An 86,887-nucleotide genomic window follows, 5' to 3' on the forward strand; every position below is an offset into this window, starting at 1 on the left:
CGCGAGGCTCGGCGGACGCGTCGCGGTCTACCTGGTAGACAGAACCGGGAGACAGTGGAGCAAGGCAGGCGAAAGAGCCTTTATAACGACGCCAACGTAACCACACCGATACAATTCATCCACGTCGCAAATATGCAGCCGTCCCAGAATTTTGGTACTATCCCTGTGCAACAACATGGGCGAGCAAACTCGGATCCGGTCTTCTATCTGCCCAGGCAGAGCCTTGAGCTAGCCGGATGTTACCCCTCATTCCGCAAATCCAGCTTCGAAATTCCGCCTTGACCGGCTTCCCCATCTTCCGAAGGTGGACCGTCTGTACACCCGGAGCGCGACCGGTGCGTCCAGGGCATTTCCTATAAATCTGTTGTAGCGCAAGCTAATTGGCTTGATTTCGATCACGCACGATCGAACGCGCAACCGCCGAGATCCAACGCCGTTCAACAACCTTCAGCAATTGGGCCCAGCGCAGCCGATCATCCTGGACACGGAGAAGTTTTTAAGTCGCCCAGGCCGGCATCGGTTAAAGCCCAACCACGCTCGGCAAATCAGCAAACTAATGACCCCTTCAGCGGATCATCCACTTTCGACGCCTACGTACTCCGACACGTCAAACAGGTCTGTACAGCCCCTTTACACGAGGTCACTTTTCTATAACGATCGCCAGGCGGTGTCTATGTCTGTCAATTTGTGCGGCATGCTGCCATTCCAGACTGGTGCCAGGAGAGCTCGATCACACCCAGGTCCAGGGCGGTCGTTCGGGTCGACCGCCTGGCCTGTGTGAACTGGTTTGCATAGCACCTGAGAAAGGTTGGAGTAATGAACTTTTCGGTGCTACCACCCGAAATCAACTCAGCGCGACTGTTCATGGGCGCCGGCCCGGGGTCGATGCTGGCCGCGGCTGCGGCATGGGACGGCTTAGCCGCTGAGTTGGGTTCGGCGGCCGAGTCCTTTGGGTCCGTCACCGCCGGATTGGCGGCCGCGTCCTGGCAGGGCCCGGCTTCAATTGCTATGGCTGGTGCGGCCTCCCCGTACGTCGTCTGGTTGGCAGAAGCGGGATCTCAGGCGCTGCTGACCGCAGGCCAAGCGCGCTACGCTGCCGGCGCGTTCGAGGCGACTCTGGCAGCGACGGTCCATCCGTCGCTCGTCGCCGCGAACCGGGCCGAGGTCGTGTCGCTGGTGATGTCGAACATCTTCGGTCTGAACGCCCCCGCGATCGCGGCAACCGAGGCTCAGTACGAGCAGATGTGGGCCCAGGACGTGGCCGCGATGTTCGGCTACCACGCCGAGGTTTCGGCAGTCGTGTCGCAACTGACAAACTTCAACCTCTCCCTGCAGGGCCTTGCCGGCCTGGGGACAAACGCTGCGGCCACCGCGGAGTCGACCAAGACAAGCCTCATCAACATTGGCGGCGCCAACGTGGGTAGCCTCAATCTCGGTTTTGCAAACATCGGTGATAACAACATCGGTGCGGGCAACCTGGGTGGCGGCAACTTCGGCATCGGCAACCTGGGTAGTTCCAACTTCGGCTTCGCCAACATCGGCAATTCAAACTTTGGTTTCGGCAACGCCGGCATTGACTCGCTGGTCGGCATCGGCAACCAGGGATTCGCCAACACGGGTAATTACAACAACGGCATCGCCAACTTCGGTAACTCGAACATCGGCTTCGGGAACACCGGTAACGGCAATATCGGCATCGGCCTCACCGGCAACAACCAGTTCGGTATCGGCGGGCTCAACACCGGCAACGGCAACTTCGGCTTGTTTAACTCCGGCACCGGAAACTTCGGTATCGGCAACTCGGGTAGCTACAACACCGGCTTGTTCAACGCGGGCACGGCCAACACCGGCATCTTCAACGCCGGACTTGCCAGCACTGGCCTGGCGAACGCCGGGAATTACTCCACCGGCCTCTTCAACGTCGGGAACGTCAACACCGGCGCGATCAACGTCGGTGACATCAACACGGGCCTGTTCAACACCGGCAACCTCAACACCGGCTTATTCGCTACCGGAAACGGCATCAACCAGCTGTTCGGTGCCGGCGGGCCGGGTGGCCCGCTTCTCCTCTCGATCGACGCGTTCCCGATCACACTGGGTGGCACCCTCGGCCCACTCGTGCTCGGGCCCATCGACATTCTCCCGTTCCCGATCAACCTCGGCGGCACGATCGGCCCGCTGATCATTCCGCCGTTCACCGTCGACGCGTTCCCGCTGAACCTTGCCGGCACCGTCGGCCCCATCACCATCCCGCCGATCACCATCGGCCAGTTCCCGTTGAACATCGCCGGCACCATCGGCCCTATCGTCGTACCGCCGATCGAGATCCTGCCGTTCCCGTTGGCCCTCGGCGGCGACATCGGGCCGATCACCATCGACCCGATCAACATTCTCCCGTTCCCGCTGGCACTCGGCGGCACCGTGGGACCGATCACCACTCCGCCGATCACCATCGGCTCGATCCCGCTGGCTCTCGATGGCCTGGTCGGCCCGATCCGTATCGCGCCCCTGACGATCGAGCCGTTCCCGCTGAACCTCGACGGCCTGGTCGGCCCGATCACGATCAACCCGATCGAGATCATGCCGTTCCCGCTGAACCTCGACGGCCTGGTCGGCCCGATCACCATCAACCCCATCGAGATCCTGCCGTTCCCACTGGACCTCACCGGCACCGTCGGCGGAATCAACATTGCGCCGATCACGATCATGCCGTTCCCGCTGGACATCGGCGGCACGGTGGGCGGCTTCACCGTGCCTCCTATCACCATCACCGAGTTCCCCATCGGTCCCATCGTCGGCACTGTCGGGCCGTTCACGGTCCCGTCGATCACCGTCAACCCATTCGTCGTCGCTGCCAATGCACTGGGCTTCCCCGGCGGCATCCACGGCACTGTCGGACCCATCACCATTCCGGGGATCCACATCCAGCAATTCAGCACCGGGCCGATCACCGGCACGGTTGGTGGCATCACGATCAACCCGATCGGCTTAGGGATTAATGTCACAGGCGGTATCGGTCGGATCAATGTCGGCGGCCAGATTCCCGAGTTCGACTTGAACATCGGTCTGATCGGGTTGGGTGACGGCAGTGGCGGACCGATTGACCTATCGCAGATTTACATCTATCAAGCCGACCCGATAGAGCTTCACATTTCCGGTGGCACCTTGCCGATCTTTATTCAGCCATTCGACATCAACCTGAACCCGATCACCATCGGCCCCATCGATATCGATTCATTCACAATCAATGCCTTCGAATTGAACATCGATCCATTCGCCATCGGGGCTATCACCACCCAGCCGATCAACCTGCCGGAGATTCCGCTCAACATCGTCGGCACCATCGGCCCGATCAGTACACCGCCGATCCCGATCCCGGTCATTCCGCTGGGCCTGCAAGGTCAAATCGGCCCGATCATCACCCCGACGATCCACATCGACCCGATCCCGCTGTCCATTCTCGGCAACATCGGACCCATCGTCACCCCGGCGATCACCCTCGACCCGATCCCGCTGGGGATCCTCGGCACTGTCGGACCGATCGTCACCCCGGCGATCACCCTCGACCCGATCCCGCTGGGCATTCTCGGCACCGTCGGACCGATCGTCACACCGGAGATCCTCATCGACCCGATCCCGCTGAGCATCCTGGGCGACGTCGGACCGATCAAGATCGACCCGATCACGATCAACCCGATCCCACTGGGCATCAACGGCACAATCGGCCCGATCTCCACGCCGCCGATCACGCTCGGCAGGTTCCCGCTGAGCATCGCCGGCACCGTCGGGCCGATCGTCACGCCGGAGATCGACATCCTGACGTTCCCGCTGACCCTCGGCGGAACAATCGGACCCATCGTCACGCCGGAGATCAACGTGCTGGCGTTCCCGCTGGGAATCCTCGGCTCGATTGGACCGATCACCACGCCGACAATCCAGATTCTCGCGTTCCCACTAGAGATCGGCGGCACGATCGGACCCATCCAGGTCCCGCAGATCACCATCACCGGCCCGATCGACCTGGGAGGCGTGATCGGTCCGCTGCAGCTCCGACTGCTTGGCTCGTTGCCGACTCAGCTGACAAGCATTGGCACGACGAGCGTGACTGCCTTCGATTCCTCGGGGTTGTTCAACAGCGGCAGCGGCAACTCGGGCTTCTTCAATACGTCAACCGGAAGCCAGGGGAGCTCGGGCATCGGCAACTCCGGCGCGCTGATCTCGGGCATCAACAATGTGGGCAACACGCTCTCGGGCTTCGGCAACATCAGCTCGCTGGACGCCGTCACTGCCGCCTTCACCTCCGGTATCGGCAACATCGGCTCCAAGCTGTCCGGCCTTCTGTTCCAAGGTGTCGGACCGTAATGGGCCGGGTCGTGCCGGGCGACCGGATGGGACCTGCGGCGAGCGTGAACACCACGCCGCAGGGCTTCTCCGGCGCCGCCACCTTCCGATGCCGAGCGGGCCCAGAGCGCCCGGCCGAAGTAGGCGATGCCCGAGTTCGAAAAAAGCGAATTGCATGCGCTTGACGGGCAGACACCGAAACCCGTTGTGCCTCAGCAATACATCTTGAATAGCTATCGAGTCTGCCACCCCCTCAACGCGCTGCAGGAGCGTCATGAGACTCGCTTTGCACGGATCTAAGACGGTTTGGTCTTGGCATTTCCGCATCCCTTTCTTGTTCCACACATGCCCAATAACCACTGATCAGCTCGCCCACCAGGCTTAACTTCTAGGGAATCCGAGGTGCCATGTCCTACTTGGTCGCGGTAAACGACGCACTCGTCTTAGCAACTACTGACCTCTCCGAACTCTCTGCGGCGCTTAACAATGCGTACGCCGCGGCGGCCTCGCCCACCACAAACGTGGCCGCCGCAGCCGCCGACGAGGTGTCTGTTGCCATTGCGAAGCTGTTCGGCACACAGGGCCAGGAGTACCAGGCCATCGCAGCCCAAGCCGCACGGTTCCACGAGCAGTTCGTGAGCACCCTGGGTGCTGGCGCGGGGACCTACGCCACCGCTGAAGCGTTCAACATCGACCAGCTGTTCGGCAGCCTGAACGCCGGCGTGCGCACCTTCGTCAACGCCGAAGCCGCAGCCGTCGGGCAGATGACAACGGCCATCGGTGCTACCGCGGCGAGCATCGCCACCATCGGCGGATTCGACATCGAGGCGTTCCTCGCCAACCTGATCAACTCGATCCGGAACGCGTTCAACAACATCGCCGGCGCCCTCAACATCGACCAATTCGTTGCGTCCGTCAGCGCCAGCGCCCGTAACGCTCTGAGCGCCGTCGGCAACGTCGGCGCCTTCAATATCGACGGGTTCATCTCGTCGATCACCAACACCGCGCGCAACCTCTTCAGCAGCGGTCCCGCATTCCAACTCGATCAGTTCATCGCATCCGTCACCGCGACCGCGCGAGCCTTCGCGACCGCCGACGCGTTTGCCCTCACTCAGCTTTTCCAGCGCCTGGCATCCCTCAACCCGATCACCGGCCTGCAGAGCCTCACCGGCAACCAGGGCTTCACCGGATTCAGCTCCTTCACCGGCACCAACGCCGGGGAGATCGTGCTCGAAGTGATCAACGCGCCCACCGAAGCGCTGTTCGGGCGCGCGCTGATCGGTAACGGCATCGACGGCGCCGCGGGCACCGGTGCAGCCGGCGGGCCTGGCGGTTTCTTGCTCGGCAACGGCGGTAACGGCGGATCCGGCGGCACCACCAACATCAACGGCGGCGCCGGCGGCGCGGCGGGTCTGGTCGGCAACGGCGGTATCGGCGGGGCCGGCGCGACCGGTGGCGCGGGCGGCATCGGCGGGGCCGGCGGTTGGCTCCTGGGTAACGGCGGCGCCGGCGGTTTGGGCAATCTCAATGTCGGCGGCAACGGCGGTTCGGCGTACCTGTTCGGTGCCGGCGGGGCGGGCGGCGGCAGCATCGGCAGCGCCGGCGGCGTCGGCGGTGTCGGCGGCTTCCTCTATGGCGACGGCGGTAGCGGCGGCAGTGGTCTGGCCGGCGCGGCCGGTGGTCAGGCCTTCCTTCTCGGCAACGGCGGTAACGGTGGCAGTGGCGCCGCCGGCGGTGGCGCCGGCGGAAACGCGGGCTTACTGGCCGGATTCGGCGGTGCGGGTGGCTCTGGCGGAACGACCGGAATCGGTGGCAACGGCGGCAACGCCGGCTACATCTTCGGCAGTGCCGGTACCGGCGGCGACGGCACCATCGGCGGCAACGGCGGCAACGCGGGCCTGATCCTCAACGGTGGGGCAGGCGGCAACGGAACGACCGGCGTCGGCGGTGCGGGTGGTCAGGGCGGTTGGCTCATCGGTAACGGCGGTCCCGGTGGCGCCGGTGTCGCCGGCGGTGGCGCCGGCGGTAACGCCGTCTTGTTCGGCTTCGGCGGTGACGGCGGCTCCGGCGGGCTCACCGGTGTCGGCGGCAACGGTGGTAACGGTGGCTTCTTCATCGGCGACGGTGGTGTCGGCGGTACCGGCAACGGCGGCGGACACGGCGGTGACGGCGGGTACCTCGGTTACGGCAATGGCGGCGCTGGCGGTGTCGGCATCGGCGGCGGCCACGGCGGTGTCGGCGGTCGCGGTGCACGGCTGATCGGTAACGGCGGCGTGGGCGGTGCCGGTGACGGCGGCGGTGGCCGCGGTGGCAACGCCGGATACATCGGTGACGGTGGCGCAGGTGGAACCGGCGTGGGCCTCACCAGCGCGGGCGGCTTCGGTGGCGTCGGTGGCGACATCTTCGGCAACGGCGGTAACGGCGGCAACGGCTTCGTCGGTGGCCGCGGCGGCGACTCTGGCTTCATCGGCAACGGCGGTCACGGCGGTAACGGCTGGGCTGGCGGCGATGGTGGTAACGGCGGCAACGCCGTGTTCCTCGGCTCCGGCGGTGCGGGCGGTTACGGCAGCAACGGCTTCGGGCCTGGCGGCGCAGGCGGTGCCGGTGGCAACGGCGGCACGGGCGGATTGCTGGCCGGTTCCGGCGGCTTCGGTGGCGCCGGTGGTAACGGCGCTGCCGGTGAACTTGGCACCCAAGGCACCGCAGCTGTCGGTCCCAGCCAGGCCGGTGGTAACGGCGGCGACGGCGGCTTCGGTGGAGCAGGTGGCCGTGGCGGCGTCGGTGGCGCTGCCGGGCCATTGTTCGGCAACGGCGGTAACGGCGGCGCTGGTGGTATCGGTGGCATCGGCGGCAATGGTGGTGCCGGCGCCGACGGCAGCGCAGGTATCACCGACCCCTTGACCGGGAAAGGCACCGTGGGTGGCGCAGGCGGCAACGGTGGCATCGGTGGTGGCGGCGGCAACGGCGGTACCGGCGGACAAGCCGGCGGCGGCGGCAGCCTGATCGGCGCCAATGGTCTGGTCGGTAACGGCGGCAACGCCGGCGGCGGCGGCGACGGCGGAACGCCGGGCAACGGCGGGGCCGGCGGTCTGGGCGGCGTCTTCGGCGGGAATGCACAAGCAGGTGGGGCCGGCGGCGCCGGCGGCAACCCGGGTGCCGCAGGTCTCGGCGGCCTGGGCGGCGCGGCTGGCGGTCCGACGGGTATCAACGGCGCGGACGGCCTCGAAGGCGGCAAGGCGACCAGTGGCGGTAACGGTGGTGCCGGCGGTAACGGCGCCGACGCCACTACTCCTGGCGACAACGGCGGTGACGGCGGTGCCGGTGGTGCCGCGGGAGAGTACGGCAACGGTGGCGCCGGCGGTCGCGGCGGCAACGGCTTGGCCGGAGCGGACGGTGCCAACGGAACAACACCCCTCACGCCCGGTGCAGACGGCGGTGATGGCGACAACGGCCAGGCCGGTGGCGCAGGCGGTAAGGGTGGCGCCGGTGGCGCCGGCGGATCCGTCAAGGGCGACGGTGGCGCCGGTGGTGTCGGCGGTCTCGGCTCCAACGGCGGCAACGGCGGCAACGGTTCGAGCGGCAACGCGGGCATCACTCTGCCCTCCGGTGCCGGCCTGGCCGGCGGCAACGGCGGCAGCGGCGGTAACGGTGGCGCAGGCGGTAACGGCGGTGCCGGCGGTCTCGGAGGTAGCTCTTCCTTCGGTAAGGCAGGCGCCAACGCCGACGGCGGCGCTGCCGGCAGTGGCGGCAACGGCGGCATACCCGGCAATGGCGGCGACGGCGGCAGTGGCGCCGAAGTCGGCGGTGTCGTCGGTAACGGCGCACAGGGCGGCAACGGTGGCAACCCGGGCGTTGGGGGTGCCGCGGGGATCGGTGGCGCGGCCGGCGGGCTCGGAGCCAATGACGGTGCCGACGGTACGAAGGGCATCTCGCCGATGGCCGGAGGCAACGGCGGCAACGGCGGCAACGGCGGCAACGCGGTCACACCCGGCCTCAGCGGCGGGAACGCCGGCGCCGGCGGCAACGGCGGCACGTACGGCAACGGCGGGAACGGTGGTGCCGGCGGTAACGGCGCCCAAGGCACTGACGGCATCGACGGCATCACGCCGCCCGGTGCGGGTCAGAACGGCGGTAATGGCACGGTCGGCCAGGCCGGTGGTTCCGGTGGTTCCGGTGGCGCAGGTGGCGCCGGCGGTGTGCAAGCCGGCAATGGCGGTAACGGTGGCGTCGGTGGTCTCGGCGCCAACGGCGGCGTCGGCGGATCCGGCTCCAATGGCAACGCGGGCAACACCGGAATTGACGGCAACGGCATCGCCGGCGGCAGCGGCGGTAATGGCGCAAACGGTGGCGCAGGTGGCGCAGGTGGCGCCGGCGGTGCTGCCGGTGTCGCCACCGGTAAAGGCACCAGCGGTACCGCTGGGAACGGCGGGGACGCCGGCAGCGGCGGCAACGGCGGTACCCCGGGTGACGGTGGCGCAGGTGGCAACGGCGGCATCGACGTCCTGGGCAATGCCGGCAACGGTGCCGACGGCGGTAAGGGCGGCAACCAAGGTCTGGGTGGCGCCGCCGGAACGGGCGGTCTGGCCGGTGGCCTCGGTGCGAGCAACGGCAACAACGGCGCGGTCGGCCTCACGCCGACCAGCGGCGGCAACGGCGGTACCGGCGGCAACGGCGCCAGCGCCGTCACGCCCGGTGGTGCAGGCGGCAACGCCGGTAACGGTGGCGCCGGCGGCAACGTCGGCAACGGCGGCAACGGCGGCACTGGCGGTAACGGCGCAACCGGCTCGAACGGTGCGGTGGGCAACCAACCCACACTTCCTGGCCAGGCTGGCGGCAACGGCGGCGACGGCAAGGACGGCGGCATCGGTGGTACGGGCGGTCGAGGCGGTGCCGGTGGAGCCCAGGCCGGTAACGGTGGCAATGGCGGCGTAGGCGGCATCGGCGGCAGCGGCGGCAACGGCGGAGCGGGCGCGAACGGCGCCTTGGGCGCCACTGACCCCGGTACCGGAATCGGCGGCGACGGCGGAGCCGGTGGTAACGGCGGCATCGGCGGTAATGGTGCCAATGGCGGCGCTGGCGGAGCCGGCGGTGACTCGGCCTTCGGCAGCAAGGGCACTGACGCAAACGGCGGGAACGCCGGTAGCGGCGGTACCGGCGGCGCGGCCGGCGCTGGTGGCGACGGATCCGACGGCGCCGTCTTCGGCGGTGTCGCCCAGAACGGCGGCAACGGTGGCGAGGGTGGCGACCGTGGCGTCGGAGGCAACGCAGGCAGTGGCGGTGCGGCCGGCGGCCCGGGCGCTGTTAACGGCGCCGACGGCACCAAGGGCGGCAACGGCGCCGGCGCTAACGGCGGTAACGGTGGTGCGGGCGCGAACGCGACCACCCCGGGTGGTGCCGGCGGCAACGGCGGTGCGGGCGGCGACGCCGGCATCGTCGGCAACGGCGGCCATGGTGGCGCCGGTGGCAGCGGCGCCAACGGCACAGACGGCACCGATGGCGCTCTGGCGGTCGGATTCGGCGGCGACGGCGGCAGCGCCACTTCCGGCATCGCCGGGGGTAACGGCGGTAGCGGTGGCGCCGGTGGTATCGGCGGATCCGAATCAGGCAACGGTGGCGAGGGCGGCGTCGGCGGCGCCGGCGGCAACGGCGGCAACGGCGGTGTCGGCGCCAACGGCAACGCGGGCAACACCGACGTCAACGGCAACGGTGTCGACGGGGGCAACGGCGGCAACGGCGGCAACGGCGCGGTCGGCGGCAACGGCGGCACCGGCGGTCTGGGCGGAAACGCCGCAGCCGGCAACGCAGGTGCTTCCGGCAACGGCGGGGCCGCGGGTAACGGCGGTAACGGTGGCGCGTCGGGCTACGGCGGCAACGGCGGTAACGGCGCGGTCGTCGCCGGAGTCGCGGGCGACGGCGGCGACGGCGGCAACGGCGGTATCCAGGGCACCGGTGCCAGCGCCGGAAACGTCGGCCAAGCCGGCGGCCCGGGCGCGCAGAACGGTGCCGCTGGGATCAACGGCCTCGACTCCAAGGCCGGCGGCGCGGGTGGCCTCGGCGGCGACGGCGCCGACGCGACGGTGGCCGGTGGCAACGGCGGCGACGCAGGCGCCGGCGGTAACGCCGGTACCTACGGCAACGGCGGCGCGGGCGGTTCCGGCGGCGATGGCTTCGCCGGCGCCAATGGCAGCAAGGGCACGCCGAACGGCGGCACCGGCGGTGACGGTCTTGCCGGCGGCAGCGGTGGTGCCGGTGGCGCCGGCGGCGACGCGGTCAACGGCACCAGTGGCGCCGGCGGCCAGGGCGGCATTGGCGCCAAGGGCGGCACCGGCGGTGACGGCGCCAACGGCTTTGCCGGCCAGACGCCCGGTGCGAACGGCAACGCCGGCGGTAGCGGCGGCAACGGTGGTGTCGGCGGCAACGGCGGCAAGGGCGGCGCGGGCGGCGACTCGCAGTTCGGTCCCCAGGGCGTCGACGGTAACGGCGGCGCCGCGGGCAACGGCGGCAACGGCGGCGCACCCGGTAACGGTGGCGCTGGCGCAGCCGGGGCGGCCGACGGCGGTAACGGCGGTAACGGCGGCAACGGCGGCAACCCGGGAACGGCTGGCAAGGGCGGAACCGGCGGGGACGCGGGTGGCACCACGGGCACCATCGGCGCCAACGGTGTTGCCGGAACGGCGCCCACCAGCGGCGGTAACGGCGGCGCCGGCGGCAGCGGCACCAACGCCACCACTCCGGGCAATTCCGGTGGTGCGGGCGGCACCGGTGGTGCGGGCGGTCTGTACGGCAACGGCGGTGACGGCGGCAACGGCGGCAACGGCGCTGCGGGCAACAACGGCACCAACGGCAACGCGGGCGGACTCGGCATCAACGGTGGCAACGGCTCCGCCGGCCAAACTGGCGGCGCAGGCGGCGCGGCCGGTGCGGGTGGCGCCGGCGGCGCGAAGGCCGGTAACGGTGGTGCCGGTGGCATCGGCGGTAACGGCGCGAATGGCGGCACCGGCGGATTCGGTGGTGCCGGCGGTGCCGGTGTCCTCGGCGGCGGGTCCGGCGGCGCGGGCGGCAACGGTGCTGTAGGCGGTGACGGCGGCGGCGGTGGCGCCGGCGGGGCCGGCGGCGCGTCAGCGTTCGGTAAGGCCGGTAACGGCGGCAAGGGCGGCAACGCCGGCAACGGTGGCCTCGCCGGAGACGGCGGCGTCGGCGGCGCAGGCAGCACCGGTGGTAACGGCGCAGGGTCCGGTGGGGCCGGCGGCAACGGTGCCAACCCGGGTACCGGCGGTAACGGTGGCGCCGGAGGCGCTGCAGGCGGTGCCGGTGCGACGGGCGGAACCGCTGGTACGAACGGCACCACGCCGACGACCGGTGGTAACGGCGGCAACGGCGGTGCCGGGGCAAGCGCGGTCACCGCTGGCGGCAACGGCGGCAACGGCGGCAACGGCGGTCTGGCCGGTAGCCGTGGTAACGGCGGATCCGGCGGCAACGGCGGTAACGGCCTGGCCGGCGCTAACGGGCCTGATGGCGGCGTGAGCACGAACGGCACCGCAGGCGGCAAGGGCGGCTCTGGTGGTGTCGGTGGCAATGGCGCCGCCGGCGGCTCGATCTCCGGTAACGGCGGCAACGGCGGATCCGGCGGCATCGGCATGAACGGCGGCACCGGCGGCAACGGCGGCAACGGCAACCCAGGCGCTCTGGGCGTCGTCGGCGGCAATGGCGGCAACGGCGCTGACGGCGGCGGCGGCGGCAACGGCGGCAACGGCGGTTCTGCGGGCACGGCCACTAACGGCACCCAAGGCAAGGCCGGCAACGGCGGTGCCTCCGGCAGCGGCGGTAACGGTGGCGTCGGCGGCAACGGTGGCCGCGGCGGCGACGGTGCGGCCGCTGGTGCCAACGGTGCAAACGGCGGCAACGGTGGCGACCGTGGCAACGGCGGCGCAGCCGGGACAGCGGGCTTTGCAGGAGCCGGATCCGGCGGTACGAACGGCGTTGCCGGCAAGGCCGGCTTCACGCCCGTCAGTGGCGGTAACGGCGGCAACGGTGGCAACGGTCAAGACGCGACCGCTCCGGGCGGCAAGGGCGGCAGCGGCGGGGCCGGCGGTAACGCAGGCAACGTCGGCAACGGCGGCAGCGGCGGCAAGGGCGGTAACGGCGCTGACGGCCTGGTCGGTACCAACCCCGGCGGCAACATCACCCAGCCTCAGGCAGGTACGGGTAGCACCGGAGCCCCCAACCCCAATGGCAACGGCGGCAACGGCGGCACCGGCACCTCGGGTATCGCCGGCCAGACCGGTGGCCTGGGTGGTGGTGGCGGTAACGGCGCCACCACCGCCAACAACGCTCCGGTTTCCGGCGGCAACGGCGGCGGCGGCGGGTTCGGCGGCAGCGGCGCACCCGGCGGCGGCGGCGGCAATGGCGGTGCAGGCAACTCGAGCGGCACCAACAGCCCCGCGACCGGCGGCGACGGCGGTGACGGCGGCGTCGGTGGCGCAGGAGCGGTCGGCGGCGTCGGCGGCAAGGGTGGCACCGGCACGGCCAACGCAACCTCGAGCAACGCGTTCGGCGGTAAGGGCGGTGCAGGCGGCAGCGGCGGTACCGGTCAGGCCGGCGGTAACGGCGGCGATGGCGGTGCCGCCACTGCCCAAACCGGAACCGGCACAGTCGCCCAGGGCGGCAATGGCGGTGCCGGTGGCACTGGTGGCACAGGTGCCATTGGTGGTACTGGCGGCGCCGGCGGCAACGGCGGCGCGGCCGGTAACGGCGGATCGCTGCTCGGCAACGCGGGCACCGGCGGTATCGGCGGTAACGGCGGTAAGGGTGGCGTCGGCGCAACCGGCGCTGTCGGAGGTAACGGCGGCAACGGCGCCACCGCTTCGGGCGCCAGCAACAACCTGCAAGGGTTCGGCGGTGTCGGTGGTACCGGTGGCGCCGGCGGTGTCGGTGGTACCGGTGGCGCTGGTGGTAACGGTGGCGCGGCCGGTCTCAACAGCAACGGCACCTTGGGCGCGGGCGGCGGCGGCGGCTCGGGCGGACTGGGCGGCACCGGCGGCGGCGGCGGTGCGGGCGGTACCGGCGGTCTTGGGCAAGCTCCCTCGGTCAACGGTGCCGACGGCAGCCAAGGCAAGGGCGGCACAATCGGCGCGGCTGGCCAACCAGGCTGAGCCGGAGTGCTCGGCAACCCCGGTTCACCGGGGTTGCCGAGCACCGGTAACCCTCCCCCACAACCTGTACCGTTCGGAATATGTCAGAGGTCGTTACCGGGGACGCCGTAGTACTCGACGTCCAGATCGCTCAGCTACCGGTACGTGCCCTCAGCGCGATCATCGATCTCACGGTGGTCTTTGCCGTCTACATCCTCGGCTTGATGATGTGGGCGGCTTCGCTGTCTCAATTCGATGAAGCTCTGACCGTCGCCTTCCTGATCATCTTCACCGTGCTGGCAATGGTCGGTTACCCCGTCATGGTCGAGACGGCTACCAGGGGGCGCTCGGTGGGCAAGATGGTGATGGGCTTGCGCGTCGTCTCCGACGACGGCGGCCCGGAACGCTTCCGCCAGGCGTTGTTCCGCGCGCTCGCAGCGGTGATCGAGATCTGGATGCTGGTGGGCAGCCCGGCAGTCATCTGCAGCGTGCTGTCGCCGAAGGCCAAGCGCGTCGGCGACATGTTCGCCGGCACCGTCGTCGTCAGTGAGCGCGGTCCACGACTCGGACCGCCACCGATGATGCCGCCGGCGCTGGCAGGTTGGGCCGCGTCGTTACAGCTGTCCGGGCTGGCCCCCGGCCAGGCCGAGGTGGCCCGCCAATTCCTCTCTCGTGCGACGCAACTTGATCCCGCATTACGAGACCAGATGGCATACCGGATCGCCGGTGACGTGGTCTCCCGCATCGCGCCACCGCCGCCACCGGGCGTGCCGCCGCAACTGATCCTCGCCGCGGTGCTGGCCGAACGGCACCGGCGCGAACTCGCTCGATTGCGTCCGCAACCCGTTGCGGGTGGGCCGCCGGCTCCTGGCTGGCCGCCACCCCAGGGCTGGGCCCAACCGCAGGGTTGGCCATCACCGCCGCAAGGATGGGCGTCCGGGCCGCCTAGTGCACCACAATCTGGGCCGGTCCACAGTCCTAGCGCCACTCAGAGTTCTGACGCGGGCGGATTTTCGCTTCCGACCTAGTACTGCGCCACGCTGACCGCCAATAGGGCAACGTCGACAACCAGCAGTCCCAATCCGCACACCGGAACCGCGATGCCGTTGCGTCGCTTGGCGGTGAAGACCGATGCCACGATCACCAACAGCGCCACCACCGGCGGTCCGTAGAAGAGGGCGTCAAAGCTAATCCCCGCGCCCAGCCGGGGACATTGACCGCCGGTGCACGAATCAGTGCTCATCACCGCCCCGAGGGCGAACAGCATGGCGATCGCCGCGCCCGGCACCGTCAAGAGTGCCAACACCCAGTTGACCCCGGAACGAGCCTTGCCGTCGTCACTCTTGCCTCGTGCGCGATCGGCAGCGCTGTCGTGTCCACTCGCCGCCGTCATGTTGCTGCTATCGCCGTTCATCTGTCAGGTGCTACCCCCATCGACCCGGGACAAACGATCGGGAATGAAGCCGACGTTGCATCACGTTAGTTTACGATATATCGTGATAGTCGGAAACAGATCGGAGAGTGCCATACCGGCACCTCCCCAAGACATCAGAAGGACAACACACATGAACACCCCATTCACTCCTCCCAGCGGGCCTTTCGGCCCGCGTCCGGGATTCGGATTCGGCCTGCCGGGTTTCGCCGGAGCCGGCCCCGCACAACGGCGCGCACTGCATGGCGCCAGGCGGCACGCTCGTCGGGAATTCTTCGAAAACCTCCGCGACCAAGCGGGCGACCATGACGGCCCGATGGGCTTTGGTCCGGGCTTCGGCCCAGGATTCGGTCCAGGCTTCGGCCCCGGTTTCGGGTTCGGGCCGGGCGGCCGAGGCGGCGGACGTCGCGGCGGCCGTGGCCGGCGAGGCGACGTGCGGGCAGCCATCCTGGTGCTGCTCAGCGATCGGCCGATGCACGGCTACGAGATGATCCAGCAGATCGCCGAGCGCAGCAATGGCATCTGGAAGCCGAGCCCCGGTTCGGTCTACCCGACCCTGCAGTTGCTCACCGACGAGGGCCTGATCACGGCCAACGAAACCGACGGCAACAAGAAGCTTTTCGAGTTGACCGACGACGGCCGTGCCGCCGCGGAGAAGGTCGAGACCCCGCCGTGGGACGAGATCGCTGAGGGCGTGGCTCCCGGACACATCAACCTCCGGACCGCGACGCGTCAGCTGTTTGGCGCGGTTGCGCAGTCGACCCACGCTGCTACCGCTGAGCAACAGCAACGCATTGTCGACGTGCTCAACAATGCACGGCGCGAGGTCTACGGCATCCTCGGCGAGGACTGAGCACCAGACGGCAGCGCACCCTGGGTCAGGAGACGTCGACCCAATCCAGGGTGCGCTGCACTGCTTTGCGCCAGCCTGCGTACCCTTCGGCCCGCTGGTCGTCGTCCCAGTTCGGCGACCAGCGTTTGTCCTCCTGCCAGTTGGCACGAAGGTCGGACGGGTCGGCCCAATACCCCACTGACAGCCCCGCCGCGTAGGCGACGCCAAGCGCGGTCGTCTCGGCGACCACCGGACGAACCACGTCCACACCCAGCACGTCAGCCTGTATCTGCATGCACAGATCGTTGGCCGTAATACCGCCGTCCACCTTCAATACTTCGAGATGGACGCCGGAATCGGCCTTCATAGCGTCCACCACGTCGCGGCTCTGATAGCAGATCGCCTCGAGGGTGGCGCGGGCGACGTGCGCATTGGTGTTGAACCGCGACAACCCGACGATGGCGCCCCGGGCGTCGGAGCGCCAGTACGGCGCAAATAGTCCCGAGAACGCCGGCACGAAGTAGACGCCGCCGTTGTCGTCGACCTGCCGGGCCAGTGACTCGCTTTGCGCGGCGCCACTGATGATGCCCAGTTGATCGCGCAGCCACTGCACGGCCGATCCGGTGACCGCGATCGAACCCTCCAATGCATAAACGGGTTTGGCGTCGCCAAACTGGTAGCAGACCGTGGTCAGCAGGCCATTCTCCGAACGCACGATCGACTCGCCGGTGTTGAGCAGCAGGAAATTGCCGGTGCCGTACGTGTTCTTGGCCTCGCCTGCCTCCAGACACACCTGGCCGACCATCGCGGCGTGCTGGTCGCCGAGCACGCCGGTGATCGGCACCTCGCCGCCCACGGGACCGGCTTCAGACGTCACGCCGTAGGGCTGCAGCGGTGACGACGGCTCGATCTTCGGCAGCATCGCCCGCGGAATCGAGAAGAACGACAGCAGTTCATCGTCCCAATCCAGCGTTTCCAGGTTCATCAGCATGGTCCTGCTGGCGTTGGTGACGTCGGTGATGTGCACGCCCCCGCGCGGGCCGCCGGTCAGATTCCACAGGACCCAGGTGTCAGCGGTCCCGAACAGTGCGTCGCCGCGCTCCGCGTCCGCACGCACGCCGTCGACGTTCTCCAATATCCACTGCAGCTTGCCGCCGGAGAAGTAGGTCGCCGGCGGTAGACCCGCCTTTCGTCGGATCACGTCGCCACGACCGTCCCGGTCCAGCGCCGTCGCTATCCGGTCGGTGCGGGTGTCTTGCCAGACGATTGCGTTGTAGTACGGACGCCCGGTCTTGCGGTTCCACACCAGCGTCGTCTCACGCTGATTGGTGATACCCAGTGCCGCAATATCTTTCGCCGCGATGTTGCTCGAGTTCAGCACCGACATCAGCACCGAGGCGGTGCGCTCCCAGATCTCGACCGGATTGTGCTCCACCCAGCCGGCACGCGGCAGGATCTGGTCGTGCTCGAGTTGGTGACGGGCGACCTCGGCACCGTCGTGATCAAAGATCATGCAGCGCGTGCTGGTGGTGCCCTGATCGATGGCCGCAACGAATTCAGCCAACTGAACTCTCCTAGGGTGCCGTTGGAAATCGTCAGTGATTGCCTAATCGTCCATGATTGCCTACGTGCCCATAGACATCGAGAGCATGCCGCGCGGCGGGCCCGACGCGTCGTGGCTCGACCGGCGGTTGGAGACCGACCGCCCGGAATATATCGACCGCGACGACGTCGATCACAAGAAGCGCGCGGTCATCCGCTCCCTGGACCGGGTGGGTCGACTCTTCGGACTGCACAGCACCGTCGCCCGCATGGTGCTCGACGAAGTCGGCGATCTCCACGAACCCAGAATCCTGGAGCTCGGATCCGGCCACGGCGGATTGTCTCGGACGCTGCTGAACATGCATCCCGGCGCGCACCTCACCGTCACCGACGTCGACCCACAGTTGGTGGCCGCAATAATCGCCGGTGACCTGGCCAAACATCCGCGCGCCGACATCCGGCAAATGGATGCCACCGCTATCGACGCACCCGACGGCGCCTTTGATCTGGCGGTGTTCGCGTTGTCGTTTCACCACTTGCCACCGACGCTCGCGTGCCGGGTATTCGCCGAAGGCACCCGGGTCGCCGACAAGCTGGTGATCATCGATCTGCCGCGACCGCGCTCTGTCGTACACCTGATGCGGTTGGCGCAGATGCTGCCGTTCAGCGCAATCCCGATGGTGCACGACGGCGTGATCAGTTCGCTGCGCGCCTACAGCCCGTCGGCGTTGCTGGCGCTGGCCAGATATGCCGATCCTGCGATGGACGTCACCTTGCGCGGCGGCACCATCTTCAACAGGTCGTTGCGGCCGTTGCCACAAGTCGCGGTGGCCACGAAAAGTCGCCACCATCAGGCAAACTTGCGTGACGCCCAGTAACCCTGTTGCATCGGGTTGTGGGCGAAGAGGTCAAGCGCACCGCGTATGACCGAGCACATAGGCGGGATTACCGGCGCAAGGTGCGGCTGTGTCTAGATGTTTTCGAGACGATGCTCAACCGGACCAGCTTCGATTTCGAACGACCGCTCACCGGCATGGAGATCGAATGCAACCTGGTCGACGCCGACTACCAACCCGCGATGTCGAATCGATTCGTGCTGGATGCCATCGCCGATCCGGCCTACCAGACCGAATTGGGCGCCTACAACATCGAATTCAATGTGCCGCCCCGTCCGTTGCCCGGACACACCGGCTTCGACCTGGAGAGAGAGGTGCGCGCCAGCCTCAATGATGCGGAACTCAAAGCCAATTCAAGCGGCTCGCACATCGTGATGATCGGCATCCTGCCCACCCTGATGCCCGAGCATCTCTCCGAGGGCTGGATGAGTGAGTCAAGGCGGTACACGGCGCTCAATGATTCGATCTTCAACGCCCGAGGCGAGGATATCCCGATCAATATCGCCGGGCCCGAGCCACTGAGCTGGCAGGCCGCGTCGATCGCACCCGAATCCGCTTGTACCAGCATGCAATTGCACCTGCAGCTGGCTCCCGACGATTTCGCCGCGAACTGGAACGCCGCGCAAGTACTGGCCGGGCCACAGTTGGCGTTGGGAGCGAATTCGCCGTACTTCTTCGGCCACCAACTGTGGTCGGAGACCCGCATCGAACTATTCTCCCAATCCACCGACACCAGGCCTGAGGAGCTCAAAACCCAAGGCGTGCGGCCCCGGGTCTGGTTCGGCGAGCAGTGGATCGCCTCGATCGTCGACCTGTTCAAGGAGAACATCCGCTATTTCCCGTCGTTGCTGCCCGAGCTGTCCGATGAGGATCCGGTCGCCGAACTGACCGCGGGCCGCGCCCCACAGTTGGCCGAATTGCGTCTGCACAACGGCACGGTCTACCGGTGGAACCGCCCCGTGTACGACGTTGTGGAAACAAACGGGGTCGGACGTCCGCACCTCCGCCTGGAGAACCGGGTCCTGCCGGCCGGGCCGAGTGTCATTGACATGCTTGCGAATTCGGCCTTCTACTACGGGATGCTGCGCACCTTGTCCGAAGCCGACCAACCGGTGTGGTCGCAGATGAGATTTTCGGTGGCACACCGCAATTTCCTCGATGCGGCCCAGCAAGGCATCGGGGCTCGGTTGCACTGGCCCGGCCTGGGTGAGGTGAGTGCCCCCGAACTGGTCCTGGACACCCTGCTGCCGATGGCCCACGAGGGCCTGCAGCGCTGGGGGGTGGACGTCGCGGTGCGGGACCGCTTCCTCGGGGTCATCGAGGGTCGCGCCAAGGCGAAGCGCAACGGTGCAAGCTGGCAGGTATCCACCGTCGCTGCTTTGGAGGACTCCGGAATGACCCGGCCGCGGGCGCTGGCCGAGATGGTGCGCCGGTACTGCGAGCACATGCATGCCAATGAGCCGGTCCACACGTGGGATCATTAGGAGCGATCGTAAGGTCCGGCGCAAGCCGGGGTGCCGCGGGTCGCGACCATCGAACTAGCCGCGGGTACGTTGGGATTCATGGCACCTGAAGTGATGGATTGGGACCACGCGTACCAGGAAGGCGTTTTCCAGGGGCCACCACCGTGGAACATCGGCGAACCGCAGCCCGAGTTGGCCGCGTTGCTCGACGCAGGCAAGATCCGCAGTGACGTGCTAGATGCCGGTTGCGGCTACGCGGAGCTGTCACTGGAACTGGCCGCCCAGGGCTATACCGTTCATGGCGTCGACCTGACCCCCACCGCCATCGCGGCAGCCACCAAGGCCGCTGCCGAGCGTGGGCTGACGACGGCCACGTTCGAGCAGGCCGACATCACGGAGTTCGCCGGTCATGACGGCCGCTTCGCCACCGTCATCGACAGCACGCTGTTCCACTCGCTGCCGGTCGAGGGCCGGGACGGTTACCTGAAATCGGTCCACCGGGCAGCCGCGCCGGGTGCCAGTTATTACGTGCTGGTGTTCGCCAAGGGCGCTTTCCCGGCGGGTATCGACACCAAACCCAACGAAGTCGACGAGGACGAATTGCGTTCCGCCGTCAGCAAATACTGGGAGATCGACGAGATCCGGCCGGCGTTCATCCACGCGAAAGGCCCGACGATTCCGCCGGGGGTACCCGTCCCGCCGATCGAGTTTCCGTCGCACGAGCAGGACGAGAAGGGCCGGATGAAGATGCCCGCCTTTCTGCTGACGGCGCACAAAGCCGACTGACAGCCTCAGGCCGAGGTCGCGGCGGTCGCGGCTATCAACGCCTCGGCGAACAACTCCAGCTCAGCGGCCGTGGCGTCGACGTGCGGCGAGATGCGCAGCACCGGGCCCGTCAACTCCATCGGCGCTCGGGGAACTCCGGCGAAAGTGGTCAGGATCCGTCGCTCGGTGAGCAACCACGCGCGCACCTCTTCAGGGTCGGCACCATCGACTGGCGCCAAAGTTGTTATCGCGCTGGGCTCGTCGACTTCCTCGACCACCACCCAGCCGTCTACGTCGGCCAGCAAACCGCGCGCGATCGCACCCAATTCGGCCAACCGAGCACGGACCACCTGCGGGCCGCATGCCAGATACTCCCCCAATGCGACCGAAAACCCTACTCGCGCAGCGATATTGGCCTCACCAAAACCGAGCTGCTCGACGACGGATGCACTTGCGGCCCACTGCGGCGCCGCCAGCCGCGGGGTCAGCCGCTCCGCCAAGTCCGGCCGCAACGCCAGCGCCCCGACGCCCCGCGGGCCGGCAACCCACTTGCGCGACGACGTATAGGTGGCGTCGGCACCTACCGCGCAATCGATCTGCCCAAGCGCCTGAGCGGCATCGACAATCAGGGGCACACCCAGTTCGCGGCACAGCTGTGCCACCATCGCCAGCGGTTGCACGGTGCCGCGGTGGCTGGCAACCGGCGTCAGGTGCACTAAGTCGGGCGGGTTTTCCTCGAGCTCAAACGCCGCGTCATCAATGGCCAGCCGACCGTCATCCAACGTCGGCAGCTGCCGTACCTCGAATCCGTGCGCGGCCATCACAGCCAGATTCGGCCCGTACTCACCGGGCAGGCACGCCAACGTGCGACGGTCGCGCGGCCAACTGCCCAGCAACAAGTCCAGCGAATGCAGCGAACCGGTCGTGAACACCACGTCGAGATCCGCAGCCTCAGGCCCTCCGCACAATGTCGCCACAGCAGCGCGTCCGGCGTCCAGCGCCGGCGCGGCCGCCTCGGCCGCAAGGTACCCGCCGACCTCGGATTCGTGCAGTGCGTGCTTGGCCGCGGCATCCAGCGCCGCAAAGCTCTGCCGGGAGCACGCCGCGTTGTCGAGGTGTAGCCCGGCGGCCGGCGGCCGCGCGGCTCGCCATTGCTCGGCCAGCGTCATTTGGCGGCGAGAGACAAACCGAAGTCGCCGGCGTCGTCGGTCCACCACCTGGTTCGTTGCAACCCCACGGCCGCCAGTTCGGCGCGCACCGCGTCCGGTCGAAACTTGCAGGAGACCTCGGTCAGCATCTCTTCGCCTTCGTCGAAGTCAACGGTCAGTTGCAGCCCGCCGACCCGGACCTGCTGTCGGCGTGCGGACCGAAGCCACATCTCAATCCGTTTCTCCTCGACGTTCCAGCGGGCGACGTGCTGATAGGCGTCGATGTCGAAATCCGCGTCGAGTTGCCGGTTGACGACCGCGAGCACGTTGCGATTGAACCGGGCGGTGACGCCGGCGGCGTCGTCGTATGCCCGCACCAGTCGATCGGTGTCCTTGACCAGGTCGGTACCCAGCAGCAGGCTGTCCCCCGGCCGCATCACACCGGACAGGCTCGCAAGGAAATCGGAACGAGGTCCCGGCGTGAGGTTGCCGATCGTAGAGCCCAAGAACACGAACAGCCGCCGTCCACCACCCGGGATCTCGGTCAGATGTTCCTCGAAATCACCACAGACAGCATTGATTTCGATGCCGCCGTACTCGCTTTGGATGGCGGCGGCGGCCGCCTCCAGCACGCTGGCGTCGACGTCGAAGGGTACGAAGCGGCGCAGCGAACCGCGGTCGCGCAGCGCGTTCAACAGCATCCGGGTCTTTTCCGAAGTGCCACTACCCAGTTCGACCAACGTATCGGCCTGGCTGGCCGATGCGATCTCGGCTGACCTGGCCCGCAGAATGGCGGCCTCGGCGCGCGTCGGATAGTACTCCGGCAGCCGGGTGATCTGATCGAATAGATCGCTGCCTACCTCGTCGTAGAACCATTTGGGCGGCAACGACTTCGGTGTCTGCTGCAGCCCGACGAAGACATCGCGGCGCAACGCATGCAAGGCAGAGTCCTCGGCAAGGTGGTTGGACAGCGACAGCGTCATCAGAATCCTTTCGAACGGTTCAGTGCGGTGATGGCGATGTCGACGGCACCGGCGCCGCCGACCACCTCCACCAGATGTTGGTCCGGCACGTCTTCCCAGGCTGGGTCGTCGTCATAGGGTTCGCTGGCCAGCACCACGCCGTCCGGGCGGCGCAGGATGGACAGCGTGTCACCCCACGTGGTCGCAACCAGCCGAGAACCGTTGGCGGCCATGATGTTCAGCCTGGCCAGTGGATCGGCGGTGCCGACCTCGACGATGGTGTCGCCCAATGCATCCAGTCCTCGAGTGAAGATTTCCGCCGCGAGAACGGCACTGTCACAGACTGATTCGGCAGCCGCACTGAGCGGCAGGACCGCGCGGTCGACGACGCCGTTATGCGACAGCAGCCACTGCCCGTCGGTGAACGGAGCGGTGGCGGTGGCCTCGATGGGCATGCCTACCGTGGCCGAGCGCACCGCTGCCACCAAACAGTGGCTGCGCAGCGCCGGCGCCACCGATTGAAACGAAGCTTCGCCCCACAACGGCGCGGGGCTGCGCCAGCGGCGCGGCGTGCCACCCTCCGACAAGTCATCGAAAAAGCCGACGCCCCAACCATCCGCGTTCATGAGTCCGTGCTTTTGCCGGCGCGGCGCGTAGGACTGGGTCTGCAGCCCGTGCGGTGGGTCGAGCACCAGCGAGGAAACGCTGACCGGTTCACCGAGCCATCCCAGATGACGACACATCAGACGTCCCAGGCCAATCGGACACCGGAGAAGATCTGACGGCGATACGGGTGGTCCCAGTTGCGGAAGCTGGGTCGCACGATCGACGACTCCACCGCCCACGACCCACCGCGCAGCACCCGGTAGTCGCCGTCGAAGAAGGGCTGGGAGTAGCGCTCGTAGATCATCGGCACGAAGCCAGGCCATGGACGTAACGGCGAACTGGTCCATTCCCAGACATCGCCGAGCATCTGTTCGACTCCGTACGCGGAAGCGCCTGCGGGGTAGGCGCCGACGGGCGCCGGGCGCAGAGCGCCGCCCCCCAGGTTGGCCACGTCACCAGAGGGAAAACGGTCACCCCACGGATAGCGCCGGCGCGAGTCCGTCGAGGGATCCCAGCAGCAGGCCTTTTCCCATTCCATCTCGGTAGGCAGTCGGGCGCCGGCCCACGCTGCGTAGGCCTCGGCTTCGAAGTAGCTGATGTGCTGTACCGGTTCATCGGCAGGCACGTCCTCGACGTAGCCGAACCGGGTGCGGTTTCGCGCGTCGGGGCTCCAAAATTGCGGCGCCGTCAGGCCCGCTTGCTGGCGATGCTGCCAACCGCGAGTCGACCACCACCGCGGTTGCGCGTAACCGCCGTCCTCGATGAATTGGCGCCATTCGCCGTTGGTCACCGGAACACGTCCGATCCGGAATGACGGCAGATCGACCAGGTGTGCGGGACGCTCATTGTCCAGCGAGTAAGGCTCACTCGCCGCATCCACGCCAAGCGTGAACGACCCGCCCGGCACCAGCACCGACGTTCCCGCCAGACCGGGACGCCCCGCGGGAACAGGGGCGATCTCCCCCAGCAGGGGCGCGCCGGTCCGCAGGTTCAGCGCCTGCAACATGGTTTCGCCGTGCTGATTCTCGTGGCTGACGACCAGCCCGAAATGGAAGTCGCTCGCGTCGTCCGAGAGGGTGTCCAGCGCATCGAGCGCGGCGTCACGAACTGTGCGGCAATACGTCCGGGCCTGCACCGGCGAGAGCAGCGGAAGCTCCACCCGACTGGCCCGCGAATGCACAAAGGCGTCGTAAAGCCCTTCGACCTCGTGCGGCAGCATTCCCGGGCGATCGGGATTTCCGTTCCGCAGCAGCCACAACTCTTCCTGCTGGCCGATATGGGCCAAGTCCCACACCAGAGGGCTCATCAAGGGGTCGTACTGGCGCCGAAGTTCGGCATCATCGAAGTCGACCAGGCGCAACGTGCGGGTGCGCGCGCGCTCCAAATCGCCGGCAAGCCGTTCCCGCGCCGCCGTCACGATTCCCCTAGGGACCCGCCCGCGGCCCGCGAAACCTCGGCTGCGATGCCGTGTTCGATCACCCGGTCGGAGAAGTCGTCGGCCGGGCTGCGCCCCGTCTCGACGTTCAGCATCAACTGTTGCATCGGGTCGACGAGTTCCGGCGGGACCTGCTCGGCGGCGATCGCCAGACATCGGTTGGCGGCGGTATAGAGGCGCCGATCGCGAAGCCCGAGGCGGGCCGCGGTATCCCAGGCAGTGGCCACTGGTTCGACCGCCTCGGCTGCCAGTTGGGCGGCCGCCGCGTCGTCGAGCAGCTTCGTCAAGGTGAATACCAACGCCGGCCAGATGGTGTCCGGGACACTGTCCAGATAGCGGATTTCCAGCCACTGCCGTGGCCGGACCGGAGGGAAAAGCGTGGTCAGGTGATATTCCAAGTCGGCGACTGTGGGTCGGCGATCACCCAACAGCACCCGACCGTCCACCCAGTCGGTGAATGGCACGTAATAGGTGACTGCGATGGCGTCTTGGGTGTCCGGGTGTCGCACCATCATCACCGGCGCCTTCAGTGCGTACCGGGCCCAGTCGGTGCCGGGGTCGTCTCCGCTGACACCGAGGACGGGACCACACCGCGCGGAATCCATCTGACCCCACACCCACTGCCGGGTGGACTGCCAACCAGAGAATTCACCCCCCAGCATCGGAGAGTTGGCCGCGATCGCGATCATCGTGGGCCCCAGCGCGTGGGCCAAGCGCACCCGGTCAGCCCAGCCCGCCTGCGGTCCGGCGTCCAGGTTGACCTGGATCGATGCCGTCGACGTCATCATGGACGCACCTGCCGCCCCACTGTGGCTGGCGGCAAAGAACTGTTCCATCGCGCGGTAACGGGCGCCCGGGTTGATGCGCATCGGTTCCCGCAACGGGTCCGTACCAAGGAACACCAGCCCCAACCCAGAGTCGGCGAAAGACGATCGCAGCACCGCCTGATCGCGGATCATCGCCTCGATCGCAGGCAGCACTCCGTCCGCGGGCGGCCCCGAAAGTTCAACGGCGCCACCGGGTTCCAAAGTTATCGCGCTGCCGCTCGGTAACGGACCGATCCACTTGAGGACCTCGGAGATCTCCTCCCAGCCCGGCCTGCGGAGTGGATCGGCCGGGTCGAAGCAATGCGCCTCGAGTTCCAGGCCGACCGTACCCAACGGGCCGTCGGCGAGGCAGCTGCCGGCGATCTGTTCCGCCACAGCCGCCGAACTGGTCAACTCGGTGTCAGTCGGGTGCCCGCCGTCGAGCTGCGGAGCCGGCGCGGTGGTAGCGATGCGTGTCATATCACGATCCCTCCGGGCCGCATTCCTCTGAACCATCTTGCTCTGGGCCAGCACTCTTCGCAGCTATCGGAACGATAGCCACCAACACTTCATCTACCAGAGGGCCCCGACATATTCCCGTCCACCCGGATTGCACGAGGTAGACAAGTACCCAAATTCTGGCCGACTATTGCTCCGGGGTCGGTTGGACCCTGGCGCGCCGGCGCAAGGTCAGACCTTGGCCGAGACGTCCACGTCGACGTTGCCGCGAGTGGCCTTGGAGTACGGGCACACGCCGTGCGCCTGCTTCACCAAGTCATCCGCGGCGCTCTGCTCGAGACCCGGCAGGTAACCAATGATCTTGCCGGTCAACCCGAACCCGCCCTCGGAGTCCTTACCGAACCCGATCTCGACGGTGACATCGGTGGCGTCGTCGAGCTTGACCTTCGCCTTGCCCGCGACCAACCGGAGCGCACCGAGGAAACACGCCGCGTACCCCGCGGAGAACAGCTGCTCGGGGTTGGTTCCCTCGCCGCTGCCACCCAGCGTCTTGGGCGGGCGGGTGTCCAGGTCGATGCGGCCGTCATCGGACTTCACGTGGCCGTCACGGCCGCCGCCCGTCGCGGTAGATGCAGTGGTGTAAACGACTTCGATGCTCATGGGCTCGATCATGCCAGCCCGTGAATGTCACCCCAGGTTCGCCCGGACTCCCTCTTCGACCTTCTTGCCGAGGTCGGGGTCGACGTTGCTCCAGTATTCGAACACCCGCGACAGCACCGGCTCTTTCACGCCCTTCGAGACGTGCCCAATGATGTTGGTGGCCAAGCGTTCCCGAGCGTCGTCGTCGAGGACCTCCCGAACCAACGTGCCGGCCTGGCCCCAGTCGTCGTCCTCTTCTCGCAAGGTATAGGCCGACCGAACCATTTCACCGTCGGCGAACCAGCGCACCTCGGCCGCGCGCTTCGGGTCCGCGTGCGGTCCGCCGAACGAGTTGGGCGCGTACACCGGATCCGACACGTTCTTGATCCGCATCGCACCGTCTTTGGAGTAGCTGTTGACCTCCACTTGCGGGGAGTTGACGGGGATCTGCTTGTAGTTCGTCCCGAGGCGCGCCCGGTGTGCGTCGGCGTAGGAGAAGCCGCGGGCGAGCAGCATCTTGTCCGGGCTCAGTCCGGTGCCGGGCACAATATTGTTCGGTTCGAAGGCGGCCTGTTCCATTTCGGTGTGGTAGTCGGTGACGTTGCGGTCCAATGTCAGCTTGCCTACGTCGATCAGCGGGTAGTCGCTGTGCGGCCACACCTTGGTGAGGTCGAAGGGATTGAACCGGTAGGTCTTAGCCTCCTCGAAAGGCATGATCTGCATCTTCAGCGTCCAACTCGGGAAGTCGCCGCCCTCGATCGATTCGTAGAGGTCGCGCTGGTGGTAGTCGCCATCTTCCCCGGCCAACCGGTCGGCGTCCTGCTGCGACAAGTAGTCGATGCCCTGGTCGCTGATGAAGTGGTACTTCACCCAGAACATCTCGTCTGCGGCGTTGAGCCAGCTGTAGGTGTGGCTGCTGTAGCCGTTCATGTGCCGCCAGTTTTTGGGTATGCCGCGGTCGCCCATCAACCAGGTCACCTGGTGCGCCGACTCCGGCGTGAGGGTCCAGAAGTCCCACTGCATGGTGTGATCGCGAACGTTGCTCGCCTGCAAGCGCTTCTGGGAGCGGATGAAGTGCTGGAACTTCATTGGGTCGCGGATGAAGAAGACCGGCGTGTTATTGCCGACCATGTCGAAGTTCCCCTCCGACGTGTAGAACTTCAGCGAGAATCCACGCGGATCCCGCCAGGTGTCTGGGCTGCCGCGCTCGCCCGCGACGGTGGAGAACCTGATCAGCGTGTCGGTCTTGGTACCTGGCTGAAATACCGCCGCGCGAGTGAACTTGCTGACGTCGTTGGTGACCTCGAAATGGCCGAAGGCGCCGCCACCTTTGGCATGCGGTTGGCGTTCCGGGATGCGTTCCCGGTTGAACTGCGCCATCTGCTCGATCAGGTAGTGGTCCTGCAGCAGGATTGGTCCGTCGGGACCAATGGTCAACGACTCTTTGTCACTGGGAGCGGGGCTGCCGCCGTCAGTGGTGGTGTAGCGCTCCGTCATTTCGCAATCTCCTTGAACTGGGCTGTCGAACGGAAATCAAGGGCGACACGGCGGGCACCATGCCGCCAAGTCCGGCGCACGCCGCCGAACACGAATGGGCTGTGCCTTCTGTGTTACCCCGGTAGCAGACGGCAAAACCGTCAGCGCTCCGGTGAATCCGGCAGGCCCCACGGTCGCGACCCGACGAAGCTAACGGCCGGGCGGGCTGCTGGGCGTGCTCGGGCCCGAAGTCGGCGGCTGCGCGGGACTGGCCCCAGGCGGGCCGCCGGCCGGGCCACCGGGGAACCCTGGTCCCATGCCGGGGAACCCGGGCCCCATACCGGGAGGCGGCGGGCCGGGGAATTGGAACTGCCACGGGCTGCCGGCGCCGGGACCTCCGCCTCCGGGCCCTCCGGGTCCACCGGGTCCTCCGGGGTGGAACATGCCGTGGTGATGACGGTGGTGGTGGTGACACCCGCCGAAAACCATGGCCCCGGCGAAGAACAGCGTCGAGGCGATGAACGTGATCCCGGCGATGATCACCACCCAAGCCGCGACCCGGTAGAGGCGCGGAGGCTTTTCCTGCGGCGGCGGTGGGGGCGGCGCCGTGGCAGTCGCGCCGGGGGCTGAGGGTCCGGGTGTATCACTCATGTCTTTGAATATCGCTCAGGCGCACAGCACCGTAAAGGGGCATCACGACAAAGTTGTCCTGAATAAAGATGTAGCTGTTGAATAAAGATGTAGCCCGGCGCTCGTGCGAGCGCCGGGCTATCGGTTACAGGTCTTAGCGGCCGGGTGTCGGAGTCGGCGTCGGCGATGGCGCGACTGAGGACGGCACCTGTCCCGGCCCGCCGGGGCTATTGCCCGGACCCACCTGCGGTGACCCTCCCTGGGGGAAGCCCGAATGGTGATACATCGCCGGGTGGTGCTTGTGGTGACCATGGTGTCCGCCGCCATGGTGGCCACTCATCAGGCCTAGCCGGAATCCGGTGAAGAAGATGACCGAGACGATGAAAACGATCCCAGCAACGATGGCCACCCACGCCGCGGCCTTGAAGACCTTGGGCGTGCGGTGTTCGGGCGGTGGTGCGACCGCAGTAGAGGTCCGCGTGGTTGGCGTGTCAGCAATTTGGCTCATGAGACGGATGATGCCCGGGCAACCAGTAGTAATGGCTATGCGCTACTTAGGTGCCAGCTATGAGAGCAAGCACCCGACCTGAGCTGGTAAAGCTCACCGCCCGATGGGTTGCGGGTACGATCTGCCCGTGTCTGGCTCCGTAACCACGCGCCCCACGATCTGCCTCAACATGATCGTCCGAAACGAGGCGCATATCGTCACCGAAACCCTTGATTCGGTTGCGCCTTATATCAGTTCGTGGGTCATCGTCGACACTGGTTCGGACGACGGGACCCAGGACGTGATCCGCAACCACATGACCCGCCTCGGCATCGCCGGTGATCTGCACGAGCGCCCCTGGCGCGACTTCGGACATAACCGGTCCGAGGCTTTGAACCTCGCCCAAGGTCGTGGCGACTACGTCTGGGTCGTCGATGCCGACGACGTGGTCAAAGGGACGCCTGACTTCGGCGACCTCACGGCCGAGATCTACATGCTTCGCGTCAAAAGCAATGAATCAGTCGTATGGAAGCCGCAGTTGTTCCGCGACGGGTTGCCCATTCGCTATAAGGGCGTAGTCCACGAGTCCATCGAATGCGACCGCGCCTGCGATGTTGCGCGCCTCGAAGGCGACTATCACATTGAATACCGTCACCTCGGTGCCCGCAGCCAGGATCCGCAGACCTTTGCCCGTGATCGCGACCTGCTGCTAGCCGAGGTCGAAAAGGCTCCAGAGGACGCGGCTAAGGTCATTCACCTGGCCCAGAGTTATTTCTTTCTGCGCGACTACGAGAACGCGCGCAAATGGTATGCGCGGCGGGCCGATCTCGGTGGTAACGAAGAGGAAGTCTTTCACGCTAAGTACCGGATTGCGGAGTCCCTGGCACAAGGCGGTGGCTCCTGGCCCGATATTCAAGACGCGTACCTGTCAGCATGGGAATATCGCCCGACCCGCGCCGAGCCCCTCTACGCCCTCGCGACTTACTACCGCGCCAACGAGCGATATCAACTCGGTTACCAATTCGCCAAGCTCGCCGCCGAAATCCCATTTCCGGAAGGCGACACGCTACTTACTCAGGAGGAAGTTCACACCTTCCGCGCAGCCGAAGAGCAAGCGGTGTGTGCGGGCATGCTCGGCCGGCAGGACGAGGCATTCAGCATTTTCCGCCAGATAGTCGCCAACCCCGAAGTGTCCGACGAGGAGCGGACGAGGACCGCACGGAACCGCGACATTTGCGCGCCAATGATCATCAATCAGGCATGCGCATACCCTGAGCAATTGGTACAGCGGCTTGCTACCGATCCGCGTGTCGGAGACGTCACCGTCAGCCTAATTGTCGGCCCGGAACGCGATCCCGTCATCTACACGATGAACTCATTCCTGAACTGCTGCACCGACGTATCGCGCATCGGCCGATTCCTGGCAGTAGATGCAGGCTTGTCAGTCGGGGATCGGGCAACGCTCGAAGACATGTACCCGTTCCTGGAGTTCAGCTCTCCCGATGGGTCGGGCACACCCTGGGCACAGATCCGCAGTCAGATCGACGGAAGGTTGTGGATGCACCTGGGCCGCGGCTGGACATTCTTCGCGCCCGAAAGCTACGCGGGCCGCCTGGCTGCGGTGCTCGACGCTGAACCAACTGTGCTACAAGTCGGGGTCAACTTCGCCGACGCGACAAACATCAGCGGTGCCTGCGCAGTTGGGAGCGAGGTTCGCCGAGACGACGTCGCGGGCCGCTACGTGGTCGGCAACGCGTTGACGAACGGTCCGGCCATGTTCGACATCACCCGCCTGGACGGGGTCGGCGGGATCGACGGCAATGCCCTGGACCCGATCATCGACCTCAGGCGGCGTGCGGTCAGCGCGGGGCTGCAGTCGGCCACCCTCGACGAGGTGCTGTGCGTATGCGTCACTGCCGGCACCCCGACACTCTGATCAGACACTAAGCCGCTGGCGGATATAGGAGGATTTGCCGTGTCCGACTCGGCGTCCGTCCGCCCTACGATCTGCCTCAACATGATCGTGCGGAACGAGGCACACATCGTTCGGGAGGTGCTCGACGCGGTCGCGCCCCACATCACGTGGTGGGTGATCGTGGACACCGGCTCCGACGACGGGACTCAAGCCCTGATCCGCGACCACATGGCCGAGCTCGGCATCCCCGGTCAGCTCCACGAAAGGCCGTGGCGCAACTTCGGCCACAATCGGTCGGAAGCGCTGAGACTCGCGCAGGGCCATGGCGACTACATCTGGGTGATGGACGCCGACGACACGCTCGCGGGAACGCCCGATTTCAGCGGGCTGACCGCGGACATCTATCTCATGCGCGTCGATACTCACGATGTCGCCCTATGGCGACCGCACTTGTTCCGCAACGGACTGCCCGTGCGCTACCAGGGCGTCCTCCACGAGGCTCTGGTCTGCGACGAACCCTGCAGTACCGTGCGCCTCGAGGGCGACTACCACATCGATGCGCGGAGTCTCGGCGCCCGCAGCCAGAACCCACAGACCTTCCAGCGCGATCGCGATCTGTTGCTGGCCGAGGTCCAGCACAACCCCGAGGATTCGCGGTCGGTGTTCTATCTGGCCCAGTCCTACTTCTTCCTGCACGACTTCACCAATGCGCGCAGGTGGTATGCGCGGCGAGCCGAAATGGGTGGCTGGGACGAAGAGGTCTACTTCGCCATGTCCCAGATCCCGGCGATGATGGAGCTACTTGGTGAACCGTGGGCTGACGTCAAGGACGCCTACCTCAAAGCGTGGAATTTTCGTCCTGTCCGGGCCGAACCGCTGTACGCCATCGCAGTTCATTACCGCACCGAGGGGCAGTATCAGCTCGGCTACAAGTTCGCCAAGCTCGCCGCCGAGATTCCTTTCCCCGAAGAGGACGAACTTTTCACCCGTCCGGACATCTATACCTGGCGGGCGCAGCAGGAGCAGGCCATCTGCGCTGCCATGCTCGGCAATCCCGCGGAGTCGTTCGCGCTGTTCCGCCAGCTGCTGGTCCGGCCTGGCATCCCTGAGGAAGAGCGGCAACGAATCTCCGGCAACCGCGATGTCTGCGTGCCGTCGATGGTCGACGCGGCCTCATCGTATTCGGCAGCGCTCGCGCGGCGACTGGTCGCTGGGACACGCGGAGGCGAGGTGGTTATCAGCCTGTTCGCCGGTCCCGATCGCATGAGCACTGAGCATTCGCTGAACTCGTTCCTGCACTGTTGCACCGACCTACCGCGGGCGGGGCGCTTCCTGGCAATCGACGCCGGCCTATCTGCCGCAGATCGCGCACTACTCCTGCAGCGGTACGGGTTCCTCGAATTTGTCCGTGCCGACCCCGCGGACGCGCCCGGCACCCCGTTCGCTGCAATCCGTAGTCAGATCGACGGACGGTTCTGGCTTCATCTGGGCCAGGGCTGGCGATTCTTCGCGCCCGAGAACCTCATCAGCCGGCTAGTCGGGGTACTCGAGGCCGAACCACAGGTGTTTCAGGTGGCGGTCAATTTCGCAGACGCAATCAAGCCGACCGGTTCGTGCGCGGCCAACGATGCCGTGCGCCGCACCCCGACTGCCGGCCGGTACACACTCACCGACGTGATCGCTCGCGGGCCGGCGATGTTCGATGTCGCCCGTCTGGATCGGGCCGGCGGTGTGGACAGCACCAATATTGCGCCGCTGGTCGATCTCGGTCGGCGAGCGACGTCCGCAGGCTTGCGGACCGCCAGCCTTGACGAGGTACTCTGCCTCGCCACGGACCCGCCCCAGCGGGCAACTCCGCCACCGCGCAACTCAAACCCGCGAAACCGCGATTTAGTCCTCTGATTCCGGCGTGTCCGCGCCGCGGCTACAGCTGGGCGGCGAGCAGTTCAGCGATCTGAATAGTGTTGAGCGCAGCGCCTTTTCGTAGATTATCGCCGGAGACGAACAGCGCCAGACCACGGCCGTCGGGCACCCCCGGATCTTGGCGGATGCGGCCGACCAGAGATTCGTCGACACCCGCGGCGGCCAGCGGTGTGGGCACCTGGACCAGCTTGACGCCGGGAGCACCGCTGAGAATCTCGCGAGCCCGCTCGGGCGAGATGGGCCGGGCGAATTCCGCATTGATCGACAGCGAGTGGCCGGTGAAGACCGGAACTCGCACACAAGTGCCGCTCACCAGCAAATCCGGGATGCCCAGAATCTTGCGGCTCTCGGAACGCAGCTTCTGGTCTTCGTCGGTCTCGCCGGAACCGTCGTCCACCAGCGATCCGGCCAAGGCCACCACATTGAACGCAATCGGCGCGACATACTTGTTGGGCGCCGGGAAGGTCACCGCATTTCCGCTGTGCACCAGGCCTTCAGCGCCGTCGATGACCGCCCGCGCCTGGGTCGCCAGTTCCTCGACGCCGGCGAGACCGCTGCCGGACACCGCTTGGTAGGTCGAGGCGATGAAGCGGACCAGTTGGGCTTCGTCGTGCAGCACCTTGAGCACCGGCATCGCGGCCATGGTGGTGCAGTTGGGGTTGGCGATGATGCCTTTCTTGAGGGGCTGGGTCCGGTTGGCGACATCTCTCTCGAAGTTCACCTCGGAGACCACGAGTGGCACGTCGGGGTCTTTGCGCCATGCCGACGAGTTGTCGATCACCGTCACGCCGGCGGCCGCGAAGCGCGGCGCCTGCACCTTGGACATGGCCCCGCCGGCGGAGAACAACGCGATGTCCAGTCCGCTGGGATCAGCGGTCTCGGCGTCCTCGACCTCAATCTCCTGGCCACGGAAGGCCAGCTTGCGCCCCTGCGAGCGGGCGGAGGCGAAAAACCGCACGGACTTCGCCGGGAAGTCACGCTCTTCCAGCAGGGTCCGCATCACCTGGCCCACCTGGCCGGTGGCCCCCACTACCCCGATTGATAACTCGGCCATTATCGACCTGTCCCCGCATACACCGTCGCGTCCTCCTCGCCACCAAGCCCGAATGCTTCGTGTAACGCAACGACGGCCTTATCTAGTTCGGTGTCGCGGCACAGAACCGAGATCCGGATCTCGGAGGTGGAGATGAGCTCGATGTTGACCCCGACGGCGGCCAGCGCCTCACAGAAGGTCGCGGTGACGCCGGGGTGGCTGCGCATACCGGCGCCGATCAGCGAAACCTTGCCGATGTGGTCGTCGTAAAGCAGTTGGGTGAAGCCGATCTCGTCTTTGAGCGAGTCCAGCTTGGCCACCGCGGTGGGACCGCTGTCCCGGGAGCAGGTGAACGTGATGTCGGTCTTGCCGTCCTCGACCTTGGAGACGTTCTGCAACACCATGTCGATGTTCACGTCGGCTTCGGCGACGGCACGGAAGACCTTCGCCGCGTACCCGGGGATGTCGGGCAGCCCCACAACGGTCACTTTGGCCTCGCTGCGGTCGTGCGCGACTCCGGTCAGGATGGGGTCTTCCATTGGTGTGTCCTTGATCGATCCGACAACGACAGTGCCTTTTTTGTCCGAGTACGAAGACCGGACGTGTACCGGAAGGTTGTACCTCCGGGCGTATTCGACGCAGCGCAACATCAGTACCTTGGCGCCGCAGGCCGCCATCTCGAGCATCTCCTCGAAGGTGACTTTGTCGAGTTTGCGGGCGTTGGGCACGATGCGCGGGTCGGCGCTGAAGATGCCGTCCACATCGGTGTAGATCTCGCAGACATCGGCGCCCAGCGCGGAAGCCAGCGCTACGGCCGTGGTGTCCGAGCCGCCGCGGCCCAGCGTGGTGACATCGCGGGTGTCCTGGCTGACACCCTGGAACCCGGCCACCAGCACGATGCAACCCTCGTCGAGCGCGGCCTGCAGCCGAGTTGGCGTGACGTCGATGATCTTGGCGTTGCCGTGGGTTCCGGTAGTCACCACGCCTGCTTGGGAACCGGTGAACGAGCGAGCGTGCGCACCCAGCGATTCGATCGCCATGGCCACCAGCGCGTTGGAGATGCGCTCTCCGGCGGTGAGCAACATGTCGAGTTCGCGCGGCGGCGGTACCGGGCAGACCTGCTGAGCCAACTCCAGCAGGTCGTCGGTCGTGTCACCCATGGCAGAGACGACGACCACCACGTCGTTGCCCTGCTTTTTGGTCTCCACGATCCGCTCGGCTACGCGGCGAATCCGGTCGGCGTCGGACACTGAGGATCCGCCGTACTTCTGGACGACGAGCGCCACTGATCTTTTCCTGTCTGGCGATTCCTGGTTCTGGCTTAAGTCCACAACAGAATACGTGGCGGCGCATCTCGATTTTCGTGGCTGCCGCGCCATCGAGTGTGAGCCCTGCGTAGCTAAACCGTGCCGCATCCCGCATTAGGCCACACTCTCGGCGGCTCAACAGTAGGTTTTGGTGACGCGGCAGTTAGCGGTAGAGTCCAATCCGTGCAGCGGGTGCTCCTTCTCGGACGCCGCGACGGGGTCTGATCCAGACTGGCCTCCCGTCGCGGGTCTTCGCGATGCGCCGGTCTGAGATTCCTTCTGACTAACCCGGAGCAACTATCGTGACCATCTCTGATTCGCCCGACGCCTACGTCTCGGCGCGCACCATCGTCAAACCCGCCGGCCCACCTCGGCCCGGCCAGCCCGCGTGGAATCCACAACGCGGCACGTCAATGCCGGTCAACCGGTACCGCCCCTTCGCCGACGAGGTCGAGCCCATCCGGGTCGCCGACCGCACCTGGCCTGACCGGGTCATCACTGACGCGCCGATGTGGTGCGCGGTTGACCTGCGGGACGGCAACCAGGCACTGATCGACCCGATGAGCCCGGCGCGCAAGCGCCGCATGTTCGACCTGCTGGTCCGGATGGGCTACAAGGAGATCGAGGTCGGGTTCCCGTCGGCCAGCCAGACCGACTTCGATTTCGTCCGCGACATCATCACCGACGGCGCGATCCCTGACGACGTCACAATCCAGGTGCTGACCCAGTGCCGGCCCGAACTGATCGAGCGCACCTTCCTGGCGTGTGAAGGCGCCGCGAACGTGATCGTGCACTTCTACAACTCCACGTCGATCCTGCAGCGCCGGGTGGTCTTCCGCGCCGACAAGGACGCGGTGCAGGCCATCGCGACCGACGGCGCACGCAAGTGCATCGAGGAAGCGGTGAAGTACCCGGGCACCAGGTGGCGCTATCAGTACTCGCCGGAGTCCTACACGGGAACCGAGCTGGAATACGCCCGCGACGTGTGCGACGCGGTCGGCGACGTCATCCAGCCAACCCCGGACAACCCGATCATCTTCAACCTGCCGGCAACCGTGGAGATGGCCACGCCCAACGTCTACGCCGACTCGATCGAATGGATGAGCCGCAATCTCGCCAACCGTGAATCGGTCATCCTGAGCCTGCACCCGCACAACGACCGCGGAACCGCGGTCGCCGCAGCCGAATTGGGTTATCAGGCCGGGGCCGACCGGATCGAGGGCTGCCTGTTCGGCAATGGCGAGCGCACCGGGAACGTCTGCCTGGTCACGCTGGGACTCAACTTGTTCTCGCGCGGAGTCGACCCGCAGATCGACTTCTCCAACATCGATGAGATCCGCCGCACGGTCGAGTACTGCAACCAACTGCCGGTCCACGAGCGCCACCCCTACGGCGGCGACCTGGTGTACACCGCCTTCTCCGGCAGCCACCAGGACGCGATCAACAAGGGCCTGGACGCAATGAAGTTCGACGCCGACGCGGCCGACACCGATGTCGACGAGTTGCTGTGGCAGGTCCCGTATCTGCCGATCGACCCCAAGGACGTCGGTCGCACCTACGAGGCGGTGATCCGGGTCAACTCCCAGTCCGGCAAGGGTGGGGTGGCCTACATCATGAAGGCCGACCATGGCCTGGCGCTGCCGCGACGGCTGCAGATCGAGTTCTCGCAGGTCATCCAAAAAATGGCCGACGGCGATGGCGGCGAGGTCTCGCCCAAAGAGATGTGGGAGGCGTTCTCCGAGGAGTACATCGCCCCGATCCTGCCGCTGGAGCGCATCAAGCAGCGCGTGGATGCCTCAGAGGAAGACAGCGGAACCACCAGCATCGCCGCTACCGTCAAGATCGACGGGGTGGAGACCGAGATCAGCGGCGCCGGCAACGGCCCGCTGGCCGCGTTCGTCGACGCGCTGGGAACTGTCGGGTTCGACGTCGCAGTCCTTGATTACTCCGAGCATGCGATGAGCGCCGGGGACGACGCTCAAGCCGCCGCCTACGTTGAAGCGTCGGTGGCCGGAAAAACGGTGTGGGGCGTCGGCATTGCGCCGTCGATCACCACCGCCTCGCTGCGGGCCGTGGTCTCGGCGGTCAACCGGGCTTCTCGCTAGATCCCGAAGAACGCGCTGAGCAGTCGGTCGACGAGGCCCGCCGGGTTGTCTTGGTGCGGAATCGTGAGCTTGGAGAACATGTAGCCGTTGAGCAGTCGGCTCAGCTCTTCCATCTGGTCGGGGGTGGGGTCAAGCCCGGCCGCCTCGAAGATCAGGGTGGCGGACTTGACCGCGGCGGCCTGTAGCTGCGCCAGAAACGGCTGCAGCTCGGGTCGCCGCGTGCCCTCCATGAACAGTTCGAACCGCGCCAGCGTGTAGCGCCGCATCTGCTCGTCGGGCTCGGCGAGCATCTGGGTCATCAGCGCTCGTAGGCCGTCGGTGGTGAGGGGTCCGACCACCGTTTGCAAGAACTCCACTCGCTGCCAGTGCAGTTCGACGGTGCGGGCGGCGGTGGCCTCGAGCAGGGTCTGGCGGGTGCGGAAATAGTTGGACGTGGTGCCGGAAGGCAGTTGGGCCAGGTCGTCGACATGGCGATGCGTCAGACCCCCGACGCCCTCGTCGGCAAGTACGCCGATTGCGGTGTCGAGGATCTGAACGCGACGTTCGCGGTTAGGGGGCATCAGTTGTCTTTGTAGCGCAGTCGCCACAACATTGTCAGGAAGGCTGGGTAGACCGCGATCAACAACAGGTAGCTGAACCACATCGGGAACCAAGTGACGAATGAGACGTCGTTGATCACCCAGTCGAGGTAGATGTGCAGCGGCACGCTGATCGAGATGTAGACAATCGATCCCGTCACCAGCGCCCGGTGCCGCTTGCCGGTGAACTGCACGTGCCGCCACGCCAGAATTCCGGCGATGGCCGCGTACGTCATCGGGATCAGGAAGACCCGGTCGGTGGTCACCGTCACGACGTGTTGCAGGGTCAGCGCGTCGCCGAAGATCACCCGGTAAAGGTGCATGCCGACGCCGATCGAAATGGTCAGCAGGGCGACTTCCCGGAAGAAGTAGCCGTGCCGACGGTAGGAGCTCCAAAGAGAGCGGACTTCTTGATGTTCTACTACACCTGTAGTGGTTGTCATGAGCTGACCGTACCACTACAGGTGTAGTGCAACAAGAGTTCTTCTGAACTCAGACCGCAAGCAACCGCTGGAAGAACTCCCGGTAGTGCATCAGCGCGACGCGCAGGTCTTCGGTCGACGCTTCCTCGCCGCGAGCCCACTGCTCTTCCAGTCGCGTCCGCGCCCGGGAGAAGCCCGTCGTGAGCTGATCAACCAGATCAGAGACCAAGCCGTCGGCCTTCTGCACGCAGTCCTTCGGGTCATCGACGAAGGCCGCCTGGACCGAGGCCCACCGTCCCCGCAGATCGGCGAGTTCGTCGTCGGCGAACAGGTCCTCTGCTTGCCGCGCCGATGATTCGGTTGTGGGCGCCGCGATACGCGCGTCCGCGGCCTCTATCGTCGCTTCGCGCTGTGGCTCTTCGGGGGCCTCCTGCGAAACACTCAGCGGCTCAATCGGTTCCCGCTGTTCCTCGAATTGCTGAGGTTGCTGCTCGAATTCCCGCTGTTCCTCGACGGTGTTGTCGTCAATCGGCGCTCGGTGTTCTTGCGTGGTCATGCGCTTGCCTCCTCTGATTTGGTTTCGAGCAACTTCTCGAACAGCGCCCGGTAGTGGACGAATGCCTCTCGCTGTTGCTCGGTGTTGACATCGCCATGCTGCGCGGACAGGTGAATGCCATGCGCGACACGGTAATTCTCGACGACCTGCGGATGATCGACAGATATGTCGGCCGCCCGTTGATCGAAATCGTCTACGGGATAACCACGTTCACGCATAACCTCGGTCACCAACCGATCGGCGACGCCGACGGCAGTTGCCGGATTGTCGACGAATCCGGTCTGCAACTGATGCCAGCGAGTGGTGAAATCAGATCTCGCCGAAGGCTTTAGCGGAACAATCTCCAGCTTTTCTCGCTTACGTTCACGCGCGGTCAGTTCTTGCTCCGCCGCCTTCTGGTCTCCGGTCTCGGACACCAGTCGCTCGTACTCGCTGCCGTAATGCTGCTGAAGACGTTGGGTCTTCCTGCGACTACTCGCGAAACTGGCCGCAACAACCACCACTGCGACCACTATGACGACGGAGGCAACGATCAAAATCCATTCCCAGGTAGGCATTTCACGCTCCTCTCATACTCATGTTGAATAACCGGGGTACGAGAGACGCAAACGGATTTTTGTGATGCACAACACTCAAGCCGGAAACTGAGGTCCCGCAGATCGCGGTGAATCAGCCGTACAACTGCGAAAATCGCAGCGAGTCAGCGCGCCTGGCCTTGGGTAGCCAGGAAGCCCGCGACACCGCGGACCAGCGCTTCGGCGTACTTCTGCCGCCCCTCTGCTGATTCCATCAGCGCCGAGTCGGCGGGATTCTTCATGTTGCCCAGTTCGACCAGGATCGACGGGTACTGGGCCAGATTCAGGCCGGCCAGATCTGAGCGCCCATACAGGCCGCCCTGGCCGATGTAGTTCGCCGGCGGAATGCCCGACGCCTGCAGTTGGTCGCGCATGACCCGCGCGAACTGCACCGACGGGCCCGACTGCGCCGCGTTGAGCGGCGGGGCCGAGTAGTTGACGTGGAAACCCCGTCCAGACGCGGGGCCGCCGTCGCCATGCAGGCTGAGGACGGCGTTGGGGTGCATTGCATTCGCCATGTTGGCCCGCTCGTCGACGCACGGTCCCAAGGCATTGTCATTGCCGCGCGACATAGCGGTCCGTACCCCGAGCGCGTTCAGCGCGGCACGCACCCGCAGTGCGGTGTCCCAGGTGAAGGTGTGCTCCGGATATCCGCTATTGGTCGACGTGCCGCTGGCCTGACAGTCTTTGGTGCCGCCCCGACCGGTGGGCACCTGCCGTCCGATGGATCCGTCGTTGGCGCCGTTGTGGCCAGGGTCGATGAACACCACCATGCCGGCCAGGCTGCCGGGGGCTGCGGCTGCATTGGGTATGAGCGGCAGTGGAACGACGCACAGCACCCCCACGACCCCTCCGACCAGGGAGGCGATCCCGACACGCAGTCTCAGTCGTACGTCCACTGCGTCAAGGTAACGCGGTGCGGACTACGCTGAAGGTTTCAAATCGCCCGACAACCGCAGGCGAAACCAACTCGAGACCAATATGCGAGGGGACTGTCATGCAACCCGGAGGCGACATGTCGCAACTGCTGGCTCAGGCGCAGCAGATGCAGCAGAAACTACTTGAAGCCCAGCAGCAATTGGCCAACTCCGAGGTGCACGGTCAGGCTGGCGGGGGCCTCGTCAAGGTCGTCGTCAAAGGCAGCGGCGAGGTCGTCGGAGTGACGATCGACCCGAAGGTCGTCGACCCCAGCGACATCGAGACTTTGCAGGACCTGATCGTCGGCGCGATGCGCGACGCTTCCCAGCAAGTCACCCGGATGGCCCAGGAACGGCTTGGAGCGCTGGCCGGCGGCATGCGCCCGCCTGCCCCGCCGGCCCCGCCCGCCGCACCCGGCGGTCCCCGTATTTCCGGTCTTCCGGGGGTCTGAGCTACACCAACATGTTTGAAGGACCGGTTCAGGACCTGATAGACGAGCTCGGCAAGCTGCCGGGCATCGGCCCCAAGAGCGCGCAGCGCATCGCTTTTCACCTCTTATCTGTGGAACCGCCGGACATCGATCGGTTGACAGCTGTGCTCGGCAAGGTTCGCGACGGTGTCCGGTTCTGCGCGGTCTGCGGCAACGTGTCCGATGACGAGCGTTGCCGGATCTGCGGCGACCCGCGCCGGGACGGCTCGCTGGTGTGTGTAGTCGAGGAACCGAAGGATATTCAGGCGGTCGAGCGCACCCGTGAATTCCGCGGTCGCTATCACGTGTTGGGCGGGGCCCTGGACCCCCTGTCCGGGGTCGGCCCCGAACAGCTCCGAATCCGGGAGCTGCTGACTCGGATAGGCGAGCGCGTTGACGGCGTCGACATCGCCGAGGTCATCATCGCGACCGACCCCAATACCGAGGGTGAGGCGACGGCCACCTACCTGGTACGGATGCTGCGTGACATTCCCGGTCTCACTGTCACGCGGATCGCGTCGGGACTGCCGATGGGTGGCGATCTGGAGTTCGCCGACGAGCTGACTTTAGGTCGCGCGTTGACCGGTCGCCGCGCTATGGTCTAAGCCCTTTAAGCCATTGATAACGATTCGGAGTCGTTAAGCGAAGGACTTATCGGGCCACCAAGCGCTGGCCGCTGGGCGTCGCCTGGGTCCGAATTATCACGACAGAAGGGACTGCGATGTCGTATGTGAAGGCCGCGCCGGAGTTGCTTGAAGCGGCATCGGCGGATCTGGCGGGCATCGGGTCCACCCTCTCGACCACGAACGCCGAAGCGGCGGCGCCGACGATCATCGTGCCCCCACCGGGCGCAGACGGGGTCTCTGCGACGCTCTCGGCGTTGTTCGGAAGTCATGGCCAGGCGTATCAGCAGCTGAGTGCGCAGGCGAAGACCTATCACGACCAGTTTGTGCAGCTGCTGCAGGCGGGTGCACGCTCTTATTCGACCGTCGACGCGGCAAACCAAGCCTCGTTGCAGGTCGAGTTGTCCTTGAGCACGGCGGGTTCGGCGGCGGCGCCGGCAGCAGCGCAGGCCGCGACTTCGTGGACGGCCGGCGGCCAGGCACTCACCGCCAGTCTGGCACCGGCAGCAGCAAGCGTGGCGCCGGCGCCCGAGACACCCATCTATGCGTTGTTGGCCAACAGCCCGGCCTTCGAGGGCCTGAGCGACTGGCTTGCTTGACCTTGCACAGCCCGTAAAGGGTCAGCGCGCGTTGAGGCGCTCGCGGCGCAGCAAGTCGACTTCAGCAAGATCCAGCGGCGCCAGTTCCCCGACCACACTGCTCAACAGATGATCGGCCAACTCCGGATTGCGCGCCAAACACGGCCCGTGCATGTAGGTCGCCACCACGCTGCCCTGCACCACGCCGTCGAAACCGTCGCCGGCCCGGTTGCCCGCGCCTTTGGCGACCTCCGCTAACGGCGACGCCGCAGATCCCAGCACGGTGCCGCCACGGTGGTTCTCGAATCCCGTCAGCCGTTGGGTCAACCCGCCCAGCAAGGGTTTGGAAACCAGCTCGCCGATGGTCCGCGCATTCTGTGGAGAGGTCGTCGCGTCCAGCATCCCGACGCCGTCGACCCGTTCTCCGGACGACGTCTCGTACCAGTGCCCGAGCACCTGCACCGCCGCGCAGATCGCCAGCACCGGAGCGCCGCGTTCGGCCGCGCGTTGCAATCCCGGGTAGCGAATGAGGTGCCGGGTGGCCAACCGCTGGGCGTAATCTTCCGCGCCGCCCAGCGTGTAGAGGTCCAGCGAGTCAGGCACCGGATCGTCCAGCGTGATCTCGACGATCTCGGCTGGGATGCCACGTAGCAGCAGCCGTTGCCGCAGCACGACGGCGTTGCCACCGTCACCGTAGGTGCCCATCACATCCGGCAGCACCAGCCCGATCCGGACCCGAGATTCAGCCATTGCGGGCCAACCGTCGGTTCAACTGCAGGAACGCGGTGTAGTTGGCGACGACCTCCACCCGGCCAGGCGGGCAGGATGCGATGGCTTCCAGGGTGTCGTGCACCAGAGTGTGCTCGACGCCGGCGTACCCCAACCGCACCGCGAGGTCGGTGCCTCGTTCACCGGCGGCAACCACTGCCGTTTCCTCGAAGTGCTCGAATCGCACATCCCACAGCCAGGACAGGTCCTCGCCATCGGGGATCTGGCCGTTGACCGCGATCACCACGCCGTCAGCGTGCTTGTCCACCATCGAGAGCGCTTCCTGCCAGCCGGCCGGGTTCTTGGCCAGCAGAATCCGTGCGTCATGCGCGCCGATCCGGACGGTCCGGTACCGCCCGGCGACCTCGTCGACGCCAGACACGGCCGCGACGGCCTTGGCCGGGTCCGCGCCGAGAGCGACGGCGGCCGCCACGGCTTGGGCGGCGTTGCCCCGGTTCACCGCGCCGGGCAGCGCCAGGTGCATCGGCAATGCCAGTCCATCGGGCCCGTAGAGGGTCTCGTCGTCGAACCACCATTGCGGGCTGGGCCGCTTGAAGTCGGCGCCGGTGGAATACCAGTGGCCTTGATCGCGGACGATCACCTCGCCGCTGCGCGGGCAACTGACCGAGTCGTTGGCCCACGAACCGCCGGCTGCTACCCACACCACGTTCGGGCTGTCGTAGGCCGCCGAGGTCATCAGAACGTCGTCGCAGTTGGCCACCACAGTGGTCTTCGGATGCCCGGCGAGACCGCCACGCAGGGTGCGTTCGATGACATTGATCTCGCCCACCCGGTCCAGCTGGTCGCGGGACAGGTTGAGCAGCACGATGGCCGTCGGTTCGACCGCGTCCGATACGTGCGGCACGTGCATCTCGTCGACTTCCAGTGCCGCCAGCCCGGCGCGGCGATCTGCGGCCAGCGCGGCCACCAGGCCGGCGTCCATGTTGGCGCCCTCGGCGTTGGTGGCCACCGGGCCGATGGTGCCGAGGGCGGCGGCGGTCATCCTGGTGGTGGTGGACTTGCCATTGGTCCCGGTCACGACGACGGTGCGACGGCCCGCGCCGAGCTGCCGGAGCACTGAGCGATCCAGCTTCATCGCCACCAGGCCGCCGATCATGGCACCGGCGCCGCGCCCGGTGACGCGGGACGCCCAGCGCGCGCTCGCCCCAGCGGCGAGCGCCAGGCGTGCGCGGGTGGTGATCACTCGCGCAGTTTAAAGGGCGATCGCAAGCGCGGCGCTTCTGCCGGGCGCAGCGGGTCGCCCTCAGACGGCAGGGCGATCGCAAGCGCGGCGCTTCTGCCGGGCGCAGCGGGTCGCCCTGATCTAGATAGCCGACACGTGGCGTCAGCGAACCGTGATGTCGGTCCGACATGCCATTCTCGAAATCATGAACCGGATGTTCTGGGGCCGGCCTGCACGGGAGCCGGACGGCGGATGGGCCGTGATCGACGTCGAGACCACCGGCTTTCGCCCGGGACAGGCGCGCGTCATCAGCATCGCGGCGCTGGGGCTTGACGGCTCCGGACGCGTCGAGCAATCGGTGGTCAGCTTGCTCAATCCCGGTGTGGATCCGGGACCGACGCACGTACACGGCCTGACTACCGCCATGCTCGAAGATCAGCCGCAATTCGCCGACATCGTCGACGACGTGATCAAGGTGCTGAACGGCCGAACGCTGGTCGCCCACAACGTGGCATTCGACTACTCGTTCCTGGTCGCCGAAGCCGAGGTCGCCGAGGCCGAGCTGCCGATCGACTCTGTCATGTGCACCGTCGAGTTGGCCCGCCGACTGGAACTCGGCGTCGACAATCTGCGCCTGGAAACGCTCGCCGCGCACTGGGGCGTGACCCAGGAACGGCCACATGACGCTTTCGACGACGCCATGGTGTTAACCGGGGTGCTGGAAGCCTCACTCGAGCGGGCCCGCGACCGCGACATCTGGTTGCCCATCCATCCGGTGACCCGTCGTCGCTGGCCGAACGGCCGGGTGACCCACGACGAGCTGCGGCCGTTGAAGGCTCTGGCCGCGCGCATGCCGTGCCCCTACCTCAATCCCGGCCGCTACGTCCGCGGCCGACCTCTGGTGCAAGGTATGCGGGTGGCGCTGGCGGCCGAAGTCGGCAGGACCCACGACGAACTCGTCGAGCGGATCCTGCACGCCGGGCTGGCATACAGCGACGACGTCGACCGCGAAACCTCGCTGGTGGTCTGCAACGACGACACTCCCGAGCAGGGCAAGGGCTATCACGCCCGGCAGTTGGGTGTCCCAGTGCTTTCCGACGCGCTGTTCATGGACAGCGTCGGTTCCGTGGTGGGCGGCAGAAGCATGGAGGAATTCGCCGATACCACCACGGCCGACGGCCAGTTCGCGTTGTTCTAGCTAGCTTTCCAACTCGTTCTTCAGGTTGGTCAACACCTCGGTTTGGATCTTCTTGAGTCCGAGCGGTGCGAACGTCTTCTCGAAGAAACCCTTGACGCCGCCGGCGCCTGTCCAGGTGGTAGTGACGGTGACACTCGATCCGGGGCCCGCCGGAGCGACGGTCCAGTTGGTGACCATCGACGAGTTCGAGTCCTTCTCGATGACGGTGTGACCTGCGACGTCGACGTTCACCTGCACATTGCGAACCCGTGATTCAGTGGCCTGCAGTCGCCACTTGGCAACGGTGCCCTTTCCCTGGCCGCCTTCGAGCACCTCGTACTCGCTGTACTGCGACGAAAGAATTTTGGGGCGAACATTGCGGTAATCGCCCACTGCATCGAGCACGGCCGACGGTTCGGCGCTGATCAAGATCGTGCTGGCTGCCCTCACCTGTCCCATCAGGTGCACTCCTCTGCTGTATGGCCGTGCCGGCGGCGCTGGCTGTCTCGCACCACTGCACGGTCTGCTATTGGAGACTACGATATATGTGGTGCCTGTCCCCGGAACCGCGCTGTCCACCCATAGCTCCGGCGTTCAGCGGCTGTTGGCCAGCTATCACTCGATCCCCACCAGCGCGCCCGTCCGACTCGCCAAGCCCACCACAAATCTTTTCCGCGCACGCGCCAAAAGCGATGTGCCAGGCCTTGATACATCGGGACTGACCAACGTCATCGATATCGATCCCGACAGTCAGACCGCCGATGTAGCCGGAATGTGCACCTACGAAAAGCTCGTCGCTGAGACTTTGCGTTACGGACTTGCCCCACTGGTGATTCCACAGTTGAAGACCATGACCTTGGGTGGCGCGGTCACCGGCTTGGGCATCGAATCCGCCGCGTTCCGAAACGGGCTGCCACACGAATCGGTGCTGGAAATGGATATCCTCACCGGCGCAGGCGAATTGGTCACCGCCTCGCCCAGCGAGCATTGCGATCTATTTCGATCATTCCCGAATTCATATGGCACTTTGGGGTATTCGACCCGACTAAGAATCAAACTCGAGCCGGTCACCCCTTTTGTCACGGTGCGACACATCCGGTTCCACTCGTTGTCCGCAATGCTCGCCACAATGGAACGCATCATCGACACCCGCGGACTCGACGGCGTCGCGGTCGATTATCTCGACGGCGTGATATTCGGCGCCGACGAAATGTATCTGTCCCTGGGCAAACGGACGACAACACCGGGTCCGGTCAGCGATTACACCCGCAAAAACGTTTACCACCAGTCGATTCAGCATGACGCCGGGATCAAGGACGACCGACTCAACATCAACGACTACTTCTGGCGCTGGGATACCGATTGGTTCTGGTGTTCGCGCTCGTTCGGCGTGCAAGACACGCGGATTCGGCGATGGTGGCCGCGCCGATACCGACGCAGCAACACTTACTGGAAGTTGTTGGCCCTCAATCACGGTTTCGCCGTGGCGAATCGCTCCGACGGCGGCGGGCGCCGTCCGGCACTTGAGCGGGTTGTTCAAGACGTCGAGGTACCGATCGAACGGTCGGGCGAATTCCTGGACTGGTTCCTGCAGAAGGTACCCATCTCACCAATATGGTTGTGCCCGTTGAGGTTGCGCGATCGACACGGCTGGCCGCTGCATCCGATGCGGCCGGACCGCAATTACCTCAACATCGGATTCTGGTCGTCGGTGCCGGTGGGAACAACCGAGCACGCGACGAACCGGGCGATCGAGGAGAGGGTGGCCGATCTCGACGGTCACAAATCGCTGTACTCAGACTCCTTCTACAGCCGCGAAGAGTTCGATTCGCTCTACGGCGGGGAGTCCTACGACAGCGCAAAGAAAACGTACGATCCCGATTCGCGCCTGCTCGATTTGTACGCAAAGGCGGTGCAGCGGCGCTGATTCAGTCGGGAGGCGCCAGTGCAAGAACCCCGAGTTGGACCAGTTGGCCGGTCACTGTTCTGGCCGCGCCATCCGACAAGTCGGGGAACAATTGTCGGCCTGTTGCCGGCTTGCCGGCAGCGCGAGCCCGTGCAACGGCATCCAGAATCGAATTCGGAATTGTCGCGGTGTGCTGGCCGACACGCACTTGCGCCGTGTCTTTGACGTTCCCGAGGACCTGGATCTCGACGCTCGTACAGGTGAACAGGGGGTCGGGATACAGGGTTGCGCGGCGCAGACTTCGGAAATCGCGGAGTGAGGCTTCGATGTCGAGGGACTCGATCGTCTCCAAAAGTAGGTCGAGGCGCTGCGCGAGCTGAGACGCGATGGCAGACACGTTGCCGTCGGTGAGGGCGACGACATCTTTCGACGACAGGCCCGCGGAGGCCGATTCCAGCACTGATCGCAGGATGTCATCGGTAGTGGGCAATTGATGCGTTATCGAAAAGTGCACGCTCGGCTGATCTTTCGTTGCCGCGGCATGCGGCGTGCCGTGCGGGAGGTACAGCACGTCGCCGGGCCGCAGCGTGACCTCCAGCAACGGGGGGCCGATTCGCTCTACGTCGATGAATTTGAAACCGTCTCGACCGTCCGCCGGGGTTGGCCAGACCCGCCAATTTTTGGCGCCTTCGGCCTGGACAACCACGACATCGAGCTTGTCGGCGTGCGGGCGGATGCCCCGCTGCCCAGCAGCGGTCGCAACGACGAGCACGTTCGTCCGCGCGGACAGGGCCCAGGACAAGGGCCGCATAACTGCCGACGCCGCCGGAAACACCTCTTCCATTTGGCCGAGGACGAGACTTTTGCCCGCTGCGTACAGCTGCCACACCTTGTCGACATCGATCTGCTCTGCGCCGCCGTTGACCGCCGGCTTGTAATAGGCCGACTTCGGCTCGATGGAATCTCGCTCTAACTGCACGTACGGCAGGTCAACGGTTCGCAGCAGTTCGTCGAGATCAGTCAGTTTGGGCAGCAAATGCAACTGGCCGGCCATCGCCGCAGGGAAGACCGCTGGTGCGCGGTCGAAATTGTGGCGCACGAACGAACTCAGGTCGGGGATGAGGTCGGCTACCTCGACTCCGCCCTGCACGCTGTCCCCTCGCGTCTGTTCCATCAGGTTGTTCCCTCCTGGCCGTCCACCAGCCACGCAGGGCATGTTGACCAGGCGATGCTAATGCAAATTGACGGTGGCAGCCGAAGCGTTCAGCCGTCAAATATTGTCAATGCGCCGGGCGCCGAGTTCGTTCTGCAGCAATTCGAGCGCAACCTCTTCGGGGTCGCGACGCGGTTCCGCCGGATCGCTGCGGTTGGCCTCGGCGAGCATGCTCTCTTCTTCGTCACGCTGCGCGAAATCTTCCTGCGGGGCCGGCTCCTGGGCCCTGGGCGGTGCCGCGGCGATATTGGCTGCCGCCGGCGGACCGGTCTCACAACGCACTCGCCAATTCACGCCGAGAACGTCCTTGAGCGCTTCGACAATGACGTCGGCGTTGCGTTGTTCGGAAAGCCTTTTGGCAAGCGGTGCCGCTTCGTGTGTCAGCACTAGGGTGTTGTCCTCGACCGCACGGACGGTGGCGCCTGACAGCATCACCGCGGTTGTGCGGCTACGTTCGCGGACCTTCTCGCGCACCGTGGGCCACATGCTGCGGACTGCGGCCGCGTTGAGCTCACCCGGTCCACCTGCAGCCGCCGGCTCCGCGGGGCGGGCCGATTCGGCGGCGCGGGCCGGCTCCGGGACGCGAGCCGGCTCCGGGGTACGAGCGGGTTCAGGGGTCCGAGCAGGCTCCGGGGTACGAGCGGGTTCAGGAGTGCGGGCGGGCTCGGTAGCATGCACCGGTTCGGGCGGACGCGCTGGCGCGGCGCGCCTTGTCGGCTCGGGTGGGCGTGTCGGCTCTGACGCTGCTGGGCGAGGCGGTTCTGCCGCAGCTGGCGCGGCCGGCGCGGCAGTAGACCGGCGAACAATCGGCGGCCGGGCCGGAGGTGCGGCGGCGGCCACGCTCTGCGCCGCCTCGGCGGCCGGTATCGACATTGCCAGCCTGGTCTCGATGCGCTCGACCCGTTGCAGCAGTGCCGACTCGGCGTCGCTGGCTGAAGGCAGCAGCAGTCGGGCACACACCACTTCCAGCAACAGCCGCGGTGCGGTCGCACCCCGCATCTCACCCAGACCGGCCTGCACCACCTCGGCATATCGGGTGAGGGTCGCGGGCCCAATTCGGTCCGCCTGCTCGCGCATCCGTTCCAGCACGTCTTCGGGGGCGTCGACCACGCCGCGGGCCGCGGCGTCAGGAACTGCCTGCAGGACGATGAGGTCGCGGAATCGCTCCAGCAGATCGGTGGCGAATCGCCGCGGGTCGTGACCGGCGTCGATCACCGATTCGACAGCACCGAACATTGCCGCCGCATCGCCGGCTGCCAGCGCGTCCACAGCGTCGTCGATCAATGCGACATCGGTGGCGCCCAATAATCCCAAAGCACTTTGATAGGTCACCCGCCCGCCATCGGAGCCTGCCACCAGTTGATCAAGCACCGAGAGGGTGTCACGAGGCGAACCTCCACCCGCCCGGATGACCAGGGGGTACACCGCCTCGTCGACGACGACGCCTTCCTGTTCACAGATCCGGCTGATCAGCGACCGCATCGTGCGCGGCGGCAGCAACCGGAACGGGTAGTGATGGGTGCGCGACCGAATCGTCGGCAGCACCTTCTCGGGTTCAGTGGTGGCGAAGATGAAGATGAGGTGTTCGGGCGGTTCCTCGACGATTTTGAGCAGCGCGTTGAAGCCCGCTGTCGTGACCATGTGCGCCTCGTCGACGATGAACACCCGATAACGCGACTGGGCCGGCGCGTAGAACGCGCGGTCGCGCAACTCGCGGGTGTCGTCGACACCACCGTGGCTGGCCGCGTCAAGCTCGACGACATCGATGCTGCCGGGTGCGTTGGGCGCCAGCCCCTGGCAGGAATCACAGACTCCACACGGCGTGGGCGTCGGACCTTCCACGCAGTTGAGCGACCTCGCCAGGATGCGCGCCGACGACGTTTTCCCACAGCCACGCGGACCGGAGAACAAGTAGGCGTGGTTGATCCGGCCGGCCTGCAGCGCGATGGACAGCGGTTCGGTGACGTGCTCCTGCCCAACCACCTCGGCGAAGGTTGCCGGCCGATATTTGCGGTAGAGAGCCACGCGAGCAGGCTACCTACGCCCGGTGACCGATGCCGACCCAGAGGGTCGGCTGAGGAACCGGGCAATGTGGGCACGCCCGGTGACCGATGCCGACCCAGAGGGCGCTCTCCGGCGTTGACTCTGCGTTGAGGGCGCGGGGCACTCGCACTTCTGCGCCCTGAGCGCAGAGTCAACTAGTACCGAGTAGCGATTCCGTCGCGGATAGCAGGGCACAGGTCGACAGCCCGTCGACCGCGTTGCGAAGATCCGGCAGCGACGGGAACGACGGCGCGATCCGGATGTTCTTGTCCTCCGGGTCCTTGCGGTATGGGAACGACGCGCCCGCTTCGGTTACTGCGATCCCGGCGTCCTTGGCCAGCGCGACAGTCCGACGGGCGGTGCCGGGCAAGACGTCGAGGCTGATGAAGTAGCCGCCCTTGGGCTCGCTCCACGAGGCGATCTTTGATTCAGCCAGCCGTTGCTCGAGGATCTCCGACGCCAGCGCGAACTTCGGCGCCAGGATTTCCTGGTGGCGCTGCATGTGCAGGCGCACCCCGTCGGCATCGCCGAAGAACTTCAGGTGCCGAAGCTGGTTGACCTTATCCGGCCCGATCGACCGCTTGGCCGCGTACTGCAGATACCAGGCGATGTTGCCCAGTGATCCGCCGAAGAAGGCAACGCCGGCGCCGGCGAAAGTGATCTTCGAGGTGGACGCGAAGATGTAGGGCCGGTTGGGATTCCCAGCCTTGGTGGCCAGCCCGAGGATGTCGACCTGCCGGATGAAGTCGTGGGTCAGGGTGTGCACCGCGTACGCGTTGTCCCAGAACAACCGGAAGTCCGGAGCCGCCGTCTGCATCTGAACCAACCGGCGAACGGTCTCCCAGGAGTAGGTGATCCCGGTGGGGTTGCCGAACACCGGCACCGACCACATGCCCTTGATTGCCGGGTCGGCCGCCACCAATTCTTCGATCAGGTCGACATCGGGGCCGTCCTCGAGCATCGGGACCGGAATCATCTCGATGCCCAGCGTCTCGGTGATCGCGAAGTGCCGGTCATAGCCGGGGACAGGGCACAGGAACTTGACTGCTGGCTCGTCTTTCCAGGCGCGCGGCGAATCGACGCCACCGTGCAACATCGAGAAGACGACGACATCGTGCATGAATTCCAGGCTGGCGTTGTTACCCGCGATCAGGTTCTGTACCGGAAGTCCGAGCAACTCGGCGAAGATCGCACGCAAGCCCGGCAGGCCGTGCAGACCGCCATAGTTGCGGGTGTCGGTGCCTTCGGGGTCCCGAAACTCAGCCCCGGGCAAGCCCAACAGCTGATTGGACAGGTCGAGTTGCTCGGGCGACGGTTTCCCGCGAGTCAGGTCCAGGGAAAGTTTCTTGGCTTGCAGCGCCTCATATTCCTGCTGGTGGCGCGCGTGCACCGCGGACAACTCATCAGGACTGAGGGAATCGAACGACACCATGCGGCCTTTCGCCGTCGCATCTGGGGCATTTCGCGCCGGTTGGGCAGCGCCCCCGAACAAAGGGGACCCCGCGCACCCGACAGAGCCCGTTGACCCTTGCTGCCTTCCGGCCCTGGGGGAGTTCACAGGATAGACGCCGCGCGGGGTCCAACGGCGAGTGTAGTACCTGGCTCAGAAGCTGCCTCGGCCGAGTCGAGCGACGGCTTCCGCGCGCCGTCGCCCGAAGGCCAAGGGACAAGCCACTCGATTCAGCAGCTACCATGACCACGGAGGATTCGCCTAGTGGCCTATGGCGCTCGCCTGGAACGCGGGTTGGGTTAATAGCCCTCGCGGGTTCAAATCCCGCATCCTCCGCTGTACGGTCTGCCGTGTGACCAGGGACAATGTCGGACCTGAATGTCGGACCTGGTCGCCTTTCGGTGGCTTGTGTTGATCAGCTTGAGGAGGGGTATGGGCCGCAAGGTCGCCACGCTGTGGCACGCGTCGTTTTCGATCGGCGCCGGCGTCCTCTTCTTCTACTTCGTGTTGCCCCGGTGGCCCGAACTGGTCGGTGACATATCGAAGGGTTGGGGCACCACACTCCGGATCGTGACCGGCGCATTGATCGGCCTGGCTGCGTTGCCGGTGGTCTTCACCCTGCAGCGGACCCGCAAGCCTGAGCTCGGCGTTCCGCAACTGGCGTTGACGATCAGGACCTCGTCGATCGTGGCCCACGTTCTTGCGGCGGTGCTGATCATCGGCACGGCCATCACCGAGAACTGGATCAGCCTCGATAAGGCCGGCCAATGGCTGTTCGCGGTCTACGCCGCCGCCGCGGCGATCGCGGTGCTCGGGTTCTTCGCGTTCTATCTGTCGTTCGTCGCAGAACTACCCCCACCGCCGCCGAAGCCGATCAAGCCCAAGAAGGTCAAAGAGCGGCGCGGTCGCGGAGAGAAGCGCGGCAAAGGCGTTGAAACCGACTCCGATGACGGCGACTCCGAAACCGACGAAGAAGACGAAGACGACGAGTCGGAAGACACCGACGAGGCCGACGAAACCGCGGACGCCCAGGCCGAAACCGTTGAAGCCGAGACCGCCGGGGTCAGCCTGAAGAAGGACGAGAGCCCCGAGCCCGAGTCGGCACCTGAGCCTGAGTCGACGACCGATGACGAAACCGAAGACGAGGATGAGCTTGCTTCGGCGGATACCACCGACGCATCCGCACCGGCGCGATTACGCAATCGCCGCCCAACCGGCAAGACCTCACATCGACGCCGGCGCACCCGAGGCGGGGTCGCGGTCGACGAATAGCGCTCAACGGCGCCGTAGTCGCTCGACGTAATCTGCAATGCCCTGCTGAGTCTCGGCTGAGCCCCACACCTGACGTACTTCACGATCGATATCGGCGCCAGCGTGGATGCGCTCGAGTGCAGGAGCCCGCAACTGTGCTTTGGTGTGGCTGTACGCGCGCGCCGGGATGCCACTGAGGTCCGTCGCCTCCGCGACCGCAGCCTCGAGAAGATCGTCAGTGACGATGCGGTGCGCCAATCCCCTGGCAAGGGCTTCTTCACCTCGGTAACTGCGACCGCCTAGCAGGACTTCCTCGGCACGTTCACCGCATGCGTAGCGCATGACCTCGAGCGCAGCGACGGGGAACGCCACCCCGACGCGCACCTCGGCTGCCCCGATCTGCGCGTCCGGAGTGGCCAGCCGCCAGTCGCAGGCACCGGCCAGCACGCAGCCACCGGCGATCGCCGCGCCGTTAATGGCAGCCACGGTGGGTCCCGGGTAACTGAACACCGCATCGAATAACTCGGACAGCGCCCCCACCAGCACGTCGGTGTAAGCGGAACCGCCTTCGACCACCCGATTGAGGTCCACCCCGGCGGAGAACACCCGGCCCGCACCCGTGATGACCACGGCGCCGCCGCCGGATCGCTCCTGCTCGCGCACCGCCTCCGTCAGCTCACCGAGGAACGCGACATCGAGGGCATTCACCCGCCCCGACGAGAAGGTCAACACGCTTACCGGTCCCAGAGTTTGGATCTCGATCACCCTGACACTTCACCACTGACGGCAGACGCCATCGCTGCCGGGAGGGAAGTTAGGCCAGAACGACCGGGATATCGGTGTTCTCGTCGGTGTGGTAGCTGGCGCACACCCGGTGGTAGCCGTCGGCGATCTGCAACGGAACACCCGTGGCGTAATCGCCGCGGACCAACAGAATCGGCGACAGTGGCTGGCCCTTCTTGATTTTGACCAGATCCGCCGAGACGTGCGGATTATCCGCGGGCAGCAACCCGAGTTGCGCCGCGCGCAGAATGTCTTTCGCCTTCTTGCGCACGATCACGCCCGCCCGCAGCTTCACTGTCAGCTGCTCGACGGTCGGCTTGTCCGCGAGCAGCGCAAGGTAGTCGGCCGCGGCCGGGAAGTCGTGGTCCTCTGGCTCATCCAGCCACTTCACGCTCGCCATGCCGCCACAATAATTGGGATCGGTAGCGACTGCCGCGGTCTGTACTTGCCGCATGACGACGCCAACAGGGCGCCGCATGACGGAAGGAACTCCCGTGAAGCGTGTTATCGCGGTTGCAATTGGAACCCTTGGTTGCGCGACGGCACTGGTCGGCTGCTCGAGCGGCGGCCACACCGCCAGCCCGGCGGCCAACGCGCCGGCGAGCGTCGCCACCGGCGGCGGTGGAGCCGAGGTCAAGGTGGGCGGCACCGACCTGGCGGGCGTGAACCCCTCATCGGTGACCTGCGTCAAGCAGGCCGGGACGATCAACATCGGCAGTGGCACGACGGGCGGCCCGCAGCAGGCACTGGCGGTAGTGATGACCGACGCCAACCCGCCTACTGTCCAGTCGCTGGCCCTGGTCGTCGACGGTAACGCCCTGTCGGTCGCCGACAACATGGGCGCGAAGGTGGGCTCCGCCAAGGTCGCGGTAGACGGAAAGACCTACACCATCACTGGGGAGGCCCAGGGTGCCGACCTGAAGAACCCGATGGCGGGAATGATCACGAAGGACTTCAGCATCAAGGTGACTTGCGGCTGATGAGGGGTGGTTCGGGGCGGCGGGCATGCAACGCATGTCCGCCGCTCCGGATTGGGGCCAGGACGGGCAATCGGATTTATGATGCAGCCGTGTCGATCTCCGACGACCTCGAACGGGCGCGTCAGCTGACATTCGCCGCCGACGAGGTCGCGGCGCGAGATCTGCTGCTGTCCCTTCTCCCTAGAATCGAGCAAGCGGATCGCGACGATCTGGCACTGGAGGTCTTTGCGCAACTCGGCGAGATCTACCTGGCCAGGGGCGCGAACGACGGAGTGCCGGAATGTATCCAGCGCATTCGCGAGCCCTTGAACATCTACCAGGGCATCCTCGCCGGCACGATGCCGGAGGCGGCCCGCCAGGTGCACATCTCCGAGGCGGAGATCGCGCACATGGTTCGACGCTATTCCCGGCGAGCCCAGTTCTTACAAACCGGATTGGCTGCGGCCCAGGGTGATCATGAAGGCGCCGAGGCAGCGCTGGGTGCACTGGCCGACACCGATGTCACCTTCCCTGACCTCGCCGACGAGCACCGACACCTGCTCAGCAACGCCCGGATGCTCTGTGCGTCGGCATTGTGTGACGACGACCTTCACGTGCGCTCGATGCCGCTGTGGGAGTCGGTGCTCGACGCACTGAATCAACCCGACGGCGGCGACTACGCAGACCACCTGTGGGTCTCGGCGGCCACCGCATACGGCAGATTCTGCATCGAAACCGGGCGACTCTCCGAAGCGGAGCCATGGCTGCGGCGCGCCGGTGCGCGAGCACAGGCCAAAGGTTGGGAATTAGCAAACGCCAGATCACAATTGGAACGCGCGGCGGCATCTTGGGCGGTTGGCGACCACGTCACGACCGAGCAACTGGTGTCGGAGGCATACTCGGTGATCGCCCGCTACGAACGAGCTCACGAAGTAGCTCGCTGCTGGCTTTACCTGGGCCTCATCCGGCTGGGCAGCGGGGCGTTGGAAGCCGCCGACCAATGCTGGGAGCAGGCCGAACAGCACTGGCGCGAATTGGGCAAGCCGCTCTATTTGCATCGCATCCTGTTGCAGCGCAGCTGGATTGCCATCTTCTGGGGCCGCTTCGCGGACGCCGTCGAACTGATCGCCCAGGCCCGCGAGTTGCTCGACTCGTCGCCGCGCAGTAGTTGGCTGCAATACGCCTTGCTGGACAACCACCTGGGGACAGTATGGCGGGCAGATGCTCTGGCGGACCTAGGTTTTGACGGCTCAGGCGACCCGGACGAGTCGCTACAGGAGAACGAAGCGATACACGCCGAGTCGCTCGGCATCTTGCGCGGCGAGGTCGGAACTCCGGAGTATTGGCGCGCAATGACCAAGCTCGAGCGGGCCGCTGAGCTGAAGCTGCCGGCGGCGCTGGCCGTCGACTCCGTCCGCTACTCGATCGCCGACGCCGACGCAAGATCACGCTGGGCGGCGCGTGTTTCGGCGCCGATTCTGGCCAGCGCATTCGCCGTCGCCTGGGAGTGGGAGAACACCGGTTTGATCAGTGAACTTGTTGAATATCACAGTGCACGAGGCACTTTCAACAGTGAGCAGCAAGAGCGGCAAGTCGGCGAGTGGGAATCGACCGCCGCGGCCCCCGCCTTCATCGACACCGGCGATGAACTCGAACCGGCGACAGCCGCCGCCGGGCCGTCGGTACAGGGCGGCAGTTCACTGACCCGGCTCGGCCCGTTGCCGCCGCTACGGATGCAACCGGATGCTGCGCCGATCATGAGTCACTACCGCGCACTGGCACTGCAGCGATACGGCCGCGATGTCACCGCCGCCGAGCCGGCCTGGTCGACTTGGCCATGAGCGACCCGGACTCGCTGACGTTGGTGCTCCGCTACGCCGACGTCGGGGTCGCCACCTACGCGAGTCTGCGGATTGTGGGTCAACCGGCACGAACGGTCAATTGGGTGATCGAGGAGCCAATTCTGTTGGCGGCCTTGGCCGAACTGGCCGACGCACTCCCCGAGCCGTCCGGGGCCGAGAGCCGGCGAGACGCTATCGAGCGAGCACTTGCCCGCGGTGCGTTCGCGACGCCGGACGCCGAACTGACAGTTGCCTACATTCTCGGCGTGCTGCTGATCAACGCCGCCGGATGGCAACTCCTGACCGAGTGTGTGGCCGAGTCTGTGGAATCGCGCCCCATGCTGTTCGTCTCCCCCAGCGCCCGCCTGGCACGAATTCCCTGGGGGCTGCTGGCGATGCCGAAGTCGGGCCCGAGCAAAGAAGAATTGGTGCATGCGCGCTGCGACGCGATCACCGCCAGCGGTTCTGTCGCCGCCCGAATCCCTTGGCAATTAGCCGATGTCAACGAACACACGGATGGTGTGCGGCTGATGGAGTTGACCGAGGTGCTGCTGGCGGTGCCGCAGAACATCGTGCACGCACCGCGCGCATCCACGAGGTTCACTGACCGGGAGGGCAGCCCGCCGCTGCTGATCCTGGATCCCCGGGTGCCCGGGCAGCGGCCGGACTCCGCGCTCGGATCGGTACTGGGCAGGCCATCGGATGAGACACCGTTGGCGCAGCATTTCGCCGAGCTGATGCGGCGACGCACCGTGCTGCCGGATGTCGAGAAGGCGGTGGAACTTTTCCGACGTCAGGACGCCGACCGCAGGTGGCTGGCGGAGTTGCTGGCGCAGCACCCGAGCCGCCTGGTGTACGTCGGGCACGCCAGCTCGGCGGATGGCCAGGTGAGCCATGCCGCCCGAGCTTCGCTGCATCTCGCCTGCACCGCAGCGGTATCCGGAGATGCCGCGGCCATCGGCAATCACCGACCGTTGACCGCGTCGGACCTGATGTCGTTGCGCCTGCAGATGCCACCGCGGGTGGCCCTGTTGGCCTGCGCTTCCGGCGGGGACTATCAGTTCGACGAGGCGACCGGCTTGGTGGCGGCGATGATCCTGGGTGGCGCGCAACTGGTGACCGCGACGTTGTGGTCGCTGCCGACTACGGCGGCCTACCGGCAATTCGGCACCACCGGTGGTGAATTGACCGACCCGATGGCCGAAGTCGTTGTCGCGGTGGACCGCGCGCATGAAGACACCAACGCCGGGCTCGCGGTGAACCGCTGGCAGCGCGCACAGATGCGGCGCTGGCGGGACGGCGCAGTCGCGGCGAGCCCGCTGTTCTGGGGCGCGCTGGTCACCTTCGCCGTCGACGGCGCGCGGTGATCAGCGCGCCAGAGGACCGCTGTCAAGCCAGCGCCGACGCCCGCACGGCCAATACATCGTCCGGAAGCGAAAGCTCCTCTCGGGCAGCGGGATCGAATGCCACCAGCATGACCAGGCCCGGACGCAACGCGGACAGGTCCGCGTCGGACTCGACGTCCATCAGCCGACCGATGAAGGTATCGCCGCGCACGCTGGACACTTCGATCCAGATCTGGCGGTCGTCGGCAACGGCCCGCACGGTGCCCAATCCCATGGTCGCGACCCGCTGCCCGCGGCACCGCCGCGCTTGCGATCGCGACGGTCCCATGGTCGCGACCCGCTGCCCGCGGCACCGCCGCGCTTGCGATCGCGACGGTCCCATGGCAAGACCGTCGTCCGCGGCATGGCGGGCACTGCAGGCGACCCGGCCGACGAGAAGGACGGAGACAGCAGCAACGGCCAGACTGGCCGCGGGGATCCACAATTCGCGGACGGAAAGATACAGGATGGTGGTTGCAATCAAGGCGATCTGGGCGCCGACAGCCAACCTCGTCGACTTTCTCATACGACCAGCTTGGAGCGGCCAAACGGCTACCGAACCCAACTTTTCGGGTACCAGTATTTTCGACTGTGCACCTATCCTGTGGTCATGAGCGCCGATCCGCAGGTACAGCCTGTCCTACAGGATCGCGTCGCGGGACACCCGCGCCGCGCGGTGATCGACCAAGCGTGGCGCACAATCGGTCCCGGGGTCGAGGTCCTCAGCAGTGACGACGGCGGACCGCTGAGCCGAACCATCAAACGCATCATCGATCCACTGGTGCTGCGCCTGCGGTCCAACCCGCAGTATTCAACGCCCGCCGTGGCCGCCGACACCGCTGCGGCGATGCACGAACTCATCGTCGGCAATGCTGATCAATTGCGTTTCGCGGCAAGCTGGTTCGAGGTACTCAAGCTCGAGCGACGCCGACTGCGGATACGCAGTGGTAATGCCCAGGAACTCTACTTCCCGGTGTGCTTCGAGCTCGCGGTGACGAAAGGCGCACCTACGCCACAGGATCGCGACGCCGCGGCCGCAATCCTGCATGACGTGCACCAGGGCAGGGATCGCACCGCGATCGAGGTCCTGCACGAGTACGTGGCAAGTGCCGAGGTTGTTTCACGACTGGCGGCGCAACTCGACCGCAGTTGGCGCGATGTGCGGGCCGAGGACACCGTGCTCGAGCCGTTCTTGACGGAGTTGGCCACCGTGCTCGGCGCGTCCAACGGCAGCGCCAGATCCCACGCAGCCAGATCCCACAATGCGGCCACCGCGCGCCAGCGCGTCTGGTCCGCCGTCATCGCCGATGCCACGCCGTACAACCTGGGCGCGCTGGCACGTGTCGACGCGGCCGAACTGCCTTGGTCGATCGTCAAGTTGGGCCTGAGTTCTGCTGCGCCACAACAACAACCGGAAGTTGTCAGTGGTTCGGACAGCGATCGTCCGCTGGATCGCACTGTGGTGGACCGGGTGCGTGCCACCTTGCGGCGCGCCCTGGACCGCGACGCACTACCCGACATCCCGTTCTTGTGCGCCGAAGAGGTGGACCGGGCCTGCGCCCCGTGGGGACTGCTGGCCGAGGACAAGCAGGCCACGCTGGTGGCCGGCATCGAGATAGCGGTCGAACTGGCGCCGTTGGATCGATCGGTCACCACTCGCTACGGGTTGGCCGCCCAGATCCAGGCGCGGCTGCGCAAGGAAGCCTACGTGCTGCACGCCCGCCGATACCTGGTCGAGGGCGGGCCGATGCACCCGCGGCAACAGCAGGTGGTCGACGATCTGTCCTCTTACGCCCAGCCGTATCTGAGCCGATTGTGGGCCCGACTGCATGGACGCGACGTCTGGCAGGAACCGTGTGAGGACGTCGATGACGTGCGGTCCCTGTTGGAGGGGGTAGCCAGGTCGGTGAGCCTCGATCATCGGCAGCGAATCAAGTCGATGCTGGAATTGCAGGTGGCGGGATGAGACTGAACACCGAATCCGGGCTTTGGGTCACCGGGCCGACCGAACACTCGCAGGCGGCGTCGCCGCTGGTCGCGGTGCTGGAGGTTAGCGGAGCGGTGTTGTCCTGGATCGTCGACGACCCAATGGGCGACGCCGCCACCCAGATCACTTTCACCGATCAGACCCGTGCCGATTGGCTGTGGCGCGTAGTCGGCCAGTCCGGTCACATCGCGCTGCTATCGGCGGTGGAAGCCGGTGAGGGCGCTACGCAGTCCCTGGAAATCACCGGCATCGAGATGGTCCCCGATTCGCTGGTGCCATTGCGCCGACTGGCGATCGGCCATTGGTTACGCCGCTGGTGGCCGGCCAGCCAACGCGATGGTGTCGCGGGCCTCGACCGGGCTCTGCTCGATGTCGAGGTAGCCCTGCTGACGGCGGGTGCCCAGGATTTCTTCATCGACGACACGCTGGATTCGGACGTGACGGAGTTGTTGGCCCCGCACGCCGTGGCGCTGATCGCCCACGTCACCACTGACGATCCACGCGTATTCGACCTGGTGCGGGCTGGCGCCGAGCTTGCCGGCGAGGTCGGACTTGATGGCATCGATTGGATGGAACTGGCTGCTGCAGTGGAAGATTCGGGTGAGACCCTGGCGATGCCGACAGGGTTCCGCGACGATTATGCACTGGCCGCGGGGACTGACACGGGCCCGCGTACGGGTGCGATCGGCCGCGGTGTCGCATCGATCAACTGGGGTGCGGTGCCTCCGGGCATCTTCGATGCTGCCGAGGACACCGTTGACTGGAGCGTCGAGCACGCCGGTCCCGCGGTCGTCGCCGTCGTGCAGGCTGCCGTAATCGGGCCCGAAACAGCCACCGACATTGCGGTCAGGGTGCTCTCCGGCGACGTGAGCGGCGCCGCTGCCCTCGACGCGGGCGGGCGTGCCACGGTTCCACTGGTCAACGCCCAGCACCACGCGCTGTCCGAATCGGCCGCCTGGAACCACGATTGGCCCACGACATCGGTGGCCATCGGCGCCCCGATGCCCGAGTCCGCCGAGCCCCGAGAAGTACGCGACCGGGTCCGGCGCTGGGTGCGGGGGCGCCTGGACGATCCGCCGCAGGACGCATTTCTGGCCGAGATCCTCGCCGGGGAATCGGCCTACTAGCGGCGATCGCGAAGTGGCGGCCCTCTGTCGAAGCGCGCCCCCCTTCCCTATGCTGAGCGAGTGCCCAACAAATATCGGGTCGTGCAGTGGACGACCGGAAACGTCGGTAAGAGCTCGTTACAGTCACTCGCCGCCAACCCCCAGTTCGAACTGGTCGGTTGTTACGCGTGGTCCCCGGAGAAGTCCGGGCGCGACGCCGGCGAACTCGTCGGCATCGAGCCGCTGGGAGTGGCCGCAACCCACGACGTCGACGCGCTGCTGTCGCTGAAACCGGATTGCGTCGTCTACAACCCGATGTGGATCAACCTCGACGAACTGGTCCGCATCCTCTCGGCGGGTGTGAATGTGGTTACGACGGCGGCGTTCATCACCGGGCATAACCTGGGCGAAGGGCGCGACCGGATCGTGGCGGCCTGCCAGGAGGGCGGCGCGACGATCTTCGGGTCCGGCATCAGCCCAGGCTTCGCCGAGCTGTTGGCCATCGTGTCGGCGCTGGTGTGCAACCGGGTCGACAAGGTCACCGTCAACGAGGCAGCCGACACCACTTTCTACGACTCGCCGGAAACCGAGAAGCCGGTGGGCTTCGGCCAGCCGATCGACCACCCGGAACTGCAGGCGATGGCCGCCAAGGGAACCGCCGTCTTCGCCGAGGCGGTCCGCCTGGTCGCCGACGCACTGGGTGTCGAACTCGACGAAGTTCGCTGCGTCGCCGAATTCGCCCAAACGACAGCCGATCTCGAGATGGCCTCGTGGACAATCCCGGCCGGATGTGTCGCGGGCGTCTACATCAGCTGGCAGGGCATAGTCGGCGGAAATACCGTCGTCGACCTCAACGTCCGTTGGAAAAAGGGGCAGACTCTCGAACCCAACTGGCAGATCGAGCAGGACGGCTGGGTCATTCAGATCGACGGACAGCCCACGGTAACCACCAAGGTCGGATTCCTTCCGCCGCCGTACTTTGCGGCCACGACGCTCGAAGAGTTCATGGCGCTCGGGCACATTATGACGGCAATGCCCGCGATCAACGCGATCCCGAGTGTTGTTGCGGCGGCCCCCGGAATCGCCACCTACGCAGACCTTCCGCTGTCGCTACCACGAGGCTCACTGCCGGCAGGCTAACCTTCAGCGACGTTGCCCGACAACGTTTTTGACTGCACCGGAGGCGCGTACGGCGCGCCGAACAACGGGACCTCGCACGGCCCCTGGTGGCGGGCCGCCTCGATGGCGTTGCGCAGTGGGCGGGCCAAGCCCGCGAACGATCCCATGTCGAACAACAGCGGGGTCAGAAGTCGGTTATGCACGAAACCGAATGAGCTGGCCGTTTCGGGATCCGCCCAGCCCAAGGTTCCGCCCAGACCGACGTGGCCGTACCCGCGCAACAAGCCGGGCACCGGCGACTCGTGGTAGCCCAGGTGAAAAGGCATGGGCACCACCATGTTTGCGTCCGGCCACTTCCTACCGGTCCTGCCGCCCAAGCCGCGCGCCAACTCGTCCGAGAGGTACTGCTGGCCGTCGATGCGGCCTTCGTTGGCCAAGGCGCCGTACATTTTGGCAAGCCCGCGGCCCGTCACCACCCCGTTGGCACCCGGAACCTCGCCGTCAAGAAACGGGGTATCCCCCTTGACCAGGGAGATGACGCCGGGGAAGTACATCGCCCCCATGGCACCGGAGAACGGCAGGCCGGCCACTTTGGGTGCGATGAAATTGAATATCGGGGCTCGCAGCTTGCCCTGCGGTAGCAGAATCTGCGCCGGTCGGATCGGCGAGTTTTCCGGCGGACGGCCCAGATGCACGCCCTCGGCTTTCAGCGGGTCAGCCACTTCCTGACGGATCAACTCGCGCATACCTTTGCCCGTCACCGCGCGCGTCAACCCGGACAGCAGCCAGCCGTAAGTGAGTGCGTGATACGCCTGCACGCCCCGCAAGTGGTCAGGCGCGGCCGCAGCCAACTTCTGCTCCATCAGCAGGTGATCCATCAATTCGGTCTTGCCAACGCCTTTCAAGTGCGACAGCCCGGATCGATGCCGCATCACTTCGTTGACCGTGATGTCGCCTTTTCCGTTGGCCGCGAACTCCGGCCAGTAATCGGCGACCGGCGCCTCGTAGGACAGCAATCCGCGATCAGCCAGGCGGTGGATCACGGTGGAGGCGACGCCCTTCGTGGCCGAGAACACCATGGCCCCGGTATCGGCGGTCCAGTCCTGCGTACCGGCCCGGTCCGACCATCCCGTCCACACATCGACCACTGGGCGGCCCTCGATGTAGACGCTGAGGGCTCCCCCGCCGAACCGGCGGCCAGGAAACAGTTGCGCGAAAATCTTGATGGCGTTCTTGAAGTGCGGATCGGCGGCGCCCGACACTCCGCGCGGCAAGCCCCCGCCGGCGACAAGTAGGTCGGTTGACGTCACCGAAATTCTCCAGGCTGCATTGCCCTCACGAGAATGAAGCTATCAGTCAGCGGGTATGCGCAACATATGGCTACGAACCGATTGGCGAACAGGGCTCAGTACTGGAGCGGTAAGGCCAAAGAGACCGTCGGCAAACTCACCGGCAACCGTCGCACCCAGTACGAAGGCAAAGTGGACCAAACCAAAGCAAACCTCAAGGACACCGGGGAGCGGGTAAAGGACGCCTTCCGGCGGCAACCCCGGTACTGAGTGACAGGTTTTGGGATCACCGGCACTCGGGTACTCAACCTGGGTCAGGCGAAAGACTGAAAGATAAAGAGGAGTGTTTGCATGAGCACCGAAGACAAGGTCAAGAACAAGATCGAAGACCTGGGCGGCAAGGCCAAAGAGGGCATTGGACGTGCCACCGGTGACAAGAGCACCGAGAACGAGGGTCGCGTCGACCAGGCGAAGTCCAGCCTCAAAGACGCCGGCGAGAAAATCAAAGACGCTTTCAAGAAGTAGGCGCGCGTTCGGATCGACAACAGCGCCAAGGCATTTCGGTGCCTGTAGTTGCTGTCTGTCACCAATCTAGATCGCGTTGCACTGCGGAGCTGCCCCGCGCGAATACGGCTTGCCCGTGTACGCGTGGGGCAGCTTTCCATTTTGGGGATTGAACCTGCGTCTTTTGGATATTCCAATTACAAGTGGGTCATCGAAATCAGTTTGGGGTGCGCTATGACACGGAAATATCGAACACATCGAAATGGCGTCCACGTGGCGCGCCGTGTCGCAGTGGCGATCGGGGCGACAGCGTTGCTGGGCGCCTTTGCTCTACTCCTGGAACCAGCCCCCGCGTCGGCGGCCCCGTGTCCCGACGTCGAGGTGGTATTCGCTCGCGGTAGTGGGGAGCCTGCCGGTGTCGGCAGTGTCGGCGGACCGTTCGTCGATGCGCTGCAGTCGCAGATCGGTAACCGGTCGCTCGGCGTGTATTCGGTCAACTATCAGGCCAGCACTGACTTCCAAAGCAGCGACTTTCCGCTGAGCGTGATCGAAGGCATCCGCGATGCGGGCAACCACATCCAGTCCATGGCGGCGAGTTGCCCCAATACCAGGGAAGTGCTGGGCGGTTACTCCCAGGGAGCGGCCGTTGCCGGCTTCGTCACGTCACCCGCGGTACCGGCAGGCGTGCCCGCCGCAGCGGTGCCGAAGCCGTTGTCGCCGGACATCGCCAGCCACGTCGCCGCGGTGACGCTATTCGGAACTCCCTCACCGGAATTCTTGAGTACGTACAACGCCCCGCAGATCACCATCGGTCCGCTGTACCAGTCCAAGACCCTGGAATTGTGCGCCGAAGGTGACACCATTTGCGCCGGCGGCGGCACGACGCCCACTTTCGCGCACACGATTTATCCCGCGAATGGGATGACGGGCCAGGCAGCCGAGTTCGCCGCCAGTCACCTGTAACTCCGCCGAGCAGACGTTAAATCGCCTTCAGCCCTTGGGTTTTAGGCGATTTTGCGCGTGTTCACGGTGTCAGTCGGACTCGTCTGAGTCGAAATCCAAAGGCTCCGGTAGCTGCGGAGAATTCTTGAGCCACTTCCGCAGCCGGAACAACCCGTTGATCACGATGCCAAATCCCAGGAGGACCAACGTCGTCACAATGATTGCGGTGGACACGCCTTCTATGGTGGCAGGCCGACAGCGATGGTCGCGACCCGCCGCGCTTGCGATCGCGCCGACACCGATGGTCGCGACCCGACGCGCCGAGCGTTAAGCGGCGGGCTTGACCTCGAGCCCGACGTGCACCTTGTCGATCCCGCCACGCACGATCGAATGAGCGTAGAACCACCAGGCGTGGTACCAGTACCGCTTGAGCACCGCGTTGTACACCCGTCGGGTCTCCGACTTCGGCAGGATCGTGGCGATCCCCTCGACGCCATCGCTCTTCGGCTTGCCCAGTGATCCACTCTTCGCGAGAGTCACCCGGGGCGTGTTGCGGATTCGCTTAACCTTCCACGACTCGTCATCGGTGATGATGAGCAGTCGGTCGCCATCCGGCACACCCCAGATCGCGGTCGGCTTGGGTCGCCCGTCCTTGGTGAAAGTCGTCAACAGCAAGTACTTGGACTTGATCACGTCCTTGAATGTGATGGCCACGCGTCGCTTCCTCCAGGCAGGGGTCACCCCCGAGGGTGATCATTCAGATTCTTAACTACCCTACGTAGCAAAGCTGGAAACCACGTGGTCGATGTGGCGGAGCACACAACAAGCCCCCCATTCGAGCGAGGCCCGGGCGCCGGCTGCACAATGCGTTCATGCACGTTCTTGTTACTGGAGGTACGGGATTCGTCGGCGGGTGGACCGCGAAAGCCGTCGCCGATGCCGGGCACGAGGTCAAGTTTTTGGTTCGAAAGCCCGAGCGTCTGCAGACGTCGGTGGCCGCACTCGGCGTCGATACCTCGAATTTCGTGGTGGGCGACATCACGGACCGCGACTCGGTCCGCAACGCACTTCAAGGGTGCGATGCCGTTGTGCACAGCGCCGCCCTGGTCGCGACCGACCCGCGGCAGACCGCGCAGATGCTCGCCACCAACATGGAAGGCGCCCGCAACGTACTCGGTCAGGCCGTCCAGATGGGCCTCGATCCGGTCGTGCACGTGTCGAGCTTCACCGCGCTCTTTCATCCCAACTTGGAGATGCTGACGGCGGACCTGCCGGTGGTCGGTGGTTCAGACGGCTACGGGACATCCAAGGCGCAGGTGGAGATCTACGCTCGCGGCCTGCAGGACGCCGGGGCGCCGGTGAACATCACATACCCCGGCATGGTTCTCGGCCCGCCCGTCGGCGACCAGTACGGGGAGGCTGGCGAGGGCGTCCGGGCGGCGCTGCAGATTCACACTATTCCAGGCCGCAGTGCGGCCTGGACGGTCATCGATGTCCGCGATGTGGCAGCGCTGCACGCGGCACTGCTCGAGCCTGGCCGGGGGCCGCGCCGCTACATGGTTGGTGGCCACCGGATTCCGGTGGGCGATCTGGCGCAGCTACTCGGCGACGTCGCAGACACCCCGGTTGTCGCGGTTCCGGTGCCCGACAGCGTATTACGCGCTGCCGGCACGATACTCGACTTCGTGGGACCGTATCTGCCGTTTGACAATCCGTTCACCGCGGCGGGGATGCAGTACTACACACAGATGCCAGACTCAGACGACTCGCCCGCAGAACGTGAACTCGGCATCAGCTTCCGCGACGCCCGAACGACCCTCGCGGACACGGTGGCTGCGCTGCGGGCGTAGCCAGACGGTCGCGACCCGCTGCGCCCGGCTCCGCCGCCCTTGCGATCGCGACTAGCCCGACGGTCGCGACCCGCTGCGCCCGGCTCCGCCGCCCTTGCGATCGCGACTAGCCCGACGACTGCACCGCGGCGTCGATCAGAGCTGCTGCCGCCGCTCGCGCATGCACAACGGGCGCACCGTCATTCAGCGACGTGGCCATCGCAGTAGCGCCTTCGAACAACACCGCCAACTGCTGGCCCAGCAGGTAGGAATCCGCAGCGCCCGCCTCTTGGGCGACGGCCGCGAGACGACGGGTGAACTCTACCTTGTGGTCTCGCACTATGGTGTCAACACTGCCCAGCACGCCGGCGGATTCAACCGCGGCGTTGTGAAAGGGACAGCCCCGCACGACTTCTGCCCGCGGCGCTTGGAAAATGGCCAGTAGCCGATCCCGGGCAGGCAGACCAGTGTCATCCAGACGCTTCTCTGCGGGGGTGCCGCCCGCGGCGTCGTAGGCACGAAGGTAATCCGCTACCAACTCAGCCTTGCTCGAGAAGTGTTGGTAAAGAGTGCGTTTAGACACCTTGGCTTGTTGCGCGATCAGTTCGACACCGGTGGCGTGGATTCCATGCCGGTAGAAAAGCTGGGCAGCCGCTTGCTCTATGCGCTCACGCGCCCCGATCCCGGGGCGCGGTCCAGCTTCGTCCATGTTGCGACTATACACCGATCGGTTTACAGCTCTCTAGATGCGTTGTATCGTCGACCTTATGACAAAACCGATCGGTTTACCGAGTGAGACGACGACGATGCCCGATCCTGCGGCGGCTCCAATCCTGGTGATCGGCGCGACAGGTCGCCACGGCGCCACCGGCGCTACCGTCGTGGACAAGCTGTTGCGCGGGGGCCACGCAGTACGGGCGCTGATCCGCACCGACGATGATCGCGCCGGCGCGCTTCGCCAACAGGGCGTGGCTACCGTGGTCGGCGATCTGCATGACCGCTCCTCGCTTGTTCCTGCCGTCGACGGCGTACGCGCCGTGTATTTCACCTATCCCGTTGCGGCGGGCGTAATTCCAGCCGCGGCTAACCTCGCGTCGGTACTGGTCGCCCATGCCGCCACGGCGCATCTGGTGGTGATGTCAATGGCCGTGTCCGCGGTCGATAGCCCGAGCAGGCTCGGGCAGGCGCAGGCCGTCGCCGAAGAAGTCTTCATCTGGGCTGGCCTGAACCCGACGGTGCTACGGTTCGCCGGGCTGTTTCACGAGAACATTCTGTTGTTGCACCAGAACACAATCAGAGACGAAGCGCTGATCTCAAACAGCTTCGGTGACGGCGCCGCACCGTGGATCAGCGGAGAGGATGCGGCCGAACTGGCCGCCGCGCATCTGCTGACGCCGCGACCGGCCTCGCCGCGGGTCAGCTACCCGCCGCCCGCCGAGGCGATCAGTCACGCCGCGATCGCCCGCATTGTGTCCACCGCGGCCGGTCGGCCCGTTCGCTACCAGCACGTCCCCGCGACCGAGTGGCAACGGAAACTAGAGGAAGTTTCCGAAGTCAGCCCCACTTCACCAGTCAATAGGGCTATGGCCCAGCATATTTCAACCATCGGCGCGGTCCTGTCCAAACGGGCCGAGCCGCTGTTTGCGCCCGACCCCGTCGCGCTGACCGCCCTGCTCGACCGGCCACCCACCTCCGTCGTCGAGTTCGTCCAGCGCAATCAGTCCCTCTTCGCCAAACAGGACTAGGAGAGCAGACCCATGTCATCCGTATTGATCACCGGAGCCAATCGCGGCATCGGCCGCGCCATCGCCACCGAATTCAGCCGTCGCGGACACCGAGTGGTGGCCACCGCCCGCGACCCACGCACGCTGGAGGACCTGGACGTCACTCAACGACTGGCCCTCGACGTCACCGACGACGCCAGCGTCACGGCCGCGGCCGCTGCTGCGGGCGACATCGACATCCTGATCTCCAATGCCGGAGTCATCTTCTACGCTGCGGTGGAAGCCATTCCGCTGCAGGAACTGCGGCGTGTGTTCGACCTGAACACCGTTGGAGCCATCCGGGTCGCGCAAGCGGTTCTGCCGCAGATGCGGGCCCGCGGAGAGGGGAAACTCATGTTCATGTCCAGCGTGGTCGGGCGAATCGTGCTGCCGCCCGGCGCGGCCTACGCGTCGACCAAATGGGCGCTGGAGGGCCTGGTCGAATCCCTCGCCATCGAGGTAGCCCCGTTCGGTGTGCAGGCAGCATTGCTCGAACCGGGCACGGTGAGTTCCGGCGCGCTCGACGACGTGACTACCTACACCTTGCCCGACGATCCCTACGCGGCCCTCCTTCGCGGCGGCGGGCCACGCGACGGGACGATCACTCCCGAGCAGGTTGCGGCGGAGGTTGTCGACGCAGCCGAGAAGCCTCAGCTGCCCTTGCGAATTCCGGTCGGCGACATGGCCCGAACGATGTTGGCCGCGCGTCATGCGGCCCCCGAGGACACGCCGTTTACAGGGTGGTGACCATCCCGCCGTCGATGCGGTAGTCGGACCCGTTGATATTCCCGGCGCGGTCGCTGGCCAAAAAGACCGCTAGGTCGGCGACCTGCTGCGGCGTCGTGAGTCGACCTGTGGGAGTGCCGCCGACAAGCGATGCCAGGACACCGTCGGCCGTCTGTCCGCTGACCGCGGCGAATCCGTCAGCGATGCCGCCCTGCTCGGTCCACAACGCGGTCAACACCGGGCCCGGACTGATCGAGTTGACCCGAATGTTGTGCGGCGCCAACTCGACTGACAGTGCCTTCGAAAGGTTGGTGACTGCGGCTTTGACAGCGCAGTAGTCGTAGATGGCCGGGTTCGGGTAGTAGGCGTTGATCGACCCGATGATGACGATCGCTCCGCCGCCGCGCCGCTCGATCTCGGGCAGCGCGGCACGGGTGGGTCGCACGATCCCCATCACGTTCAGGTCCCACGACGCCTGCCACTCGTCGTCGGTGATGCCGGCAAATCCGCCCGTGCGGACCTCGGCGATGCCGATGTTGTTCACCAGAACGTCGATTCCGCCACGGGCGGCCGCGGCGGCGACCAACTCCTCGGCGGCGTCTGGTTGCGACAGGTCAACCGCCACAAAGGTAACCTGCCCGGCGTCTTCAAGTGCCGCCAATGTCTCACCGCGCGTGCGTGATCCAGCCACCACATGGACGCCCGCATCGACAAGTGTCGTGGTGATCGCCAAGCCGATGCCCTTGCTGGCGCCGGTGACGACGGCGGTCTTACCGGTCAGGTGCAGATCCATTCATACTCCTTGATTGACAGGAATCTTCGCCTCGGGCACCGGCAACCCCGGCACGTCCACATCGATCCGAAGCAGGGCGCCGATGGTCGTGACGTACAGCGTCTGCCCGGCGAAGGCCAGCGACGAAACGAACCGGCCCGGCAGTTCGATCACGTCAATCAGTACACCGTCGGCGTCGAATCGTGCAATGCCGCCGCCACTTCCGAGCGCAACCCAAACGCCGCCGTCGATGTCGACGGCCAGTCCGTCGCATTCGCCGCGGGGCGCTTCGGCGAAGATGGACGAACCCTGCGGACCGACCAAGCGCACCCGGGCGGCCGCATACTCGGCCACATAACAGCCGATGCCGTCCGGACGGAACCCAATCCCATTGGGCCACAATAGGTCCGTGACCAGATCACGGGTCGCTCCGGTGGGCGAGATCTGCACTATTTCGGTCGGACCGGCTGTCTCACCAAGCTGCGGTTGATGACGCAGCACTCCGAGTACCACCGATCCGTCCGGGCCGACGGTCAGGTCATTGATGCCGGTTGCACCTTCGCGCGAGAGCACGGTTCGCTCGCCCGCCGGGCCCACGTACGTCAGGTCGCGGCCACTGACCAACAGCCCGCCGTCGGCATGCATTGCGATGCCGCCGATTCCGCGACGCCGATCCAGAACGGTGGCCACGCCAGTGTCCGACCATAGGTAAACCCCGCCCGCCGTTGTATCAGCGAAAATCACCGAACCGTCGCGCTGCGGGCGCGGAGCTTCCAGCAGCCCCGTGGACTCCCACAAAGTCACAACGGGAGTGATCATGGCATTGACTCGACCTAAACGAGGCTGACCGCACGCATCAGGCGTTGGTTCAAAGATCGGGTAGGACGGTGTGGATTGTCGCCGCGGCGATGCGAACAATCTCCTCTAGAAGTTCAGTCCGCGACAAATCGATACCGCCGTTGAGCCAATCGCTCACGGCCCGCGCGGTCCCGGCCACCAGGATGAGGGCTGCCATGTTCAGGCGTGTGCGTTCATTGTCCGCGAGCGGCGTGTCCGCGATTGTCACATCAATGAGCACGGCGGCAATCGCATGCTCAGTCCGTCGAACGGTATCTGCGAGTTGGTCGCCGCCGATTGTGTCCACGAACAGCCGTGCATTGCCCGGGTCCTCGATGAGAATTGAGACGACGCCTTCTACCGCTTGTTGTAGCCGATCGAGCATGCCGGTGTTCGCCGCGTGTGCGGGGGCGGCAGCAGCCGCGGTCAACTGCTCGATGAGTCGGTCGACCAGGGTCACGAACAGGTCGTTGCGGGTGTGGAAGTGCTCGTAGAAGTAGCGCTTGGACAAACCTGCCCGTGCGCTGATGTCGTCGACGGTGACCGAGGCAAGGGGGGAATCCGCGAGCGCGCTGAGCCCTGCGTCGAGTAGCGCATCACGGCGGCGGCGCACCCGATCAGCTGCGCTGACGCCTCGGAAGGGCCGGACCACGGCGACTGGATCGGTCACCGTCCAATCTTGACACACCGTGTTGTCCGACCATATATTCCAGGAACTGTCCAGTTCCTGACTTACCCGGATCGTGTCCGCAGGTCGCATGATCAGGCAGGAGCTGGCAGGCAACTGCACCTTCCGGCGGGAAGTAGGACATGGGAAAGATCACGTTCATCTCTTATGACGGCGAATCGCACGAGACCGCAATCGTCGAGGGGCAGTCGCTGATGCAGCTCGCTACCAGCAATGGGGTCCCGGGTATTGACGGTGACTGCGGCGGTGAGTGCGCGTGCGGCACCTGTCACGTCATTGTCGACAGCAACTGGGTCGGCCATACCGGCGAGCTGGGTACCGACGAAGAGGAGATGCTTTCAATGACGCCCGAGCGCGAGTCGACCTCGCGACTGTCGTGCCAGATCAAGGTCACCGAGGCGATGGACGGTATGGCCGTCAAACTCCCAGAATTTCAGATGTAGCCCAGGACAGCTCTTAAGCCACGGCGAGGTAGGCGAAATGATTAACGTATTCGGCTCGGTGAAAAGCAAGGTGGAGCAGGTAGTTCCGCTCGACCTTCTCGTTCGAGGTGCACATCTGTACAACAGGGCGCGACGAGTCGTCGACAAGAGTGAACGTTCACCGATCTTCGTCGAGACGCCGATCCCCGATGGCACCGACATCCCGCTGGCCGACATCGACATGAGCAACCCGTTTCTTTACCGCCAGGGGCAGTGGCAGTCACACTTCAAACGTCTGCGTGATGAGTCGCCGGTGCATTATCGGCCGCAGGGTCCGTTTGGCCCGTTCTGGTCGGTCACGCGCTACGAGGACATCCTCGCGGTGGACAAGAACCATCACCTGTACTCGGCCGAGCCTTACATCTTCATCGGCAAGCCCCCCGCAGGCTTCGACATCGAGATGTTCATCGCTATGGACCCACCGAAACATGACATTCAGCGGACAGCGGTGCAGGGCGTCGTGGCGCCGAAGAATCTCAAGGAAATGGAACAGCTGATCCGCTCTCGCGTCCAAGAAGTGCTCGACCGGCTCCCGGTCGGCGAGCCGTTCAACTGGGTGGACCGCGTCTCGATCGAGCTGACCGGCCGCATGCTCGCGACCCTGCTCGACTACCCGTACGAGGACCGCCGCGAGCTCACCGAAATCTCCGACTTGGCTTCGGGGATCCCAGCGGCGACGGGCGGCACGTCCGATCTCGACGAAACGTTCACCTATTCGGTCAAGGTCCTTCGCAAGGCCATGCGTCTGTGGCATGACAAGGCGGCACGCATCGCCGCGGGCGAGACTCCCGGCTTTGATCTGTTCAGCCTCATGCTTTCTGGCGAGGGCACAAAGGACATGATCGATCGTCCGATGGAGTTCCTCGGCAACTTTCTGCTGCTGATCGTGGGTGGCAACGACACCACCCGCAACTCGATGTCCGGCGGCGTGTACGCGCTGAACCAGTTCCCGGACGAGTTCGTCAAGCTCAAGGCCGACGTGAAGTTGATTCCGAACATGGTTTCGGAGATCATTCGCTGGCAGACCCCACTGGCGTATATGTGTCGCCGGGCCAAGGAAGACACTGTGCTCAACGGACAGCACATCCGTAAGGGCGACAAGCTCGTAATGTGGTACTCCTCGGGCAACCGCGACGAGCGCCAATTCGAGCGTCCGAACGAGCTCATCATCGACCGCGCAAATGCGCGCAGCCACGTATCGTTCGGCTTCGGTGTGCACCGGTGCATGGGTAACCGGCTCGCGGAGATGCAGTTGCGGATCTTGTGGGAGGAACTGCTGGAGCGGTTCTCCGATATCGAGGTGCTCTCAGAGCCGGACATCGTGCAGTCCAATTTCGTTCGGGGTTACTCGAAGATGATGGTCAAGCTGCAAAAGAAACAGCCGGCCTAACCAATTGCACGAGCACGACGCGCAGGAGAAGAACTTTATGAATAGCGGCCGGGCGATAATCGTTGGCGCCAGTCACGCTGGCGCGCAACTCTGCACCAGCCTGCGCCAGGAGGGGTGGGAAGGGGAATTGCTGGTAATCGGTGATGAGCCGACGCTGCCCTATCAGCGCCCGCCTCTGTCGAAGACATATCTGTCAGGCAAATGCAGCCTCGACGACTTGCTCATTCGCCCGCCAGATTTCTACGAGAAAAGAAACATCACCTTCCGGCATGCCCGTGTTGCGGCCGTTAACCCCCAGGCGCGGACTATCGCGCTGAGCGACGGCGAGGAAGTCGACTACGCCAAGCTTGCACTGTGTCTGGGCGCTCGCCCGCGTCACCTCGCTGTTGACGGCGCCGAACTGGCTGGCGTGCACTATCTGCGCGATGCGGCCGACATCGAGGCCATTCGGGGCGGGCTTGCCGAGGCCCGTCGCGTCGTCATCATCGGCGCCGGCTACATCGGCCTGGAGGCGGCCGCCTCGCTGCGCGCGCTCGGCGGCATTGACGTGATCGTTCTGGAAGCCGCCGAACGCGTGTTGCAGCGAGTCACCGCACCGGAATTGTCGGCGTTCTACGCGCGCGTCCATAGCGAGGAAGGCGTCGAAATACGCACCGGCGTCACGGTTGCGGCCATCGACGGGGACGAGCGGGTGCGTGGCGTGCGGCTCGCTGACGGTGAGCTCATCGAAGCCGATCTCGTCATCGTGGGTATCGGCGTCGTACCCAACACCGATCTGGCAGAAGCCGCTGGCCTATCGGTGGACAACGGCATCGTGATTGATGGCAGCGGTCTGACCAGTGACCCCGACATCGTCGCCGCGGGCGACTGCGCCAGCTACATCATCCCTCGCTACGATCGCCACCTTCGGCTCGAGTCTGTGCCCAACGCCGGCGAGCATGCCAAGGTGGCAGCTGCAACTATGTGCGGGGAATCCAGGAAGATCTCGGCCCTGCCGTGGTTTTGGTCGGACCAATACGAGCTCAAGTTACAGATCGCTGGGCTCAACGACGGCTACGACAGCGTGGTGCTTCGCGGAAATCCAGACACGGGGCGTAGCTTTGCCTGCTTCTACTTCAAGCAGGAGGAGATGATCGCGGCCGATTGCGTTAACCGGCCAAAAGAGTTCATGTTCAGCCGTCGCGTGGTCAACGAGCGGCTACCGATAGATCGGAGTCGGCTGGCAGATCCGGAAAGCTCTCTCACCGACCTGCTGAAGGCGCCGCAGACCGGGTGCTGAAGTGCACTTTCAAGGCAGCGCCGTAGCCCACTCGATATGACCCCGGAAGTCCAGCGCTTCGGCCGTCTTGCGGTACTTCTCCCGCAACTCGACATAAGTTTCGGCGTCACCGCGGGCACGCGCCAACAACGCCCGCAACCGCGTCAACAAGATGTCGCGCACCGGTAGCTCGTCGTCCTCGGCGGCCGCCAGTCGCTCGATCGCGGCGTCGGCTTCAGCCATGTCGCTGTCGTCGGCACCATCGAGCAGCGCCTCCACCAGAACACCGGTCGCAGGAATGCCCCAGCCAAGTAGCCGTCCCTCGCGGAGCACCTGATCGAAGCCGGCGCGGATCAAGCTCAGCGCCTCATCCCGGGCACCCTGGCGCGCCTTTTCCCGGCCCAGGTAGATATTGGCCACGGGTATCCCGATCGAATTCTGTTTGCGGCTGACGAGTGATTTCACAACACCGACCAGAATCTGTTGTCCGCGTTCGTGATCGACAGCCGTCGGGCGGTGCACGAGCGCGAGGCCCAGCACCATTCTGGCCAAGGTCACCGCAAGATCGTCGCTGGATCGGTCGGCGGTCTGCACAACATCTTCGATGTCGAGCAGCGCGTCGTCATCGACGGCAAACACGCCGGACGGGATGCCCGCGCCGTAGATGTAACCGGCGGCCGCGGTATAAGAAATCGGGTCGGCGCTTCGGGTCATCGCCAGGCCATCGCCGCGGTCCTCGCGCCATCCAGGCAGACCAAGGAAACAACGAGCCTGACCCCGCATTGCCAGCGCAACGCCCAGCGGAGAACCCACCAGGAAATTGCCCTTGGTGGGATCGTCGGCAGCCAGGTCGATGAGTGCCTGCAGCCAGGGCAGTGCTTCGGCCCATTCGGTGCACTCGCCTTTGGCATAGATCAGCGCGATGGACAAACCGATCTTCAGCGTCGGATCGCCGATCGAGTCGATGAGGTCCATCGCTTCGGAAGCCAATTCGGACGCGTGCCGCAGCCGGGACTGATAGGCCAGATCCAGCACTCGGCCAGCCATCGCAATCGCCAGGGATCCCTTGTCTCCCGTCGCGTCGCACAGCGCGCGCAACTCGTCGAAGCGTGCTTCGGCAGCCTCATGAGCAATGTTCGTCGATACCCGCCAGGCAGTGCCGCACAACATCGTCCGAGGGGCGATGCGCATCATGGACCGCACCGGATCATCGTCGGGCAGCGCATCGGCGAGCTTGCTGGCGTGCTCCCAATTCAGTTGTGCTGCACCGATATCACGGTTCACCGCCCACGCGCCGGCCCGCATCCGCCACCCACAGGCGGCATGGCTGTCACCGGCCGCTTCGAAGTGTTCGGCGATCAGCACCGCGTGCTGGTCAACTAAGTGCGGATCACGCGCTTCGATTGCGGTCGCCAACCGGCGGTGCAATCGGGCGCGTTCGGACTTGAGCTGCGTTTCGTAGGCCACTGTACGAATCAGTGGATGCCGAAATTCGTACTCCACGTGCGGGATAGAGCGCACTTGGTCAATCAGGTCGGCACGGATGAGTTCGCCGACGCAGACGTCGATCTCCAGGCTGACCAGCAGATCGGAGGCGAAGCGAAACCCGATTACGGCTGCGGCGGCCAACGTCTTCTTGGCGTCGAGGCTGATTCGGTCGATGCGCGCGGCGATGGCTGCTTGAAGTGTGGCTGGAACGCTCACTTCGCGAATATCGGTGTGGCAGAGGTAGTTACCGATTTCGCCGACCAGCACTCCGCGTTCGGCGAGGTCCCGGGTGATCTCGGTGGCGAAGAACGGATTGCCGGCGGCACGGTCGACAATGACCCCGCCGATCTGCTGAACGGATGCGTCGGCACCCAACAGTTCGGCCACCAATGTGGCGGTTTCGGCGTCACTGAGGCGCGCCAAGGCAATGGTCTGCGCCCCCTCGACTTGCAGCATGGCGCCGTCGTATTCGGGGCGGTAGGTGAACAGCGCCATCGAATTGGTCTGCGAAAACACCGCCATGAAGTCGGCCAGCATCGAGTCGCTGACTTCGTCGATCCAGTGCACATCCTCGACGATGAAGACCGCCGGAGCCGAGCGAGCCAGCTGGGCGGCCTTCACCACCGCAGTCAGCCGGCGCCGCCAGGCATCGGGGTCGATCTTCGGCAGCGACACCGCTGGATCGGCGATGCCCAACAGGTCGTCGAGGAGCAGGAGATCCTGCGGGTCCACGCCGAACAGACGTTCGCGCACCCGCGCCCGGGCACTGCGATCGTCGAGGTCACTCAACTCCCCTACCGCGCGAAGCAGACGTGCCACCACGTCGAACGCGACGTCGGTGGCGTGCGACTCGCAGAACGCGGAAAAGATCGGTATACCATGCTCTTTGGAAATCCGTACGGCCTCCGCGACGAGCCGGGTCTTGCCGATACCGGGTGGGCCGACCACGCCGACCACCATTCCCTGTCCGGCAAACGAGCGACCCAGCATCTCCCCCAGCGTCGCCAACTCGTCGTCGCGGCCGACCATCCTCGATCGCGGCGGACCGGTCTGCCCCCGCTTCTCGATCACACCCAAGAGTTGACGCGCCGGGAGTCCACTCTCGGACCCCTTGATGAACACCTGCAACGGGTCGCCCAGTGCGACAGAGCTTTCGACCAGCCTGACAGTGGAGTCGCTGAGCATCACCCCGCCCGGTGGCGCGACCGACTCCATCCGCTGCGCCATCCCGACCTGCTCGCCGACAGCGGTGTAACCCAAGGCACCGGAACCGATTTCGCCGGCGATCACGACGCCAGAGTTCAGCCCGATGCGCAGACCCAGATCAATCCCGTCCCGATGCTCAACCGCGTCCGCCAGTGGCTGCGTTTCGTCTTGAATGCCGAGCGCGGCCAAACAGGCGCGTAGCGCATGGTCTTCCAACGCCACCGGCGCACCGAATATCGCCATGATGCCATCGCCGGTGAACTTGTCCACGGTGCCGCCGAATCGCTGTACCACCGTCGAACACCGGTCGACCAGTTCCGCCATGATCTCGCGCAACCGCTCCGTGCCTACTGCGGCCGCCATATCCATAGATTTGACGACGTCGGCAAATAGAACGGTCACCTGTTTGTATTCCGCGGGCGTCGCCGCGCGAGTAACCGGGGAACCGCAGCCGTGGCAAAAGCGCGCTTCCTCAAGGGGTTCGGTGCCGCATTTGCTACACGCCACAGCTTGTCAGGGTAGTGCAATTGGTCTTCGATCAGAGAGGAACGGCAATGCACGGGCGAGAAGGGCCGAAGATGAGCGTGGCATACCGCAGAGAGTCGACCGGCCTGTTGGTGATCGACCCGTACAACGATTTCATCTCGCCGGGCGGGAAGGTTTGGGACCGACTGCGGGCGGTCATCGAGGCCAACGATTGCGTCGCGCACATGAAGGAGGTTCTCGATGCCGCACGACAAGGTGAGATTCGTGTCTTTTATGCGCTGCATCGCCGCTACCGCCCGGGCGACTACGAAGGTTGGAAGTCCGTAGCCCCCATTCAGCGGGCGGCGTGGTCTCGTAAGACCTTCGAGTACGGCACCTGGGGCGGCGAACTGCACCCGGATTTCGAACCCCAGCCGGGTGACATCGTCGCCGCAGAGCATTGGTGCTCAAGCGGTTTCGCGAACACCGACCTAGATCTACTGCTCAAGAGACACGGCATTCATCAGCTGATCGTGGTGGGACTCATCGCTCACACGTGTGTGGAGGCCACCGTTCGATTCGGTGCCGAACTCGGCTACGAAATCACGATGGTCAAGGACGCGACCGCCAGCTATTCCGACGTTGAGATGCGCGCCGCGCTCGAAGTGAACATCCCCAACTACGCCAACGCGATCGTGACCGCGGCGGAAATCGTCGCCGATATTGCCTGAGATTCACGAACTCGAACCGGCCTAGCTTTCCTTCTTGCGATCCGTATCCCGGCTCGGCTGTACCCGCTTGGGCTCCCCCGGCATTTTCGGATAGTTCGGTGGGTACGGCATGTCCCCGAGACCACGCTCTTCGTCTGCCTCGACCATGTCGAGCAACCCGGCGATCGATTGCGCGTCATTGTCCATGCCGGCCCAAGGGTCGTCACGGCTGGCAACCAGTTCGGGCACGGTGTTCATGGTGTAGTCGTCCGGGTCCGCGTTCGCCAACTCGTCCCACGTCAGCGGCATCGACACCGTCGCGATCGGTGTGCGCCGCACCGAATACGGGGAAGCCATGGTGCGGTCCCGCGCGTTCTGGTTGAAGTCGATGAAGATCCGCTCGCCCCGTTCTTCCTTCCACCACGACGTGGTGACGGCATCCGGGGCGCGCCGCTCCACCTCCCGGGCCAGCGCGATGCCCGCCCGGCGTACTTGCACGAAGTCCCAGTCGGTGGCGATCCGCAGATACACGTGCACCCCGCGACCACCGGAGGTCTTCGGGTAGGCGACCAGTCCGAGTTCCTCCAGCAGCGGCCGCAGCACATCGACGGCCACCGTCCGTGCCTGCTCGAAGCCGGTGCCGGGTTGCGGGTCCAGGTCGATGCGCAACTCATCGGGGTGCTCGGTGTCGGGGCAGCGCACCTGCCACGGGTGCAGCGTGACGGTGCCCATCTGCGCCGCCCACACGATCGCCGCCGGGTGCGTCACCATCAGCGCGTCGGCAGTGCGTCCCGACGGGAACGTCACCTGGCAGGTCTCCAGATAGTCGGGATGGTGTTGCGGTACCCGCTTCTGGTAGATCTCCTCGCCGTCAATGCCGTCCGGGAATCGCTGCAGGTGCGTCGGACGGTCTCGCAGCGCCGACAGCATCGGCCCGCCGGCCACCGCCCGGTAGTACTCGACCAAGTTGCCCTTGGTGCCTTTCGCCCCGAGTTCGGGGAAGTAGACCTTGTCCCGGTTGGTCAGCCGGACGGCAATGCCGTCGACGTCGAGTTCCTCCGCTTTGGCAGCCATAACTCGATTCCAGCACGCCGGGCGCGAGAAGCAACAAATGGACTTACCCGTGGCCTGTCCCGGAGCCGCCATCGCCGATCAGCGGGTGTCCCAGCAGCACCCGGCAGGCCAAGGCACGCACGAACTGGTCATGGAACGCTGACGTGGCTTATTCCTGCAGTTGCTATACCGGCCCCGCCTTGACCCGCGGTCCGGTTGCGCGCCGCGTTTGATCTGGCTTTGCCTGGAACAGCTACGGCCGCCGCCAGGGAGGAACTAATGGCCCGGCGGGGCCGCCCGATAGATGGCGCCAGCGGCGTCGTCGGTGACGTACACCGCACCGTCCGGTCCGACTACAGCGGCGACCGGACGGCCCCACCGGGAGCCATCGCTTGCCTGAAAACCGCCGATGAGAGTCTGCTGATCGCCCAAAGTGCCGTTGCGCCAAGGGAAGAACGACACCTCGGGGGCCCGGGGTGGTTGCCGGTTCCAGGAACCGTGCACACCCACCAACGCACCTTCTGCATACGGCGCAGGCAACGCACCGGTGGTGAAGGCAAGTCCCAGCGGTGCCGAGTGCGCACCCATGCTCTGCTCGACAGGCGGCAGTGCGCCACAGTTCAACTGAGATCCGTCCTTGTTGGTCGACATATCCCGAATGAACGAAAGATTGGCGGGTCCGCCGTCGGGATTGCAGAACGGCCAACCCAATTCGCGGCCAGATGTCAAGCGCGCCAAAGTCTCCGGCGGATGGTCGTTGACGTAACCCACGTCGACTTTGTCGTCCGGGTCCGGTGCGTTGTCGCGGTTGTTGACCGCCGTCCACAGCGAGCCATCCGGTGCGAAGGCGAGGCCGGTGCCGTTGCGAACGCCGGTCGCGAACGGCTGTGCCGCACCACCACCGGGCGGAATCCGCATGATTGTGGCGCGGGGCGGGTTCGCCACGCGGTCCTGCGGGGAGATGTTGGCCGTCGAACCGATTGAGAAATAGACGGCACCGTCGGGTCCAACGGCCACGCTCTTCAACGCATGCGCGTAGGCGCCGCGCAGATCGGGGCTGCGTGCGTCGGGAAGGTCGGCCGCGGCGGTCCGGCGGTTGATCGCCTTGCCGTGGGCGTAGTCGTACGCGTCAATCCGGTCGCTCTCGGCGACATACAACGTCGAACCCGCGAACGCCATCCCGTGCGGTTGGTTGAGGCCATCGAGCAATGTTTCCTGTTGCGAGACAATGGGTTTCGGCGTCAGCTTGACGATCTGACCGCTGGCTGGCACCGATACGAGTAATGTCCCGTCGGGAGTCCACGCTGCCAGTCGCGCCTTTGGTAGCCGCGCCCACACTGAGATTGACCAACCGGCGGGGATCAGCGCCTGCCGCGGTCGGTCGAGCGGTGCCTGCGCCAACTCGGCGGGCACATTAACCGAAACTGGCACTAATTTGTCCGGTGCCGACGCCGCCGACGCGGGTGCGGACGGGGACGCCGCCGGCGGGGAGGGTTGCGTCGAGCACGCGGTCGGCACCAGGACACCGATCAGCGCAGCAGCCAGCACGGACGAGCTTCGTAGGCGACCGATCACGTCGTCTTGCATACCCGAGCAGCCCATGATGAACCCGCGGCCGAACTGGGATGACACGGGGACGAGCCCTTCACACAACGCCCCGCGAATGCCGTTCTGCACAGTGCGATGCAGTCCGAGCCCAATCCCACGTTGAGATCATCAATGCGACTGCAGTCACCCGGTCACAGCTGGGCGCCCAACCCCGAATGGAAAAAAGCCTTCACTAAATAGGATGTCCCGGGGAACCGTTGCTGCCGGCCGCGCCCAGCAGGCCGGTGGAGCCGGCATTTCCGCCCGGCCCGCCAGACGCACCCCCAGCGCCACCTGCGCCGCCCAATGCCAAATTGCCCCCCTTGCCGACCGTCTGTTGCTGAGTGCTTTGAACGCTGCCGCCATCGCCGCCATTACCGCCGGTGCCGCCGGTGCCGCCGGTGCCGCCGGTGCCCCCTGCGCCGGGGCCGCCCGCTGCACCCGCCAACCCGATCAACCCGCCCGCTCCGCCGCTGCCTCCGGTCGCTCCACCGGCACCGCCGACGCCGCCGGTGCCGCCTATGCCGCCGAGGGCGCCGCTGTTGCCGTCGCCGCCGATTGCCGTCCCTGCGAAGGAGTTTCCGCCGCCGCCGCCGTTCCCCCCGAGACCCCCGAGGCCGCCGAATCCGCCGAATCCGCCGACACCACCGGCACCGCCGGCACCGCCGATACCGATGAGTGACCCAGCCGCGCCGCCGTTACCGCCGACACCCCCGCTCCCGCCCGCGCCGCCGGTGCCTCCGGTGCTACCGCCTCCGCCGAGGCCGCCGTCACCGCCCGGTGAAGTTGACCCGAAAGCACCGGACGCCGTGCCGCCTTGTCCACCGCCGCCGCCCGCATAGCCGGTGGCACCGGCGCCCCCGGTACCTCCGATTCCGCCGGCGCCGCCGGCCCCGCCGTTGCCGATAAACGTTCCGCCGTGCCCACCATTGCCGCCGGCACCGCCGGTTCCGCCGCTGGTGCCGGATGCGCCTGTCGCCGTTGCGGCACCGCCGTTTCCGCCGTCACCGCCGGCGCCGATTTGGTTCAAAACAAACGCGCCGCTGCCGGTGCCGCCCTGTCCACCGGCGCCGCCCGCGCCGGCGTTAGCACCGCCGTCGGCGCCGTCACCGCCGCGCCCCCCAGTCGCCGTACCACCATTGGGGCCGTTGCCGAGCCCACCGTTGCCGCCCGCACCGCCGGTGCCGCCGGCGCTTCCGGCCACACCTCCGAGACCACCCGCGCCGCCCGTACTACTGCCACCGTTGACTGACTCCGCAGTGCCGCCATTCCCGCCCGTACCCCCGGTTTGAGCGGTGCCGGCGGCACCGGCGTCGCCCTGGAATCCAGTGCCGCCCAAGGTATTTCCAAAGTTGAATACATCTGCGCCGTTGCCGCCGGAGCCAACCGCCGCACCTGGCGTCGGATTGACGCCGGCCGTGCCGGCCACGCCGGTGCCACCCTGCCCGCCACGACCGCCAGAACCGAACCAGTGGGAATTACCCCCGCTACCACCCGAACCAGGCAGGCCACCAAGGACGCCCGCCACCGCCGTGCCGCCCTGGCCGCCGGCACCCCCGTCTCCAATCAAGAACCCACCTGTACCGCCATCACCACCGACCGCGCCGGCTCCACCCATGCCGCCGGCACCACCGGCGCCGAACACGAGCCCGCCGCCGCCGCCCTGACCACCTGCAGCACCGTCTCCGCCGCCGCCGCCGGCACCGCCACCGCCCGCGAAACTCGCTGTGCCACCGACGCCTCCGGCCCCGCCGCCACCATCAACCCCACCGACACCGCCGTGGCCACCGAATCCGCCATCGCCGAAGAAGCCGCCGGCCCCGCCAGCCCCGCCCAGGCCGCCGACGGCACCAGCTCCACGGGCCCCGCCGAATCCACCGGCGCCTCCGCTGCCAATTAGCCCCGCGGTCCCGCCGACTCCGCCGGCACCCCCAGTGGCGCCGGCGACCGTGGCAGATCCACCGGCACCTCCGGCCCCGCCGTTGCCAAACCACAACCCGCCCTGGCCGCCAGCGCCACCGGCTGCACCCGACGCGGTAACGCCCGCGCCGCCCGCCCCGCCGATCCCGCCATTGCCGATGAACCCGGCATTGCCTCCGGCACCACCGGCCTGACCGGGTGCTCCCGAACCGCCATTTCCTCCGTTGCCGTACAAGAGTCCGCCGGGTCCGCCGGAAGCCCCAGTGCCGTTAGCGCCGTTAGTGCCGTCACCGATCAATGGACGCCCCAACAATGCCTGGGTAGGGGCGTTCACCAATCCCAGCAATTGGTCCAACGGCGAGGCACCAGCAGCCTCAGCCGCCGTATAGGCACCGCCACCGGCCGCCAACGCCTGCACGAACTGGGCATGAAACGCCGAGGCCTGCGCGCTGAGCGCCTGATAGCTCTGCGCGTGTGAGGCAAACACAGCCGCAATCGCTGCGGACACCTCGTCTTGGGCCGCTGTCAATATCGCCGTCGTCGGCAACGCCGCGGCTGCATCGGCCGCCGTGAGCGCGGACCCAATCCCCGCCAACTTCGATCCGGCCGTCGCCAACTCCTCGGGCACCGTCGTCAAATATGACATCTGAAGCCTCCCGACCAACCGGGGTCCCGTGCCCCAGCACGCTGGTCAAAAGCACATCCTATGCACATAACGCGGTGCCGCCCTGGAAAATAGAAAGCGCCAATTGATTCATCACTCGCATGTGCGCGATCACCCCGGCTTGGCGTCGTGATCGTCGCATCGGGACCGATCATCACCAGAGCTACGTAACTACTAGTGGAGCCGACGCATCCCGGTGGCGACTGGCTACTTGAGGGCGTGCCGACCCGCCCCAGTCAGAACAATCCGCATCGCGGCCTGAGCTGCTGTGCCAGCGCTCGAACGTGCTTTGCCCGAGTAATCGGTGCCGCGCGTGGGTCGCGCTCGCTGAGTCTGAGCACAATGCCGTGTTGAGATCCTCAATGTGACTGCAGTCACCGTGCGCGGGCCGTACAGTTCGCCTCAATAAGACAGCTTCGGGAGCTGTTTGCCTGGGATGCTGACTTGAGGAGCCGCAAATGGCATCTTTCGTGTTCGTAACACCTGAAGCCGTAGCTGCTGCGTCGCAGAATTTGAGCGGCATTGAGTCGGCTCTCACCACGGCCAATGCAGCGGCCGCTAGATCAACGACGCAGGTAGCGGTCGCAGCGCAGGACGAAGTCTCGGCGGCGATCTCGGCGTTATTCGACACCCACGCTCTGGACTACCAGGCTGCCGCTGGGCAGGCCGCGCTCTTCCACGAGCGCTTTGTGGGGACTTTGACCTCGGGTGCGGGACTGTATTCAGCCGCGGAGGCCGCCAACGCATCGCCCCTGCAGACGTTGGAGCAGGAGTTTTTGGCATTAATCAATGCGCCCGCCAGGGCGTTGTTCGGGCGCCCGTTGATCGGCAACGGCACCAATGGCGCGGCAGGGACCGCGCAGGCCGGTGGGGACGGCGGAATTTTGTTCGGTAGTGGCGGCAGTGGCGGCTCGGGAGCACCAGGTGCGACCGGGGGGGCTGGCGGGAACGCCGGGCTGTTCGGGAACGGCGGAGCAGGCGGAGCCGGCGGAGCTGCCGGTGCCCTCGGCGGTACCGGCGGAACCGGTGGCGCGGGTGGTGCTGGTGGGTGGTTAGGCGGATTTGGCGGAGTCGGCGGGGCGGGTGGGGTTGGCGGGGCCGCTGGGCTGCTGATTGCCCCCGGAACCGGCGGCGTTGGTGGGGCCGGTGGCGCGTCGAGGGCGCTGCTGTTGTGGGCTGGCGGAGCAGGGGGCGCCGGCGGAGCTGGGGGTGCGGGAGCCGCAGGCAGCTTCGGCGCTATTGGCGGAGGGACGGGCGGTGTCGGCTCTGGCGGCGGTCTCGGCGGGGCTGGCGGCGCCGGGGGCGCGGGATTCGGACTGTTCAGCCACGGCGGGGCCGGGGGTGTCGGCGGTGGCGGTGGGTCTGGCGGCATCGGCGGGGCTGGTGGAACTGGTGTGAGTTTGGCTCCGAACGGTGGAACGGGCGGTGATGGCGGGAGCGGCGGCGGCGCCGGCGCGGGTGGTGCTGGTGGGAGTGGCGGATTCTTCGGATCCAGCGGCGCGACGGGTGGCGCTGGTACGGGCGGCACCGGCGGCTTCGGCGGGGCAGGCGGGGTGGGTTATGACGCTGCCGCCGACCCGACAGCGCTGCCCGGCACCGCCGGCGGCCAAGGCGGCCAGGGGGGCAACGGCGGCACCGGCGGCAACTCCGGTGCCGGCGGCACCGCGGGCAGTGGCGGCAACTCCGGCGCCGGCGGTGGCGGCGGCAACGGTGCTGCTGGCGCGGCGGGCACCAGCCTGCTGCCCACGGGCAGCACCGGCGGCAACGGCGGGGCCGGCGGCAACGCAGGCACCGTTGGCCTGGCCGGTACCGGCGGCAACACCGGCAGCGCCGGCAACACCGGCAACGGCGGCGCCGGCGGCATCGGTGGCGCAGGCGGTACGGGTTATAACGCTGCCGCCGACCCGCTCGCGCTGCCCGGCACCGCCGGCGGCCAGGGCGGCCAAGGCGGCAACGGCGGCACCGGCGGCAACTCCGGTGCTGGTGGCACCGCGGGCACCGGCGGAAACTCCGGCGCCGGTGGCGGCGGCGGCAACGGCGCTGCTGGTGCGGCGGGCAACAGCCTGCTGCCCACGGGCAGCACCGGTGGCAACGGCGGGGCCGGTGGCAACGCAGGCACCGCGGGCCTGGCTGGCGGCGGCGGCAACACCGGCAGCGCAGGCAACACCGGCAACGGCGGTTCCGGCGGCGTCGGTGGGGCAGGCGGAACCGGCTACAACGCGGCCGCCGACCCGCTCGCAGCGCCGGGCACAGCCGGTGGACAAGGCGGCCAGGGCGGCAACGGCGGCACCGGCGGCAACTCCGGCAATGGAGGCACCGCGGGCAGCGGCGGAAACTCCGGTGCTGGCGGCGGCGGCGGCAACGGCGCTGCCGGTGCGGCGGGCAACAGCCTGCTGCCCACAGGCGACACCGGTGGCAACGGCGGGGCCGGCGGCAACGCAGGCACCGCGGGCGCGGCCGGCACCGGCGGCAACACCGGCAGCGCAGGCAACACCGGCAACGGCGGTTCCGGCGGCGTCGGTGGGGCAGGCGGAACCGGCTACAACGCGGCCGCCGACCCGCTCGCAGCGCCGGGCACAGCCGGTGGACAAGGCGGCCAGGGCGGCAACGGCGGCACCGGCGGCAACTCCGGCAACGGAGGCACCGCGGGCAGCGGCGGAAACTCCGGTGCCGGCGGCGGCGGCGGCAACGGCGCTGCCGGTGCGGCGGGCAACAGCCTGCTGCCCACAGGCGACACCGGTGGCAACGGCGGGGCCGGCGGCAACGCAGGCACCGCGGGCGCGGCCGGCACCGGCGGCAACACCGGCAGCGCAGGCAACACCGGCAACGGCGGTTCCGGCGGCGTCGGTGGGGCTGGCGGAACCGGCTACAACGCAGCCGCCGATCCACTCGCGGCGCCGGGCACCGCCGGCGGACAAGGCGGCCAGGGCGGCAACGGCGGCACCGGCGGAAAGTCCGGTCCTGGTGGTCTTGACGGTGACGGCGGTAACGCCGGTAACGGCGGAATCGGCGGGAACGGGTCCGCGGGTGGGGTGGGGACCAGCTCGCCCGGCGGCAACGGTGGTGCTGGTGGTGATGCCGGTACCGGTGG

69 protein-coding genes, 1 tRNA gene, 1 other RNA gene and 3 pseudogenes are annotated in these 86,887 nt (G+C 66.1%); 35 read left to right on the forward strand and 39 right to left on the reverse strand.

Going from position 1 to position 86,887, the window contains the following annotated elements; translation table 11 throughout:
- The first annotated feature begins 816 nt into the window (after positions 1 to 816).
- From ACZY1I_RS23195 to ACZY1I_RS23205, 3 genes are all read left to right on the forward strand, one after another.
- Positions 817 to 4,362: a PPE domain-containing protein gene (locus tag ACZY1I_RS23195; protein WP_463757725.1), complete on the forward strand. Its 3,546-nt coding sequence runs from the start codon at positions 817 to 819 to the stop codon at positions 4,360 to 4,362.
- A 386-nt stretch (positions 4,363 to 4,748) separates the two neighbouring features.
- Entirely contained in the window at positions 4,749 to 13,493 is an 8,745-nt protein-coding gene (locus ACZY1I_RS23200; RefSeq protein ID WP_463757728.1) for a PE family protein, read from the forward strand.
- 80 nt (positions 13,494 to 13,573) lie between these two features.
- Positions 13,574 to 14,500 (forward strand): RDD family protein, encoded by a 927-nt coding sequence (locus ACZY1I_RS23205; protein WP_463757731.1) that lies wholly within the window; start codon positions 13,574 to 13,576, stop codon positions 14,498 to 14,500.
- Here the strand turns inward: ACZY1I_RS23205 and ACZY1I_RS23210 are convergent.
- Positions 14,497 to 14,886, reverse strand: coding sequence for a hypothetical protein (locus ACZY1I_RS23210; RefSeq protein WP_463757733.1), 390 nt, complete (start codon positions 14,884 to 14,886; stop codon positions 14,497 to 14,499). The two genes, ACZY1I_RS23205 and ACZY1I_RS23210, sit on opposite strands and share 4 nt — an antisense overlap.
- Positions 14,887 to 15,037: 151 nt before the next feature.
- On the opposite strand from ACZY1I_RS23210, the gene ACZY1I_RS23215 reads away from it, so the two are divergent.
- Entirely contained in the window at positions 15,038 to 15,757 is a 720-nt protein-coding gene (locus ACZY1I_RS23215; protein ID WP_463757735.1) for a PadR family transcriptional regulator, read from the forward strand.
- A gap of 25 nt (positions 15,758 to 15,782) precedes the next feature.
- Here the strand turns inward: ACZY1I_RS23215 and glpK are convergent.
- Positions 15,783 to 17,329: pseudogene (gene glpK, locus ACZY1I_RS23220) on the reverse strand (glycerol kinase GlpK).
- A gap of 23 nt (positions 17,330 to 17,352) precedes the next feature.
- On the opposite strand from glpK, the gene ACZY1I_RS23225 reads away from it, so the two are divergent.
- The 3 genes from ACZY1I_RS23225 (at position 17,353) to ACZY1I_RS23235 (ending at position 20,423) form a co-directional block, all read left to right on the forward strand.
- Positions 17,353 to 18,156 (forward strand): methyltransferase domain-containing protein, encoded by an 804-nt coding sequence (locus ACZY1I_RS23225; protein WP_463757738.1) that lies wholly within the window; start codon positions 17,353 to 17,355, stop codon positions 18,154 to 18,156.
- A 17-nt stretch (positions 18,157 to 18,173) separates the two neighbouring features.
- The gene (locus ACZY1I_RS23230; protein ID WP_463757740.1) at positions 18,174 to 19,658 is read left to right on the forward strand and encodes a glutamate-cysteine ligase family protein; all 1,485 of its coding nucleotides are present in this window, start codon (positions 18,174 to 18,176) and stop codon (positions 19,656 to 19,658) included.
- Positions 19,659 to 19,736: 78 nt separating this feature from the next.
- Positions 19,737 to 20,423, forward strand: coding sequence for a class I SAM-dependent methyltransferase (locus ACZY1I_RS23235; RefSeq protein ID WP_463757743.1), 687 nt, complete (start codon positions 19,737 to 19,739; stop codon positions 20,421 to 20,423).
- 5 nt (positions 20,424 to 20,428) lie between these two features.
- Here the strand turns inward: ACZY1I_RS23235 and egtE are convergent, their stop codons facing one another.
- From egtE to ACZY1I_RS23280, 9 genes are all read right to left on the reverse strand, one after another.
- The gene (gene egtE, locus ACZY1I_RS23240) at positions 20,429 to 21,571 is read right to left on the reverse strand and encodes an ergothioneine biosynthesis PLP-dependent enzyme EgtE (RefSeq protein WP_463757746.1); all 1,143 of its coding nucleotides are present in this window, start codon (positions 21,569 to 21,571) and stop codon (positions 20,429 to 20,431) included.
- Positions 21,568 to 22,533 (reverse strand): L-histidine N(alpha)-methyltransferase, encoded by a 966-nt coding sequence (egtD, locus tag ACZY1I_RS23245; protein ID WP_463757750.1) that lies wholly within the window; start codon positions 22,531 to 22,533, stop codon positions 21,568 to 21,570. Before egtD ends, egtE begins: the two co-directional genes overlap by 4 nt.
- On the reverse strand, positions 22,533 to 23,255 hold the full coding sequence (egtC, locus tag ACZY1I_RS23250; RefSeq protein ID WP_463757752.1) for an ergothioneine biosynthesis protein EgtC: 723 nt from the start codon (positions 23,253 to 23,255) through the stop codon (positions 22,533 to 22,535). The genes egtD and egtC overlap by 1 nt, the downstream gene beginning before the upstream one ends.
- A complete protein-coding gene (gene egtB / locus ACZY1I_RS23255; RefSeq protein ID WP_463757755.1) occupies positions 23,255 to 24,535 on the reverse strand; it encodes an ergothioneine biosynthesis protein EgtB in 1,281 nt (426 codons plus the stop codon). Before egtB ends, egtC begins: the two co-directional genes overlap by 1 nt.
- Positions 24,532 to 25,839, reverse strand: coding sequence for an ergothioneine biosynthesis glutamate--cysteine ligase EgtA (gene egtA / locus ACZY1I_RS23260; protein ID WP_463757758.1), 1,308 nt, complete (start codon positions 25,837 to 25,839; stop codon positions 24,532 to 24,534). Before egtA ends, egtB begins: the two co-directional genes overlap by 4 nt.
- A gap of 210 nt (positions 25,840 to 26,049) precedes the next feature.
- The gene (locus tag ACZY1I_RS23265; protein ID WP_463757761.1) at positions 26,050 to 26,478 is read right to left on the reverse strand and encodes an organic hydroperoxide resistance protein; all 429 of its coding nucleotides are present in this window, start codon (positions 26,476 to 26,478) and stop codon (positions 26,050 to 26,052) included.
- A gap of 27 nt (positions 26,479 to 26,505) precedes the next feature.
- Positions 26,506 to 27,954 carry a catalase gene (locus ACZY1I_RS23270; RefSeq protein WP_463757763.1) on the reverse strand — a complete coding sequence of 483 codons (1,449 nt, stop codon included), beginning with the start codon at positions 27,952 to 27,954 and terminating at the stop codon, positions 26,506 to 26,508.
- 189 nt (positions 27,955 to 28,143) lie between these two features.
- Positions 28,144 to 28,584: a hypothetical protein gene (locus ACZY1I_RS23275; RefSeq protein ID WP_463757767.1), complete on the reverse strand. Its 441-nt coding sequence runs from the start codon at positions 28,582 to 28,584 to the stop codon at positions 28,144 to 28,146.
- A gap of 133 nt (positions 28,585 to 28,717) precedes the next feature.
- On the reverse strand, positions 28,718 to 29,080 hold the full coding sequence (locus ACZY1I_RS23280; protein WP_463757962.1) for a hypothetical protein: 363 nt from the start codon (positions 29,078 to 29,080) through the stop codon (positions 28,718 to 28,720).
- Positions 29,081 to 29,198: 118 nt separating this feature from the next.
- On the opposite strand from ACZY1I_RS23280, the gene ACZY1I_RS23285 reads away from it, so the two are divergent.
- Positions 29,199 to 30,986, forward strand: coding sequence for a glycosyltransferase (locus tag ACZY1I_RS23285; RefSeq protein WP_463757769.1), 1,788 nt, complete (start codon positions 29,199 to 29,201; stop codon positions 30,984 to 30,986).
- Positions 30,987 to 31,025: 39 nt separating this feature from the next.
- Positions 31,026 to 32,867, forward strand: a complete 1,842-nt coding sequence (locus tag ACZY1I_RS23290) for a glycosyltransferase (RefSeq protein WP_463757773.1) — start codon at positions 31,026 to 31,028, stop codon at positions 32,865 to 32,867.
- Between the two features lie 22 nt (positions 32,868 to 32,889).
- Here the strand turns inward: ACZY1I_RS23290 and ACZY1I_RS23295 are convergent, their stop codons facing one another.
- Positions 32,890 to 33,942: an aspartate-semialdehyde dehydrogenase gene (locus ACZY1I_RS23295; RefSeq protein ID WP_463757777.1), complete on the reverse strand. Its 1,053-nt coding sequence runs from the start codon at positions 33,940 to 33,942 to the stop codon at positions 32,890 to 32,892.
- Entirely contained in the window at positions 33,942 to 35,207 is a 1,266-nt protein-coding gene (locus tag ACZY1I_RS23300) for an aspartate kinase (protein ID WP_463757782.1), read from the reverse strand. Before ACZY1I_RS23300 ends, ACZY1I_RS23295 begins: the two co-directional genes overlap by 1 nt.
- A gap of 323 nt (positions 35,208 to 35,530) precedes the next feature.
- Here ACZY1I_RS23300 and leuA point away from each other — a divergent pair, with 323 nt between their 5' ends.
- A complete protein-coding gene (gene leuA / locus ACZY1I_RS23305) occupies positions 35,531 to 37,333 on the forward strand; it encodes a 2-isopropylmalate synthase (protein ID WP_463757785.1) in 1,803 nt (600 codons plus the stop codon).
- Here leuA and ACZY1I_RS23310 read toward each other — a convergent pair.
- The 5 genes from ACZY1I_RS23310 to ACZY1I_RS23330 form a co-directional block, all read right to left on the reverse strand.
- Positions 37,330 to 37,893 carry a TetR/AcrR family transcriptional regulator gene (locus tag ACZY1I_RS23310; protein ID WP_463757788.1) on the reverse strand — a complete coding sequence of 188 codons (564 nt, stop codon included), beginning with the start codon at positions 37,891 to 37,893 and terminating at the stop codon, positions 37,330 to 37,332. The two genes, leuA and ACZY1I_RS23310, sit on opposite strands and share 4 nt — an antisense overlap.
- Entirely contained in the window at positions 37,893 to 38,354 is a 462-nt protein-coding gene (locus ACZY1I_RS23315; RefSeq protein ID WP_463757789.1) for a hypothetical protein, read from the reverse strand. The genes ACZY1I_RS23310 and ACZY1I_RS23315 overlap by 1 nt, the downstream gene beginning before the upstream one ends.
- A gap of 49 nt (positions 38,355 to 38,403) precedes the next feature.
- Positions 38,404 to 38,889: a hypothetical protein gene (locus tag ACZY1I_RS23320; RefSeq protein WP_463757792.1), complete on the reverse strand. Its 486-nt coding sequence runs from the start codon at positions 38,887 to 38,889 to the stop codon at positions 38,404 to 38,406.
- Entirely contained in the window at positions 38,886 to 39,446 is a 561-nt protein-coding gene (locus ACZY1I_RS23325; RefSeq protein ID WP_463757794.1) for a hypothetical protein, read from the reverse strand. Before ACZY1I_RS23325 ends, ACZY1I_RS23320 begins: the two co-directional genes overlap by 4 nt.
- 143 nt (positions 39,447 to 39,589) lie before the next feature.
- Positions 39,590 to 40,363: an Rv3717 family N-acetylmuramoyl-L-alanine amidase gene (locus tag ACZY1I_RS23330; RefSeq protein ID WP_463757797.1), complete on the reverse strand. Its 774-nt coding sequence runs from the start codon at positions 40,361 to 40,363 to the stop codon at positions 39,590 to 39,592.
- Between the two features lie 98 nt (positions 40,364 to 40,461).
- Here ACZY1I_RS23330 and ACZY1I_RS23335 point away from each other — a divergent pair, with 98 nt between their 5' ends.
- The 3 genes from ACZY1I_RS23335 to ACZY1I_RS23345 all read left to right on the forward strand — a co-directional run bounded on the left by ACZY1I_RS23335 (position 40,462) and on the right by ACZY1I_RS23345 (position 42,073).
- Entirely contained in the window at positions 40,462 to 40,833 is a 372-nt protein-coding gene (locus tag ACZY1I_RS23335) for a YbaB/EbfC family nucleoid-associated protein (protein WP_463757800.1), read from the forward strand.
- An 11-nt stretch (positions 40,834 to 40,844) separates the two neighbouring features.
- The gene (recR, locus tag ACZY1I_RS23340; RefSeq protein ID WP_463757803.1) at positions 40,845 to 41,456 is read left to right on the forward strand and encodes a recombination mediator RecR; all 612 of its coding nucleotides are present in this window, start codon (positions 40,845 to 40,847) and stop codon (positions 41,454 to 41,456) included.
- A 116-nt stretch (positions 41,457 to 41,572) separates the two neighbouring features.
- Positions 41,573 to 42,073 carry a PE family protein gene (locus ACZY1I_RS23345; protein WP_463757805.1) on the forward strand — a complete coding sequence of 167 codons (501 nt, stop codon included), beginning with the start codon at positions 41,573 to 41,575 and terminating at the stop codon, positions 42,071 to 42,073.
- Between the two features lie 21 nt (positions 42,074 to 42,094).
- On the opposite strand, the gene ACZY1I_RS23350 is transcribed toward ACZY1I_RS23345, so the two are convergent.
- Together ACZY1I_RS23350 and ACZY1I_RS23355 are read right to left on the reverse strand one after the other, a co-directional pair.
- Positions 42,095 to 42,802, reverse strand: coding sequence for a type 1 glutamine amidotransferase (locus ACZY1I_RS23350; RefSeq protein ID WP_463757807.1), 708 nt, complete (start codon positions 42,800 to 42,802; stop codon positions 42,095 to 42,097).
- Positions 42,795 to 44,024, reverse strand: a complete 1,230-nt coding sequence (locus ACZY1I_RS23355) for a MurT ligase domain-containing protein (RefSeq protein WP_463757809.1) — start codon at positions 44,022 to 44,024, stop codon at positions 42,795 to 42,797. Before ACZY1I_RS23355 ends, ACZY1I_RS23350 begins: the two co-directional genes overlap by 8 nt.
- Before the next feature lie 184 nt (positions 44,025 to 44,208).
- Between ACZY1I_RS23355 and ACZY1I_RS23360 the strand changes: the two genes are divergently transcribed.
- Positions 44,209 to 45,201 (forward strand): DEDDh family exonuclease, encoded by a 993-nt coding sequence (locus tag ACZY1I_RS23360; protein ID WP_463757811.1) that lies wholly within the window; start codon positions 44,209 to 44,211, stop codon positions 45,199 to 45,201.
- Here ACZY1I_RS23360 and ACZY1I_RS23365 read toward each other — a convergent pair whose 3' ends face one another.
- Positions 45,202 to 45,639 carry an SRPBCC family protein gene (locus ACZY1I_RS23365; protein ID WP_463757815.1) on the reverse strand — a complete coding sequence of 146 codons (438 nt, stop codon included), beginning with the start codon at positions 45,637 to 45,639 and terminating at the stop codon, positions 45,202 to 45,204.
- A gap of 88 nt (positions 45,640 to 45,727) precedes the next feature.
- Here ACZY1I_RS23365 and ACZY1I_RS23370 point away from each other — a divergent pair, with 88 nt between their 5' ends.
- Complete coding sequence (locus tag ACZY1I_RS23370; protein ID WP_463757964.1) at positions 45,728 to 47,107, forward strand: FAD-binding protein; 1,380 nt, start codon at positions 45,728 to 45,730, stop codon at positions 47,105 to 47,107.
- Between the two features lies 1 nt (position 47,108).
- Here ACZY1I_RS23370 and ACZY1I_RS23375 read toward each other — a convergent pair whose 3' ends face one another.
- The 4 genes from ACZY1I_RS23375 to ffs all read right to left on the reverse strand — a co-directional run bounded on the left by ACZY1I_RS23375 (position 47,109) and on the right by ffs (position 51,927).
- The gene (locus ACZY1I_RS23375) at positions 47,109 to 48,260 is read right to left on the reverse strand and encodes a JmjC domain-containing protein (RefSeq protein WP_463757819.1); all 1,152 of its coding nucleotides are present in this window, start codon (positions 48,258 to 48,260) and stop codon (positions 47,109 to 47,111) included.
- A gap of 96 nt (positions 48,261 to 48,356) precedes the next feature.
- Positions 48,357 to 50,324: a DNA polymerase III subunits gamma/tau gene (locus tag ACZY1I_RS23380; protein ID WP_463757822.1), complete on the reverse strand. Its 1,968-nt coding sequence runs from the start codon at positions 50,322 to 50,324 to the stop codon at positions 48,357 to 48,359.
- Between the two features lie 169 nt (positions 50,325 to 50,493).
- Positions 50,494 to 51,771 carry an aspartate aminotransferase type Ic gene (locus ACZY1I_RS23385; protein WP_463757825.1) on the reverse strand — a complete coding sequence of 426 codons (1,278 nt, stop codon included), beginning with the start codon at positions 51,769 to 51,771 and terminating at the stop codon, positions 50,494 to 50,496.
- Positions 51,772 to 51,830: 59 nt separating this feature from the next.
- Positions 51,831 to 51,927, reverse strand: an RNA gene (gene ffs / locus ACZY1I_RS23390) — signal recognition particle sRNA small type.
- A 115-nt stretch (positions 51,928 to 52,042) separates the two neighbouring features.
- On the opposite strand from ffs, the gene ACZY1I_RS23395 reads away from it, so the two are divergent.
- Positions 52,043 to 52,128: transfer RNA gene (locus tag ACZY1I_RS23395), tRNA-Ser, on the forward strand.
- A 96-nt stretch (positions 52,129 to 52,224) separates the two neighbouring features.
- The gene (locus tag ACZY1I_RS23400) at positions 52,225 to 53,064 is read left to right on the forward strand and encodes a hypothetical protein (protein WP_463757828.1); all 840 of its coding nucleotides are present in this window, start codon (positions 52,225 to 52,227) and stop codon (positions 53,062 to 53,064) included.
- A gap of 3 nt (positions 53,065 to 53,067) precedes the next feature.
- Here ACZY1I_RS23400 and ACZY1I_RS23405 read toward each other — a convergent pair whose 3' ends face one another.
- Together ACZY1I_RS23405 and ACZY1I_RS23410 are read right to left on the reverse strand one after the other, a co-directional pair.
- The gene (locus ACZY1I_RS23405) at positions 53,068 to 53,808 is read right to left on the reverse strand and encodes an enoyl-CoA hydratase/isomerase family protein (protein WP_463757831.1); all 741 of its coding nucleotides are present in this window, start codon (positions 53,806 to 53,808) and stop codon (positions 53,068 to 53,070) included.
- Positions 53,809 to 53,857: 49 nt separating this feature from the next.
- Positions 53,858 to 54,226, reverse strand: a complete 369-nt coding sequence (locus ACZY1I_RS23410) for a hypothetical protein (protein ID WP_463757834.1) — start codon at positions 54,224 to 54,226, stop codon at positions 53,858 to 53,860.
- Between the two features lie 76 nt (positions 54,227 to 54,302).
- Between ACZY1I_RS23410 and ACZY1I_RS23415 the strand changes: the two genes are divergently transcribed.
- The 3 genes from ACZY1I_RS23415 to ACZY1I_RS23425 all read left to right on the forward strand — a co-directional run bounded on the left by ACZY1I_RS23415 (position 54,303) and on the right by ACZY1I_RS23425 (position 57,993).
- Positions 54,303 to 54,806: a lipoprotein LpqH gene (locus ACZY1I_RS23415; RefSeq protein ID WP_463757967.1), complete on the forward strand. Its 504-nt coding sequence runs from the start codon at positions 54,303 to 54,305 to the stop codon at positions 54,804 to 54,806.
- Positions 54,807 to 54,895: 89 nt separating this feature from the next.
- Complete coding sequence (locus tag ACZY1I_RS23420; RefSeq protein ID WP_463757837.1) at positions 54,896 to 56,626, forward strand: hypothetical protein; 1,731 nt, start codon at positions 54,896 to 54,898, stop codon at positions 56,624 to 56,626.
- Complete coding sequence (locus ACZY1I_RS23425) at positions 56,623 to 57,993, forward strand: CHAT domain-containing protein (protein WP_463757841.1); 1,371 nt, start codon at positions 56,623 to 56,625, stop codon at positions 57,991 to 57,993. Before ACZY1I_RS23420 ends, ACZY1I_RS23425 begins: the two co-directional genes overlap by 4 nt.
- Before the next feature lie 22 nt (positions 57,994 to 58,015).
- Here ACZY1I_RS23425 and ACZY1I_RS23430 read toward each other — a convergent pair whose 3' ends face one another.
- Positions 58,016 to 58,300 (reverse strand): hypothetical protein, encoded by a 285-nt coding sequence (locus ACZY1I_RS23430; RefSeq protein WP_463757970.1) that lies wholly within the window; start codon positions 58,298 to 58,300, stop codon positions 58,016 to 58,018.
- Between the two features lie 321 nt (positions 58,301 to 58,621).
- Between ACZY1I_RS23430 and ACZY1I_RS23435 the strand changes: the two genes are divergently transcribed.
- From ACZY1I_RS23435 to ACZY1I_RS23445, 3 genes are read left to right on the forward strand one after another with little or no spacing between them, the layout of a single operon-like run.
- Complete coding sequence (locus tag ACZY1I_RS23435; RefSeq protein ID WP_463757844.1) at positions 58,622 to 59,977, forward strand: hypothetical protein; 1,356 nt, start codon at positions 58,622 to 58,624, stop codon at positions 59,975 to 59,977.
- Complete coding sequence (locus ACZY1I_RS23440; RefSeq protein ID WP_463757846.1) at positions 59,974 to 61,125, forward strand: hypothetical protein; 1,152 nt, start codon at positions 59,974 to 59,976, stop codon at positions 61,123 to 61,125. The genes ACZY1I_RS23435 and ACZY1I_RS23440 overlap by 4 nt, the downstream gene beginning before the upstream one ends.
- A 60-nt stretch (positions 61,126 to 61,185) precedes the next feature.
- Complete coding sequence (locus ACZY1I_RS23445) at positions 61,186 to 62,244, forward strand: NAD(P)H-dependent amine dehydrogenase family protein (protein WP_463757848.1); 1,059 nt, start codon at positions 61,186 to 61,188, stop codon at positions 62,242 to 62,244.
- Here the strand turns inward: ACZY1I_RS23445 and lipL are convergent.
- Entirely contained in the window at positions 62,241 to 63,533 is a 1,293-nt protein-coding gene (gene lipL, locus ACZY1I_RS23450) for an esterase/beta-lactamase LipL (protein ID WP_463757851.1), read from the reverse strand. The two genes, ACZY1I_RS23445 and lipL, sit on opposite strands and share 4 nt — an antisense overlap.
- Before the next feature lie 66 nt (positions 63,534 to 63,599).
- Here lipL and ACZY1I_RS23455 point away from each other — a divergent pair, with 66 nt between their 5' ends.
- The 3 genes from ACZY1I_RS23455 (at position 63,600) to ACZY1I_RS23465 (ending at position 64,979) form a co-directional block, all read left to right on the forward strand.
- Positions 63,600 to 63,782 carry a CsbD family protein gene (locus ACZY1I_RS23455; protein ID WP_463757853.1) on the forward strand — a complete coding sequence of 61 codons (183 nt, stop codon included), beginning with the start codon at positions 63,600 to 63,602 and terminating at the stop codon, positions 63,780 to 63,782.
- An 81-nt stretch (positions 63,783 to 63,863) separates the two neighbouring features.
- Positions 63,864 to 64,037 carry a CsbD family protein gene (locus ACZY1I_RS23460; protein ID WP_463757855.1) on the forward strand — a complete coding sequence of 58 codons (174 nt, stop codon included), beginning with the start codon at positions 63,864 to 63,866 and terminating at the stop codon, positions 64,035 to 64,037.
- Between the two features lie 213 nt (positions 64,038 to 64,250).
- Positions 64,251 to 64,979: a cutinase family protein gene (locus ACZY1I_RS23465; protein WP_463757857.1), complete on the forward strand. Its 729-nt coding sequence runs from the start codon at positions 64,251 to 64,253 to the stop codon at positions 64,977 to 64,979.
- 69 nt (positions 64,980 to 65,048) lie between these two features.
- Here ACZY1I_RS23465 and ACZY1I_RS23470 read toward each other — a convergent pair whose 3' ends face one another.
- On the reverse strand, positions 65,049 to 65,192 hold the full coding sequence (locus tag ACZY1I_RS23470) for a hypothetical protein (RefSeq protein ID WP_463757860.1): 144 nt from the start codon (positions 65,190 to 65,192) through the stop codon (positions 65,049 to 65,051).
- 93 nt (positions 65,193 to 65,285) lie between these two features.
- On the reverse strand, positions 65,286 to 65,672 hold the full coding sequence (locus tag ACZY1I_RS23475; RefSeq protein WP_463757863.1) for a PPOX class F420-dependent oxidoreductase: 387 nt from the start codon (positions 65,670 to 65,672) through the stop codon (positions 65,286 to 65,288).
- A 158-nt stretch (positions 65,673 to 65,830) separates the two neighbouring features.
- On the opposite strand from ACZY1I_RS23475, the gene ACZY1I_RS23480 reads away from it, so the two are divergent.
- Positions 65,831 to 66,808, forward strand: coding sequence for an SDR family NAD(P)-dependent oxidoreductase (locus ACZY1I_RS23480; RefSeq protein WP_463757865.1), 978 nt, complete (start codon positions 65,831 to 65,833; stop codon positions 66,806 to 66,808).
- A 106-nt stretch (positions 66,809 to 66,914) separates the two neighbouring features.
- Here the strand turns inward: ACZY1I_RS23480 and ACZY1I_RS23485 are convergent, their stop codons facing one another.
- Complete coding sequence (locus ACZY1I_RS23485; RefSeq protein ID WP_463757868.1) at positions 66,915 to 67,496, reverse strand: TetR/AcrR family transcriptional regulator; 582 nt, start codon at positions 67,494 to 67,496, stop codon at positions 66,915 to 66,917.
- A 58-nt stretch (positions 67,497 to 67,554) separates the two neighbouring features.
- On the opposite strand from ACZY1I_RS23485, the gene ACZY1I_RS23490 reads away from it, so the two are divergent.
- Complete coding sequence (locus ACZY1I_RS23490; protein WP_463757870.1) at positions 67,555 to 68,532, forward strand: NmrA family NAD(P)-binding protein; 978 nt, start codon at positions 67,555 to 67,557, stop codon at positions 68,530 to 68,532.
- 12 nt (positions 68,533 to 68,544) lie between these two features.
- Positions 68,545 to 69,297 (forward strand): SDR family oxidoreductase, encoded by a 753-nt coding sequence (locus ACZY1I_RS23495; RefSeq protein WP_463757872.1) that lies wholly within the window; start codon positions 68,545 to 68,547, stop codon positions 69,295 to 69,297.
- Here the strand turns inward: ACZY1I_RS23495 and ACZY1I_RS23500 are convergent.
- Genes ACZY1I_RS23500 through ACZY1I_RS23510 form a run of 3 tightly spaced genes read right to left on the reverse strand, consistent with a single transcriptional unit; the run spans position 69,284 to position 71,555 of the window.
- On the reverse strand, positions 69,284 to 70,069 hold the full coding sequence (locus ACZY1I_RS23500; protein ID WP_463757875.1) for an SDR family NAD(P)-dependent oxidoreductase: 786 nt from the start codon (positions 70,067 to 70,069) through the stop codon (positions 69,284 to 69,286). The genes ACZY1I_RS23495 and ACZY1I_RS23500 overlap by 14 nt on opposite strands.
- On the reverse strand, positions 70,070 to 70,867 hold the full coding sequence (locus ACZY1I_RS23505) for an SMP-30/gluconolactonase/LRE family protein (protein WP_463757878.1): 798 nt from the start codon (positions 70,865 to 70,867) through the stop codon (positions 70,070 to 70,072).
- Positions 70,868 to 70,916: 49 nt separating this feature from the next.
- Entirely contained in the window at positions 70,917 to 71,555 is a 639-nt protein-coding gene (locus ACZY1I_RS23510; protein WP_463757881.1) for a TetR/AcrR family transcriptional regulator, read from the reverse strand.
- A 140-nt stretch (positions 71,556 to 71,695) separates the two neighbouring features.
- Between ACZY1I_RS23510 and ACZY1I_RS23515 the strand changes: the two genes are divergently transcribed.
- From ACZY1I_RS23515 to ACZY1I_RS23525, 3 genes are read left to right on the forward strand one after another with little or no spacing between them, the layout of a single operon-like run.
- Entirely contained in the window at positions 71,696 to 72,016 is a 321-nt protein-coding gene (locus ACZY1I_RS23515) for a 2Fe-2S iron-sulfur cluster-binding protein (protein ID WP_463757883.1), read from the forward strand.
- 37 nt (positions 72,017 to 72,053) lie between these two features.
- Complete coding sequence (locus ACZY1I_RS23520; RefSeq protein WP_463757887.1) at positions 72,054 to 73,445, forward strand: cytochrome P450; 1,392 nt, start codon at positions 72,054 to 72,056, stop codon at positions 73,443 to 73,445.
- Positions 73,446 to 73,482: 37 nt separating this feature from the next.
- Complete coding sequence (locus tag ACZY1I_RS23525) at positions 73,483 to 74,724, forward strand: NAD(P)/FAD-dependent oxidoreductase (RefSeq protein ID WP_463757972.1); 1,242 nt, start codon at positions 73,483 to 73,485, stop codon at positions 74,722 to 74,724.
- Positions 74,725 to 74,733: 9 nt separating this feature from the next.
- On the opposite strand, the gene ACZY1I_RS23530 is transcribed toward ACZY1I_RS23525, so the two are convergent.
- Entirely contained in the window at positions 74,734 to 77,904 is a 3,171-nt protein-coding gene (locus ACZY1I_RS23530) for an ATP-binding protein (protein WP_463757890.1), read from the reverse strand.
- A 71-nt stretch (positions 77,905 to 77,975) separates the two neighbouring features.
- Between ACZY1I_RS23530 and ACZY1I_RS23535 the strand changes: the two genes are divergently transcribed.
- Positions 77,976 to 78,593: a cysteine hydrolase family protein gene (locus ACZY1I_RS23535; protein ID WP_463757894.1), complete on the forward strand. Its 618-nt coding sequence runs from the start codon at positions 77,976 to 77,978 to the stop codon at positions 78,591 to 78,593.
- Between the two features lie 21 nt (positions 78,594 to 78,614).
- On the opposite strand, the gene ligD is transcribed toward ACZY1I_RS23535, so the two are convergent.
- The 3 genes from ligD to ACZY1I_RS23550 form a co-directional block, all read right to left on the reverse strand.
- Complete coding sequence (gene ligD, locus ACZY1I_RS23540) at positions 78,615 to 79,646, reverse strand: non-homologous end-joining DNA ligase (protein WP_463757897.1); 1,032 nt, start codon at positions 79,644 to 79,646, stop codon at positions 78,615 to 78,617.
- 255 nt (positions 79,647 to 79,901) lie between these two features.
- Positions 79,902 to 81,212 (reverse strand): PQQ-dependent sugar dehydrogenase, encoded by a 1,311-nt coding sequence (locus ACZY1I_RS23545; RefSeq protein WP_463757975.1) that lies wholly within the window; start codon positions 81,210 to 81,212, stop codon positions 79,902 to 79,904.
- Positions 81,213 to 81,405: 193 nt separating this feature from the next.
- Positions 81,406 to 83,778, reverse strand: coding sequence for a PE family protein (locus tag ACZY1I_RS23550; protein WP_463757899.1), 2,373 nt, complete (start codon positions 83,776 to 83,778; stop codon positions 81,406 to 81,408).
- A 476-nt stretch (positions 83,779 to 84,254) separates the two neighbouring features.
- On the opposite strand from ACZY1I_RS23550, the pseudogene ACZY1I_RS23555 reads away from it, so the two are divergent.
- Positions 84,255 to 84,479, forward strand: a pseudogene (locus ACZY1I_RS23555) (PE family protein); the annotation flags it as partial.
- Positions 84,480 to 84,647: 168 nt separating this feature from the next.
- A pseudogene (locus tag ACZY1I_RS23560) lies at positions 84,648 to 85,349 on the forward strand (PGRS repeat-containing protein); the annotation flags it as partial.
- Positions 85,350 to 86,887: the final 1,538 nt, after the last annotated feature.

This window comes from Mycobacterium sp. IDUB_37, from assembly GCF_055419245.1.

Excerpts from the sequence above, each read along its gene's own strand:
- ACZY1I_RS23485 (WP_463757868.1), bottom strand. The coding sequence starts at position 67,496 with ATGGACGAAGCTGGACCGCGCCCCGGGATCGGGGCGCGTGAGCGCATA.
- ACZY1I_RS23525 (WP_463757972.1), top strand. The coding sequence starts at position 73,483 with ATGAATAGCGGCCGGGCGATAATCGTTGGCGCCAGTCACGCTGGCGCG.
- ACZY1I_RS23425 (WP_463757841.1), top strand. The coding sequence starts at position 56,623 with ATGAGCGACCCGGACTCGCTGACGTTGGTGCTCCGCTACGCCGACGTC.
- ACZY1I_RS23210 (WP_463757733.1), bottom strand. The coding sequence starts at position 14,886 with ATGAACGGCGATAGCAGCAACATGACGGCGGCGAGTGGACACGACAGC.
- ACZY1I_RS23435 (WP_463757844.1), top strand. The coding sequence starts at position 58,622 with ATGAGCGCCGATCCGCAGGTACAGCCTGTCCTACAGGATCGCGTCGCG.
- ACZY1I_RS23520 (WP_463757887.1), top strand. The coding sequence starts at position 72,054 with ATGATTAACGTATTCGGCTCGGTGAAAAGCAAGGTGGAGCAGGTAGTT.
- ACZY1I_RS23325 (WP_463757794.1), bottom strand. The coding sequence starts at position 39,446 with ATGCCTACCTGGGAATGGATTTTGATCGTTGCCTCCGTCGTCATAGTG.
- ACZY1I_RS23500 (WP_463757875.1), bottom strand. The coding sequence starts at position 70,069 with ATGGATCTGCACCTGACCGGTAAGACCGCCGTCGTCACCGGCGCCAGC.
- ligD (WP_463757897.1), bottom strand. The coding sequence starts at position 79,646 with ATGGCTGCCAAAGCGGAGGAACTCGACGTCGACGGCATTGCCGTCCGG.
- ACZY1I_RS23365 (WP_463757815.1), bottom strand. The coding sequence starts at position 45,639 with ATGGGACAGGTGAGGGCAGCCAGCACGATCTTGATCAGCGCCGAACCG.
- ACZY1I_RS23235 (WP_463757743.1), top strand. The coding sequence starts at position 19,737 with ATGGCACCTGAAGTGATGGATTGGGACCACGCGTACCAGGAAGGCGTT.
- ACZY1I_RS23350 (WP_463757807.1), bottom strand. The coding sequence starts at position 42,802 with ATGGCTGAATCTCGGGTCCGGATCGGGCTGGTGCTGCCGGATGTGATG.
- ACZY1I_RS23400 (WP_463757828.1), top strand. The coding sequence starts at position 52,225 with ATGGGCCGCAAGGTCGCCACGCTGTGGCACGCGTCGTTTTCGATCGGC.
- ACZY1I_RS23515 (WP_463757883.1), top strand. The coding sequence starts at position 71,696 with ATGGGAAAGATCACGTTCATCTCTTATGACGGCGAATCGCACGAGACC.
- egtE (WP_463757746.1), bottom strand. The coding sequence starts at position 21,571 with ATGACGCTGGCCGAGCAATGGCGAGCCGCGCGGCCGCCGGCCGCCGGG.
- ACZY1I_RS23535 (WP_463757894.1), top strand. The coding sequence starts at position 77,976 with ATGAGCGTGGCATACCGCAGAGAGTCGACCGGCCTGTTGGTGATCGAC.
- ACZY1I_RS23490 (WP_463757870.1), top strand. The coding sequence starts at position 67,555 with ATGACAAAACCGATCGGTTTACCGAGTGAGACGACGACGATGCCCGAT.
- ACZY1I_RS23205 (WP_463757731.1), top strand. The coding sequence starts at position 13,574 with ATGTCAGAGGTCGTTACCGGGGACGCCGTAGTACTCGACGTCCAGATC.
- ACZY1I_RS23270 (WP_463757763.1), bottom strand. The coding sequence starts at position 27,954 with ATGACGGAGCGCTACACCACCACTGACGGCGGCAGCCCCGCTCCCAGT.
- ACZY1I_RS23320 (WP_463757792.1), bottom strand. The coding sequence starts at position 38,889 with ATGACCACGCAAGAACACCGAGCGCCGATTGACGACAACACCGTCGAG.
- ACZY1I_RS23195 (WP_463757725.1), top strand. The coding sequence starts at position 817 with ATGAACTTTTCGGTGCTACCACCCGAAATCAACTCAGCGCGACTGTTC.
- ACZY1I_RS23415 (WP_463757967.1), top strand. The coding sequence starts at position 54,303 with ATGACGGAAGGAACTCCCGTGAAGCGTGTTATCGCGGTTGCAATTGGA.
- ACZY1I_RS23455 (WP_463757853.1), top strand. The coding sequence starts at position 63,600 with ATGGCTACGAACCGATTGGCGAACAGGGCTCAGTACTGGAGCGGTAAG.
- ACZY1I_RS23275 (WP_463757767.1), bottom strand. The coding sequence starts at position 28,584 with ATGAGTGATACACCCGGACCCTCAGCCCCCGGCGCGACTGCCACGGCG.
- ACZY1I_RS23410 (WP_463757834.1), bottom strand. The coding sequence starts at position 54,226 with ATGGCGAGCGTGAAGTGGCTGGATGAGCCAGAGGACCACGACTTCCCG.
- ACZY1I_RS23495 (WP_463757872.1), top strand. The coding sequence starts at position 68,545 with ATGTCATCCGTATTGATCACCGGAGCCAATCGCGGCATCGGCCGCGCC.
- ACZY1I_RS23375 (WP_463757819.1), bottom strand. The coding sequence starts at position 48,260 with ATGGAACAGACGCGAGGGGACAGCGTGCAGGGCGGAGTCGAGGTAGCC.
- ACZY1I_RS23480 (WP_463757865.1), top strand. The coding sequence starts at position 65,831 with ATGCACGTTCTTGTTACTGGAGGTACGGGATTCGTCGGCGGGTGGACC.
- ACZY1I_RS23360 (WP_463757811.1), top strand. The coding sequence starts at position 44,209 with ATGAACCGGATGTTCTGGGGCCGGCCTGCACGGGAGCCGGACGGCGGA.
- ACZY1I_RS23465 (WP_463757857.1), top strand. The coding sequence starts at position 64,251 with ATGACACGGAAATATCGAACACATCGAAATGGCGTCCACGTGGCGCGC.
- egtD (WP_463757750.1), bottom strand. The coding sequence starts at position 22,533 with ATGACGCTGTCGCTGTCCAACCACCTTGCCGAGGACTCTGCCTTGCAT.
- ACZY1I_RS23545 (WP_463757975.1), bottom strand. The coding sequence starts at position 81,212 with ATGCAAGACGACGTGATCGGTCGCCTACGAAGCTCGTCCGTGCTGGCT.
- ACZY1I_RS23345 (WP_463757805.1), top strand. The coding sequence starts at position 41,573 with ATGTCGTATGTGAAGGCCGCGCCGGAGTTGCTTGAAGCGGCATCGGCG.
- ACZY1I_RS23430 (WP_463757970.1), bottom strand. The coding sequence starts at position 58,300 with ATGGGACCGTCGCGATCGCAAGCGCGGCGGTGCCGCGGGCAGCGGGTC.
- recR (WP_463757803.1), top strand. The coding sequence starts at position 40,845 with ATGTTTGAAGGACCGGTTCAGGACCTGATAGACGAGCTCGGCAAGCTG.
- ACZY1I_RS23200 (WP_463757728.1), top strand. The coding sequence starts at position 4,749 with ATGTCCTACTTGGTCGCGGTAAACGACGCACTCGTCTTAGCAACTACT.
- ACZY1I_RS23265 (WP_463757761.1), bottom strand. The coding sequence starts at position 26,478 with ATGAGCATCGAAGTCGTTTACACCACTGCATCTACCGCGACGGGCGGC.
- egtC (WP_463757752.1), bottom strand. The coding sequence starts at position 23,255 with ATGTGTCGTCATCTGGGATGGCTCGGTGAACCGGTCAGCGTTTCCTCG.
- ACZY1I_RS23295 (WP_463757777.1), bottom strand. The coding sequence starts at position 33,942 with ATGGCCGAGTTATCAATCGGGGTAGTGGGGGCCACCGGCCAGGTGGGC.
- ACZY1I_RS23225 (WP_463757738.1), top strand. The coding sequence starts at position 17,353 with ATGATTGCCTACGTGCCCATAGACATCGAGAGCATGCCGCGCGGCGGG.
- ACZY1I_RS23550 (WP_463757899.1), bottom strand. The coding sequence starts at position 83,778 with ATGTCATATTTGACGACGGTGCCCGAGGAGTTGGCGACGGCCGGATCG.
- egtA (WP_463757758.1), bottom strand. The coding sequence starts at position 25,839 with ATGACACGCATCGCTACCACCGCGCCGGCTCCGCAGCTCGACGGCGGG.
- ACZY1I_RS23460 (WP_463757855.1), top strand. The coding sequence starts at position 63,864 with ATGAGCACCGAAGACAAGGTCAAGAACAAGATCGAAGACCTGGGCGGC.
- ACZY1I_RS23315 (WP_463757789.1), bottom strand. The coding sequence starts at position 38,354 with ATGACAACCACTACAGGTGTAGTAGAACATCAAGAAGTCCGCTCTCTT.
- ACZY1I_RS23440 (WP_463757846.1), top strand. The coding sequence starts at position 59,974 with ATGAGACTGAACACCGAATCCGGGCTTTGGGTCACCGGGCCGACCGAA.
- ACZY1I_RS23335 (WP_463757800.1), top strand. The coding sequence starts at position 40,462 with ATGCAACCCGGAGGCGACATGTCGCAACTGCTGGCTCAGGCGCAGCAG.
- ACZY1I_RS23215 (WP_463757735.1), top strand. The coding sequence starts at position 15,038 with ATGAACACCCCATTCACTCCTCCCAGCGGGCCTTTCGGCCCGCGTCCG.
- ACZY1I_RS23310 (WP_463757788.1), bottom strand. The coding sequence starts at position 37,893 with ATGCCCCCTAACCGCGAACGTCGCGTTCAGATCCTCGACACCGCAATC.
- ACZY1I_RS23505 (WP_463757878.1), bottom strand. The coding sequence starts at position 70,867 with ATGATCACTCCCGTTGTGACTTTGTGGGAGTCCACGGGGCTGCTGGAA.